113 protein-coding genes (2 of these 113 only partly in view) are annotated in these 112,223 nt (G+C 68.2%); 67 read left to right on the forward strand and 46 right to left on the reverse strand.

Going from position 1 to position 112,223, the window contains the following annotated elements; all coding sequences use genetic code 11:
• From E3U25_RS18950 to E3U25_RS19000, 11 genes are all read right to left on the reverse strand, one after another.
• On the reverse strand, positions 1-14 hold the beginning of the coding sequence (locus E3U25_RS18950; RefSeq protein ID WP_116221880.1) for a hypothetical protein. Its footprint begins 565 nt before the window's first position; only the first 14 of its 579 coding nucleotides appear in the window; it begins with the start codon at positions 12-14; the stop codon falls past the left edge of the window.
• Between the two features lie 47 nt (positions 15-61).
• A complete protein-coding gene (locus E3U25_RS18955; protein ID WP_116221879.1) occupies positions 62-712 on the reverse strand; it encodes a hypothetical protein in 651 nt (216 codons plus the stop codon).
• On the reverse strand, positions 709-1,620 hold the full coding sequence (locus E3U25_RS18960; protein ID WP_166435520.1) for a YdaU family protein: 912 nt from the start codon (positions 1,618-1,620) through the stop codon (positions 709-711). Before E3U25_RS18960 ends, E3U25_RS18955 begins: the two co-directional genes overlap by 4 nt.
• Positions 1,617-2,318: a hypothetical protein gene (locus tag E3U25_RS18965; RefSeq protein WP_072462817.1), complete on the reverse strand. Its 702-nt coding sequence runs from the start codon at positions 2,316-2,318 to the stop codon at positions 1,617-1,619. Before E3U25_RS18965 ends, E3U25_RS18960 begins: the two co-directional genes overlap by 4 nt.
• Positions 2,315-2,860: an NUMOD1 domain-containing DNA-binding protein gene (locus E3U25_RS18970; protein WP_116221877.1), complete on the reverse strand. Its 546-nt coding sequence runs from the start codon at positions 2,858-2,860 to the stop codon at positions 2,315-2,317. Before E3U25_RS18970 ends, E3U25_RS18965 begins: the two co-directional genes overlap by 4 nt.
• Positions 2,857-3,216 (reverse strand): LexA family protein, encoded by a 360-nt coding sequence (locus E3U25_RS18975; RefSeq protein WP_116221876.1) that lies wholly within the window; start codon positions 3,214-3,216, stop codon positions 2,857-2,859. Before E3U25_RS18975 ends, E3U25_RS18970 begins: the two co-directional genes overlap by 4 nt.
• A complete protein-coding gene (locus E3U25_RS18980) occupies positions 3,216-3,623 on the reverse strand; it encodes a RusA family crossover junction endodeoxyribonuclease (RefSeq protein WP_072462814.1) in 408 nt (135 codons plus the stop codon). The genes E3U25_RS18975 and E3U25_RS18980 overlap by 1 nt, the downstream gene beginning before the upstream one ends.
• Positions 3,624-3,625: 2 nt before the next feature.
• Entirely contained in the window at positions 3,626-3,763 is a 138-nt protein-coding gene (locus E3U25_RS18985) for a hypothetical protein (RefSeq protein ID WP_166435519.1), read from the reverse strand.
• 26 nt (positions 3,764-3,789) lie between these two features.
• Complete coding sequence (locus E3U25_RS18990) at positions 3,790-4,350, reverse strand: hypothetical protein (protein ID WP_116221875.1); 561 nt, start codon at positions 4,348-4,350, stop codon at positions 3,790-3,792.
• A gap of 220 nt (positions 4,351-4,570) precedes the next feature.
• Positions 4,571-4,996, reverse strand: coding sequence for a hypothetical protein (locus E3U25_RS18995; protein WP_116221874.1), 426 nt, complete (start codon positions 4,994-4,996; stop codon positions 4,571-4,573).
• 102 nt (positions 4,997-5,098) lie between these two features.
• Positions 5,099-5,305, reverse strand: a complete 207-nt coding sequence (locus E3U25_RS19000; protein WP_072462811.1) for a helix-turn-helix transcriptional regulator — start codon at positions 5,303-5,305, stop codon at positions 5,099-5,101.
• A gap of 95 nt (positions 5,306-5,400) precedes the next feature.
• Between E3U25_RS19000 and E3U25_RS19005 the strand changes: the two genes are divergently transcribed.
• From E3U25_RS19005 to E3U25_RS19095, 19 genes are all read left to right on the forward strand, one after another.
• Positions 5,401-5,706 (forward strand): helix-turn-helix domain-containing protein, encoded by a 306-nt coding sequence (locus E3U25_RS19005; protein WP_072462810.1) that lies wholly within the window; start codon positions 5,401-5,403, stop codon positions 5,704-5,706.
• A 155-nt stretch (positions 5,707-5,861) separates the two neighbouring features.
• Positions 5,862-6,089, forward strand: coding sequence for a hypothetical protein (locus E3U25_RS19010; RefSeq protein WP_116221873.1), 228 nt, complete (start codon positions 5,862-5,864; stop codon positions 6,087-6,089).
• Entirely contained in the window at positions 6,086-6,292 is a 207-nt protein-coding gene (locus E3U25_RS19015) for a hypothetical protein (protein WP_116221872.1), read from the forward strand. The genes E3U25_RS19010 and E3U25_RS19015 overlap by 4 nt, the downstream gene beginning before the upstream one ends.
• A gap of 472 nt (positions 6,293-6,764) precedes the next feature.
• A complete protein-coding gene (locus tag E3U25_RS19020; protein WP_281029287.1) occupies positions 6,765-7,541 on the forward strand; it encodes a DUF1828 domain-containing protein in 777 nt (258 codons plus the stop codon).
• 144 nt (positions 7,542-7,685) lie between these two features.
• Positions 7,686-7,970 (forward strand): hypothetical protein, encoded by a 285-nt coding sequence (locus E3U25_RS19025; protein ID WP_147304503.1) that lies wholly within the window; start codon positions 7,686-7,688, stop codon positions 7,968-7,970.
• Between the two features lie 254 nt (positions 7,971-8,224).
• Complete coding sequence (locus E3U25_RS19030) at positions 8,225-8,419, forward strand: hypothetical protein (protein ID WP_147304502.1); 195 nt, start codon at positions 8,225-8,227, stop codon at positions 8,417-8,419.
• A 2-nt stretch (positions 8,420-8,421) separates the two neighbouring features.
• Positions 8,422-8,616: a hypothetical protein gene (locus E3U25_RS19035; RefSeq protein WP_116221869.1), complete on the forward strand. Its 195-nt coding sequence runs from the start codon at positions 8,422-8,424 to the stop codon at positions 8,614-8,616.
• Positions 8,617-8,732: 116 nt separating this feature from the next.
• The gene (locus E3U25_RS19040) at positions 8,733-8,960 is read left to right on the forward strand and encodes a hypothetical protein (RefSeq protein ID WP_072462805.1); all 228 of its coding nucleotides are present in this window, start codon (positions 8,733-8,735) and stop codon (positions 8,958-8,960) included.
• Positions 8,957-9,334 (forward strand): hypothetical protein, encoded by a 378-nt coding sequence (locus E3U25_RS19045; protein WP_116221868.1) that lies wholly within the window; start codon positions 8,957-8,959, stop codon positions 9,332-9,334. The genes E3U25_RS19040 and E3U25_RS19045 overlap by 4 nt, the downstream gene beginning before the upstream one ends.
• 2 nt (positions 9,335-9,336) lie before the next feature.
• Positions 9,337-9,714: a hypothetical protein gene (locus E3U25_RS19050; RefSeq protein ID WP_116221867.1), complete on the forward strand. Its 378-nt coding sequence runs from the start codon at positions 9,337-9,339 to the stop codon at positions 9,712-9,714.
• Positions 9,711-10,460 (forward strand): hypothetical protein, encoded by a 750-nt coding sequence (locus E3U25_RS19055; protein WP_116221866.1) that lies wholly within the window; start codon positions 9,711-9,713, stop codon positions 10,458-10,460. Before E3U25_RS19050 ends, E3U25_RS19055 begins: the two co-directional genes overlap by 4 nt.
• Positions 10,457-10,714 carry a hypothetical protein gene (locus tag E3U25_RS19060; RefSeq protein ID WP_166435518.1) on the forward strand — a complete coding sequence of 86 codons (258 nt, stop codon included), beginning with the start codon at positions 10,457-10,459 and terminating at the stop codon, positions 10,712-10,714. Before E3U25_RS19055 ends, E3U25_RS19060 begins: the two co-directional genes overlap by 4 nt.
• On the forward strand, positions 10,711-11,874 hold the full coding sequence (locus tag E3U25_RS19065; protein ID WP_166435517.1) for a recombinase RecT: 1,164 nt from the start codon (positions 10,711-10,713) through the stop codon (positions 11,872-11,874). Before E3U25_RS19060 ends, E3U25_RS19065 begins: the two co-directional genes overlap by 4 nt.
• 61 nt (positions 11,875-11,935) lie before the next feature.
• Positions 11,936-12,148 (forward strand): hypothetical protein, encoded by a 213-nt coding sequence (locus E3U25_RS19070; protein ID WP_116221864.1) that lies wholly within the window; start codon positions 11,936-11,938, stop codon positions 12,146-12,148.
• Positions 12,141-12,848: a hypothetical protein gene (locus E3U25_RS19075; protein ID WP_116221863.1), complete on the forward strand. Its 708-nt coding sequence runs from the start codon at positions 12,141-12,143 to the stop codon at positions 12,846-12,848. Before E3U25_RS19070 ends, E3U25_RS19075 begins: the two co-directional genes overlap by 8 nt.
• Positions 12,841-13,002: a hypothetical protein gene (locus E3U25_RS19080; protein ID WP_166435516.1), complete on the forward strand. Its 162-nt coding sequence runs from the start codon at positions 12,841-12,843 to the stop codon at positions 13,000-13,002. The genes E3U25_RS19075 and E3U25_RS19080 overlap by 8 nt, the downstream gene beginning before the upstream one ends.
• A gap of 119 nt (positions 13,003-13,121) precedes the next feature.
• Positions 13,122-13,613: a hypothetical protein gene (locus tag E3U25_RS19085; RefSeq protein WP_116221862.1), complete on the forward strand. Its 492-nt coding sequence runs from the start codon at positions 13,122-13,124 to the stop codon at positions 13,611-13,613.
• Positions 13,614-13,680: 67 nt separating this feature from the next.
• Entirely contained in the window at positions 13,681-14,409 is a 729-nt protein-coding gene (locus E3U25_RS19090) for a hypothetical protein (RefSeq protein WP_116221861.1), read from the forward strand.
• 202 nt (positions 14,410-14,611) lie between these two features.
• The gene (locus E3U25_RS19095) at positions 14,612-15,682 is read left to right on the forward strand and encodes a tyrosine-type recombinase/integrase (protein ID WP_116221860.1); all 1,071 of its coding nucleotides are present in this window, start codon (positions 14,612-14,614) and stop codon (positions 15,680-15,682) included.
• Positions 15,683-15,741: 59 nt separating this feature from the next.
• On the opposite strand, the gene E3U25_RS19100 is transcribed toward E3U25_RS19095, so the two are convergent.
• The 4 genes from E3U25_RS19100 to ychF all read right to left on the reverse strand — a co-directional run bounded on the left by E3U25_RS19100 (position 15,742) and on the right by ychF (position 19,423).
• Positions 15,742-16,266, reverse strand: coding sequence for a hypothetical protein (locus tag E3U25_RS19100; protein WP_147304501.1), 525 nt, complete (start codon positions 16,264-16,266; stop codon positions 15,742-15,744).
• Positions 16,267-16,276: 10 nt separating this feature from the next.
• Positions 16,277-16,915 carry a hypothetical protein gene (locus E3U25_RS19105; protein WP_147304500.1) on the reverse strand — a complete coding sequence of 213 codons (639 nt, stop codon included), beginning with the start codon at positions 16,913-16,915 and terminating at the stop codon, positions 16,277-16,279.
• Positions 16,899-17,717 (reverse strand): TIGR04255 family protein, encoded by an 819-nt coding sequence (locus E3U25_RS19110; RefSeq protein WP_116221858.1) that lies wholly within the window; start codon positions 17,715-17,717, stop codon positions 16,899-16,901. The genes E3U25_RS19105 and E3U25_RS19110 overlap by 17 nt, the downstream gene beginning before the upstream one ends.
• A gap of 608 nt (positions 17,718-18,325) precedes the next feature.
• Entirely contained in the window at positions 18,326-19,423 is a 1,098-nt protein-coding gene (gene ychF / locus E3U25_RS19115) for a redox-regulated ATPase YchF (protein ID WP_036749941.1), read from the reverse strand.
• A 126-nt stretch (positions 19,424-19,549) separates the two neighbouring features.
• On the opposite strand from ychF, the gene trpA reads away from it, so the two are divergent.
• The 4 genes from trpA (at position 19,550) to E3U25_RS19135 (ending at position 23,457) form a co-directional block, all read left to right on the forward strand.
• Positions 19,550-20,347 (forward strand): tryptophan synthase subunit alpha, encoded by a 798-nt coding sequence (gene trpA, locus E3U25_RS19120; protein ID WP_116221856.1) that lies wholly within the window; start codon positions 19,550-19,552, stop codon positions 20,345-20,347.
• 113 nt (positions 20,348-20,460) lie between these two features.
• Positions 20,461-21,078, forward strand: a complete 618-nt coding sequence (locus E3U25_RS19125; protein ID WP_116221855.1) for a glutathione S-transferase family protein — start codon at positions 20,461-20,463, stop codon at positions 21,076-21,078.
• Positions 21,079-21,089: 11 nt separating this feature from the next.
• The gene (locus tag E3U25_RS19130) at positions 21,090-22,619 is read left to right on the forward strand and encodes a VOC family protein (protein ID WP_116221854.1); all 1,530 of its coding nucleotides are present in this window, start codon (positions 21,090-21,092) and stop codon (positions 22,617-22,619) included.
• Positions 22,620-22,863: 244 nt separating this feature from the next.
• Positions 22,864-23,457, forward strand: a complete 594-nt coding sequence (locus E3U25_RS19135) for an NADPH-dependent FMN reductase (RefSeq protein ID WP_116222414.1) — start codon at positions 22,864-22,866, stop codon at positions 23,455-23,457.
• 30 nt (positions 23,458-23,487) lie between these two features.
• On the opposite strand, the gene E3U25_RS19140 is transcribed toward E3U25_RS19135, so the two are convergent.
• A complete protein-coding gene (locus E3U25_RS19140; RefSeq protein ID WP_116221853.1) occupies positions 23,488-23,892 on the reverse strand; it encodes a DUF1801 domain-containing protein in 405 nt (134 codons plus the stop codon).
• Between the two features lie 151 nt (positions 23,893-24,043).
• Complete coding sequence (locus tag E3U25_RS19145) at positions 24,044-24,988, reverse strand: ring-cleaving dioxygenase (RefSeq protein ID WP_116221852.1); 945 nt, start codon at positions 24,986-24,988, stop codon at positions 24,044-24,046.
• Between the two features lie 108 nt (positions 24,989-25,096).
• Here E3U25_RS19145 and E3U25_RS19150 point away from each other — a divergent pair, with 108 nt between their 5' ends.
• From E3U25_RS19150 to E3U25_RS19160, 3 genes are all read left to right on the forward strand, one after another.
• The gene (locus tag E3U25_RS19150) at positions 25,097-26,071 is read left to right on the forward strand and encodes a LysR family transcriptional regulator (RefSeq protein ID WP_036749926.1); all 975 of its coding nucleotides are present in this window, start codon (positions 25,097-25,099) and stop codon (positions 26,069-26,071) included.
• Positions 26,068-27,087, forward strand: a complete 1,020-nt coding sequence (locus E3U25_RS19155; protein ID WP_116221851.1) for an LLM class flavin-dependent oxidoreductase — start codon at positions 26,068-26,070, stop codon at positions 27,085-27,087. Before E3U25_RS19150 ends, E3U25_RS19155 begins: the two co-directional genes overlap by 4 nt.
• Before the next feature lie 70 nt (positions 27,088-27,157).
• Positions 27,158-28,933, forward strand: coding sequence for a monovalent cation:proton antiporter-2 (CPA2) family protein (locus tag E3U25_RS19160; protein ID WP_114535186.1), 1,776 nt, complete (start codon positions 27,158-27,160; stop codon positions 28,931-28,933).
• Here the strand turns inward: E3U25_RS19160 and E3U25_RS19165 are convergent.
• The 7 genes from E3U25_RS19165 to E3U25_RS19195 form a co-directional block, all read right to left on the reverse strand.
• Positions 28,930-29,493 carry a HutD/Ves family protein gene (locus tag E3U25_RS19165; protein ID WP_116221850.1) on the reverse strand — a complete coding sequence of 188 codons (564 nt, stop codon included), beginning with the start codon at positions 29,491-29,493 and terminating at the stop codon, positions 28,930-28,932. The genes E3U25_RS19160 and E3U25_RS19165 overlap by 4 nt on opposite strands.
• A 44-nt stretch (positions 29,494-29,537) precedes the next feature.
• On the reverse strand, positions 29,538-30,572 hold the full coding sequence (locus E3U25_RS19170; RefSeq protein WP_116221849.1) for an AbrB family transcriptional regulator: 1,035 nt from the start codon (positions 30,570-30,572) through the stop codon (positions 29,538-29,540).
• Positions 30,573-30,651: 79 nt separating this feature from the next.
• On the reverse strand, positions 30,652-32,415 hold the full coding sequence (locus E3U25_RS19175; protein WP_116221848.1) for an acetyl/propionyl/methylcrotonyl-CoA carboxylase subunit alpha: 1,764 nt from the start codon (positions 32,413-32,415) through the stop codon (positions 30,652-30,654).
• Positions 32,412-33,965, reverse strand: a complete 1,554-nt coding sequence (locus tag E3U25_RS19180) for a 5-oxoprolinase subunit B/C family protein (protein WP_116221847.1) — start codon at positions 33,963-33,965, stop codon at positions 32,412-32,414. Before E3U25_RS19180 ends, E3U25_RS19175 begins: the two co-directional genes overlap by 4 nt.
• A gap of 2 nt (positions 33,966-33,967) precedes the next feature.
• On the reverse strand, positions 33,968-34,759 hold the full coding sequence (locus E3U25_RS19185; RefSeq protein ID WP_116221846.1) for a putative hydro-lyase: 792 nt from the start codon (positions 34,757-34,759) through the stop codon (positions 33,968-33,970).
• On the reverse strand, positions 34,756-35,529 hold the full coding sequence (locus E3U25_RS19190) for a LamB/YcsF family protein (RefSeq protein ID WP_116221845.1): 774 nt from the start codon (positions 35,527-35,529) through the stop codon (positions 34,756-34,758). Before E3U25_RS19190 ends, E3U25_RS19185 begins: the two co-directional genes overlap by 4 nt.
• Before the next feature lie 68 nt (positions 35,530-35,597).
• On the reverse strand, positions 35,598-36,833 hold the full coding sequence (locus tag E3U25_RS19195; RefSeq protein ID WP_072463562.1) for an NRAMP family divalent metal transporter: 1,236 nt from the start codon (positions 36,831-36,833) through the stop codon (positions 35,598-35,600).
• Positions 36,834-37,129: 296 nt separating this feature from the next.
• Between E3U25_RS19195 and E3U25_RS19200 the strand changes: the two genes are divergently transcribed.
• From E3U25_RS19200 to E3U25_RS19215, 4 genes are all read left to right on the forward strand, one after another.
• Positions 37,130-37,807, forward strand: coding sequence for a GntR family transcriptional regulator (locus E3U25_RS19200; RefSeq protein WP_208021300.1), 678 nt, complete (start codon positions 37,130-37,132; stop codon positions 37,805-37,807).
• Positions 37,808-37,913: 106 nt separating this feature from the next.
• A complete protein-coding gene (locus tag E3U25_RS19205) occupies positions 37,914-39,098 on the forward strand; it encodes an HPP family protein (protein WP_116221844.1) in 1,185 nt (394 codons plus the stop codon).
• A gap of 89 nt (positions 39,099-39,187) precedes the next feature.
• Complete coding sequence (locus tag E3U25_RS19210) at positions 39,188-40,150, forward strand: glycosyltransferase family 2 protein (RefSeq protein WP_116221843.1); 963 nt, start codon at positions 39,188-39,190, stop codon at positions 40,148-40,150.
• A gap of 9 nt (positions 40,151-40,159) precedes the next feature.
• A complete protein-coding gene (locus E3U25_RS19215) occupies positions 40,160-42,244 on the forward strand; it encodes an NAD-dependent epimerase/dehydratase family protein (protein ID WP_116221842.1) in 2,085 nt (694 codons plus the stop codon).
• On the opposite strand, the gene E3U25_RS19220 is transcribed toward E3U25_RS19215, so the two are convergent.
• The 5 genes from E3U25_RS19220 to E3U25_RS19240 form a co-directional block, all read right to left on the reverse strand.
• A complete protein-coding gene (locus E3U25_RS19220) occupies positions 42,245-42,757 on the reverse strand; it encodes an AmiS/UreI family transporter (protein ID WP_036749893.1) in 513 nt (170 codons plus the stop codon).
• Positions 42,758-42,901: 144 nt separating this feature from the next.
• Positions 42,902-43,843 carry a cupin domain-containing protein gene (locus tag E3U25_RS19225; RefSeq protein ID WP_072463577.1) on the reverse strand — a complete coding sequence of 314 codons (942 nt, stop codon included), beginning with the start codon at positions 43,841-43,843 and terminating at the stop codon, positions 42,902-42,904.
• A gap of 92 nt (positions 43,844-43,935) precedes the next feature.
• On the reverse strand, positions 43,936-45,030 hold the full coding sequence (locus tag E3U25_RS19230; protein WP_116221841.1) for a DUF475 domain-containing protein: 1,095 nt from the start codon (positions 45,028-45,030) through the stop codon (positions 43,936-43,938).
• Between the two features lie 134 nt (positions 45,031-45,164).
• Positions 45,165-46,595, reverse strand: a complete 1,431-nt coding sequence (locus E3U25_RS19235; protein WP_116221840.1) for a sensor histidine kinase — start codon at positions 46,593-46,595, stop codon at positions 45,165-45,167.
• Positions 46,592-47,263 (reverse strand): response regulator, encoded by a 672-nt coding sequence (locus E3U25_RS19240; RefSeq protein WP_036749890.1) that lies wholly within the window; start codon positions 47,261-47,263, stop codon positions 46,592-46,594. Before E3U25_RS19240 ends, E3U25_RS19235 begins: the two co-directional genes overlap by 4 nt.
• A 77-nt stretch (positions 47,264-47,340) precedes the next feature.
• Here E3U25_RS19240 and E3U25_RS19245 point away from each other — a divergent pair, with 77 nt between their 5' ends.
• From E3U25_RS19245 to E3U25_RS19270, 6 genes are all read left to right on the forward strand, one after another.
• A complete protein-coding gene (locus E3U25_RS19245; RefSeq protein ID WP_244295152.1) occupies positions 47,341-48,420 on the forward strand; it encodes an ABC transporter substrate-binding protein in 1,080 nt (359 codons plus the stop codon).
• Positions 48,421-48,592: 172 nt separating this feature from the next.
• Complete coding sequence (locus E3U25_RS19250; protein WP_036749889.1) at positions 48,593-49,534, forward strand: Bug family tripartite tricarboxylate transporter substrate binding protein; 942 nt, start codon at positions 48,593-48,595, stop codon at positions 49,532-49,534.
• Positions 49,531-50,025, forward strand: a complete 495-nt coding sequence (locus E3U25_RS19255) for a tripartite tricarboxylate transporter TctB family protein (RefSeq protein WP_036749888.1) — start codon at positions 49,531-49,533, stop codon at positions 50,023-50,025. The genes E3U25_RS19250 and E3U25_RS19255 overlap by 4 nt, the downstream gene beginning before the upstream one ends.
• 3 nt (positions 50,026-50,028) lie before the next feature.
• Entirely contained in the window at positions 50,029-51,546 is a 1,518-nt protein-coding gene (locus E3U25_RS19260) for a tripartite tricarboxylate transporter permease (protein WP_116221838.1), read from the forward strand.
• Positions 51,547-51,692: 146 nt separating this feature from the next.
• Positions 51,693-51,848: a hypothetical protein gene (locus tag E3U25_RS19265; protein WP_166435514.1), complete on the forward strand. Its 156-nt coding sequence runs from the start codon at positions 51,693-51,695 to the stop codon at positions 51,846-51,848.
• A gap of 212 nt (positions 51,849-52,060) precedes the next feature.
• Positions 52,061-52,225 carry a hypothetical protein gene (locus E3U25_RS19270; protein WP_157034044.1) on the forward strand — a complete coding sequence of 55 codons (165 nt, stop codon included), beginning with the start codon at positions 52,061-52,063 and terminating at the stop codon, positions 52,223-52,225.
• Between the two features lie 83 nt (positions 52,226-52,308).
• Here E3U25_RS19270 and E3U25_RS19275 read toward each other — a convergent pair whose 3' ends face one another.
• Positions 52,309-52,566 carry a DUF1127 domain-containing protein gene (locus E3U25_RS19275; RefSeq protein WP_036749884.1) on the reverse strand — a complete coding sequence of 86 codons (258 nt, stop codon included), beginning with the start codon at positions 52,564-52,566 and terminating at the stop codon, positions 52,309-52,311.
• A gap of 104 nt (positions 52,567-52,670) precedes the next feature.
• Here E3U25_RS19275 and E3U25_RS19280 point away from each other — a divergent pair, with 104 nt between their 5' ends.
• A complete protein-coding gene (locus tag E3U25_RS19280) occupies positions 52,671-53,555 on the forward strand; it encodes a LysR substrate-binding domain-containing protein (protein ID WP_116221837.1) in 885 nt (294 codons plus the stop codon).
• Here E3U25_RS19280 and E3U25_RS19285 read toward each other — a convergent pair.
• Positions 53,552-53,992, reverse strand: a complete 441-nt coding sequence (locus E3U25_RS19285; protein ID WP_072463557.1) for a PACE efflux transporter — start codon at positions 53,990-53,992, stop codon at positions 53,552-53,554. The genes E3U25_RS19280 and E3U25_RS19285 overlap by 4 nt on opposite strands.
• A gap of 93 nt (positions 53,993-54,085) precedes the next feature.
• Here E3U25_RS19285 and E3U25_RS19290 point away from each other — a divergent pair, with 93 nt between their 5' ends.
• The 6 genes from E3U25_RS19290 (at position 54,086) to E3U25_RS19315 (ending at position 60,723) form a co-directional block, all read left to right on the forward strand.
• Positions 54,086-54,991, forward strand: a complete 906-nt coding sequence (locus E3U25_RS19290) for a LysR family transcriptional regulator (RefSeq protein WP_036749878.1) — start codon at positions 54,086-54,088, stop codon at positions 54,989-54,991.
• Between the two features lie 100 nt (positions 54,992-55,091).
• Complete coding sequence (locus tag E3U25_RS19295; RefSeq protein ID WP_116221836.1) at positions 55,092-55,997, forward strand: siderophore ABC transporter substrate-binding protein; 906 nt, start codon at positions 55,092-55,094, stop codon at positions 55,995-55,997.
• A 1-nt stretch (position 55,998) separates the two neighbouring features.
• Positions 55,999-56,955, forward strand: a complete 957-nt coding sequence (locus E3U25_RS19300) for an ABC transporter permease (RefSeq protein ID WP_116221835.1) — start codon at positions 55,999-56,001, stop codon at positions 56,953-56,955.
• Positions 56,945-57,904: an iron chelate uptake ABC transporter family permease subunit gene (locus E3U25_RS19305; RefSeq protein ID WP_116221834.1), complete on the forward strand. Its 960-nt coding sequence runs from the start codon at positions 56,945-56,947 to the stop codon at positions 57,902-57,904. The genes E3U25_RS19300 and E3U25_RS19305 overlap by 11 nt, the downstream gene beginning before the upstream one ends.
• Positions 57,901-58,659: an iron ABC transporter ATP-binding protein gene (locus tag E3U25_RS19310; RefSeq protein ID WP_114535171.1), complete on the forward strand. Its 759-nt coding sequence runs from the start codon at positions 57,901-57,903 to the stop codon at positions 58,657-58,659. Before E3U25_RS19305 ends, E3U25_RS19310 begins: the two co-directional genes overlap by 4 nt.
• Before the next feature lie 102 nt (positions 58,660-58,761).
• Positions 58,762-60,723 (forward strand): TonB-dependent receptor plug domain-containing protein, encoded by a 1,962-nt coding sequence (locus E3U25_RS19315; protein WP_116221833.1) that lies wholly within the window; start codon positions 58,762-58,764, stop codon positions 60,721-60,723.
• A gap of 16 nt (positions 60,724-60,739) precedes the next feature.
• On the opposite strand, the gene E3U25_RS19320 is transcribed toward E3U25_RS19315, so the two are convergent.
• The 3 genes from E3U25_RS19320 to E3U25_RS19330 form a co-directional block, all read right to left on the reverse strand.
• Positions 60,740-61,210 (reverse strand): MarR family winged helix-turn-helix transcriptional regulator, encoded by a 471-nt coding sequence (locus E3U25_RS19320; RefSeq protein WP_244295150.1) that lies wholly within the window; start codon positions 61,208-61,210, stop codon positions 60,740-60,742.
• 112 nt (positions 61,211-61,322) lie between these two features.
• Positions 61,323-62,294, reverse strand: coding sequence for a LytTR family DNA-binding domain-containing protein (locus tag E3U25_RS19325; RefSeq protein ID WP_116221832.1), 972 nt, complete (start codon positions 62,292-62,294; stop codon positions 61,323-61,325).
• Positions 62,295-62,298: 4 nt separating this feature from the next.
• Positions 62,299-63,080, reverse strand: a protein-coding gene (locus tag E3U25_RS19330; RefSeq protein ID WP_116220537.1) for an IS5-like element ISPbe2 family transposase whose coding sequence is annotated in 2 segments (ribosomal slippage) — positions 62,299-62,750 and positions 62,750-63,080 — 783 coding nt in all. Because the reading frame shifts where the segments join, the coding sequence is not laid out codon by codon here.
• 81 nt (positions 63,081-63,161) lie between these two features.
• On the opposite strand from E3U25_RS19330, the gene E3U25_RS19335 reads away from it, so the two are divergent.
• The 17 genes from E3U25_RS19335 (at position 63,162) to E3U25_RS19415 (ending at position 82,699) form a co-directional block, all read left to right on the forward strand.
• Positions 63,162-67,019, forward strand: coding sequence for a Hint domain-containing protein (locus E3U25_RS19335; RefSeq protein ID WP_166435513.1), 3,858 nt, complete (start codon positions 63,162-63,164; stop codon positions 67,017-67,019).
• A gap of 347 nt (positions 67,020-67,366) precedes the next feature.
• The gene (locus tag E3U25_RS19340) at positions 67,367-67,792 is read left to right on the forward strand and encodes a hypothetical protein (protein WP_116221830.1); all 426 of its coding nucleotides are present in this window, start codon (positions 67,367-67,369) and stop codon (positions 67,790-67,792) included.
• Positions 67,793-67,804: 12 nt separating this feature from the next.
• Positions 67,805-68,113: a hypothetical protein gene (locus tag E3U25_RS19345; RefSeq protein WP_116221829.1), complete on the forward strand. Its 309-nt coding sequence runs from the start codon at positions 67,805-67,807 to the stop codon at positions 68,111-68,113.
• A gap of 512 nt (positions 68,114-68,625) precedes the next feature.
• Positions 68,626-70,011, forward strand: a complete 1,386-nt coding sequence (ehuR, locus tag E3U25_RS19350; RefSeq protein ID WP_116221828.1) for a MocR-like ectoine utilization transcription factor EhuR — start codon at positions 68,626-68,628, stop codon at positions 70,009-70,011.
• 97 nt (positions 70,012-70,108) lie between these two features.
• Positions 70,109-70,894 (forward strand): ectoine/hydroxyectoine ABC transporter ATP-binding protein EhuA, encoded by a 786-nt coding sequence (gene ehuA / locus E3U25_RS19355; RefSeq protein ID WP_036749854.1) that lies wholly within the window; start codon positions 70,109-70,111, stop codon positions 70,892-70,894.
• A gap of 23 nt (positions 70,895-70,917) precedes the next feature.
• Positions 70,918-71,739, forward strand: coding sequence for an ectoine/hydroxyectoine ABC transporter substrate-binding protein EhuB (gene ehuB / locus E3U25_RS19360; protein ID WP_036749852.1), 822 nt, complete (start codon positions 70,918-70,920; stop codon positions 71,737-71,739).
• A gap of 59 nt (positions 71,740-71,798) precedes the next feature.
• A complete protein-coding gene (gene ehuC, locus E3U25_RS19365) occupies positions 71,799-72,455 on the forward strand; it encodes an ectoine/hydroxyectoine ABC transporter permease subunit EhuC (protein ID WP_036749849.1) in 657 nt (218 codons plus the stop codon).
• A gap of 1 nt (position 72,456) precedes the next feature.
• Positions 72,457-73,116 (forward strand): ectoine/hydroxyectoine ABC transporter permease subunit EhuD, encoded by a 660-nt coding sequence (gene ehuD / locus E3U25_RS19370; RefSeq protein WP_072463006.1) that lies wholly within the window; start codon positions 72,457-72,459, stop codon positions 73,114-73,116.
• Positions 73,113-73,856, forward strand: a complete 744-nt coding sequence (locus E3U25_RS19375) for an aspartate racemase/maleate isomerase family protein (RefSeq protein ID WP_116221827.1) — start codon at positions 73,113-73,115, stop codon at positions 73,854-73,856. Before ehuD ends, E3U25_RS19375 begins: the two co-directional genes overlap by 4 nt.
• Positions 73,853-74,803, forward strand: a complete 951-nt coding sequence (eutB, locus tag E3U25_RS19380) for a hydroxyectoine utilization dehydratase EutB (RefSeq protein ID WP_116221826.1) — start codon at positions 73,853-73,855, stop codon at positions 74,801-74,803. Before E3U25_RS19375 ends, eutB begins: the two co-directional genes overlap by 4 nt.
• Positions 74,800-75,777, forward strand: a complete 978-nt coding sequence (locus E3U25_RS19385) for a cyclodeaminase (RefSeq protein ID WP_116221825.1) — start codon at positions 74,800-74,802, stop codon at positions 75,775-75,777. Before eutB ends, E3U25_RS19385 begins: the two co-directional genes overlap by 4 nt.
• Positions 75,778-75,788: 11 nt before the next feature.
• Positions 75,789-76,970 (forward strand): ectoine hydrolase DoeA, encoded by a 1,182-nt coding sequence (gene doeA / locus E3U25_RS19390; RefSeq protein ID WP_116221824.1) that lies wholly within the window; start codon positions 75,789-75,791, stop codon positions 76,968-76,970.
• 4 nt (positions 76,971-76,974) lie between these two features.
• On the forward strand, positions 76,975-77,985 hold the full coding sequence (gene doeB / locus E3U25_RS19395; protein ID WP_166435512.1) for a N(2)-acetyl-L-2,4-diaminobutanoate deacetylase DoeB: 1,011 nt from the start codon (positions 76,975-76,977) through the stop codon (positions 77,983-77,985).
• Positions 77,982-79,433 carry an NAD-dependent succinate-semialdehyde dehydrogenase gene (locus tag E3U25_RS19400; RefSeq protein ID WP_116221823.1) on the forward strand — a complete coding sequence of 484 codons (1,452 nt, stop codon included), beginning with the start codon at positions 77,982-77,984 and terminating at the stop codon, positions 79,431-79,433. The genes doeB and E3U25_RS19400 overlap by 4 nt, the downstream gene beginning before the upstream one ends.
• Complete coding sequence (locus E3U25_RS19405; protein WP_116221822.1) at positions 79,433-80,803, forward strand: aspartate aminotransferase family protein; 1,371 nt, start codon at positions 79,433-79,435, stop codon at positions 80,801-80,803. The genes E3U25_RS19400 and E3U25_RS19405 overlap by 1 nt, the downstream gene beginning before the upstream one ends.
• Before the next feature lie 201 nt (positions 80,804-81,004).
• Entirely contained in the window at positions 81,005-81,640 is a 636-nt protein-coding gene (locus tag E3U25_RS19410; RefSeq protein ID WP_116221821.1) for a transferrin-binding protein-like solute binding protein, read from the forward strand.
• A gap of 9 nt (positions 81,641-81,649) precedes the next feature.
• Positions 81,650-82,699 (forward strand): hypothetical protein, encoded by a 1,050-nt coding sequence (locus tag E3U25_RS19415; RefSeq protein ID WP_116221820.1) that lies wholly within the window; start codon positions 81,650-81,652, stop codon positions 82,697-82,699.
• Positions 82,700-82,719: 20 nt separating this feature from the next.
• Here the strand turns inward: E3U25_RS19415 and E3U25_RS19420 are convergent, their stop codons facing one another.
• Positions 82,720-83,556, reverse strand: coding sequence for a hypothetical protein (locus E3U25_RS19420; protein ID WP_116221819.1), 837 nt, complete (start codon positions 83,554-83,556; stop codon positions 82,720-82,722).
• Positions 83,557-83,842: 286 nt separating this feature from the next.
• Between E3U25_RS19420 and E3U25_RS19425 the strand changes: the two genes are divergently transcribed.
• Positions 83,843-84,889 (forward strand): glycosyltransferase, encoded by a 1,047-nt coding sequence (locus E3U25_RS19425; protein ID WP_281029288.1) that lies wholly within the window; start codon positions 83,843-83,845, stop codon positions 84,887-84,889.
• Between the two features lie 124 nt (positions 84,890-85,013).
• Here E3U25_RS19425 and E3U25_RS19430 read toward each other — a convergent pair whose 3' ends face one another.
• From E3U25_RS19430 to E3U25_RS19440, 3 genes are all read right to left on the reverse strand, one after another.
• Complete coding sequence (locus E3U25_RS19430; RefSeq protein WP_140848403.1) at positions 85,014-85,313, reverse strand: hypothetical protein; 300 nt, start codon at positions 85,311-85,313, stop codon at positions 85,014-85,016.
• Between the two features lie 81 nt (positions 85,314-85,394).
• Positions 85,395-85,898, reverse strand: coding sequence for a hypothetical protein (locus E3U25_RS19435; RefSeq protein WP_072463019.1), 504 nt, complete (start codon positions 85,896-85,898; stop codon positions 85,395-85,397).
• A 137-nt stretch (positions 85,899-86,035) separates the two neighbouring features.
• A complete protein-coding gene (locus tag E3U25_RS19440; RefSeq protein WP_166435511.1) occupies positions 86,036-88,879 on the reverse strand; it encodes a BapA/Bap/LapF family prefix-like domain-containing protein in 2,844 nt (947 codons plus the stop codon).
• 233 nt (positions 88,880-89,112) lie between these two features.
• On the opposite strand from E3U25_RS19440, the gene E3U25_RS19445 reads away from it, so the two are divergent.
• The 3 genes from E3U25_RS19445 to E3U25_RS19455 all read left to right on the forward strand — a co-directional run bounded on the left by E3U25_RS19445 (position 89,113) and on the right by E3U25_RS19455 (position 93,149).
• Entirely contained in the window at positions 89,113-91,104 is a 1,992-nt protein-coding gene (locus tag E3U25_RS19445) for a hybrid sensor histidine kinase/response regulator (protein ID WP_116221816.1), read from the forward strand.
• Positions 91,105-91,249: 145 nt separating this feature from the next.
• On the forward strand, positions 91,250-91,885 hold the full coding sequence (locus E3U25_RS19450; RefSeq protein WP_116221815.1) for a response regulator transcription factor: 636 nt from the start codon (positions 91,250-91,252) through the stop codon (positions 91,883-91,885).
• Positions 91,886-91,898: 13 nt separating this feature from the next.
• A complete protein-coding gene (locus E3U25_RS19455; RefSeq protein WP_116221814.1) occupies positions 91,899-93,149 on the forward strand; it encodes a glycosyltransferase in 1,251 nt (416 codons plus the stop codon).
• Here the strand turns inward: E3U25_RS19455 and E3U25_RS19460 are convergent.
• The 5 genes from E3U25_RS19460 to E3U25_RS19480 all read right to left on the reverse strand — a co-directional run bounded on the left by E3U25_RS19460 (position 93,126) and on the right by E3U25_RS19480 (position 101,703).
• Positions 93,126-94,412 (reverse strand): BamA/TamA family outer membrane protein, encoded by a 1,287-nt coding sequence (locus E3U25_RS19460; protein WP_116221813.1) that lies wholly within the window; start codon positions 94,410-94,412, stop codon positions 93,126-93,128. The genes E3U25_RS19455 and E3U25_RS19460 overlap by 24 nt on opposite strands.
• 24 nt (positions 94,413-94,436) lie before the next feature.
• Positions 94,437-95,609: a beta-barrel domain-containing protein gene (locus tag E3U25_RS19465; RefSeq protein ID WP_116221812.1), complete on the reverse strand. Its 1,173-nt coding sequence runs from the start codon at positions 95,607-95,609 to the stop codon at positions 94,437-94,439.
• Positions 95,606-97,759 carry a type I secretion system permease/ATPase gene (locus E3U25_RS19470; RefSeq protein WP_114537711.1) on the reverse strand — a complete coding sequence of 718 codons (2,154 nt, stop codon included), beginning with the start codon at positions 97,757-97,759 and terminating at the stop codon, positions 95,606-95,608. The genes E3U25_RS19465 and E3U25_RS19470 overlap by 4 nt, the downstream gene beginning before the upstream one ends.
• 5 nt (positions 97,760-97,764) lie before the next feature.
• Positions 97,765-99,081, reverse strand: coding sequence for a TolC family protein (locus E3U25_RS19475; protein ID WP_166435510.1), 1,317 nt, complete (start codon positions 99,079-99,081; stop codon positions 97,765-97,767).
• A gap of 189 nt (positions 99,082-99,270) precedes the next feature.
• On the reverse strand, positions 99,271-101,703 hold the full coding sequence (locus tag E3U25_RS19480) for a hypothetical protein (RefSeq protein WP_116221810.1): 2,433 nt from the start codon (positions 101,701-101,703) through the stop codon (positions 99,271-99,273).
• 1,332 nt (positions 101,704-103,035) lie between these two features.
• Here E3U25_RS19480 and E3U25_RS19485 point away from each other — a divergent pair.
• Positions 103,036-104,115, forward strand: coding sequence for a PLP-dependent cysteine synthase family protein (locus E3U25_RS19485; RefSeq protein ID WP_116221807.1), 1,080 nt, complete (start codon positions 103,036-103,038; stop codon positions 104,113-104,115).
• A 738-nt stretch (positions 104,116-104,853) separates the two neighbouring features.
• Here E3U25_RS19485 and E3U25_RS19490 read toward each other — a convergent pair.
• Positions 104,854-105,495, reverse strand: a complete 642-nt coding sequence (locus E3U25_RS19490) for an arylesterase (protein ID WP_114537724.1) — start codon at positions 105,493-105,495, stop codon at positions 104,854-104,856.
• Between the two features lie 73 nt (positions 105,496-105,568).
• Here E3U25_RS19490 and E3U25_RS19495 point away from each other — a divergent pair, with 73 nt between their 5' ends.
• Together E3U25_RS19495 and E3U25_RS19500 are read left to right on the forward strand one after the other, a co-directional pair.
• On the forward strand, positions 105,569-106,267 hold the full coding sequence (locus E3U25_RS19495; protein ID WP_072463026.1) for an ABC transporter ATP-binding protein: 699 nt from the start codon (positions 105,569-105,571) through the stop codon (positions 106,265-106,267).
• A gap of 67 nt (positions 106,268-106,334) precedes the next feature.
• Positions 106,335-108,872, forward strand: coding sequence for an ABC transporter permease (locus E3U25_RS19500; RefSeq protein WP_116221806.1), 2,538 nt, complete (start codon positions 106,335-106,337; stop codon positions 108,870-108,872).
• On the opposite strand, the gene E3U25_RS19505 is transcribed toward E3U25_RS19500, so the two are convergent.
• Positions 108,793-109,980, reverse strand: a complete 1,188-nt coding sequence (locus E3U25_RS19505) for a CRISPR-associated endonuclease Cas3'' (RefSeq protein ID WP_116221805.1) — start codon at positions 109,978-109,980, stop codon at positions 108,793-108,795. The genes E3U25_RS19500 and E3U25_RS19505 overlap by 80 nt on opposite strands.
• A 203-nt stretch (positions 109,981-110,183) precedes the next feature.
• Positions 110,184-112,223: the 3' portion of an FdhF/YdeP family oxidoreductase gene (locus E3U25_RS19510; protein WP_116221804.1), read on the reverse strand. The gene runs 225 nt beyond the window's last position; 2,040 of the gene's 2,265 nt are visible here — the last part of the coding sequence; the start codon falls outside the window, past its right edge; the stop codon is at positions 110,184-110,186.

Consider the following 112,223-nt stretch of genomic DNA (forward strand, 5'->3'; position numbering starts at 1 on the left):
GCTTTCCTGCTCATGCCCAAAAATCCTTTTGTCGCGTTTTGTCTAGACTGGTTGGGACGGATTATTCCGCCGCGGCCCCGAACACGTCGCCGGCGTGTTGGAACGTCGTGGGTGGATTGCGCCGCGCATCGTCCTGGAGTTCGAAATCCACTTCGTCCCGCGACCTGCCGTCGAGACTGGCCATGACCGCGACGTGGTGATCCCATTCAGCGCGGCTGGGGGCCTGGTCCTTGACGCGGGCCTGCGCTGCCGGCGACAGCACGAAGCCCTTGAACCGAGCCTCGCGCTCGTTGCGCAGCACGCCGCGGCGGATCAACTCGTCGGTGCGATCCGGCCGACCCTGACCGGGCATCTGGGTTCCGAACTTGGCATGCCAGTCGATCAGCATCTGGATCGCGTTGGCCTCGCCGCGGGACTGCGCCGCCGTTTCGGTCGCCGGCATCTTGGCCAAGGCGCCCCGACAGGCCCTGACCACCTCGCCCGGCGCGGGCCACGAACGCGTCGTCATGCTGGCTTCGAGATTGCGGATGGCCTCGGGGAACCAATCCTGCCAGCCCTCGGTCGGGGCGTGATCCAGCACGATCCGCAGCAGGGCATTGGCATCGTCCTGGAGCGCCTTGGGGTTGCCGGCGATCTGGCGCGGCGGACTGAACCTGTCGAGGAAAGCGTTGAAGCGCATGGACAGGTCGGCGACGACGGATTGCGGGATCATTTCAGATATTCCTCCGGGATCTGGGCCTTGATGCCGTGCCCGGCTGCAGGGCGGACGGCGGACTGCGTGGCAGTGGACGGGGCGAGCGGCGGCGCGCGCTTGGCGGCGGCGAAGTCCTGCATGTGGCGGGTGAGGATCTTCGGCCCGTTTGCCGGGGCGCCGTGGGCCTTCGCGTTGCTCACCGCCACATGGATCACCTCGGACGCGGTCAATCCGAGATCGGTGATCCATCGACTGGCGATGACATGGGCATCGGCGGCGACCCAGTATTTGGGCCAGCCTGTGCCGTTCGGGTCATTGAACCCGAGGGCCTCGGCGATCTGGGACACCAGGCCGGTTTCCGGCTCGCGCGCGCACGCGTTTCCGCCGCCGCCGGAAGATTCTGAACGTAGTGAAGAATCTTCTATCTGGTTCTGGTTCTGGTTAGTATTACTTGGGTAATTCTTGCGTATGGCGCCATCATTGTTTTTATTATCTTTTTTCTCTCTGTGCGTTTCGCATTGCTGTTCGTCACTTTGCGGTTTGACCTTCGCGTTTTCGCACTCGTCACTTCGCCCTTTGGCCTTTTGCCAGCGCGCCTGAACGGCCTTCCGACCGCGCTCTGAAGCGTCCTCTATCGCGTCCTTCGCGGCTGCCAATTCCTTCTCGACCCTGGTCTGCCACAGCCCTTGCGGGGTCTCGATGACCTTCCCTTCATCCAAAAGAACGGCGAGGATCTTCTTGAACGTGCCCGCGGGGCAATTGCACATCCGCGCCAACCGCGCATGGTCGAACGGCAGGGGTTCCTGTCGCTCATACATCATGCAGACCAGCGTGATATAAACGCCCGTCTCGGCCGGTGTGAGCCCGCGCGTGCCGGCCAGCCAGTCCGAGGGGTAGAGCGCGATATGCACCGCCTTCTGGCTCACAGCAGCACCCCCTGATGCAGGGCTTGGCCGTCCTCGCGGTTCATGAACCGAATCTGCATCGGCGCATCGTTCCAGCCACGAATCCATACAAACCATGCATTGCGCTGGGGCGGCGAGCCCTCGCCGGTGAAATCCAGCTTCCAGCGCATGAGGTAGCAGTAGGAGAACGGCTGCGCGTCCAGCAGCGCGCCGAGCCCGTTGGCCCGAGCCGCCGGCCAGTCCCAGGACAGCAGCAGCGCCAGATAGTCCCAGCCGGGCATGTCCAGCGTATGGCGCAGCCAGCGGCCGTGGCCGTCCCGCGCGTTGATCAGGCAATAGGGCGGGTTGGTGATGATCGCCCTGCCCCGGCTGCGCAGGCAGGTGAAATAGTCGGCAACCCAGCTATCGGGGCAGCCACGGTCGATCAGATCAGATGCGCAGCACGGAATCCCTGCTGCACGGATCTCGCGGACCAGCGCGCCGTCGCCGCAGGCCGGTTCCCAGACAGAGCCGCAGGCCCGGATCACGTCACCATCGCGCGCCAGAAGGCCGCGCACGGCCTCGGGTTGGCCGGTCGCATAGAAATCCTCGTCCCGGCGCTTCTCGACGCGTGGACGGCTGCGCAGAGGGGCATCCGGCAGCAGCGGCAGCGGCTCTTTGCCAGTCGAGCCTGCGCCACTGATGGCCCGGAAAAGCGGCTTGGCGGATGGGGCAGTCAAGCGGCCCTCCTGTCGTTGAGATCGTCGCGTCCGACCCTGCGCATGCGCTGGTTGGCCTGCTGGGCGTCGGCCCGCATAACGGCGGCTATGAGCCGTTCCATCGGTCCCTGTCCGTCACGACGGGAAAGAACCCGGCTCAGGTATTGCTCGGTGTAGCCGACATAGGCGGCCAGCTCGCGGCGCGTCTGGAACGTGCGGCCGCCCACCGTGATTGGTTTCCGGTTCCGCGGCTTGGCGCCCTTCTTGGCGCCGGCGCGCAGCTTCCCGACCAGCTCCAGATGGCCATACTCGCGTAGGTGCTTGGTCACCGTGCTTTCGCAGACCTTAAGGGCGCGGGCCGCGGCGCGGGCTGAGGGATAGACCTTGCCCTTGGCCGAGACTGGACAGCTGGTGCCGCGCACGAGCGGTAGCGGCCATTTCAGCCCACGGCTGCGAGCCCACGACTGCGCGCTGCGCTGGTGCCGGCCGCGGGCCTCTGCGGCCTCTCGCGCCGTCATGCCGGCGTCGTGGCATTCCTGCCAGGTGAGGATCGTCTCAGTCATGCCGCACCGCCCTTCGCGGCGCTGAGCCGCTGGCGGAGGCGTTGCTTGAGCCGCCGGAACAGCGGGCTGTCTGTCGCGATACCCTCGGCATCGCAAAAGCCGTCGATCTCCGCCATTACGGCGGCCAGCACATCGTCTTGCGGCCCCACGACTTCGATCGCACGCGCGCGACCAGAGAGGCGCCGGATCGCGCCGCGATCCTCCAGCGCTATCAACAGGCGGTGGATTCCAGCTTTAGAGTTGATGCCCATGGCCGCGCGCATTTCGTCAAAGCTCGGCGCCGTGCCGGTGGACGCAAGATGCCTGCGGATCAGGTCCAGGAGGCGATGCTGGGTCGGTGTCAGGGCATAGGCCATCAGATCGCCTCCACCAGAACGAAGGTTTCGGCATGGCGGCCCCAGCGCTTCACCACGCGAACGTCGGCAACCTGGGCGTCATCGGCCCATGCCACGCGGTTCAGGCCGTCCTTCAAGGCTTTGGCCAGGTTGTCGCTGTCCGGCTTCTGGGTATGAAACCCGCCGAGGGCTTCGGCTTTGCGCTTCTTGCTCCAGGACTTCGGAATCTCGAACACCGCCACCATGCGCAGCTTCACCGGCCCCTCAAAGGGGACCGGGAACAGCGGCCGGGCAATCTCGGCCACCTTCTGCTCAAAGCTGCGGTTCTCGGCCGGGTTGAAGGCCCGGGCACGGCCGGCGATGGTGCCGACCCTGTGGCGCATTTTGCCGAACGGCTTGCCGGGAATTGTGAACTCTACCGCTGCCATGGTCAGTCCCCGTCGATTTCTTCGACGTCGCCGGCCTCAGCAGTGATCACGCCGTCCCAATCCTCTACGATGCCCTGCGCCTTCTCGCGGGCCGCGTCCTCGTCCCGTGCCCAAACCTTGAGCCGGACGGCTTTGGTCATTTCGACCTCCACGGAATACCGGGGCATCAGTCCAGATCCTCCGGCTTGGGCTTGCGGTTGTTCTTGCGCTCGGTCGGGGACGGTGGCGGCAATGCCAGCCTCTCGCCTTCCTCGTCGGGATCGGCATCGCCCTCGCCATCGCCTTCCAGATCGAATCCGGGCTGGTCGGGATCGGTCTTCACCGGCGCGCGCTCGGAAAAGAACGTCTCGCTGTCCACCATCATCAGCATGCACATATCGCCGACGTGATTGCCCAGAGCTTCGCGGTTCAGCTCGATGTTCGGGCAGGAAATCTTGGCCTCGATGTCCTTGCCGCCCTTCACCTTGAATTCGGACAGCTTGACGACGGCGTGCGGGAACTCGTGCTTGTTCAGCGCCCCTACCACCTTGCGGATCAGGCTCTTGGCGAAAAGCTCCAGCCCGTTGGCAACCTCGTGCTGCTCGGCCTCGCTCAGCAGGTTCCAGGTCGCCTTGAGGTGCTTGACCCGCGACAGCATCTCGTCGCGGATGTCGCCCATGAGGGTGTCAAGCTGGAGGTCGATCTCGCCGCCCTCCATGTCGTGTTCGATCTCGCTATGTGCGTTCATGTCGATGGTTCCGGTCCATGAGGTTGCCGCTGGACGCCGCGGCCGCGGGGATCACCGAGGCGCGCGCCTCGGGATAGGTTTCGAGCCACCAGCGCTCAGCATCGGCGTGGTGCTTGGGGCACGACCATGCCCGGCCCCTGTCGGGCGCCCGGTCAGGCGGCCCCCAGCCTTGGGTGGCGAAGGATTTGCAGCGGCCGCAAAGAGGGGCGGTGGGCATGGGTCATGCCTCCAGCCTGGCGCGGGCCATGCGAACCGCGCTTTCCACGTCGTGCAGTTCCTTGATGGCCTGCGCCCGGTCGCCGGCATCCGCCGATTGGGCGGCCGACAGCAGCGCGCCGACGGCTTCGCCGGCCTCGCGCGCGATGCTGCTGGCGTGCTGGATGATGCAACTGTCCGGGTCGTTCGCCCGCTCCAGTCGCCGCGCCAGCATCTTTGTCACGGGGTAGCGCCCCGAGGCGTCTTCCAGCGCGATGACATCGGCCACGGTCCAATCGAGCAGGCCCGCGATCTTCTTGCTGATGGTGCCCTTGCTGGCACCCCTGCCCCAGCGCGCGTTGATCGTCTCGGCCGCCGCGTCGTAGCAGCCGAAAACCCCTGCGATCAGCGCGGACAAGGCCGCCGAGACGCTAAGCCGCAGATCAGCCATGGCCGGCAACCTCGTTTCCTTGAGGCGCAGACCACACCGGCGCAGAACGACCGCATGGCACAAGACGGATTGCGAGAGGGGAAGAACCGGGGCGGCGCTGCATCACGCCGACCCCGCAGAATCATTGAACCAGACCGCAGGCGGGACACGGCCGTCTGTCGCTCGGTCGATTTTCTGAATCATCATCCGGCTGGGCGAGCGCCGGCCGGAAAGGATCAGGCTAAGGTAGCCCTTCGACACGCCGATATGTTCAGCGAACGTGTTCTGGCTGACCCCAATACGGTCGATGTATTCGCGGAGGCTTTCCATGTCGGCATGTTTACCATCAGTAAACACGACCAGCAACGCAAAAGTTTACACTCAGAAAATACCCAAGATGAAGCCGCTGTGCCATTGATTGCGCCATGAGGTTTCGCATCAAAGAGCACCGCACCCGGCTCGGGTGGACCCAGGACCATCTGGCTAAGGCCAGCGGGCTGACCAAAGGCTATCTGTCACTCCTGGAACACGGGAAGCGCGATCCGAGCGCCGAGGCGCTTCGGTCCCTGGCCGCCGCTTTCGGTGTTGATGTGACCGAAATGATCGAGCCGGACAGTGCGGAAGCGCAGGATGCTATTGATCATCTTGCGGTTTACATGAAGCTTGACCCTGAGGATAAAGTCGCGGTTTCGCGCATCGCCCGGAAGATGCTCCCGAATGGCGATCCATGATCTCACGGAAAACAGCCTGCCTCCCTTCGACCGTCAGGCGAGTGAGCGCGGCGGCTATCTCGAACTCGTCCATCCTCCCCCCCGATTCCCGGCCCCGTTAACCAGAACATAAGCGGAACATCGCCGATGAAGCAACCTGCAGGAGATGTGACGCCATGACCCTCGATCCCTCCCCCACCCCGGAAGACATCGAGCAGCACGAGATTGCCGAGGCGATCCTGCTGGGACTCCTGGAGTCGGTGATCGACTACCCCGGATCATTCGACCGCGAGGGCGCCGCAGTCGCGCTGCGCATGGCGGCCGAGGAGCGCGAGCGGCAGGGCGACTATCGCGCGTCGGTCCTGCTGGAGGAATGGGCAGAGAGGTTGAGAGGTAGGGAATGACTGACCAAACCCCAGAGGAAGCCCTGCGTGCCGCGCTGCTGGACGTGCTGACCAACATGGGATCGGTGCTGCTGGCGACGCCGGCAGGCCGAGCGGAGGCGGCGCAGACGTTGCTGGACCAGGCCGAGCGAGCGCACCCCGCCGTGGCCGAGGTGTTCAGGGAGGCGGCGAAAAGGGTGAGGGCGATGGAGGGTAAGGCGTGAGGTCAGCATCTGGGATTAGGCAGGCACCGAAAGCCGGGGTCGATTTAGGGCTATGGAAAACTGGACAGAAGTTCCCCAAGAACGGCCTAAACCTGCGGTCACCTTACCCTGTCACAGGCCAGTGGTCTTGACGGCAGATCAGATTCCAAGCCGGTGATGACCGCTATTCTATCCTGATAAAGTGCCGCCCTGAGCGACTTGACTTCATGGCCATGCTGGTTCACTGTGGCCAGCCCGATACGGTGCTGTGTCGCGTAGAGCATCACGGATCACATCCTGGATGGCACGTGCATTATCAATGCAAAAGGCCATTCTTTCAAGGAGTGGTAAGCTTTCCGGACATGCGCAGGCGGGGTTGCGGCCATACGCAGGATTTCGGTTCAAAGCGAGTGACGGGATTCGAAGCATGGGCTATAACCTTCGTGGTGAAGGCCTTCGGCCTGGAAGAGAAGGGCCAGATCGGTGACATGCTGTGAAACAGGAAATCTGCCACGCTTTCTGCGATAGCATTTCTGTGCACGAGATCCCCGGCGGTCTTGGCATCAGCAGCACCATGTTTCAGGCAAACGGCGATCCCGCAGGGGTCTACGCCATTGGGCCGGATGCGAATGGTTTGTGGCGGCTAGATGACGGTGGATGGATACTGCCTATGGTTGTATCTTCTGGCTACGACATCCACTCACCACAGCGGCGGGACGCGCTGTCTGCCATTATCACTTCAGGCGGCCTCTTTCTTGATGAGGAAGGCTTGGAGATCCACTCAGCGATGCTTAAGGCGCCCGAAGTTCCGGCCGCAGCAGTGCGTTTTTTTTCGACGATCTCTCGGGTCGCTGACCTGGCGCTTTGGACGCATGAGCGAGTTCGAAGCACGTTCAAGGAAGATGTCAAAGCCAAGCTGGAAGCGTCACTTCCTGAAGGGGTAACCATGGAGATTGACGGGGTTCCAGATGATCGCGTCAAAGATCTCCGTGCTGATGTTGTCCTGCGCTCTCCGGGGGTTGCTCCAGTTGCGCTATATCTGGTGCAGAGTGACGTTCCGTTGTTCGAGGCAATGCTGTTGAAATCCGAGACAAAGGGGCTTCCGGGAAGGCCGAGAGTAGCGGCCCTCTTGGAAAAGGAGCAATCTGGAACCGCAAAGACGCGTTTAAGAGCAGTCAACAGGTTGGACGCTTGGGCAATTTATGCCGGAGAGGATGACAGTGCAGTTGAGCGCATCAGGGAAGAACTGCAGCATCCAGCACTCAACTAGCTGACACCTAACCCCAGCCCCGCTCCGGCGGGGCTTTTTGCTGCCACCCGCATCGGGCGAAATACGATGCACCGGGACTCGACATCAGCCCCGGCGCGCCTCCATCATCCGGCCACCACAACCTGTTGATGACGGAGAAAACCTGTGAAAGACATCCATATCCACCCCGTGAACATCGGCCGCGTCGCGGCGTGGCGAGATGAAAACTCCGACATAGAAGCGCCGGAACACCTGTTTTGCCAGCTTGATGCTTCATACTCGATAGAGGGCCTTCCCGACCATCTGTCAGCGGGAATCAAAGCGACGACCTTGATTGCCGGAGAGCACGCTGAACAGCCGTTGCGCTCTCTTGAACGACTTGCCGACGAAGCTCTTGCAGACGTTCTTGAAGCCATCGCGTCTGAGCTTCGGAGAAGGGCGAAGTCGTAAACACGTCAGCAGGATCATTGCTTAAGCCGCCGATCTGCCCCGCCTCGCGCGGGGCTTTTTCGTCACTGTCGTTCATCTCGATCACCTCCATCGGCACCGCGCCGGTAGTGGCAGCGTAGCACAGGCGAATCGGAGATTCGATCCATTGTTTTCTGATGGTAAACTTTTTGCTTGCGCGGTTTGTTTTCTGTGTGTAAACCTTTCTCCATACCGCAGGGCGACACATGAGCCCCTGCCCCGATGGAGACGCCCCGATGACCTGTCACTCCTATGACGACCGCAATGAAGGCGCCGCCGCAGCTACGATGATCATCCTGGCCGCCGTTGCTGTGCTGTTCTTCTGCATCGGCGCGTTCGCCTGCCGGGCATGGACCGCTAACGCGGATCGGCCGGTGGATTGCTTCGCACTGACCGGGCATGAGTGTGCCACTCTCAAGTCTCGGGGGTGAAGATGAACGCCATTGACATCATGCCACCTACCTTCGCCGGCGGCATGCCGGTGATGATGGCGGACTACCTTCGCGCGCTCGATCTGTGTCGGCGCGTCTTGGACGAGGCGCCTTCCATCGGGAACACGCCTCTTGCCGCAGAAATCAGAGAGCTTTTGGCCGCTTCGAAGCGGCAGCTGAACGAACGACGGGCCTAGAGCCCTACCCAAGATCCCTGCCGGAGCGCCTGCGCTCTGCTTCACCTGACCCCGGTTCCGCAGCAACCCGCATTCGCGGGCCGGGGTCGCTTTTTCCGAATTTCCAGGAGAAGCCTATGCGAACCCCGGACCGAGATTTCTGCAGCGGCACAGCCATCGCGCTCGCCCTGTCCATGCTGGCCGGGGTCGCGATCACGCTGGGCGCCGCGCTGCTGGTCTGGCTGATCGGCCATATCGACTGGCAGGCCGCGCAGGACTTCGCCGCGCCCACCGCCGCCCAGGCCCGCGACGCGGGCTGGGTCGCCATCTCCGAAAACCCCAATCATCAGGAGGTCTGGAAATGATGCACGAATCCGATACCGCGCTGGTCTCGCGCCTCTCTGCCCTGCTGATCCGCGCCGAGAAACCCGCTGAAGTGGCGGGTGCGATGCGCGATTTCGTCAAGGTCGTGTGCGATCGCCATGCGCAGCCGACCGATGGTCTCGGCAAGGGCCAGTCCTCGCTGATCTGGCAGCGCCAGATCGCGCTGACGGTCGCGGCCCATACCTGCGGGGTCGAGGGGCCGCGCCGGGAAATCCTTGAAATCATGGCCGATGCGGAACGCACGGTCTGGGATGATCGCGAACTGGAGCGGCTGGCCGACATGCTGGCGGACCAGGCGAGCGAGCTGGCCGAGGAATGGCGCGGCGAAGCCGAAGTAATCCGCGGTGAGATCTGAGCATGATCCGTCAGCCCACCCCCATGGCCCAGCTGCACGCCTGGCACCGGGCGGCGCTGGCCGACCCCAGCCTGCCCCGGCACGAGGGTTTGGCCGAATGCGGCTGGTATAAGACGAGGCTGGTCAAGGGCGGCCCCTGGGTCGCGGTGCGCATCTGGTGCGAACGCGAGATCGACGCCGAAACCGGCGAACTGACCGCGCCTGAGATCCTGCGCTGCGAGGTCGACGGCATGCGCCGCGACCCGGCGCGGATCTGGATTTTCCTGACGCCCATCACGCGCGCCGAGTTCGATGCGCTGCGCCAGCGTCAGACCGACATCCCCGCCATGGCCGCGACGATGGCCCGGCTCGATCTGTCCCAAGGAGCTATGAGACCATGAACGACATGACCAACCTGCCGCCGCGCGGCCACAATGGCCCTCCGGCGTTCGATCCCGAGGCATTCGCCGCGGTCAAGGCGAAGGTCGATGATTTCGCGCTGGCCGCCGGCGAATGGGCCGATCTGGGCGAGATCGACAGCCAGGACCGCGCCGAGCGCGCCTCGGATTTCGTGGCCGGCGCCCGCAAGGTCTACAAGGTGGTGGACGAGGCCCGGAAGGCCGCGAAGGCCCCGCACGACGAGGCCGCCAAGGCGGTTCAGGCCGCCTTCGCCCCTCTGCTGAAAACGGTCGAGCGCGCGACCGATACCGTCAAGGCGATGCAGACCGCCTGGCTGAAGAAGATGCGCGAGGCCGAGGAAGCCGCGCGCCGCGCCGAACAGGAGCGCATCCGGCTGGAGCGCGAGGAAGCAGAGCGGCTGGCGGCCGAGGCAGCGGCACGGAATGACATCGCCGGGCAGGTGGCGGCCGAGGAGGCGCTGAAAGAGGCCGAGGACGCCGAGAAGGCGGCGGCCAAGCCCGTCGCCGCCCGCGCGGGTTCCGCCACCGGCGCTGGCCGCACCATGGCCTTGCGCACCACATGGCGCTGCGAGGTCGAGCAACGCGGCCCGGCGCTGGCCTATTACCGCTACCATCCCGAGGTGATCGCGCTGATCGAGCGCCTGGCCTCGGCCGAGGTGCGCGCCCAGACCGGCGACAAGGTCGCCCCCCAAGGATTCCGTCTCATCAAAGAGGAGAAGGCCGCATGAGCCATCCGCAGTTTGTCGAATGCAAGTTCCGGGAAGCGGACTTGCGAGCCTACACCTACCGCAACGACAGCGAGCCGGTCGAGATCGGCGACCGGTCTGCGGTCGAAACCACCCGCGGCGAAACCGTCGTGACGGTCGTTGGCATCCGCGAGGAACCGCCGGCCTTCGACTGCAAGCCGATCCTGCGCAAGGTCGAGCCGGAGCCCGAAGAAGGCGCCGACACGGCCGAGGATGGGGCGGAGGGCGAGGAATGAGCGGCGCCCTGCTGAAAACGCCGCTGCGGCAGGTGCCGGACGTGCGTCACCTGCTGATGAACCAGCAGGCCCGCGATCAGCTGGGCATGGTGGCGGCGAAACACATGAACCCGGAACGCATGATGCGGGTGGTGGCCAACGCCATCCGCACGACGCCCAAGCTGGGCCAATGCGAACCCATGTCTTTCCTCGGGGCGCTGATGCAGTGCGCGGCGCTGGGGCTGGAGCCGAACACCATCCTCGGCCATGCCTATCTCATCCCCTTCGACAACAAGAAAAAGGGCGTGACCGAGGTTCAGCTTGTGGTGGGCTACAAGGGCCTGATCGACCTTGCCCGCCGCTCGGGCCACATCACCAGCCTGTCGGCCAACATCCACTATTCCGACGACGAGTTGTGGATATACGAGGAAGGCACCGAGGCGCAACTTCGTCACCGGCCCGGCCCGCAGAAAGGCGAGAAGCTGCACGCCTATGCGATCGCCAAGTTCAAGGACGGCGGGCATGCCTATGTCGTGCTGCCTTGGGAACACGTCATCAGGATCAGGGACGGATCGCAGGGATACCAATCGGCCAAGCGGTTCGGAAAGCTGGCAGACAGCCCATGGACGAAGCATCTGGACGAGATGGCGAAGAAAACCGCCATCCGGGCGCTGTCGAAATACCTGCCGCTATCGGTCGAGTTCATCGACGCTGTGCAGGTGGACGAGGCCCGCGCCGACTATCGTGCCTTCGCCATGGACCCGACGGCCGGCGTCGCCATCGAGGGCGAAACCGATTCCGACGACGAGGCCGAGGACGGCGAAACGGTCGATCCTGAAACCGGGGAGGTCACAGGCGGCCCGGCCGCGCTGGAGAAGCCCAAGCCCGAGCTGGAGCTTGAGGCGGAGAAGCAACCGGAACGCAAGCCGGCTGCACGCCGGGCGGCGCGGAAGGAAGCCCCGGCAGACGCCGGCGACGAAAGGCCCGAGGTCGATCTGTCCGAATACCAGGCCCTGCTGGATCGGATCGGCGGCGAGCTGCTGGACGGCGCAACCCCGCAGCAGGTCATGGAACTGTGGGCCGGACCCATAGCGTCCATGCGTGATGCGGCCCCCGGCATCTACAAGAACCTGCTGGCCGAACTCGACAGCTACGCGCCGGGCTTTTCCGACAACCTCTGATCGCTCCGGTGACCGGCCCCGCGCGGGCCGGCATCCCGACCGATCAGCAAGAGGACAGCACATGAAACTGACCAACGACACGATCTGGCGGGCCGTGCAAGACCAGGCCGCGCTTTTCGGCTGGGGCGACCGCGAAGCGCTGATCGCAAAGGCCGTGAACCGGCTTTGCAAGCGCCACCATCTGAAAACGGACGGCGAGCGCGAGGAACTGCGCGGCCGGCTCGACATGCTCTGGATCGACCGCGCCGACGCGGCGGGGGCTTTCCATGGCTGACCGCGGGAATGACGGCTGGGCGGCGATCATCACCGCCGCAGAGGCCCGCGCGCTCGATCCGGCGCTTGCAGCGCCGACAGTTCTCGCTCGGCTGGATAAGCTGATCCGCGAGGCCAGCCCCATCGTATCCGTCGAGATCGGCCGCAGCACCTGGCAGGGACCGGCCGAGGAGGCGCCGTGGCGCGCCGACAACCGGGACGCCGACATGGCAGAATGCGCCGCGTTCAGTGCGGGGTATGAGGCTGGGGAGCGTGACGGCCGCGCCTCGGGCCAGCAGGTGCGGGCGCTGTGGCCGCGATGGCGTGAAATGCTGCTCGATGAAAGCCCAATTCCCGGAGCCGCGATCAAGGAGATGGACGAGGCATTCGCCGCCCTGACGCCAGCCCCGCAGGCCGCAACCCCGACCGAGCAAGCAGCGATGCCGGTGGCATGGCAGGTCCGGTATCATAGCAAGTGGGTTATGGCCCCGTCCTGCTGGACTGACGAGGACAGGGCTAACTGGCCCGGTGAGCATAGGCCCTTTTTCGCCCACCCGCCCCAGCCCACCGAGACGGTCGCGGTGGCGCTGTCTGGCCTGATGGAAGCCTACAAAGAGATCGCTGATAGCGGCGATGCTGGCTTCTGGAAAGCCGAGGAAACTCCCGAATATCAGGCTGCTGTCGCCGCCCTGCGCGCCCTGAAAGGAGGCGCCCATGGCTGACCGCTGGATCAAGCAGCCCGGCGCCGGCCAGGTGCGCGGCGAGGGTGAATGGGTCGAATACCTCGGCTCCGACGACGAATGGGAATGGATGCGCGGTACGGGGTTTCCGCCGACCGCGGAGGGGGAGAAGCCCGTTAATGGGGAGGTGGTCTAGTGGCGACGAAGCGCAAAGCGGATTGCACACCCGAAGAATGGGCGGCGATTCTGGAGCGGAACAGGGCCTACTGCGCCACAAGAGACCCGGAGAAGCGACGGGAAGCTTATAAGCGATACATGGAGAAGCTTCGGGCGAACCCGGAACTGATGGAGAAGCATCGGGCAAGGCAAAAGAGATACCGAGAAAATAATCGGGAAAAAATCAACGCCACGAAACGGCGCTGCCGTCAGCGCAACCCGGAACATTATCGCGCCTACTACCGCAAATGGCATGCGCTGAATGCGGCATCCAAGGCTCCAGAGCCCGGATCGGGGCTGGCGGAACTGCGCGCCAAGGTCAGGACCGAAACGATCTATGCACAGATATGGGCGCTCCTGCCGGATAAAATGTCGGTTGAGTGGCGAGAGGATATTGCATCCGAGGCCATGGTTCTCATGCTGGCCGGAGACTGCGATGATCCGGCCGAGGCGGTGAAGCTTGGCCGGACGAACCTGAACCGGGCGACTTCCAGCTATGGCATGATCAGCCTGGATGCCGAGGTCACCGAGGGCCTGCGCATGATCGACATGATCGCCGACAACGCGCCGCGCGCGGGGTATGCAGCATGACCTTTCACCCACACCTCCCCCTGATCATTGACAGCTTAGCCGGCGGCGGGGCTTCGGAGGGCTTGGCATGACGACTCCCCTCCGTGTCGGCGTCCTGTGCGAGACCTCGGGCGCCATGCGCCGCGCCTTCGCCGCCCTCGGGCATGATGCCACATCCGTTGACCGCCTGCCGGCCGAGGACGGCAGCAACCATCACATCATCGGCGACGTGCGGGACTACCTCGACTATGGCTGGGACCTGCTGATCGTTTGCCACCCGCCCTGCACGCGCCTGTGCAACAGCGGCGTGCGATGGCTATCCGAACCGCCTAAGAACCCGCCCAGCGACGCGACCCCGGCCGAGAGGGCGGCGTGGTCGATCCTGTCGCGCGAGGCGCGGCTGGCCATCATGTGGCGGCTGCTGGACGAAGGCGCCGAGTTGTTCGCAGCATGCTGGCAGGCCCCGGTTTCCCGCGTGGCGGTCGAGAATCCCGTCATGCACAAGCACGGCCGCGCCCGGATGCCCGCGGACCTGCCCAAGCCCCAGATCGTCCAGCCGTGGTGGTTTGGCGAGCCGGCCTTCAAGGCGACGGGCTTCTACCTGCGCGGCCTGCCGCCGCTGACCGCCACGAAGCGGCTGATCCCGCCCAAGGCCGCGACCGAGCCGGAGCGGCACAAGGCATGGTCGGCGATCCACCGCGCGAGCCCGGGCCCCGACCGATGGAAAATCCGCAGCAGGACCTTCGAGGGCATCGCCCGCGCCTGCGCCGAGCAATGGGGCGGATACGCCCTTGATCAGATCAGGAGGATGGCGTGATGGCGGACCCACCTTGCGAAGATCTCCTCACGACAGACGAGGCGCTGGAGTTCCTGCGGCGCAGGAAGATATTCACCAGCCGCACGGGCCTTGACAGGGCCTATCATGAGGGCAGGCTGGCGCGGGTGGCCGCGCGCGGCCGCGTCAGAATCCTTTACCGGCCCAGAGACCTTCTGGACGCCTTCCTGATCGGTGAACAGAAATGCCTCTCAAGCTCATCAAGCGTGGTGAAATCTGGTATATCCGCGGCACCGTCGCTGGACAGCGCGTTTACGAAAGCACTCGAATTGGCGACAAGCGCCAGGCGGAAATCCTCCGCGCGCGCCGCGAAGCCGAGATCATCGAACGTCGTGCATATGGCAAGGCCGTAACCTATACCTTCGCCGAGGCCGCGCTGGCCTATATGGAATCGGGCGGCGAGGGGAAGTATCTGGCGCGGATCATCAAGCATTTCGGCCCGCGCTGGCGCCTGGTCGATACCGACAACGATGCGGTCAGCCGCACGGCGGCCGCGCTCTACCCGGATGCGGGCCCGGCGACGATCAACCGGCAGCTCATCACACCGATCAGCGCCGTCTACCGGCTGGCAGCCGAGGACGGAAAGGTCCCAGATCGCAGGTTCAGGCGGCGCAAGGAGCCCAGAACCCGGTTGCGCTGGTTGACACCGGAGGAGGTCGAGGCCCTGCTGGCGGCCTGCGACAGGCGGCTCCTGCCAATCGTGGCGTTCCTGCTCGGGACGGGCTGCCGGACCGGCGAGGCATTGGGGCTGACCGTGCAGCACCTGCATCTCGACACCTGCGAGGCCTATGTCGGCGTGACCAAGAACGGCGACGGCAAGATGGTGCAATATCCCGCCAGGACGCGCCGCATCATGGTCGCCAGCGGACTACCCGAGGCCGGCGCGGTGTTTCGCACGCCGAAGGGCAAGCCCTATCGCCTCACCAATTCCAGCGGATCGCGCCTCGGCGGTCAGATCAAGGGCGCATTCGACAAGGCGCGGGATGCAGCAGGACTCGGCGAGGATGTGACCCCGCACACGCTGCGCCACACCTTTGCGACCTGGCACTATGCGGTCAACCGTGACCTGATCCTACTGATGGAACGCGGCGGCTGGCGCAAGCCGGATATGGCGATCGGCTACACCAAGCTCGCGCCCGCAGACCTGCCGCGTCGGCTGTTCGAGCACGGATGGGACTTTCGTGCAAACGCCGTGCATGACGCTGCATTGCCCGATGATTTCGGGAAGAAAATCAAGATCATGCGGGACACGTGAGGAGAATCGATGCGGACATGATAAGAAATGACCAGGCTAAATAGAGACAATCTTCTCACTTAAACCCGATCTGGGAAAACGTCGGTATACTCAAGGACACTGTCCAACGCCTTTAGCAACTCCGAACGCATGCGCTCAACCAGACTGTTTTGTGTCGCGCGAGGCATTTCGTTGATTCTATTTGAATACAATGGCTTAACGCCACAATGCGCTGGATTGGCGGGCATACCTATCTCTTCATTGGCCTCTATTGGTTCGTGTGTGATCTCAAATAATCTATTATTCTCGGCGCATGTACATCTACGCAGGTTGCTGACGAGAAATCCGCCAAATTTCGGGATCTTTCGCTTTTCAAGCAAATCAGCATTCAAGCCTTGGCGGGTTTGATATTCAATCCGCCAATCAACAGAGGCCTTCGAGATACGCGCTTCTTGGTCAACGCTAATGTATCGGGCGACCTCGTTTCTATCAGGTTTCCCTAGCAGATCCGAACGGTCGAATGCTGCCGAACTCACTTCGCCATCGTGAAAGTGCAACGGGTGCCACAGAAGGCGCAGAACCCGATCCTCATCAGAAACCAACACTTGCCGTCTCTTAAGTCGTCAGAATCTGCACCAAATCGGCGGGCAAACCCTTGCTCAACTGTGCTTCGCCATTGCTAGCAAAATTTCCTTCTCCTTGTTCGACATAATAAGCGAACGTATCATAGTCGAAGACCGACAGACTCCCCACCAACAGCCCTCTCTTCCAAGAGAAAACGATATACCCGTCAGTGTCCATACTAACCAAAGGCGCGGGTCCTTCCGGTAACGCTTGCTCAAGCTCGCACAATAGAGCCGCCGCGCCCAATTTCGCCGAAATCGTAGCGGCACGAGACCCGTCGCCGTACCAACCATGCTCTAGCTGAGACACCTCCCGCAGCCGCTGCTCTGCTATAACCCAGTCAGATGCGCGAACCGCGTCATCTGCCCAACTGCCGGCGCTCGAAATGATTGGATCCTGCGCCATCGCGCTGGTCCCGAACTCCGCGGAAAAATCCAACTTATGGGTAGGCCGGGTTACCGTTTCCCTAACGCCGCGCTCGTTGCTTCCGTAAGAAGAGCAACTTTCTTCAGCAGCGACGACATAGGCCAAACGATCAAAGGACTGCGCATCCTTTGCGTGAAGGACGGCGCCAGGAACAAACGCAAGGGCGCTGCAGGTCGCGCTAACCGTTCTAAGCATGAGTGCCACTCCCATTACTCCTCATGCCGACCATCGAACGAGCGCTTTCGCTGATGATCGAGGAAAAGTGCTCGTTACACAAAGTATGGAGTTGGTCGAAGATTGCTTCAAGGTCTGACGTGACGAATTGGTTGGGCTCCGGCCGGAACTCCGCTCTAGTGTAGATCTGGATGCTACGAACGTCGGAGCCGGTGTGGGTCTTCCCATCGACCGCATCCACGTTCTGGTTCATCAGTATGGTTCTTCCGTCCAAGCGATCAAACCAACCACGATGAACATGCCAAGTGTAAAGCCCCTTCCGCGCTCCCTCGCTCACAGACGCAAGGAGATCTAGGTCGAGTATCTCCTCAGGACTCGCCTCTACCGGAACGCCCTGAAAAATGAACCGGTCGGTATAGTCGAGCGCAAGCGCACGAAAGTCCACTACGGCTGCAAACTGGTCGACCCCGAACTCAGCTACGGATATGAATCGGCGCAGGGCCATCTCCCAGGTTCGATAGTCTGTGGATTCGTACGCAAGCCCCGCCTGGTTCACGATCAGCGCCTCGACTGTCCCTGTCGAAGCGTCTCGTAACGATTGCCAACCACCAGCCTTCTGCAAAACTGACGAGGGCGTCCCGACCTGGAAACTAACTTGGTGGAACTCGGCCGGCTGAACTGGTCCGAACCGTAGCTGCTCTCGTCGCTCTTCGAATTTCCGCTGTACGGCGTCTATAACGCGCTGAGGTATCTGCTCAGCGAATGCTATGTCAAAACGAACTCGCTCGATCGCGTGTCGCTGTTGCACCGGAGCCCAGCTCAAGGTTTCCACCCATTCTCAAAAACTGCTGTCTTGATCTCGGATCATAGGCGGTTTGGCAATACCTAGCAAACCAGAGTGGTGCAAAAAGTGTACACAGGATCCGAGCCGTAAGTGATTCTCAAGATAAATCAATAACATGTAATCGAGCATGAAAGACTTAGCAGGGGTGTGCCTTCGACCACTCGGCCACGTCTCCGCCGCGCGGTCTAGCAGGGCAGAGGCGGGAAAAACAAGGGCAAATCGCATGGAAGGGGCGTTTCACGCAAAATTCTCCGCAGCGGGCCGCGAACGGCGCCGGGTGCCCTGCCGCACGGGCCGCGGAGGCGATGCGTCCGTCGCTCCGGTCGACCAAATCCGCCCCGCCCGGACGGTCGGGGCCAGGCGCCGGGCCGCGAGCAAAACCCGGTGCAGGCCGGCGAGGGCGATCGGCGCCGCCAGCAGGCCGGCGCGGTCCGGGAAAAGGTGCGAGACAGGGCGGGGCGTCAGCCTGCAGACCGGCGCGGCCCCGGCAGCCCGCGCCAAGGCCCTGCATCCTCCGCCTCGGGAGCAGAAGGACGATGCGCCCGGCCATACCCGCGGCCAGGATGCGACGCGGAAGGTGAGGACAAGGCTGCCGGTCAGGCGTTGAACAGGAAATGCAGCACGTCGCCGTCCTGCACCACATAGGACTTGCCCTCGACGCGGAACTTGCCGGCCTCGCGCGCGCCGGCCTCGCCCTTGCAGGTGACATAGTCGTCATAGGCGATGGTCTCGGCGCGGATGAAGCCGCGCTCGAAATCGCCGTGGATCACGCCCGCCGCCTGCGGGGCCAGCGTGCCCTTGTGGATGGTCCAGGCGCGCGCCTCCTTGGGGCCGACGGTGAAATAGGTATCGAGGCCCAGCAGCTTGTAGCCCTCGCGGATCAGGCGATCCAGGCCAGCCTCGTGCAGGCCCATCTCCTCGAGGAACATGCCGGCCTCCTCGGGCGGAAGCTGGCTGATCTCCTCCTCGATCTTGGCGGAAATCACCACATGGCCGGCGCCCTGTTCGGCCGCCATCCGGGCCACGCGCTCGGACTGGCTGTTGCCGCTGGCGGCCTTGTCCTCTTCGACGTTGCAGACGAACAGCACCGGCTTGGCGGTCAGCAGTTGCAGCATGTCCCAGGCCTTGCGATCCTCGTCCGCGACCTCGACGGTGCGGGCGGGGCGGCCGGATTCCAGCGCCGCCTGCGCGGCTTTCAGCAGCTTTTCCTGCGCCACCGCCTCCTTGTCGCCGCCCTTCAGCTTGCGCTGGATATTGGCCAGCCGGCGCTCGACGGATTCCAGGTCGGCGATCATCAGCTCGGTCTCGATGGTCTCGGCGTCGGCGATGGGGTCGACGCGGCCCTCGACATGGGTGACGTCGCCATCCTCGAAGCAGCGCAGCACATGGGCGATGGCATCGACCTCGCGGATATTGGCCAGGAACTGGTTGCCCAGCCCCTCGCCCTTGCTGGCGCCCTTCACCAGGCCGGCGATGTCGACGAAGGTGATGCGGGTCGGGATGATCTGCTTGGACCCCGCGATCTCGGCCAGCCTGTCCAGCCGCGGATCGGGCACGGCGACCTCGCCCACGTTCGGCTCGATGGTGCAGAAGGGAAAGTTCGCGGCCTGCGCGGCGGCGGTTTTCGTCAGCGCGTTGAACAGCGTCGATTTGCCCACGTTCGGCAGGCCGACGATCCCCATGCGAAAGCCCATGATGCACCCCTTTTCCCGGATTTCCGCGCTTATTATGGGGCGATGACGCGCAAGTCCAGTGGCGGGCCGTTGATCTTGCCCCTCAAGCCGGGCTAGGGCTGGGCGGACCATGAGGGAACGGGGCGCATGAGCAGAATCGACGACACTTTCGCGCGGCTGGCCGAAACCGGCGGCAAGGCCTTCGTCGCCTATATGATGGGCTGCGACCCGGATTTCGACACCTCGCTGCAGATCATGCGCGGCCTGCCCGGCGCGGGAGTGGACATCATCGAGCTGGGCATGCCCTTCACCGACCCGATGGCGGACGGCGCCACGATCCAGGCGGCGGGCCAGCGCGCGCTGGCGGCGGGCGGCAGCGTGACCCGCGTGCTGGACATGGTGCGCGCCTTTCGCGCCCAGGACGACGCCACGCCCATCGTGCTGATGGGCTATTACAACCCGATCTATGCCCGCAAGGGCGGCGTGGACCGCTTTATCGCCGAGGCGGTCGAGGCCGGGGTGGACGGGCTGATCGTGGTGGACCTGCCGCCCGAGGAAGATGCCGAGCTGTGCCTGCCGGCGCGCGAGGCCGGGCTGAACTTCATCCGCCTGGCGACGCCGACCACCGACGACCGGCGCCTGCCCGCCGTGGTGCAGAACACCAGCGGCTTCGTCTATTACGTCTCGGTCACAGGCATCACCGGCGGCCCCGCGGCGAACGCGGCCGAGGTCGCGCCCGAGGTCGCCCGGATCCGCGCCAGCGCCGGGCTGCCGGTCGTGGTCGGCTTCGGCATCTCGACGCCCGAGGCTGCGCAGGCGGTGGCGGGCGTGGCCGACGGCTGCGTGGTGGGCTCGGCCATCGTCAAGCTGATCGGCGAGGGCCGCCCGGTGCCCGAGATCCTGTCCTTCGTCGCGGACCTGGCCAAGGGCGCGCATAGCGCCTGAACCGATCCCCGCCCCGGCGCGTTCGATGATGCAGAACGCCGCGTTCCAGCCTTTGCCGGTTGGGGAAACGCGGCGCGACGCTATCTTGGACGCATCGCAAGACGGAGGATCCCATGCCCACCCTGTTCTACCATGCCGGCGCCTGCTCGCTCGCGCCCCATATCGTGCTGGAATGGACCCAAGCGCCCTACGAGGCGGTGGCGGTCGAATTCGGCTCGGCGGAACTGATGGCGGTGAACCCGGCCGGCGCCGTGCCTGTGCTGCGCGAGGATGACGGCTGGATCCTGACCCAGGCGGGCGCGATCCTGCACCACCTGGCCCGCAAGCATCCCGAGGCCGACCTGGCCGGCGGCGACGAGTTGCGGGCGCAGGCGGAACTCGACCGCTGGTCGAGCTTCTTCACCGGCGACCTGCATCCGGCCTTCTTCCCGCTGTTCACGCCGCAGCGCTATACCACCCGCCGCGATGAGGCCGACCGCGAAGCGGTGCAAGAGGCCGCGCGCAAGCTGGTCCGCAAGCGGCTGGCGCTGCTGGACGCGCATCTGGACGGCCGCGACTGGATCCTGGGCCGCCGCTCGGTGATCGACGCCTATGCCTTTCCGATGCTGCGTTGGGCCGGGAAGCTGCTGCCCGAGGGCACCCAGGGCTGGGCCAATGTGCAGGCCCTGCATGACCGCATCGCGGCCGATCCGGCCGTGCAGACCGTCCTGGCCCGCGAAGAGGGCGCATAAAGGGGAAAGCCATGCCCAGTGGCATCCATCACGTCACCGGCATCACCCGCCGGGTCCAGGCCAATGTCGATTTCTACGCCGGCTTCCTGGGCCTGCGCCTGGTCAAGCGCACCGGCGGCTTCGAGGATGCCGAGCAATTGCACCTGTTCTATGGCGACGCGCTCGGCTCGCCCGGCTCGCTCGTCACCTTCCTGGTGTGGGAGGACGGGGCAAGGGGCCGGGTCGGCCATGGCCAGGTCGCCGAGATCGCGCTGGCCGTGCCGCCCGACAGCATCGGCGACTGGCTGACCCGCGCCATGACCGCCCGCGTGCCGGTCGAGGGGCCGCTGCGCGAGCGGGGCGAAACCGTGCTGCGGCTGAAAGACCCCGACGGCGTGATCGTCAAGCTGGTGGGGGCGGACCTGCCTGCCACGGCCCCCCTGCCCGACCCGATCGCGCCGACGCGGCTGCGCGGCGTCACCATCCTGACCGAGCAGCCTGCGGCGACGCGCGATTTTCTGACCCGCTTCGGCTATCGCCCCGGCACGGCCGAGGGCGCGGTGCAGCGCATGGCCTCAGACACGGATGTCGTCGACATCCGCGACGCCACCGGCTTCTTTCCGGGCATTCCCGGCACCGGCATCCTGGACCACGTCGCCTTTCGCGCGCCGGATGCCGATGCGCTGCGCCGGATGCGGCTGGCGTTGCAGGATACCGATGCAACCAGCGTGCATGACCGGAAATATTTCCTGTCGCTTTATGTGCGCGAGCCGGCGGGGACGCTGCTGGAATATGCCACCGACGCGCCCGGCTTCACCCTGGACGAGACGCCCGAGGATCTGGGCCGAACGCTGTTCGTCCCGCCCGATGACGCGGCCCGCGCCGACGACCTGCGCGTGATCCTGCCGCAATTCGCCCTGCCGGGCGAGGAAAGGAGCCCGATGCGCGATCTGCATTTCATCCACCGCTTCCACCGGCCGGAAAACCCGGACGGCAGCACCATCGTGCTGCTGCATGGCACCGGCGGCAACGAAACCGATCTGATGCCGCTGGCCCATCGCATCGCGCCCCGCGCCACGCTGCTGGGCGTCCGCGGCCGCTCGACCGAAGAGGGGATCAACCGCTGGTTCCGCCGCTATGACGCGGTGACCTACGATCAGGCGGATGTCCGGGCCGAGGCCGAGGCCTTTGCCGGCTTCATCGACGAAGCCGCGCGGGCCTATGGCCTGGACCCCGAGGCGCTGGTCTACCTGGGTTATTCCAACGGCGCGAACCTGCTGGGCGCGGTGCTGCAGCTGCATCCCGGCCTGATCGGGCGCGCGGTGCTGATCCGCGCCGTGCAGGTGCTGGAGGCGCCGCCGGCGCTGGACGCGCAGGCCCTGGCCGGCAGCCGGGTGCTGATGCTGACCGGCGCCCGCGATCCCTTTGCCCGCATGGCCCCGGCGCTGGAGCGCGCCTTGCAGGGCGGCGGCGCGGCGCTGGAGGCGCGGACCGTCGATGCGGGGCACGAGTTGCGGCCCGAGGACGTGTCGCTGGCCGGCGAATGGCTGGGCCGCGACTGACGCCCAGGCCGGCAGCGCGGCGCCCGTCCGCGCTGCCGCATGGGTATTTGTGGAACAGAGAAGATGGACAGGCGGGTCGCGAAGCCCGCCTGCTTCCTTCCGGCGCGGCCTGTTTCCGATTTCCGAACGCCGCTTCCGATTTCGGTTGGCTTGTCCGAAAGCCTCGCAGGGCCCAATTTGAGGCCACGACATTCAACCAGAAGGGCCGCGTCCGGCCCGCCAAACCATGACGAAGGACCAGACCATGACCCGGAAACCGCATATCGCCATCATCATCGGCTCGACCCGCGCGGCGCGCTTTGCCGACAAGCCCGCCGCCTGGCTGCTGGAAAACGCCCGGAAGCGCGAGGACATGAGCTTCGAGCTGGTGGACCTGCGCGACTACGACCTGCCGCTGTTCGACGAGGTCGCCTCGAACCTCTGGGTGCCGTCGCAGGATGCGCGCGCGGTGAAATGGCAGCAGAAGCTGGCCGAGTTCGACGGCTATGTCTTCCTGACCTCGGAATACAACCACTCGGTCAGCGGCTCGCTGAAGAATGCGCTGGATCAGGCCTACAAGGAATGGAACCGCAAGCCGGCGGCGGCCATGGGCTATGGGGGCGTCGGCGCCGCCCGCGCCATCGAGCATCTGCGCGGCATCGCCGTCGAATTGCAGATGGTGCCGCTGCGCAACGCCGTGCATCTGGGCGGCGGCGATTTCTTCAAGGTCTCGCCCCTGGGCGCCAATGGCGAGATGGCCGAGGTCGAGGCGAACCTGCTGCCCGCGCTGGAGGCCATGCTGGACGAGCTGCATTGGTGGGCCGAGGCGACCATGGCGCAGCGCGCCAAGACCGCCTGATATTATCTTGTTAATCAGTTCACGGGGCGGTCACTTCGACCGCCCCTTTTTCTTGCTGGCCGTGTTCAGCGCCACGGCGGCGCGGATCAGCGCCTTCAGCGCCTCGGCGTCGATCCGCTCGCCCTCGCGCAGGTCGATGGCGCGGCGGGTGTTGCCTTCCAGGCTGGCGTTGAACAGGCCCGCCGGATCCTCGAGCGCCGCGCCCTTGGCGAAGGTCATCTTGACCACCTGCTTGTAGGTCTCGCCGGTGCAGAGGATGCCGTCATGCGACCAGACCGGCACGCCGCGCCATTTCCATTCCTCGACCACCTCGGGATCGGCCTCGTGGATCAGGGCGCGCAGCCGCGCCAAGGTCTCGCCGCGCCAGTCGCCCAGCTCCTTGATCCGTGCGTCGATCAGTTCCGAGGCGGGCTTGTCCGTTTCCGGCTGGCTCATGGGGTATCGCTCCCTTTCGTCCTGTCGCGCAGCAGAGCATGGGGCGAAACCCCCGATGCGGCAACAGGCCCGAAGGCCGCGGGCGGATTCTTGCGCGCAAGAAAAAGGCCGCCGAAGCGATCCGGCGGCCTTTCGTTCGGTTCGGCAGGGTTCAGTCCAGCGGCTTCAGCCGCGCCTCGATCTGTGCGCGCTGCCCTTCCAGGAAAGGCGGCAGGGACAGCGTCTCGCCCAGGCTCTCCAGCGGCTCGTCCACGGCGAAGCCGGGATCGTCGCTGGCGATCTCGAACAGGTTGCCCCCCGGCTCGCGGAAATAGAGCGAGCGGAAATAATAGCGCTCGACCTCGCCCGAATTGGGCACCCGCATCTCGGAAAGCCGGGCGGCCCAGGCGTGGATCGCCGGCTTGTCGGGCACGCGGAAGGCGACGTGATGCACCCCGCCCGCACCCTGGCGCGCCACCGGCAGGTCGGGCTGGACCGCCACATGCAGCTCGGCCGCAGGGCCGCCCTGTCCCATTTCGTAGACATGGACGGTGCCGTGCCCGTCGGGGCTGGCATAGTCGCGGACCTTGCGCATGGCCATGACATGGGTCAGCACCGCCTCGGTCGGGGCCAGTTCCGGCACCGAGATGGTGATCGGCCCCAGCCCGTGGATCTGGTGCTGCGCCGGCACCGGGCTTTTTTCCCAGGGCGCGGCCACGGCATCGGCGGCGTCCTCGGCCAGGCGGAAACGCTGGCCCTCGGGGTCTTCGAAATCGAGGCTGGCGCGGGTGTCGATCCGGGCGATCTGCCCCACGGTCAGGCCGCGGTCCTGAAGCCGCCCGGCCCAATAGTCCAGGCTGTCGCCCGCGACCCGCAGCCCGGTGCGGCTGATCGAATGCGTCCCGCGCCGTTCCCGCGCCGCCGGCCAGTCGAAAAAGGTCAGGTCGGTGCCAGGCCGTGCCAGCCCGTCGGCATAGAACAGATGATAGGCGCTGGTGTCGTCCTGGTTGACGGTCTTCTTGACCAGCCGCAGCCCCAGCGTGTCGGTATAGAACCGCTTGTTGCCGGGCGCATCGGCGGTGATCGCCGTCAGGTGGTGAATTCCGGTCAGCTCCATGATGGGCCTCCTTTCTGTCGGCACCAATATCGGCCATGGGCGGCTTTTGCGCCACGGCGCCGGCTGCGAACCTTGTGTTCGGCGCCGACGAACGGGTAAGCTCGGGCCATGCGCTATGACCTGAACGACCTGGAAACCTTCCTGACGGTGATGGAACTGGGCACCGTCACCGCCGCCGCCGCGCGGCTGAACCTGTCGAAATCGGTGGTCAGCAAGCGGATCACCGACCTGGAGGCGACGTTGGGCGCCGCCCTGTTTCGCCGCAATGCCGGGCGCATCACCCCGACCGAGGCGGCGCTGCGCCTGGCCGAGCGGCTGCGTCCCGCGCTGGCCGAACTGGTCGCGGCGGCCGAAAGCACCGCCTGGGACATGGACGGGCTGGCGCCCCTGCGCGGCAGCCTGTCCGTCGCCGCGCCGATGAGCTTTGGCGTGCTGCACCTGGGGCCGATCATCGCCCGCTTCGCCGCCCAGAACCCCGAGCTGGAGATCAGCGTCGACTACGACGACCGCAGCCGCGACCTGGCGCGCGAGGGCTTCGACATCGGCATCCGCATCGGCAAGATGCGCGACAAGGCGCTGATGCAGCGCAAGCTGTGCGAGGACGCCAGCGTCGCCTGCGCCAGCCCCGCCTATCTGGACCGCAAGGGCCGGCCGCAAACCCTGGCCGACCTGCGCGAGCATGAGGTGATCGGCTACAGCCACCTGCCCAACAGCCAGCTGTGGCAGTTCCAGGACCGCGACCGCTTCGTCTCGCCGCTGGTGCAGGGGCGGCTGTCGATGAACAATGGCGAGGCGATCCGCGACATGGCCGTCGAGGGGCTGGGGCTGGCCATCCTGCCCGGCTTCATCGTCGCGCCGGCGCTGGCCGACGGGCGGCTGGAACGGGTGCTGCCCGGCTTTGGCACCAGGCCGCTGCCCATCGTCGCGGTCTGGCCGCCGGTCCTGCCCATGCCCGCCAAGCTGCGCCGCTTCATCGACCATGTGGCGGCGGAATTGCGCCAGCCCTCGTGGCAGGCGGGCTGGGGTGGGGGCCGCAGCGATCCCATATCCCAGGAACCCGCAATCCCAAAGGTGGTCCCGTGAAGAAGATCGGTTTCCTGTCCTTCGGCCATTGGTCGGACGAGCCCGCCTCGCACACCCGCAGCGCCCTGGACACGCTGCTGCAATCCATCGAGCTGGCCGTCGCCGCCGAGCAGCTGGGCGCGGACGGCGCCTATTTCCGCGTCCATCACTACGCCCGCCAGCTGGCTTCGCCCTTTCCGCTGCTGGCGGCGGTGGGCGCGCGCACCAGCCGTATCGAGATCGGCACCGCCGTCATCGACATGCGCTATGAAAACCCGCTGTATATGGCCGAGGATGCCGGCGCCGCCGACCTGATTTCGCAAGGGCGGCTGCAGCTGGGCATCTCGCGCGGCTCGCCCGAGCAGGTGATCGAGGGCTGGCGCTATTTCGGCTACTCCCCGGCCGAGGGCGAAAGCGACGCCGACATGGCGCGGCGCCATGCCGAGGTGTTCCTGAACGTGATCGAGGGGCATGGCTTCGCGCGGCCGAACCCGCGGCCGATGTTCCCCAACCCGCCCGGCCTGCTGCGGATCGAGCCGCATTCGCCCGGCCTGCGCCAGCGAATCTGGTGGGGCGCGGCCTCGAACGACACCGCCCGCTGGGCGGCGCAGCTGGGCATGCACCTGCAAAGCTCGACGCTCAAGACCGACGAGAACGGCAAGCCCTTCCACGTCCAGCAGGCCGAGCAGATCCGCGCCTATCGCGAGGCATGGGCGGCGGCGGGGCATGAGCGCGAGCCGCGCGTCTCGGTCAGCCGCTCGATCTTTCCGCTGATGGACGACCGCGACCGGATGTATTTCGGCCATGGCGGCAAGGAGGCCGACCAGATCGGCTTCATCGAGGAGACCCGCTCGATCTTCGGCCGCGGCTATACCGGCGAGCCCGACCGGCTGGTCGAGGATCTGCGCGAGGACGAGGCCATCGCCGAGGCCGACACGCTGCTGCTGACCGTGCCGAACCAGCTGGGCGTCGATTACAACCTGCATGTGATCGAGGCAGTTCTGGCCCATGTCGCCCCGGCGCTTGGCTGGCGCTGAGCGCGGCGCTTTGTGATCGGGGGCGCCGGGTATAGGCTTACCCCCGGAAACCAGCGCGAACGGGGACCGGATGGCGACAGAGATGACGGCCGCCGCCGAGGCGGCGGGGCATGGCGGCGGCGGGATGCCGCTTGTGGGGGTGGTCGTGCTGCTGGCGGCCGCGGTGCTGGCGGTGCCGCTGTTTCGCAAGCTGGGGCTGGGCTCGGTGCTGGGCTATCTGGCGGCGGGGCTGGCGATCGGGCCCTTCGGCCTGGGCTTCTTCGACGACCCGCAGGCGATCATCCATGTGGCCGAGCTGGGCGTGGTGCTGTTCCTGTTCGTGATCGGGCTGGAGATGCAGCCCTCGCGGCTTTGGGCGATGCGGGGCGAGATCTTCGTGCTGGGCTTTGCCCAGGTGCTGCTGGCCATCGCGGCGCTGACCTGCGTCGGGCTGGCGCTGGGTTTTCCGGTCGCCGCCAGCTTCGTGTCGGGGACCGGCTTCGTGCTGACCTCGACCGCCATCGTCATGCAGATGCTGGCCGAGCGGGGCGAAATCGCCCTGCCCAAGGGCCGGCGCATCATCGCCATCCTGCTGTTCGAGGATCTGGCCATCGTGCCGCTGCTGGCGCTGGTCGCCTTCCTGGCGCCGGGCGGCGAGGAAGTGACCTTGCCCCAGCGCCTGGCCGGCATCGCCATCGGGCTGGGCTGCATCGCCGCGCTGGTCGCGGCCGGGCGCTATCTGCTGAACCCGATGTTCGGCCTGCTGGCGCGCTTCGGCGGGCGCGAGGTGATGACCGCCGCCGCGCTGCTGGTGGTGCTGGGCGCGGGGCTGCTGATGCAATGGGGCGGGCTGTCCATGGCGATGGGCGCCTTCCTGGCCGGGGTGCTCTTGTCCGAATCCAGCTTCCGCCACCAGCTCGAGGCCGATGTCGAGCCGTTCCGCGGCCTGCTGCTGGGCCTGTTCTTCCTGGGCGTCGGCATGGCGCTGGACCTGACCGTCATCGCCGCCAACTGGGCGCTGATCGCGATCTGCGTGCCGGCCTACATGCTCTTGAAGATGCTGGTGATCTATGCCGTCGGCCGGGTGCTGCGCGCGAGCCGGGCCGAGGCGCTGGAGCGCGCGGTGCTGATGGCGCAGGGCGGCGAGTTCGCCTTTGTGCTTTATTCCAGCGCCATGCAGTTCGGCATCATCAGCGGCCAGGACAATGCCATCCTGACCGCCATCGTCATCGTCTCGATGGTGCTGACGCCGCTGCTGATCATCCTGCACGACCGGCTGGCGCCCAAGCCCGCCCCCTCGCTCGACGGGGTCGAGGCGGCGCAGGGGCTGCAAGCGCGGGTGCTGATGATCGGTTTCGGCCGCATGGGCCAGATCGTCAGCCAGCCGCTGATCGCGCGCGGCCATTCCATCTCGATCGTCGAAAGCGATCCGCAGACCATCCGCGACGCCGACGAGTTCGGCTTCAAGGTCTGGTATGGCGACGGGGCGCGGCTGGACATCCTGCACGCCGCCGGCGCCGGCAATGCCAGCCTGATCGTCGCCGTGCCCGGCGACAGGCAGGCCACCACCCGCATCGTCGAGCTGGCCAAGCACGAATTCCCGCTGGTCCCGGTCATCGCCCGCGCCTTCGACCGCGAACATGCGCGCGAACTGGTCGAGGCCGGCGCCGACTACCAACTGCGCGAGACGCTGGAAAGCGCCTTCGCCCTGGGCCGCGAGGCGCTGCTGCAGCTTGGCGACGACCCCGACGAGGTCGACGAGGTCATGGCCGAGATCCGCGGCCGCGACATGGAGCGCTTCGAGATGGAATGCGTCGGCGGCATCTTCGCCGGCCGCGACCTGCTGCTCGGCAATCGTCGGGACTAGGCGCGGGCGATCTCGATCAGCCAGACATCCGGCGCGGGACCGACCGGCAGCGCGGCCTCCGGCTCTTCGCAGAACAGCGCATCGAGCTGGTCCAGCGCCACGGTCCCGCCGGCGAAATCCAGCACCACCGGCGCGGTCGCCAGCAACAGCCGCCAGCCGGGCGCGCCCTCGGCCGCCTGGGTCAGCCGCGCCAGCCGGTGGGTGAAGGCGCCGCGCCGGGTCATCACGTTCAGGTCGGTGATCGGCCCCGCCAGCAGCCGCGCCGAGGTCGGCACATCCGCCGGGAATGCCAGCGGCGCGCTCTCCGGCGTCAGCCGCTGGGCGGGCTGCCCCTGCACCTGCAACGCGATCCCCGCGCCGATCAGCACCGCCAGCGTGCGGTCGATCTGCGGGAAGATCGAGAAATCGCCGTCCTCGGTCACGCCGGCCATGCTGACGCGCCAGCCGAAATCGGCAAGGCCCGCGCCCGCGGGGTGGACGGCGATCTCGACCGTCTCGCCGCGGCCGTTCTTCCACGGCATGCGGCGATGGTCGGCGGCTTTCAGGATGCGATGGCTCATGCGGTTCCTCCCCTTGGTTCCGGCCCCTCGGGGCCGCGGTTGCCTCAGCCCCGGCGGCGGCCCAGCACCTTGCCCACCACCGGACCCAGCACGATCACGATGACCATGCGCAGCAGGTGGTGGCTGACGACATAGGCCATGTCCGCCCCGGCGATCAGCGCGATCACCACCATCTCGGCCTGCCCGCCCGGCAGGAAGGCCAGGAAGGCGTCGAGCCCCGGCGCCAGCCCCAGGTGCATGATCCCCTCGATGAAGACCAGGCTGATCCCCGCCAAGAGCAGCGCATAGACCAGCCCGGCCGTCACATGCAGGCGCAACTCGCGCAGGGTGATGCCGGCATATTTCACCCCGACGGCGATGCCGATGAAGAATTGCGCGGCCTGGATCATCTCGGCCGGCGGGCGCTGGGTGATCAGGCCCGACAGCGACAGCGCCGCCGTCAGCACCATCGGCCCCAGGATCGAGGCGCCGAAGATGCCCAGCCGCTCGCCCCCCTTCCAGCCGACCAGCCCGGCGGCGACCATCAGCGCGATCTCGGCCGCGCCGGTCGTGCGCATCGGCGCGCCGGGCGGCTGCGACAGGTCCACGCCCCACCAGCCGGTCAGGATCAGCGGCGCGACCGTGACGATCACCAGCACCCGCGTCGCATGGATCAGCGACAGCGCGCGGACATCGCCGCCCGCCTCTTCGCCAAAGACCAGCATGTCCTGCAAGCCGCCGGGCATGGCGCCATACCAGGCCGTGGCGTGGTCGAAGCCGAAGGCGCGGCGGAACAAGGGATAGCCGACCAGCGCGATCACCCCGATGAAGCCCGGCACGAACAGCAGCGAGGCCGCCACGTCCGGCAGTTCCGCCAGCACGCCGGGCGTGATCGAGGCGCCGACCGCCACCCCCAGGATGGTGCGCATGAAGATGCCGAACTGCCCGGCCCCGGCCAAAGGCGCGCCGGCCAGCGCCGCGACCAGGCAGGCCAGCATCGGCCCCAGCAGCATGGGCAGCGGCAGGTGCAACAGCAGAAAGGCCGCGCCGCCCAGGGCGGCCAGCGCAAAGGTCAGGAGGCGGCGGTTCAGCAGGCTCATCGTCTTTCCCGGCAGGTATCCGGCGGCCAGGGGCCGGCGGGCCGAATTGGCACGGCCCGCCGGGAAATGTCAAAGCGCCTCAGCCGATCCGCGCCAGGGCCGCGCCAAAGCCCAGCACCTCGCCCTGCGCGGCGATGCGGGTCAGCCGGCCCGCCCGATGCGCCTCGATCCGGGTCTCCATCTTCATCGCCTCGATGACGGCGACGACCTGGCCCTGTTCGACCTCGGCCCCGTCCTCGGCCTGCCACAGCGTCAGCGTGCCGGGGACCGGGGCGGCCAGCAGGGCCTCGTCCGTCTCGGGCGCAGCCTCCGCGGGGGCGCCGCCCGAGGGCAAGGCCGCAAGCATGCTCGCGGGCAGGCCCAGCTCATGCCGCTTGCCGTCGATCTCGATGGCCAGGCGCAGCAGCGGCGCCTGCGCGGCGGGCGCGACGCGGGCATGGGGGGCGACCGCCTCGGCCAGCGGTTCGGCGAAATCGGTCTCGATCCAGCGGGTATGGACGCGGAAATCCCCGTCCTCGGCGCGGAAATCCGGCTGGGCCAGCACGGCGCGGGCAAAGGGCAGCACCGAGGCCACGCCCCCGATGCGGAATTCGCGCAGCGCCCGGTCGGCGCGCTGCAAGGCTTCCTCGCGGGTGGCGCCGGTCACGATCAGCTTGGCCATCAGCGAATCGAAACTGCCCGGCACCACCGAGCCTTGGGCGACGCCACTGTCCAGCCGGATGCCCGGCCCCGAGGGCGCATCGAAGACCTCGACCGGGCCGGGCGTGGGCAGGAAGCCGCGCGCGGGGTCTTCGGCATTGATGCGGAACTCGATGGCATGGCCGCGCGGCTCCGGCACGGTCTCGTCGGCCAGCTTGGCGCCTTGTGCCACGCGGATCATGCCGCGCACCAGGTCGATGCCGGTGGTTTCCTCGGTCACAGGATGCTCGACCTGAAGCCGGGTGTTCACCTCGAGAAAGGAAATCGTGCCATTGGCCGAGAGCAGGTATTCCACCGTCCCCGCGCCCGAATAGCCGGCATGGGCGCAGATGGCGCGGGCGGAATCGTGGATGCGGGCGCGCTGCTCGTCGGTCAGGAACGGCGCCGGCGCCTCTTCGACCAGCTTCTGGTTGCGACGCTGCAGGGAACAGTCGCGGGTGCCGATCACCTTGACGGTGCCGTGCCTGTCGGCCAGCACCTGCGCCTCGACATGGCGCGGGCGATCCAGGAACTGCTCGATGAAGCATTCGCCGCGGCCGAAGGCGGTCAGCGCCTCGCGGGTGGCGGATTCGAACAGCTCCTCGACCTCTTCCAGCCGCCAGGCGACCTTCATGCCGCGGCCGCCGCCGCCGAAAGCGGCCTTGATGGCGATGGGCAGGCCGTGTTCCTTTGCGAAGGCCAGCGCCTCGGCGGCGCTTTCGACCGGGCCGGGGGTGCCGGCGACCAGCGGCGCACCCACCGCCTCGGCGATGCGGCGGGCCTCGATCTTGTCGCCAAGCGCCTCGATCACCTTGGGGTCGGGGCCGATCCAGATCAGCCCGGCATCCTGCACCGCCTGGGCGAAATCGGCGCGTTCGGACAGGAAGCCATAGCCCGGATGGATGGCATCGGCCCCTGCGGCCTGGGCGATGGCGATGATCTTGCCGGCATCCAGATAGGTGTCCGAGGGCTTGTCGCCCCCCAGCGCATGGGCCTGGTCGGCCATGCGCACGAAGATCGCGTCGCGATCGGCATCGGCATAGACGGCGACGCTTTCGATGCCCTCGTCGCGGCAGGCGCGGATCACGCGGACGGCGATCTCGCCCCGGTTGGCGATCAGCAGGCGGCGGATCGGGCGGCTGGGGCCGGTGGCGAAAATGGTCATGCGGGCCTCTCTGGCGTGATGGGGGCGAAATCGGCGCTGGCGGTAAAGCGGATGCGGGCGCCGGGCGGGATCTGCCCGGCCAGATCCAGCGCCTCGGGGCGCAGGGTGGCGATGACCGGATAGCCGCCGGTCAGCGGATGGTCGGCCAGAAACAGCACCGGCTGGCCGGAATGCGGGATCTGGATGGCGCCGGTCTCGGTCCCTTCCGAGGGCAGTTCGGTTGCGTCCTCGCGCGTCACCGGCTCGCCTTGCAGGCGGATGCCGACGCGCGAGCTTTGCGGCGTCACCAGCCATTCCTGGGTCAGGAAATGCTGGACCATCTGGGGCGTGAACCAGTCGGCGCGGGGGCCCAGCGTCACCGGCAATTCCACCAGATCGCCGGGTTTCGGCAGCGCCGGTTCGGGTTCGGCCGCGGCCGCGGCGGTGGCGGGACGGTTCGCGGCGGCCAGCACCGCGCCCGCCGCGACCTGCTCGGGCCCGACATGGGCCAGCGTATCGGTGGCGGCCGAGCCCAGCACCGGCGCGACCCGGAAGCCGCCGCGCAGCGCCAGATAGCTGCGCATCCCGGCCTGCGGCGGGTCGATGGCGATCTCGTCGCCCGCATCCACGGCAAAGGCCGCGCCGCGCGGGACGGCATGGCCGGCGACGCTGGCCGACGACGCGCCGGTCAGGGCCAGGGTCATCGGCTGGTCGGCCCGCAGCCGGACAGGGCCCAGCGTGATCTCCAGCACCGGCGCGTCCGAGGGGTTGCCGACGGCGCGATTGGCCCGCCGCGCCGCGCCCATGTCGAGCGCACCCGAGGCCGAGACGCCCTGCCCGCCCTGCCCCGGCCGCCCCTCGTCCTGAAAGACGATGGGAAAGGCGGTGGACAGCACGCGCAGGCCCTGCCGGGGTTGGGGCTGCGGGACGGCGGCCAAGGGGCGAATCTCGGCCCGGCGCGCCACGAAACGGCAGCGCACGCCGGGACGCAGCAGCGCCGGCGGGTCGCGGGACAGATCCCACATCGGCACCTCGGTGCGGCCGATCAATTGCCAGCCGCCGGGGGTCTCCTGCGGATAGACGCCGCAGAAGCGCCCGGCCAGCGCCACCGAACCCGCCGGGATACGGGTGCGCGGGGCCGGGCGGCGCGGCAGTTCGAAGCGCGGATCGTCGCAGGTCATATAGGCGAAGCCCGGCGCGAAGCCGCAAAAGGCCACCTGCCAGGTGGTCTCCTGATGGGCGGCGATCACCTCGGCCTCGGTCAGGCCCATATGGGCCGCGACATCGGCCAGATCCTCGCCGTCATAGGTCACGGGCAGCTCGACCGTCTCGCTGGCGCGGGCGTTGGGCGGCGTGCCTGGGGCGGGCTGGCGGGCCAGGACCGCGCCGGCCAGCCGGCCGTCGGCGGCGGTGCCGGGGGCGGTGCGGATCATCAGCGTGCGCGCGGCCGGGACGATCTCGGCCACGCCGGGCACCGGATCGGCCAGCAAAGCGTCGAACAGCGCCAGCGTCTGGTCCAGGTCGTCCAGTTCCGCCAGCAGGGTGCGGGGGCCGATGGGCAGGAAGCGCATGGTCACACCTGCCAATGCGTGTCGGGCACGTCGGTGATGAACATGTAGCCCGGCGCATGGGTGATGGCGAAGGGCGGCTTCGACGCCATCAGCGCCGCTTGCGGGGTCACGCCGCAGGCCCAGAACACCGGCACCTCGCCCGGCCGGATCTGCACCGGGTCGCCGAAATCGGGACGCATGAGGTCGGCGATGCCCAGGGCTTCGGGCGCGCCGACATGCACCGGGGCGCCGTGGACCGCCGGCGTGCGGCCCGAGATCATCGCCGCCTCGGCCACCCGGCCCGCCGGGATCGGCCGCATGGAAACCACCATCTTGCCATGCAACCGCCCCGCCGGACGGCAGTCGCGGTCGGTCAAAAACATCGGCACGTTGCAGCCTTGGGCGATGTGGCGCACCTCGATCCCCGCCTGCTGCAAGGGCGTCTCGAAGGTAAAGGAACAGCCGATCAGGAATGTCACCAGGTCGGGATGCTCGGCCCAGGCGGCGGTGGCGTCGGGGGTTTCTTCAGCCAGCACGCCGTCGCGCCAGATGCGATACAGCGGGATGTCGGTCCTCAGGTCGGCATCGGGCGCAAGGGCGGTGCGGGGACTGCCGGGGTCGGTCACGTCCAGCACCGGGCAGGGCTTGGGGTTGCGCTGCGCGTAAAGCAGGAAATCCCAGGCCCAGTCCCTGGGCAGCGAGATCATGTTGCATTGCGTGAATCCCGGCGCCATGCCCGCGGTGGGACGCGGGGCTTCCTGACGGCAGGCAAGGCGGGCGGCACGGGCCCCGGCCGGATCGGGCAACAGGGTCATGCCGCGCCCCCCGTGGCCGGGGCGATGGCGACGCCGCCCGCCAGCAGCGCCTCGCGGATGCGGGCGGCCATGGCCACCGCGCCGGGGCTGTCGCCATGCACGCAGATGCTGTCGGCCTGAAGGTGCAGGGTCGAGCCGTCCGCCGCCTCGATCTTGCCCTCGGTCGCCAGGCGCAGCATGCGGGCGGCGACGGCCTCGGGGTCGTGCAGCACCGCGCCCGGCTCGCGGCGCGAGACCAGCTGGCCGTCGGGGCGATAGGCGCGGTCGGCAAAGGCCTCGGCGATGGTGGGCAGGCCGGCCTCGGCCGCCTGGGCCAGGATCTGCGTCCCGGCCAGGCCCATCATGGCAAGCGAGGGATCGACGGCACGGATGCCCTCGATCACCGCTGCGCCCTGTTTCGGGTCCACGGCGATGGTGTTGTAAAGCGCGCCATGCGGCTTGACATAGCGGACGCGGGTGCCGGCGCTCGCGCAGATGCCCTGCAGCGCGCCGATCTGATAGATCACGTCCGCCACAAGTTCGGCATGGGTCACGTCCATTGGCCGGCGGCCGAAGCCCACCCGGTCGGGATAGGAGACATGCGCCCCGACCGCCACGCCCCGCGCCGCCGCCTCGCGCACGGTGGCCAGGATGGTCAGCGGGTCGCCGGCGTGAAAGCCGCAGGCGACGTTGGCCGAGCTGACGATGCCCAGCATGGTGGCGTCGTCGCCCATCTTCCAGGCGCCATAGCCCTCGCCCAGGTCGCTGTTCAGGTCGATGTTGCGGGTCATGTGATCCTCCGGGAATTGGGGCGGGAATTGGGGCGGCGGGCCCGCGGGGGGCCCGCCGCGATCATGGCTCAGGCGCCCAGGAAGGCAAAGATCGGGCCGATGGACTTGAAGCCCATGTACCAGGTCAAGGCGCAGACCACGGCGCTGGCGATCAGCAGCGGGCGGTTGTAGACATGCCCGCCCATCAGGTCGGCCCGCGCGAAGCCGACATAGGTAAAGATGGTCAGGCCGATGGGCAGGATCAGCCCGTTGAAGCCGCCGACAAAGACCAGGATGGCAGCCGGCGCCGTGCCCAGCGACAGATAGACCGCCAGCGAGATGGCGATGAAGATCACCGTCGCGATGTTGCGGTCGCGGTCGCCCATGGTGCGAAAGGCAACCAGGAAGCTGACCGAGGTATAGGCCGCGCCGATGACCGAGGTGATGGCCGCGGCCCAGAAGATCAGGCCGAAGATGCGCATCCCCCATTCGCCCAGCACCACGGCAAAGGCCTGCGCGGCGGGGTTCGCGGCCTGGCCCGACAGGTCCAGCGTCACCCCCGAGGCGACGACGCCCAGGATGGCCAGGAACAGGATGAAGCGCATGACCCCCGTGACCGCGATCCCGGTCAGCGAGGCGCGGGTGACGGCGGCCAGGTTCTGCTCGCCCACCAGTCCCTTGTCGAGCAGGCGATGCGCACCGGAATAGGTGATATAGCCGCCGACGGTGCCGCCGACGATGGTGGTGATGGTGGCGAAATCGACGATCTCGGGCAGCACCATCTGCCGCACCGCGTCGCCGACCGGCGGGTTAGAGACCAGGGCGACGATGACCGTCATGGCGATCATCAGCAAGCCCAGCCCGATCAGCGAACGGTCCAGAAGCAGCCCGGCCCGGCGCGACAGGAAGATGCCGATGGCCAGGGCCGCCGACAGCGCGCCGCCGATCTTGGGCTCGAGCCCGAACATGGCGTTCAGGCCCAGCCCGGCCCCGGCGATGTTGCCGATGTTGAAGGCCAGCCCGCCGACCAGCACCAGCACCGCCAGCAGGTAGCCCGCGCCGGGAATGGCGGCGTTCGCGGTGTCCGAGGCGTTGCGCCGGGTCAACGCGGTGATGCGCCAGATGTTGAGCTGCACCACGAAGTCGATCACGATCGAGGCGAGGATGGCAAAGGCGAAGGCAGCGCCCAGCTTTGCCGTGAAGGTCGCGGTCTGGGTGATGAAGCCCGGCCCGATGGCCGAGGTCGCCATCAGGAAGATCGCCGCCAGGAAACCGCCGCGCGCGGCGGCCGAGGCGGCAGAGGGGGAGGTGACGGATTCGGCCATCGGTCTGCTCCTGCTGCAAGGGTGGAGTGCGTCTTGGGAATGGCTCGACTGTGAATTCAACAAGACAATCCGTCAACGATAATTTGACATACATCTGTATATTGTTGAACAAAACATACGGAAAGCAGGGATGATATGCCCGGATGATGGGCAGTCCGGCGGCATCCTGCCCTGTCAGGCGGCGATGCTGGTCAGGCCAGGGCGACGAAAAACCCGGCGAATCATCGCGGGGCGGCTTGCCTGCCCCCGGCCGCTCGGCCAAGATCGCGCGGCCCCCGAGGGACGGGACAGCCCCGATGACAAAGGAACCAGCCGCGATGGCCGAAGCCCGCGAACCCGCCCCCAGCCTTGCCGAAGGCATCGCCGCCCGGCTGCGCGACCAGGTCACCGGCGGCGCTCTGGTGCCGGGCCAGCGCCTGTCCGAGGCGCGGCTGGCGGCCGAGCTGGACATTTCGCGCAATACGCTGCGCGAAGTGTTCCGCCTGCTCACGCGCGAGGGCATCCTGCGGCATGAACCGAACCGGGGGGTCTTCGTCGCGGTGCCCTCGATGGCCTCGATCCTGGACATCTACCGGGTGCGGCGGCTGATCGAGGTGCCGGCCCTGGCCCAGGCCTGGCCCGGCCATGCCGCCGTCGACCGGATGCGCGCCGCGGTGAAGCGGGCCGAGACGCTGCAGGCCATCCCCGACTGGCGCGGCGTCGGCAGCGCCAACATGGAGTTCCACGCCGCCATCGTCGCGCTGACCGACAGCCCGCGGCTGATCCAGTTCTTTACCCAGATCATCGCCGAGCTGCGGCTGGCCTTCGGCCTGCTCGACAGCCCCGAGCTGCTGCACCGCCCCTATATTTCGCGCAATGCCGAGATCCTGGGCAGGCTGGAGGCCGGCGATCCGCCCGGCGCCGCCCGGATGCTGGAGGATTACCTGAACCAGTCCGAGCGCGCCGTGCTGGAAGCCTTTGCCCGGCTGGGCTGAACCCGCCGCCGCTCAGCCTTTCCGGGGACTTGCAACCTGCCCATTCCTGCGACAATTAGGCGCATCGGAAGCCCGTTTTGCGGGCAGGCGCGAAGGACAAGCTCGGATGACCAGACCGGCCGGGGCCGTGCTGCACCAGATCACGCAGGCACTCGGCCCGGCGATCGCACCCGGCTCGCCGCGCGAGGCGCTGCGGGCGGGGGTGGGCGCGCTGGTCGGGCTGGGCGTCGCGGGGATGTTCCTGCTGTCGCCCGCGACCGACCTGCGGCTGGGGCTGTCGATGATCGCGCCCTTCGGGGCGACCTCGGTGCTGGTCTTTGCGGTCCCGAACAGCCCGCTGGCCCAGCCCTGGTCGGCGGTGGTCGGCAATTGCATCGCCGCCGCCATCGGCGTGCTGACCTGCATGGCGACGCCGCATTCGGCGCTTTGCGTCGCGATGGCGGTGGGGCTCAGCATCACCGCGATGATCCTCTTGCGCGCCGTGCATCCGCCGGCCGGCGCGGTCGCCATGACCGCCGCGCTGAACCCCGAGGCGATCCGCGAGCTTGGCTTTCACTTCGTGCTGGCGCCGGTCCTGGTCGGCACGCTGGCGCTGGTCGGGCTGGCGATGATCTATGCCCGGCTGACCGGGCGGCGCTATCCCTTTCGCCAGTTCGAGGAGCCGGGGCCGCACGGCACCGCCGACCATCCGGCGATGGAGCGGCTGGGCCTGTCCAAGGACGAGCTGACCGAGATCCTGCAACGCTATCGCCAGTCGCTAAACCTGGGGGTCGAGGATCTGGCGCGCCTGATCGGCGCCGCCGAATTGCAGGCCGCCGCCCATCGCACCGGGCCGCTGACCGCGGCGGACGTGATGTCGCGCGACCTCGTCACCGTCGCGCCGCACACGCGGCTCGTGCGCGTCGCCGACATCTTCCGCAAGCACGGCTTCACCTCGCTGCCGGTGGTCGAGGCGGGCGACCAGTTCCGCGGCGTGATCTTCCAGCTGCACCTGATCCGCCGCGCCCGCGAGGACGCCTTTCGCCACAACCGCCGCTTCCTGGCCGCCCTGTCGGACCTGATGAACCCCAGGCGCGGCACGCCGCCCCGCGCGCGCGAGATCATGCAGACCGACCCGCCGCATGTCGCGCCCGACGCGCCCATCGGGACGCTGCTGCCGATGCTCGCCTCGGGCGAATGCGAGGCGGTGCCGGTGCTGGACGGGTCGCGCATCGTCGGCATCGTGACCCAGACCGACCTGATCTCGGCCCTGGCGCGGCAAAGCCTGCGGCAAGAGCCGCCGACGCCCTGAACATGCCGATAACGACAGGCCGCGCCGCATTGCAGAACGCACGGCGGCGGGGATAGGCTGCCCCTGCCGGAACAAGCACGAGGGCAGACATGACCCGTCCCACGCTGGGCGCCGTGGCCATCGGCCGCAACGAGGGCGACAGGCTCAAGGCCTGCCTGCGCTCGCTGGTGCCGCTTTGCGAGCGGGTGGTCTATGTGGACAGCGGTTCGGGCGACGACAGCGTCGCCTTCGCCCGCAGCCTAGGCGTCGCCGTGGTCGAGCTGGACACCTCGGTTCCCTTTACCGCCGCCCGCGCCCGCAATGCCGGGGCCGAGGCGCTGCTGGCGGGGGGCGATCTGGACCTGGTGCAATTCGTCGATGGCGACTGCCGGGTCGAGCCGGGCTGGCTGGAGGCCGGCATCGCCGCCCTGCAGGCCGACCCCGGCCTGGGCCTCGTCACCGGCTGGCGGTCCGAGATCCACCCCACCGCCTCGGTCTACAACCAGATGTGCCAGGTGGACTGGCATCGCCCCGCCGGGCCGATCACCACCTGCGGCGGCGACATGATGGTGCGCGCCGCGGCGTTTCGCCAGGTCGGCGGCTTCGACCCGATCGTGATCGCGGCCGAGGACGACGAATTCTGCCTGCGGCTCGGCAAGGCCGGCTGGAGGCTGATGCGCCTGCCGGTGCAGATGACCTGGCACGACGCCGACATGACCCGATTCGGCCAATGGTGGCAGCGCACCATCCGCAACGGCCACGGCTTCGCGCAGGTGGGCGCCATGCATCCGCCGCATTTCAAGCGCGAAAGGCTGCGCGTCTGGGCCTATGGGCTGGCGCTGCCGCTGCTCTTCCTGCTGGGGCTGTTCACCAGCCCCTGGCTTTCGCTGGCGGTGCTGGGGCTTTATGCGCTGTCCTTGTGGAAGACCTGGCGCGGGCTGTGCGGCCAGCCGATGGCGGGCCGGCAGGCGGCGCTGCTGACGCTGGCCAAGATCCCCAACCTTCTGGGAATGCTGACATATTTCCGTCGCCGCCAGCGGGGCGACGCCATGCATATTATCGAGTATAAATAGGAGCTTGCCATGACCTCGGACTTGCGCGTCGGTATCGTCGGGGCCGGCTACATCGCCTCGTGGCACGCCGATGCGATCAAGGCGGCGCCGGGCGCGCGGCTGGTGGCCATCTGCGACCCCGCCCTTGACGCGGCCGAGGCGCTGGCTTCCAGCCATGGCGTCGCCGCCTTTGCCGAGCTGGACCAGATGATCGCGGCCGGGGTCTGCGACGTGGTGCATATCCTGACGCCGCCGAACCTGCACCGCGACCTGGCGGTGAAATGCCTGGGCGCCGGGCTGCATGTGCTGGTCGAGAAACCCGTGGCCCTGTCGGTGGCCGAGATCGACGCGATGGAGGCCGCGGCCCAGGCCGCCGGCCGCCAGCTGGGCGCCTGCCACAACTTCCTGGGCCTGCCGGGTTACGAACGGCTGAAGCGGGCGGTGCAGGCGGGCGACCTGGGCCTGGTCTCCAGCGCGCAGATCAACTGGGCGCTGCCCTTGGTGCCGCTGCGCTCGGGGCCCTACGCGCTGTGGATGCTGCGGCAGACGCAGAACCTGCTGCTGGAGCTTGGCCCGCACCCCTTCTCTTTCGCCGTAGACCTGTTCGGTGCGCTGGAGGTCGAGCATGTCAGCCTGGGCCAATGGATCACCCTGCCCGGCGGCGAGCGGCGGCCGCAAAGCTGGCGCATCCTCGCCCGCGCCGGCAAGGTGGACGTGACCATCGCCCTGTCGCTGGTCGAGACCTTCGACGACCGCTCGGTCATGCTGCGCGGCTCGTCCGGCATGGCGCGGCTGGATTATGCGGCCGATGCGCTGGTGGTCACGCGCGACAATACCGCCGACCTGGTGCTGAACCCGCTGGTCAAGGAACTGTCCCGCGCCGGGGCGCATCTGCACGAGGGCGCGCGGAACGCCCTGCGCCAGGCCGCCTCGCTGAACCAGAAAAGCCCCTATGGGCTGAGCTTCCGCGCCACCGTCGCGGCATTCTACGACGGCATCCGCGCCGGCCGGCCCGACCCGCGCTTTGCCCCCGCCTCGGCCCGCGCGGTGATGCAGGGGATCGAGGATGCGCTGGCCCGCCTGCCCGCCCTGCCCGCGGTTCCGGCCCGGCCCAGCGGCACGCCGCAGCCGCGCGTCATGGTGATCGGCGGCACCGGCTTCATCGGCCGCAACCTGACCCGGCGGCTGGTCCAGCGCGGCCATGACGTGCGCGTGCTGTCGCGCGGCCGCAACGGCCCCTTCCCCGACATCGCCGATCATGTCGAGACGCTGGGCGTCTCGCTGCGCGACGAGGACGGGCTGGCGGCCGCCATGCAGGGCATGGATTGCGTCTTCAACCTGGCGAAATCCACCGACAAGAGCTGGCAGGCGGCGCTGGAAAACGACGTGGCCACGACCGAGCGCATCGGCCGCGCCGCGATCCGCGCCGGCGTCGGGCGGCTGGTCCATACCGGCACCATCGCCTCATACGACATGTCCGACCCCGCCCGCACCATCACCGAGGCCAGCGATTTCGGCCAGATGGACAGCCGCAACATCTATGCGCGGTCCAAGGCCGAGGGCGAGCGGCGGCTGATCGCCATGCAGGCGCAGGGGTTGCGGCTGGTCATCGCCCGGCCCGGCATCGTGCTGGGCGACGGCGGGCCGTTGCAGCATTGGGGCATCGGCCGCTGGCACGGCGCCGGCGCGGTGCGGCTTTGGGGCAACGGCCGCAACATCCTGCCCTTCGTGCTGGCCGACGACGTCTCGGACGGGCTGATCGCGATGATGGAGCGGGACGAGGCCATCGGCGAAAGCTTCAACCTGATCGGCGAGCCGATGTTCTCGGGGCGCGACTATTTCGACGCCATCCACCGCCGCACCGGCGCGCGGCTGAAGGTCAGCGGCTCGAACCTGACCGCGCTTTGGGCGGTCGATGCGGTCAAGCAGGGGCTGAAGCGCCACGCGCTGCGCCGCAAGGGCGCGGCACCCGCCTCGCTGGCGGACTGGAAATCGCGCGGGCACCTGTCGCCCTTTGACAACGCCAAGCCCAAGCGCCTGCTGGGCTGGACGCCGGAAGCCGACCGCGACGCCTTCTGGCGCCGCGCCATCGACGAGGCGCATCTGTTCTGGTGATCAGAGCAGCCCGTCGAGCAGCAGGAAACCCGGCAGCCAGCCGGTGAAGATCCCGGCCAGCAGCGTGACCCAGGCGGTCTGCCGCTGGATCGGGCGGCCAAGTGCCAGCAGTAGGAAATACAGAAACCACAGCACGCCCCAGACAGCCCAGTTCGCCGCCAGCCAAAGCTCAGCCGCGGAGCCGGCCGCCGCAAGCGCGCGCAGGAACACCGGCACCGTCGTCACCGCCACGAACAGGCTGAACCAGCCCAGGCCGCGCCCGTCCGCCCCGCTGAGCCGGTTATAGGCGACCCACAGATAGGTGGTGCAGAACAAGAGGCTCAGCGCGCCGTTGCGGATGCTGGCCGCGCTGGCCCCGGCGCCGAAGGCGTCGTGCAGCACCGCCGCGCCCGAGACCAGCGCGGCGACGATGTTGATGACGACGATCTCGCGATCGGCGATCCGGCCCATCAGCCAGAGCCCGTTCAGAAACAGCACGGCGCCGACATAGAACAGCACGAACCCGGTAAGCATCGGACCTCCTCAGCACGGCTGACCGCGTCTTGGGCAATTGCCCGGAATACGATCAGCCCATGCCTGCCAAGAAGGCAAATCCCGCGCCGGATCAATCGAAATGTTTTCAACGATCCGTAAAAACAGCGTTCGGATTCCTGGCGGTCACAAGCCGGTCAGCGGGTTGGTGCTGACCACCTCCCACACCACTTCCTGCATGCGCCGCGCCAGTTCCGCCGAGGGCGCATCGGCGGGGCTGCCATCGGCGCGCAGCAAGGCATGCGGCAGGCCGACCGGGCTTTGGCCGTAAAGCACCGCATAATGGGTCAGCGCCACCAGGTAGACGCCCAGGTCGTTGGGGTGGATGGGGTCCAGCGTGCCGTCCGGGCTGCGGGCGAACAGATCCTCGCGCGATTGCAGTTCGGCGATGCCGCCCCTGGCCTCGGCCTCGGCCACCAGCCGGGCCATGACCTGCCCGACCGGGATCAGCCAGACCGGCCTGCCGGCGGCGCGGGCGGCGGGCCAGAGCAGGCCGGGCTTCCACATCGTCTCCAGGTCGTCGGGCAGGCGCGACAGCCATTCCGGCTGATCGTCCAGCGCGTGCCAGCTTTCGTAAAGAAAGACCTGCCCGGCCGGATTGCCCGCCGCCGCCTCGGCCGCCCATTTCCCGGCATAGAGGCGGCTTTCCTTGTATTGGATCGCATCCTGCAGCCGCACCATCTCGGTCATGACGAAGGCGTCGTATTCGCCGCTCGCCAGCGCCTGATGCGCGTCGCGATAGCGGGGGGTGGCGTTTTCCTGGGCAAAGCCGTTGATCGCCGCGCCGCCCTGGAAATGCTCGCGCAGCGCGGTGCCCCAGCCCAGCTGCAACGCATAGTCGTGCCCCTGCCCGGCCAGCTGCGCCAGCATCGCCGGCATGTCGCGCCCGACCAGGCTGTGGCCCAGGTGATAGACCCGCAGCGGCCCCTGCGGCAGCGCCCGGCCGGCCTGGTAAAGCGCCTGCACGTCGGCGCCGTCGTCCTGCGCGGCGCCGGCCCTTTGCGCATGGCGCCAATAGAACAGCGCCGCCACCGCGACGACGACCAGCAGGGCAAGCAGGTAACGCATGTCCATCCCTCGTTCCGAACCACGGGCTCAGGGATAGCAAAAAGGCCGCCGCCCCGAAAGGCGGCGGCCGTGTCGGTCCCGTCGGGCGGGGCTTACGCCTCGACCGCGTGGTTCTTGCGGTTCCAGCGGATCGAGGACCAGAACGAGATGCCGATCAGCGTCGCGCCGCCCAGGCCGGTGATGACCTCGGGGATATGCACCAGGGGCTGGACGAACATGATCACCGACAGCGCGATGATGGCATAGAAGGCGCCATGTTCGAGAAAGCGGTATTCGGCCAGGGTGCCGCGCTCGACCAGCATGATGGTCATCGAGCGCACATACATGGCGCCGATGCCCAGGCCGATGGCGATGACAAACAGGTTATGCGTCAGCGCAAAGGCCCCGATCACGCCGTCGAAGCTGAACGAGGCATCCAGCACTTCCAGGTAGAGGAAGGCGCCGATGCCGCCCTTGGCGCCGGCCTGCAGCGCCTCTTGCGAGCTGTCCAGCAGGCCGCCCAGCACCTCGACCAGCAGGAAGGTCAGAAGGCCCCAGATCGCGGAATGGAAGAACACCTGCGAATCGGCCCCTTCCAGGAAGCGCGAGAAGATCAGCACCGTGACCAGCACCACCGCGACCTCGATGCCGCGGACGGTGGCATAGCGCTGCATGCGATGTTCCAGCCAGCGCACCCAATGCACGTCCTTTTCATGGTCGAAGAAGAAGCTCAGGCCGACCATCATCAGGAAGGTGCCGCCGAAGGCCGCGATGGGCAGGTGCGCGTCATGCATGATGCGCGAATATTCGTCGGGCTGGCTTGCGGCCAGGACCATCGCCTGCCAGGGGCCGATATTGGCCGCGACGACCACGATGAGCAGCGGAAAGACGATCCGCATGCCGAAGACGGCGATCAGGATGCCCCAGGTCAGGAAGCGGCGCTGCCACTTCGGGGTCATCTCTTTCAGCTTGTTGGCGTTGACGATGGCGTTGTCGAAGGAAAGCGAGATTTCCAGCACCGCCAGCACGGCGCAGATGAAGAAGATCGTCAGCGTGCCGCCGACGGTTCCGGTGGTCTGCCATCCCAGCAACGCGCCCAGCGCAAGGCCAAGCGCGGTGACGATGAAGGACCATTTGAAATATTGCAGGGTGGGACGATGGGTTCCACTCGTCGAGCCCCCCAAGGGCGGGTTGTTTCCTTGCTGCATGTCAGAACAAGATCCAGGCGGCTGGTCAAAGATCGATGCCGACATCACGAACGTGCCGCCACGTCCGCCAGAGGGGCCCGGCCATCAAACTGCGTTCACGAAGACGCGAACGCGCAAAAGATGGCGAATCCGGGTCACGATTGCAAGGGTTCCGTATCGATCCCGGCATTTTCTTGCACGGACCCGGCCCGCGCCAGCGCCGGCAGGGTGATGCGCGCCAGAAGCCCGCGCCCGCCGGCGCCCTCGTCCAGCGTCAGCCGGCCGCCGAACAGGCTGGCGATCTCCAGCGCCACCGGCAGGCCCAGGCCCATGCCGGGCCCCGAGGTCTCGCCCCGCGCGAATCGGCTGACGGCGGCGGCACGCGCCTCGGCCGGGATGCCGGGGCCGTTGTCCTCGACCTCCAGCACCGCGTCGCCGCCCGCGCGCCCGACGCGCACCGTCACCACCGCCGCGCGGCCCGCATGAAGCAGCGCGTTCGAGATCAGGTTGCTCAGCGCCTCGCCCATCAGCAGCGGCTCGGCCCGGACCGTCACCGGCCCCTCGCCCTCGAAGCCCAGGTCGATGCCGGCCTCGGCGGCGGCGGGGATATGCTCGGCGGTCAGATCGCGGGCCAGCGCCGCCAGGTCCAGCGGCGCGGCCAGCGCCGCGCCCTCGGCGGTATCGACCCGCGCCAGCAGCAGCAGCTGCGCCAGAATGCGCTCGGCATGGGCCACGGCGGCGTCGCCTTTGGCCGCGGCGGCCTGCGCCTCGGGCAGGGTCGCGGCCCGCGCCGCCAGCGCCAGCTGGGTGCGCACCACCGTCAGCGGCGTGCGCAGCTGGTGCCCGGCATTGCCGGTGAAGTTGCGCATCCCGTCCAGCGCCGCGCCCAGCCGCCGCATGAAGCCGTTCACCGTGCCGACCAGCCCGCGCACCTCCGACGGCACCGGCGTTTCGATCGGGCTCAGGTCGTCGGGGTTGCGCGCGGCGATCTCTTCGCTCAGCCGGTAAAGCGGGCGCAGGGACAGCGTCACCGCGATCCAGACGATCAGCGCCGCGCCCGCGATCATCAGCGCCAGCCGCAGGGCCGAGCGCATCAGGATCGCCCGCGTCAGCTCGCGCCGGGCATTGGTGGTCTCGGCCACGGTGACGACGAAGGGCACCTCGTCGATGCCGGTCGAGGCGGCGCGGGCCAGGCTGGCGACCCGCACCGGCTCGCCGCGGAACACGCCGTCGGCATAGGCCGGCTCGCCCCCCGGCCGCGCCGGCGCCATCGGCAGGTCGCCATAGCCGGTGACGATATGGCCGGGCGGACCGTCCACGCGATAGAATACCCGGTCCTGCGCGGCCGAACTCAGCATCTCCAGCGCGCCATAGGGGATCTCGATGGCGATGCGGCCCTGGTCGTCCAGCGAGGCGCGCTCGGCGATCACCAGCGCCGAACCGGCCAGCACCCGGTCGGCCAGCGCATTGGCCATGCGCACCGCCTCGCGCCAGGTGTCGATCAGCGCGGCGGTGCCCAGCGCCAGCGTTCCCATGAGCAGCCAGCCCAGCAGCCGGCGGCGCAGGGAAAACGGCCGCCGGATCACGGCGAGGCCCGGTCGAGGAAATAGCCGATGCCGCGCGCGGTCCTGACCGTCAGCCCGGCGGGCGCCAGTCGCTTGCGCAGCCGGCTGACATATTGCTCGATGGCATTGGCGGACAGGTCGTCCTCGAGCGAGGTCAGCGATTGCACGATCGATTCGCGCGCCACCACCTTGCCGGCGCGCATGATCAGCAGCTCCAGCAGCCCGCGTTCCCGCGCCGGCAGGTCCAGCGGCTGGCCCGCCAGCAGGAAGCTGCGCGCCGCCTGGTCCAGCACCAGGTCGCCGAAGCTGACGGTGGAATTGCGCAAGCCCGCCTGGCGGCGCAGCAGCGAGCGGATGCGGGCCTCGAACTCGCCGATGTCGAAGGGCTTGATGAGATAGTCGTCGGCGCCAAGGTCGAGGCCGCGCACCCGCTCTTCGGGGGCGCCGCGCGCGGTCAGGATCATCACCGCCGCCGGATTGCGCCGCGCCCGCATCGCCCGCAGCACCTCGAGCCCGTCCATCTGCGGCAGGTTCAGGTCCAGGATCACCAGGTCGAAGCTTTCCGCCGCAGCCAGGGCCTCGGCCGAGGCGCCGTCATGGACCACGTCCACCGCATAGCCCGATTGCCGCAGCAGCGCGGTCAGCCCCTCGGCCAGCGACAAATTGTCCTCGACAAGCAGGATGCGCATGGTTCCCCCCTTGGCCGCAACCTAGCGGGGCGCGGCGGGCTTGTGAACGGGCTGCCGCTTTGGCAAAGTCGCCGATCATGCGCCCGCTCGCCCGCCTTTTGCCAGCCATCGCCGCCGCACTCGCGCTGTGGCCGGGCGCGGCATCGGCGCAGGTGACGCTGTTTCCCGCCCCGCAGGGCGATGGGCAGGAGCTGTCGGTCTATTCCTCGCTCGACGACGACCTGGCCGCGCCGCTGGTCGCCGCCTTCCAGAGCCGCCATCCCCGCGTCGCCGTGCGCTACGAGAACCTGCTGACGACCCAGCTGCACGACCGCATCGTCGCCGAGACGCAGGCGGGCGGCGGCACGGCGGATTTCGCCTTTTCCTCGGCCATGGACCTGCAGGTCAAGCTGGCGAACGACGGCTTCGCCCGCCCGGTCGAAACGCCGGACACGCCGGGCTGGCCCGGCTGGGCGAACTGGCGCGACACCGCCTATGCGCTGACCTTCGAGCCGGCGGTCTTTGCCTATCACAAGCCCAGCTTCGCCGATCATCCGCCGCCCGCCACCCGCGCCGACCTGATGCGCTGGATGGCCGAGCATCCGGCCGAGGCGCAGGGCCGGATCGGCACCTATGACGTGGCGCGCTCGGGCGTGGGCTATCTGTTCCTGGCCCGCGACCAGGAGCTTTATCCCGGCATCTGGTCGGTGGTGCAGGCGATGGGCCGGGCGGGGGTGCAGCAATTCCCCACCTCGGCCGAGCTGCTGGAGCGGATCGCCGACGGGCGGCTGGCGGTCGGCTACAACCTGCTCGGCTCTTACGCCGCGGACTGGGCGCGGCGGCATCCCGACCTGGGGGTGATCCTGCCGCGCGACTTCACCGTCGTCGTCTCGCGCGTGGGGCTGGTGCCGGCGGCGGCGCGCCAGCCGGGGCTGGGGACGGATTTCCTGGCCTTCCTGATGTCGCCCGAGGGGCAGAGCCTGCTGTCGCGCACCCTGCGGCTTTCGGCCGTCAGCCTGGAGGTCGCGGGCCAGCCCGGCCCCGCGGGCGGGATGCAGGATCTGGCGGGATTGCGGCTGAAGCCGGTGCCGGTCAGCCCCGGCCTTCTGGCCTATCTGGACCAGGCGACGCGGGCCAAGCTGCTGGCGCGCTGGAACAAGGCGCTGGCCGGGGAATAATTTTCGCCGCGATGTCAGGTCCATGACAGCTTTCTGTGCTGGAAAGGCACGGGGCCCGCCTGCGCGCGGGCTTGCGGAGGACGCCTGCATTCCGGGAGAGATGCAGGCCAGACCCAGAAAATGCGGATAACGGGACCGGCGCGGATGCGTCCGGCCGATGCGGAGGAAGACCATGAAGCAATTCGTTCTCGCCAGCCTGTTCGCGGGGGCCGTCGCGGTCCCGGCCATGGCCGATTACACCATCATCGCCCCGGCCAACCCCGGCGGCGGATGGGACCAGACCGCCCGCACCATGCAGACCGTGATGCAAGAGGAAGGCATCTCGAAATCGGTGCAGGTGCAGAACGTGCCCGGCGCCGGCGGCACCATCGGCCTGGCGCAATTCGCCAGCCAGAACAAGGGCAACCCCGATACGCTGATCGTCGGCGGCTATGTCATGGTCGGGGCGATCCTGACCAACAACTCGCCCGTCTCGCTCAAGGACGTGACCCCCATCGCCCGGCTGACCGGCGAATACGAGGCGATCGTGGTTCCCGCCGCCTCGCCCATCCAGGACATCGCCGGGCTGATCGAGGCGCTGAAGGCCGATCCCGGCGCGGTCAGCTGGGCCGGCGGCTCGGCCGGCGGCACCGACCATATCGCCGTGGGCCTGATCGCCAAGGCGGCCGGCGTCGATCCGACCAAGATCAACTACATCGCCTATTCCGGCGGCGGCGAGGCCCTGGCGGCGATCCTGGGCAACCAGGTGACGGCGGGCATTTCCTCGCTGGGCGAGTTCGAGGCCCAGATCCAGGCCGGCACGCTGCGCCTTCTGGCCGTGACCTCGCCCGAGCGGCTGGAGGGCGTCGATGCGCCCACCCTGCAAGAGGCCGGGCTGGACGTGACGCTGGAGAACTGGCGCATGGTCGCCGCCGCGCCGGGCCTGTCGGACGAGCAGAAGGCCAAGGTCACCGCCGACATCGAGAAGATGGCCAAGTCGGAAAACTGGCAAAAGCAGCTTTCGGACAAGGGCTGGATGGACACCTACCTGGCCGGCCCGGACTTCGAGGCCCAGCTTGAACAGGACGTCACCTCGACCGAGGCGATCCTCAAGGACATCGGTCTGGTGAAATGAGCGGCAACCGCCACGAACCGCCGCGCCGCCGTGATACGGCGGCGCTGATCATCGCCGCCGGGCTGGTGGCGGTCGGCGGCGTGATGCTGTGGGACAGCGCGCGCCTGGCCGACCTGGGCGGCTATTCCGGCGTGGGCCCCGCCAGCGTGCCGCGCGTCGTGGGCTTCGCGCTGATCGGCCTGGCCGCCTGGACCGCCATCGAGGCGCTGCGCGGCGATTTCCCCCAGCGCCCGCCGCAGAACGCCGTGCCGGTCCTGTGGATCGTCGCGGGCCTGGCCGCGCAGCTGATGCTGCTGCATGTCGCGGGCTTTTCCATCGCCACGGGCATCCTCTTCGCCTTTACCGCGCGGGCCTTCGGCAAGCGCAACCTGGCGATGACGATCCCCATCGGCATCGTCTTCGCCTTCGTGGTCTGGGCGATCTTCTCGCAACTTCTGATGCTGCATTTGCCCGCCGGGCCGCTTGAGCATCTGGTCTTTCCGCGGGGCTGAGCCATGAGCGCATTCGAATTCCTGATGCAGGGGCTCGGCACCGCCGCCGACCCGATGATGCTGCTTTACGCGCTGATCGGCGTGACGCTGGGCACCGCGGTCGGCGTGCTGCCCGGCATCGGCCCGGCGCTGACCGTGGCGCTTCTGCTGCCCGTGACCTACCGGCTGGATCCGGCCGGCTCGCTCATCATGTTCGCCGGCATCTATTACGGCGGCATGTATGGCGGCTCGACCACCTCGATCCTGCTGAACACGCCGGGCGAAAGCGCCTCGATCATCACCGCGCTGGAAGGCAACAAGATGGCCCGCAAGGGCCGCGGCGGGCCGGCGCTGGCCACCGCCGCCATCGGCTCGTTCATCGCCGGGCTGATCGCGACGCTGCTGCTGGCCTTCCTTGCGCCCTGGATCGTCAAGGTGGCGCTGGTCTTCGGCCCGCGCGAATATTTCGCGCTGATGGTGCTGGCCTTCGTCACCGTCTCGGCCGCCTTCGGCGATTCGGCGCTGCGCGGGCTGACATCGCTGTTCCTGGGACTGGCGCTGGCCTGCGTCGGCATCGACCAGCTGACCGGCCAGGCGCGGCTGTCCTTCGGCGTGCCCGAGCTGCTGGACGGGATCGAGGTGACGACCATGGCCGTCGCCATGTTCGCCCTGGGCGAGGCGCTGTTCATCGCCGGCCAGCGCCTGCAGGTCGAGGACGAGGTGACGGCCGTCAAGGGCTCGATCTGGATGAGCCGCCGCGACTGGGCGCGGTCGTGGAAGCCCTGGCTGCGCGGCACCTTCATCGGCTTTCCCATCGGCGCCATGCCGGCGGGCGGGGCCGAGATCGGCACCTTCCTGTCCTATGCCACCGAGAAGAAGCTGACCAAGCATCCCGAGGAATTCGGCAACGGCGCCATCGAGGGCGTCGCCGGCCCCGAGGCCGCGAACAACGCCAGCGCGGCCGGCACGCTGGTGCCGCTGCTGACGCTGGGCCTGCCGACCTCGGCCACGGCGGCAATCATGCTGGCCGGCTTCCAGCAGTTCGGGCTGCAGCCCGGCCCGCTGCTGTTCGCCACCAACCCGACGCTGGTCTGGGGGCTGATCGCCAGCCTGCTGATCGCGAACGCCATGCTCCTGGTGCTGAACCTGCCGCTGATCGGGCTGTGGGTGAAGCTGCTGACGGTGCCGAAGCCCTGGCTTTACGCCGGCATCCTGCTGTTCGCGACGCTGGGCACCATCGGCGCCAACCCCTCGGCCTTCGAGCTGGGGATGCTGCTGGGCTTTGGCGTGCTGGGCTATGTGATGCGGCTTTTCGGCTATCCGATCGCGCCGATCGTCGTCGGCCTGATCCTGGGCCCGATGGCCGAGCAGCAGCTGCGCCGGGCGCTGGCGATCAGCCAGGGCGACTGGACGACGCTGGTGCAATCGCCCATCGCCGCGGTGCTTCTGGGCATCGCCGCACTGGCGCTGATCGTGCCGCTGATCCTGCGCGCCCGCGGCAAGGGCGAGGTGCTGAGCCAGCTGGCCGGCGAAGAGGACTGACCCGCCGCCCGGCCCGACAAGGGCCGGGCCCGCCATGTGCTGGCGTCATGGCCGCCTTGCCGTTTTGCCGCGTTGCAGAAAGGCCGGGCGAAGCCCATCTGTCTGTCATCGACATGTTCGATGAAACCTAGAAGACAGGCAGAAAAATGCACCGCGCTTATCATTCCCTCACCTCGGCCCTTTCGACCCTGCGGGCCGCCATCGCCGTCGCCTCGGCGGCCGAAGCGCACCGCCGTCCCGCCGCAGCCGACCTGCGCCGCCTGGGCATCGACGAGACGAAATTCGCCGCGATCCACCTCTGATCCGGGTCGGGCAGGCCGCGCCTGCCCCTGCGTCGAAACGCCCCTGATGCGTTTCGACGCTTTTATCAGGATACCGTCAGGATTTTGTCTATATAGTCTGCTTCGTAGATACGCGAATCAGTGCAGACAGGTATGGAAAGAAACGACAGGCGGCGACCGGCACGAAAAATTCCCGCACCCTCGACTGACCTGCGCGGCGGGTGCGGTTCTGCATGGGCATCCTGATCGTTTCGATGCTGGTGGCGACGCTTTCCGCCCTGGCAGGATGCCTGTTCGGAATTTGCGGCCTGGTCAGCAGCCTGGCGCTCTATGCCGGATCGGGCGTGGCGACGGTCTTCGTCCTGGCCCTGGCGCGCTGCAGATCCGATACGGGCTGACGCCGGCGCCTCGCGGACAAGTCAGGCACCGGCATGCGACTGCCGCGCACCCGGTGCATCAGGGGCGCGCGGCACAGGCTGGTTTACCACAGATGACGGCGTAGCGCGTCGCCTTCCTGCGAGGGGGCGGCCGCATCGCTGCGCGTGTCGGCCACGCCGATGTCGCGCAACAGATGCTCGGGCAGGTCGGCCAGCGCCTTGCGCGTCGCCGGATGATCCAACGCCGCCATCCGGTCCAGGCAGGGCGATAGGCTGGGCTTATCGCCACGCAGCATGGCGAACAGCCGCGACAGGATCGGCAGGAAAGGGCGTTCACGGTCGCATGCAGGATGGTCGGACATTTCAGCCCTCCTTTCAGTGGTCATGGTTGATCCATGACGCGATCATGCTAGTCTGGCGCCGGTTTGACCAACAAAGCCTCGGCAAGCACCCATAAGGCAGCCTTATGTCCATCCCCCCTCTCGCCGCCCTGCGCGCCTTTGAGGCGGTGGCGCGGCACCTGAGCTTTACCCGCGCCGCCGAGGAACTGGGCATGACCCAGGCCGCCGTCAGCTACCAGATCCGCCTGCTCGAGGAGCGGCTGGCGACGCCGCTGTTCCTGCGCAAGCCGCGCGGCATCGTGCTGACCGAGACCGGGGCGCTGTTCGCCCGCCCCACCATCGACGCCTTCGACATGCTGCGCGAGGCTTATGCCGACCCTTCGGCGGATTCGGTCTCGACCCTGTCGATCTCGACCGTGCCGACCTTTGCCGGGGCGTGGCTGTCGCCGCGGCTGGGCAAGTTCCAGATGAACCACCCGAACCTGGCCGTGCGGCTAGAGACCGCCGACAACCTGGTCGATTTCGGGCGCGAGGACATCACCGTCGCGATCCGCGCCGGCGAGGGCAGCTGGCCGGGCCTCGAGGCGCATTGCCTGATGCCCATCGAATACACGCCCATGCTGTCGCCCGAACTGGCAAAAAAGCACGAATTGCGCGAACCGGCCGACCTGCTGAAGCTGCCGCTGCTGGACCGGGTGGACCCGAACTGGGCGGTCTGGATGCGCGAGGCCGGCGTCGATTTCTGGGAAATCCCGCCCAAGCCCGGCCTGACGCTTTCGACCGACCTGCACGAGGCGCGGGCGGCGCTGGAGGGTTATGGCGTCGCGCTGCTGACGCCGCGCTTCTTTCGCTTCGAGCTGGCGACCGGCGGGCTGATCCAGCCCTTCCCGCTGGTGGCGCAGAACGGCCGCAGCTATTGGCTGGTCTATCCCACCGGCCGCCGCAACCGCCCCAGCATCCGCAAGTTCCGCGCCTTCCTGCTGGACGAGATCGCCCGCGATCCCGGCTAGGCCGGCTGCCCGCGCGGCATGTCGGGCAGCGGGAAAATCCGGTCATAGGCGATGTTGAAGACGAAGTTATAGACCAGGTAGAAGGCCACGATGAACAGGTCGAGCAGCAGCGTCTGCCACAGCGTCATGCCCAGGTACCAGGCCATCGGCGGCAGCAGCATGACCAGCAGGCCGCCCTCGAACAGCAGGGTATGCAGCAGCCGGTGATGCAGCGCCTTGCGGGTATGGCCGTGCAGCCAGCGCATCGCATGGTCGAAGCCCAGGTTGAAGACAAAGGTCCAGACCGTCGCCAGCGTCGCCGCCCCCACGCCCACCACGCCCATGTCGAGCAGCGGCTTGTCGTAAAGCCAGGCCGTCGCCGGGGTGATGATGGCCAGTCCGATGGTCTCGAACATCAGCGCATGCCGCACCCGGTCGGGGAAACTGCGCATCGTCATGGTCCGAATCTTTCCGTTGTTGCGTGTTGCGCCGTTTCTATCTTGATTCTCAGCAGAGCAAAGTTAGCTTCCATCTGAAAACGAGATGGATCGATGACCGTATCGCTGGACCAGCTGGAAGCTTTCGTCGCCGCCGCGCAGCACGGCTCGTTCTCGGCCGCGGGGCGGGCGCTGCGCAAGGCGCAATCCGCGATCAGCACCCAGGTCTCGAACCTGGAGGACGACCTGGGCGTCGCGCTGTTCAGCCGCGAGGGGCGCAACCCGGTGCTGACCCCGGCGGGCGAGCGGCTGCTGGCCGAGGCCAGGGTGGTGCTGGACCGCCGCGAACACCTGATCGGCGTCGCCGCCAGCCTGACTGCGCATGTCGAGCATCGGCTGGCCGTCGCCATCGACGAGCTTTACCCCGAACAGCCGCTGGCCACGCTTTTCGCCGATTTCGCCGCGCATTTCCCGCATGTCGAGCTGGAGCTGCTGTTCCCGATGATGGAGGACGTCAGCCGGCTGGTGCTGGACGGCAAGGCCGACATCGGCGTGATGTGGCGCCAGGAAATCCTGCCGACCGAGATCGCCTTTCACACCCTGGGCTGGGTGCCCCTGAAGCTGGTCTGCGGCAAGGACCACCCGCTGGCGAACACGCTGGTCGATTGGGAGGAACTCAAGCGCCACCGCCAGCTGATGGTGGCGGTGCGCAGCGAGGGGCCGGAAAAGCAGCGCCTGCGCACGGCGGCCGAGGTCTGGTGGGTCGAAAGCCACTGGGTGATCCTGCAAATGGTCCGGCAGGGCATCGGCTGGGCGCTGGTCCCGGACCATATCATCGACAACTCTCCGGTCCGCGACGAGCTGGTGACGCCGCCGCTGCAATTCGACGGCGCCGACTGGCCGGTGGCGCTGGAACTGGTCTGGCACAAGCAGCGCCCCAGCGGCCCCGCCGCGCGCTGGCTGCGCGAGCGCTTTGCCGCCATGCGGATCAACGGCCTGCCGGGCCGGGACGCGGTCTAGCGGCCGCGCGCCCGGCAATCCCGATAAAAACCCAAGGTCAAAGCTTGACCCCGTCCCCGCCGGGCATTTACCTGCGCCCGACGATCCGCAGGAGGCAGGGATGTTTGGCAGATTGATCGCAGCGACCGCAACGGCGCTTGTCCTGGGGGCCGCGGCCTGGGCCCAGCCGATGACCATCGCCCATTCCCAGGGCGAAACGGTTCTGCCGGCGCCGCCCGAAAAGGTGCTGATCCTGGACATCAACGCGCTGGACATCGCCCATGCCCTGGGCGCGCAGCCGGCCGGCGTGCTGGGCAGCAACCTGCCGGATTACCTGCAGGACTATGCCGACCCCCTGCCCAAGGTCGGCACGATCTTCGAGCCGGATTACGAGGCCATCGCCGCCTCGGACGCCGCGCTGATGATCGTCGGCACCCGCACCGCACCGGCCTATGCGGAAATGTCGCGGATCCTGCCGACCGTGGACCTGAGCCTGGGCGACGACCTCTTCACCTCGGTCCGCGGCAATGTCGAGACGCTGGGCCGGATCTTCGGCAAGCCCGAGCAGGCGGCCCGGATGGTCGAGGCGCTGGACGCCAAGATCGCGCATCTGAAGGAAATCGCGCCGAAGGCCGGAACCGCGCTGATCCTGGTCACGAACGGCGGCAAGCTGGGCGCCTATGGGCCCAAGTCGCGGGTGGGCTGGATCCACAGCCAGCTGGGCTTTGCCACCGTCGCCCCGGACATCGACGACCGCTTCCACGGCGGCGACGTGATCTCGTTCGAATATATCCTGGAACGCGACCCCGACTGGATCTTCGTCATCGACCGCGATGCCGGCGTGGGCGAGGCGGGCGCGGGCGCCCGCGCCGCGCTGGACAATCCGCTGATGGCGCGGACCAGGGCGGTGCGGGACGGGCATGTCGTGCATCTGGACCCGCATGCCGCCTATATCGCCTTCGGCGGCTATACCGCGCTGAACCGGCTGCTGGACCAGCTGACCGAGGCGCTGGCGGCGCGATCCTGAGATGTCCCGGCTTGCGGCAGCGGTGGCCCTGACCGCCGGGCTTGCGCTGGCAAGCCTGTTCGTCGGCGTGTCCCATGTCAGCCTGCGCGGCATCCTGGCGGGGCAGGAGCTCGACTGGCTGGTGCTGGTCGAAAGCCGGCTGCCGCGGATGCTGGCCCTGCTGCTGTCGGGCGCCTCGATGGCGATCGCCGGGCTGCTGACGCAGATCGTGATCCGCAACCGCTTCGTCGAGCCGGCCAATACCGGCACGATGGAATCGGCGGGGCTGGGGCTGCTGGTGATGACGCTGGTCGCGCCCGGCGCGCCGATCATCGCCAAGATGGCCGCCGGCGCGGGCTTTGCCATGGCGGGCACGGCGCTGTTCCTGGCCATCCTGCGCCGCGTGCCGCTGCGCGACCCGATGCTGGTGCCGCTGGTCGGCATCCTGCTGAGCGGGGTGATCTATGCCGGCACCGCCTTTGTCGCCTATCGCTTCGACCTGATCCAGACCGTGCTGGCCTGGACCCAGGGCGACCTGTCGGGCGTGCTGCGCGGCCGCTATGAACTCTTGTGGCTGGGCGCGGCCATGGCCGCCCTTGCCTGGCTGGCCGCAAACCGCTTTACCGTCGCCGGGCTGGGCCGGGACATCGCCAGCTCGCTGGGCCTTGCGCATGGGCGGGTGGTGGCGCTGGGGCTGGCCATCGTCGCGCTGGTCACGGCGGTCGTGGTGGTGACGGTGGGGATGATCCCCTTCCTGGGGCTGATCGTGCCGAACATCGTCAGCCTGGCGCTTGGCGACAACATGCGCCGGGCGGTGCCCTGGGTCGCGGTCTCGGGCGCGGCGCTGGTCCTGGCCTGCGACATCCTGGGCCGGGTGATCCGCGCGCCCTACGAGGTGCCCCTGGGCACGGTGCTGGGCGTGCTGGGCAGCGGCGTCTTCCTGGTCCTGATCCTGCGGAGCCGCGACCGTGCCGCATGAGCGCCGCGCCAGGCTGGCCCTGCTGGTCCTGGGCCTGCTGGCCCTGAGTGCGATCCTGGCCTTCATGACGCTGGGCGCGCGCGGCAACTGGGGCTTCGTGCTGCCGTTTCGCGGCAGGAAACTGCTGGGCCTGCTGCTGGTCGGCCATGCCGTCGCCTGCTCGACGGTGCTGTTCCAGACCGTGACGGCGAACCGCATCCTGACCCCGGCGATCATGGGCTTCGATTCGCTTTTCGTGCTGTGCAGCACCGTGCTGGTGGCGCTGTTCGGCTCGGCCGCGGTGGCGGGGCTGGACCCGCGGCTGGTCTTCGGCCTCAACGTCCTGCTGATGGTCGGGGCCTCGATGGCGCTTTACCTGTGGCTTTTCGGCGGCGAAGAGCGCAGCCTGCACCGCCTGCTGCTGATCGGCGTGGTCTTCGGCATCTTCCTGCGCATGCTGGCGGAATTCGTTCAGCGCCTGCTGGACCCGAACGAGTTCATGGTGCTGTCCGACATGCTGTTCGCCAGCTTCGGCACCATCCCCCCGACGCTCCTGGGCATCGCCGCCGCCGCGGTCGCGGGGGTGACGCTGTGGCTGGTCCCGCGCCTGTCGCGGCTGGACGTCATCGCGCTTGGCCGGCCGGTGGCGGTGAACCTGGGCATCCGCTGGCGGTCCGAGGTGCTCTCGGTGCTGGCGGCGGTTTCGGTCCTGGTCGCGGTCTCGGCGGCGCTGGTCGGGCCGGTGCTGTTCTTCGGCCTGATCGCGGCCAGCCTGGCGCATCTGGCGGTCGGGCAATCGGCGCATCGCTACCTGCTGCCCGCCGCCTCGCTGGTCGGCATCATCTTGCTGGTCGGCGGCCAGACCGTGCTGGAGCGGGTCTTTGCCTTCAACACCGCGCTTGGCATCCTGGTCGAATTCGCCGGCGGCATCACCTTCATCGCGCTATTGATCGGAAAGGGCCGCCGATGATCGAGATCAGCAACCTCTGCAAGAGCTATGGCGCGACACCCGTGCTGCACGACGTGTCGCTGAGCCTGCCAAGGGGCGGGATCACTTCGCTGATCGGGCCGAACGGGGCGGGGAAATCCACGCTGCTGTCGCTGATCGCCCGGCTGATCGCACCGGATTCGGGCAGCGTGACGGTGGACGGGCTGGACGTGACCCGCGCACCCGGCCCGGTGCTGGCGCGGCGGCTGGCGATCCTGCGGCAGGAAAACCACCTCGTCGCCCGGCTGACCGTGCGCGAACTGGTGGGCTTCGGCCGCTTCCCGCATTCCGCCGGCCGGCTGACGCCCCAGGACCGCGCCGCCATCGACCGGGCGCTGGACTATCTGGAGCTGGCGCCGCTGGCCGACCGCTTCATCGACCAGCTGTCGGGCGGGCAGCGCCAGCGTGCCTTCGTCGCCATGGTGCTGGCGCAGGACACCGACTATCTGCTGCTGGACGAGCCGCTGAACAACCTGGACATGAAGCACGCCCAGGCGATGATGCGGCTGCTGGCCAGCGCCGCGCGGGAACTGGGCAAGACGGTGATCGTGGTGCTGCACGACATCAACTTCGCCTCGTGCCATTCCGACCGCATCGTCGCCATGCGGCAGGGCCGCATCTTCGCCGCCGGCACCCCGGCCCAGATCGTCACCCCCGACCTGCTGGGCGAGCTTTACGAGATGCAGATCGCCGTGCGCGAGATCGACGGGCAACGCATCGCGCTTTTCTACGGATGAGTCTAAACATGCAGTTGCATGTTTGAACCGGAACCGCTATCCGGCGGTGGAAAAGCCAGGGCCGCGGGCCTCAGCCAGCCTTTCCCGGAACGGAGCTTGCTGATGGCCGCACCCTTTTCCCCCCGCCTGATCATGGCCGCCACCGCGGCGCTTGCCCTGCCCGCCGCGGCCCAGGAGACGGCAGAGACAGTGGTCCTGCTGGACCCGATCACCCTGCAGGCGCTGGATGCCGACGGCAGCGCCGCCGACCGCGGCGCCAGCCAATATGTCGCTGCGGCCGAGCTGGAGCGGGCGCGGATGGGCGATCTGAAGGATCTGTTCACCGGCATCGCCTCGGTCTCGGTCGGGGGCGCGATCCCGGTGGCGCAAAAGATCTTCATCAACGGCGTGGACATGCTGAACCTGTCGGTGACGGTGGACGGGGTCGAACAGAACAACCGCGCCTTCCACCATGTCAGCGCCAATGCCATCGACCCCGGCCTGCTGAAATTCGTCCGCGTCGATGCCGGCGTGGCGGCGGCGGATGCCGGCCCGCATGCCGTCGCCGGCGCCGTGGTGATGGAGACGGTGGACGCCGCCGACATCCTCGAGGACGGGCGCAGCTTCGGCGGCAACATCCGCCTGTCCTATGGCGACAACGGCCGGACCTTCGGCCGTGCGGCGACGCTGGCCGGGCAGGCGGGCGGCTTCGAATGGCTGGGCTATCTGAAATCCGCGACCGGCGACGACTACAAGGCCGCCGGCGGCGACAGGATCACCGGCTCGGCCGCCGACCTGCAAAGCGCGCTGCTGAAGCTGGCCTACGAGACGCCCGATGGCCACCGGATCGAGCTGTCCGGCCAGCGGCTGCACGACGATGCGCTGCGCCCCTATCGCGCCAACATCGGCCATATCGAGGGCGGCAGCCCGGTCCCCGAACTGCGCCGCTACGACACCACCCGAACCAGCTGGTCGCTGTCCTATGAAAACACCCAGGCCGAGGGCTTCTGGGATCCCCGATTCGTCATCGGCCGCTCGGAAAGCCGGGTGCACGTCGACCAGCCGACCGCTGCGCCGCCCTATGTCAGCAAAGGCGACAGCGACACCTTCTCGGCCAAGCTGGAGAACCGCTTCCACCTGAACGACGCCGACAGCGTGACGGCGGGGATCGACTGGTACGACCGTTCAAGCACCTACAGCGATCCCGCCAGTGCGCTGGACGAGAACGCCCGCAACATCGGGCTTTACGCCCAGGCCCGGCTCGAGCCGGTCGAGCGGCTGGACCTGTCCTTCGGCCTGCGCTGGGACCGGCAGGAGTTTACCGGCACCAGCGGCTGGAAGGACCGGAACTCCGGCTTCAGCGGCAATGCCTCGGTCGCCTATGGCGTCACCGATGCGCTGGTGCTGCGCGCCGGGGCCTCGACCGTCTTCGGCGGCATCGCCATCGAGGACAACTACATCTTCAACGGCGCCTGGGACTACGACGTGCTGCGGCCGGCGCGCGCGCGCAACTATACGCTGGGCTTCGACTATCAGGCCGGCGACCTGCGGCTGGATGGCGAGCTGTTCCTGACCCAGGTCGACAACGCCCGCGGCGGGGCCTATGCCGGCATCGAGAATTTCGACTTCGAAAGCCGGGGCTACAACCTGGGCCTGGGCTATGGCTGGGACGGCGGCTATCTGCGCGCCAGCATGTCGGACAGCCGGGTCAGCGTGAACGGCGACCCGGCCTCCAGCTACCAGGCGCTGGATTTCGGCGCGCCGCTGGGCCGGGTGTTTTCCATCGAGGCGCAGCACACGCCGCTGGGCAGCCCCTTCACCTATGGCGGCAGCATCGAGGCGGCGGCGAAATACGACCGCATCGAGGGCGATTCCGACCGCACCATCCCCGGCTATGCCGTGCTGAACCTGTTCGCGGAATACGCGCCGACCGCGGTGCCGGGGCTGGTGTTGCGGGCCGAGGTCGCGAATCTCTTCGACAAGGATTACGCCGACCGCGCCACCTATGGCGGCGACTATGCCACCGTCACCCCGCTGCGCGAGCCGGGGCGCACCCTTTCGCTGGTGGCGACGAAACGGTTCTGACGGGCCGTCCCGCCGGTCAGCGGTAAAGCCGGTTCAGCACCCGCACCAGGTCATAGGCCTCGTCCGTGGTCAGGGCGGGGGCGAAGGCGGACTGGATCTTGTCGACATAGATCTGCCAGATCCGCGCCGGCAGGCCCCTGCCCGCCTCGGCGATGTAAAGGATCTGCCCGCGCCCGGCGCCACCCGCCGCGGCGCGCCGGATCAGGCCCGCCTTCTCGATCCGGGCGACATGGCGCGACAGCGCATATTGCGGCACGAAAAGCCGCCGCTCCAGCACCTGCATCTGCACGCCGGCCTCGCCCGCCTCCTCGGTGGCCAGCAGGATCTCGTACCAGATCGGGTCGGCGATGCCGACCTCGCGCAGCGCCTTCTCGATCTGCGGCATCAGGGTGCGATGGATGCGCAGGATGGCGAAGAAGACCCGGTTATAGGCGGTCCGCGGGTCGTCGTCGCCGAATTGCGGCTGGGCGTCGGAGTTGGTCGTCACGGTCAGGGCAAGCTCCCGGAGGAATGGCGTCGGCTGCCCCTGCCTAGTCGAGAACACGGGGCCATGCCAACCGCCCCCTTCCCGCGCCGGGCCCGGCCCGCGGGCGCCCGCATCAGCCCTGGCCCGTCGCCTGCCGCCGCGCCGCAAAGGCCGCCTCCAGCCGCTTGCGGTGGGCGCGGGGCACGGTGACGGTGGTCCCGTTCCACAGCGTCAGCAGCAGCCGGCTGTCGGGCAGCGGCGCATGCTCGACGATGGCGTCGTAGCTCAGCCAATAAGAGCGATGCACCCGCATCCCCGCATCCTCGGGCAGTTGCGTGACCGCGTCCGACAGGCGATAGCGCACCAGCACCTCCTGCTCCTTGGTGACGACGCGGATGTAATGCTCCTCGGCCCGGATCAGCCGCAGGGCGGTGATGGGCCAGCTGTAGCTGCCGAATCGCACCGCGCGGGGCGGAGGCGGCACCGGCGGCTGCGGCGGCCGCGGCGGCTGCCGCAGTATCGGCACCGGCAGGTGACGCGTCATCGGCGCCGGCAGCGGTGCAGCCTGCGGCGCCTCGGGCGGCTGCGGGGCGGGCGGCTGCAGCACGACCTGCGGCGGCCTGGGCGGCGCCTCGGCCGGGTCGGCCGCGACCCGCAGCTCGGCCGCGGCCGGCGCTTCGCGTTGGGACTGGAGCTGGGTGGCCTGGATGAAAACCTTGGTATGCGGCAGCACGAAGATCGAGAACAGGATTTCCAGGTTCAGGATGACGAAATAGATCAGCACGAACTCTTCCGTCAGCGGCCTGAAGTTGGACCAGACCGGGCCGACCATGATCGGGTTGTAGACCCGCGCGAATCCCAGCGTCGCCAGCAGGGCGATCAGGGTGATCAACGGCACCGGCACGATCAGCCGCGGCCAGCGGCGGCAACACTTTTCTATCAGCAGCAATGTCCCGACCAGGATGCAGTAAAAGAACAGGGCCATGGCGGAAAACACGATCACGAACTCCCACCACGGCGGCGATGGCTGGAGCTGCACCGGGTAAAGATAGGTGATCAAGACGCTGGAAATCCCAAAATAGATCAGGAAATGCTGATCTGTCATTAGGTCATGTTGACAAATGGCGGATCCATAGCCTGATGCAGGCGACGTCGATGAAGCCGAGAAAGCTTTCGGCGGTTTTGTCGTAGCGGGTTGCAAGCCGACGGCTGTTCTTCAGCTTGTTGAAGCAACGCTCGACCATGTTGCGCAGCGTGTAGATCGTCAGGTCTACAGCCTTGCGCACCTTGCGGTTCTTTCGCATCGGTATCATCGGCAGAGCATTGCGGCTCTCGATGTCTTCTCGAATTTTGTCAGAGTCATAGCCCCTGTCCGCGACCAGAACGGCTGGCTGCGGCAGATTGTCGGCCATCACCAGATCATAGCCGGTGTAGTCGGAATCCTGCCCCGGCGTGATCTCGGTCCTCATCGGGAGACCTGCGCCGTTAACGCGGAGGTGGATCTTGGTCGAGAACCCACCTCTCGAACGGCCAAGAGCCTCTTTTGGAGTCCCCCTTTTGCGCCCGCCGCATGATGATGGGCGCGGATCACAGTACTGTCGACCATCTGCAGCTTGTCCGGCGCAATACCCGCGTGGTTCAACGCATCCAGGATATCCTCCCACAGCCCCGCAAGGGTCCAGCGGCGGAACTGGCGGTAGACAGACGACCACTTTCCGAACTCTTCGGGCAGGTCACGCCATGGCGCACCAGTCCTTGCGATCCAGAAAATACCATCCAGAACAATACGATGATCCGCAGGCTTCCGCCCATTCGGGCGTCTGACGGCGCGAATGAAGCCCTCGAAGAAGGCCCACTCGTCGTCGGATATCAAATTGCGCGCCAAGCTCACCTCCCACGTGGAGATGAGTTTGAATCACAGGGCGCAGCTCAAGAGAACCCCTTTTGTCAACACGGCCTAAGTCCCAGCCAGTTGGCGGGCCTGAATATCTCGCGCATCGAGCTGGTGTCGCTGCGCAACGATGCCATCGGCAAGGACAACCTGCTTTACGATTGGGAATCGCTGGATCCCGAGGGCGCCGAAGAATGGCAGGGCGGTCCGGGCGACGGAATCGTGGACGGCACCGACGGCGACGACACCATGGTCCCCGGCTATCGCGACGCCCAGGGCGATGAGATCGACGACGCCGACGGGGTGGACGATTTCATCAACGCTGGTGCGGGCCACGATTCCGTTAACGGCGGTGAAGGTGACGACAATATCGACGGCGGCACGGGCCACGACATCCTGGAAGGCGGTGCCGGCAATGACGTCCTGTTCGGCCGCGAGGGCGAGGACTTCATGTATGGTGGCGCCGGCAACGACATGCTGGACGGTGGCCTTGACGGCGACGTCATGTGGGGTGACGAGGGCAACGACCTGCTGAATGGCGGCGAGGGCGACGACATCCTGGTCGGCGGGACCGGCGAGGACACGCTGCTCGGCGGCGCCGGCGCGGATGTCCTGTCCGGCGGCGAGGACGACGACCTGCTGGACGGCAGCGATGGAAACGACACCCTGCTCGGCGATGAGGGCGATGACCTGCTGGACGGCGGCGCAGGCGACGACTCGCTTGACGGCGGCAACGGCAATGACACGCTGCTGGGCGGCGACGGCAAGGACACGTTGTTGGGCGGCGAGGGCGACGACTCGCTGGACGGCGGCCTGGGCAACGACTCGCTCGAAGGCGGCGAAGGCAACGACACGCTGGACGGCGGTGCCGGCCATGACAGCCTGTTTGGGGGCCACGGCAACGACGTCCTGGAGGGTGGCGACGGCAATGACACGCTGATCGGTTGGGGTGGCAACGACACCTTGGAAGGCGGCCTGGGCGATGACTTGCTGGACGGTGGCGCCGATCAGGATCTTCTGAAAGGCGGCGACGGAAACGACACCCTGTCTGGCGGCGACGACAATGACATGCTCGATGGCGGCGCCGGGGACGATTCCCTGGACGGCGGGTTCGGCAACGACGCCCTGGAAGGCGGAGACGGAAACGACACGCTGATCGGATGGGGCGGCAACGACACCCTGGCCGGCGGCCTGGGCGACGACTCGCTGGATGGTGGCGCCGATGACGACCTTCTGAAAGGCGATGACGGAAACGACACCCTGTTCGGCGGCGATGGCGACGACCAACTCGATGGCGGCGCTGGGGAGGATTCCCTGCTCGGCGGCTACGGCAACGACACCATGCTGGGCGGCGCGGGCAGCGATACGCTCGACGGCGGCCACGGCAACGACGTCCTGGAGGGCGGCGAGGACAACGATACCCTGATCGGCTGGGGCGGAAGCGACACCCTGGTCGGCGGCCTGGGCGACGACTCGCTGGAAGGTGGCGCCGATGACGACGTCCTGGAAGGCGGCGAGGGCAACGATACCCTGTTCGGCGGCGATGAGAACGACCTGCTCGACGGCGGCACCGGGGACGATTCCCTGCTGGGCGGAAACGGCAACGACACCCTGCTGGGCGGCGCGGGTAACGATGCGCTCGACGGCGGATACGGCGACGACCGCCTGGAGGGCGGCGACGGCAACGATACCCTGATCGGCTGGGGCGACAAGGACACCCTGATCGGCGGCCTGGGCGACGACTCGCTGCACGGTGGCGCGGATGACGACCTTCTGGAAGGCAGCGAGGGCCACGACACGCTGCTGGGTGGCGATGGCAACGATACCTTGCTTGGCGGCGAGGGCGACGACCGGCTCGATGGTGGCAAGGGGGACGATTCCCTCCACGGCGGCTACGGCAACGACGCCCTGGAAGGCGGAGACGGCAACGACACGCTGATCGGATGGGGCGGCAACGACACCCTGGTCGGCGGCCTGGGAGACGACTCGCTGGACGGCGGCGCCGATGACGACGTCCTGGACGGCGGCGACGGAAACGACACCCTGTCCGGCGGCGATGAGAACGACCTGCTCGATGGCGGCGCTGGGGATGACTCCCTGAGCGGTGGATACGGCAACGACACCCTGCTGGGTGGCGCGGGCAGCGATACGCTCAACGGCGGCCATGGCGACGACAGCCTGGAGGGCGGCGAGGACAACGATACCCTGATCGGCTGGGGCGGAAGCGACACCCTGGTCGGCGGCCTGGGAGACGACTCGCTGGACGGTGGCGCCGATAACGACGTCCTGGACGGCGGCGACGGGGACGATTCCCTGTTCGGCGGCGATAGCGACGACACCCTGCTGGGCGGCGCGGGTAACGATACCCTCGACGGCGGCTACGGCGACGACCGCCTGGAGGGCGGCGACGGCAACGATACCCTGATCGGCTGGGGCGGCAAGGACACCCTGATCGGCGGCCTGGGCGACGATTCGCTGCACGGTGGCGCGGATGACGACCTTCTGGAAGGCGGCGAGGGCCACGACACGCTGCTTGGTGGCGATGGCAACGATACCCTGCTTGGCGGCGAGGGCGACGACGTGCTCGAGGGCGGCCTGGGCGACGATTCGCTGGTGGCCGGCGAGGGCAAGAACACCCTGGTGGGCGGCGCCGGCAACGACACGCTGATCAGCGGCAACGACGACGACGCGCTTTACGGCGGCGAGGGCAACGATTCCCTTGATGCCGGCCATGGCAACAACCTCATCGATGGCGGGGACGGCGACGACTACCTGATCGGCCGCTCGGAAAACGACACGCTTTACGGTGGCGCCGGCAACGATACGCTGCTTGCCGGCACCGGCGACGACCTCCTGGAGGGCGGCGAGGGCAACGACAGCCTGGAAGCCAGTGCCGGCACCGACACCCTGCTGGGCGGCGGGGGCAACGACACGCTGCATGGCGGGGCCGGCGACGACCTGCTGGATGGTGGGGCCGGCGCCGATAGGCTGACCGGCGGCCAGGGCATCGACCGCTTCGTCGTCGATGCCGGGGGCGACGTGATCACCGATTTCGACGCCAACACCGGCATGGGCGACGGGCAGGCCAACAACAACGAATTCGTCGATCTTGCCGCCTTCTACAACGAGAACACGCTGGCCACCTGGAACGCCGCCAATCCGGGGCAGACCTACAAGAACGCCCTGCATTGGCTGCGCGCGGACCAGGGCGACGGTGTGCTGGATGCGGTCGGCGGGCTGCGCATTCTGGACGGCACCGGCAATGCCGTCCAGGCCGACAAGCTGACCACCGAGAACACCGGCGTCGTCTGCTTCCTGCGCGGCACCCTGATCAAGACCGAGGATGGCGAGGTTCCTGTCGAGAAGCTGGAACCGGGCATGAAGGTGATGACGCTGGACCACGGCTACAAGGCGCTTTCCTGGATCGGCAAGCGCGTGCTGTCGGCCGCGGAACTGGCCGAGCAGCCCAAGCTGCGCCCGATCCGCATCCGCGCCGAGGCCCTGGGCGAGAACCTGCCCGAGCGCGACCTGATCGTCTCGCCCCAGCACCGGGTGCTGCTGCGCTCGGTCGTGGCGCGGCGGATGGTCGGCGAGGCCGAGGTTCTGCTGGCCGCGCGCCATCTGATCGGGCTGGAAGGCGTCGAGGTGGTCGAGGACATGCAGGAGGTGGAATACTGGCACTTCATGTTCGACCGGCACGAGGTGGTCTTCTCGAACGGGGCGCCCACGGAAAGCCTGTTCACCGGCCCCGAGGCGATGAAGGCGCTGGGGGCGGAGGCTCGGGAAGAGATCTTCACGCTCTTCCCGGAACTGGCCGAGCCCGAACGCGAGGTGCCCGTCGCAGCCCGGCTGCTGTTGCGCGGCCGGCAGGGGCGGCACCTGGTGCAGCGCTTGGTCGTCAATGGCAAGCAACCGTTCACCTGGGGCAAGGTGGGCTGATGCCGACCGGGGCGCGGGCCAAGCCCCACGCCCCGGACCATGGCGACCTGGCGGGCGGATGGGACGGAAACAACCGTCGCGCCGACCGCAAGGCCCTGGCGGTGGCCGAGCAGCGCCGACAGGGCCCCAATCACCGAAGCGGCAGGGGCATCTTGCCGCCTGGACCAGGAAGGCCGGCAGCACCGCCCCGCGCGGGGCGGTTCTGGAACGGCTGCACCAAAGCGTCACGGTGCGAACCGGCTGCGGCACGCTCCTCGCATCGCCTTGCGGCGGAGACCGGCGCGGCGCGGCAGACCGTGGCTGTCACGGAACAGATCCGCAGAGCCGATACGGAACCGGAGGCCGACATGCTTGCAGAACACACCCCCGTCCAGATCCGCCGCAGCGGGGCCATGGTGCCCGTGCAATCCTTGCGCGCCGGAGATGTCCTTTACGACCCGCTGTCCGACGATCATGTCGAGATCCTGGGCATTTTCGGCTGCTGCTCGCTCGAGGCGCAGGGCCTGCTTTTCGGCGTCGCGCAGGGCCGCCTGGGTCCGGGCTGCCCCACGCACGGGCTTGCGCTATCGCGGCGCCGGCCGATCCTGGTTCCGGGAGCGCCGGAGGGGAATGAGGACCAGCCCCGCCTTGGCCCGCCGACCGCCCAGCGGATCGGCATCCCGCTGCCAGAGGACGCCATGCTGTTCGCCATCTTTCCCGAACGCGACCGCTTCATGATGTCCTGCGGGTTCTGCCTGCGCGTCCTGGCGCCCTGTCCATCCCATTTGCATTGAAGGAGCCACCCCATGGAAAAGGTCATGCGCGATGAATTCTGCCGATTCGACAGCGATCACGCGGGCGGCTTTCCGATGGGGACCGTCATCCTTGCGGTTCTGACGGCCCTTGCGGCCGGTGGACTGGCCTGGTGGATGGGCTGGGGGCTGGTATGGATCATCGTCACCTATTGCCTGACCGGCTCGGCGACGTTGGTGGCGCTTGCCTGGCACAACGCGAACCATGTCCCCGGTGATCATGCCGGGCGCTGCGGGCGTCTTTGCGCGGGAGAGGCCGAAGAGCCGGCCCGCCCCGCCGTCGCAGGAAGCCGGTTGCGATAACGCCCTGCAAGCAGGGCCGCGACAGCGGGGGCGCGCCGACTGCGCAACGATACCGCCTGTTGCCTGGCCCGCCAGACGCGCAACGGGGCGCCCCTTGGTCGTCACCCGCAAGCCCTTCGGCAGCCCGGCCCAGGCGCCGGTCGAAAGGGTCCGCCCAACATCAACATGCTATGCGGTCCTGCGTGCCGCCGCAGCCGGCGCCGTCGTCGCGGCGGGGCTGCATCCCGCCGCATCGGGCACGCGCGCGCCAAGGGCGATGCCCAGATCTTGCGCCTGGCGAGCCGCCGGCGTCCGGGACAGGCGGCGGCCCCTCGCTTTTGCCGGGCTGAAATTTGCCTTGGCGATCCCGGAACTTCATGGGCTCGGCCTTTGCCGCAGCCTGAGTTCCCGGTGAGGGTCGAAGGGCGGCGATCCGCCCTTTCAGCCCCCCGAAGGGCAAGACAGCGATTGCGGGGGCGGCGGTGAAATCATAACATTCCTGCCTATCGACAGGATTGCCTTGGTCTTCGCTCATGACAATATGGACCCCCGACCCCAGCGCCTTGCATCGCCCGGCCTATCTTTCCTTGGCCGAGCAATATGCGCGGGCGATCCGCGACGGCCAATTGCCCGCCGGAACCCGCCTGCCGCCCCAGCGCCGGCTGGCCGACGATCTGGGCCTGTCGGTCCAGACCGTCTCGCGCGCCTATGAGGAGCTGATCCGCCGCGGCCTGGTGGTGGGAGAGGTCGGGCGCGGTTCCTTCGTGCTGCCCCCCGGCTCGGAAAATACCCCGCCCTACCTGGCCGAGCGGCTGGGCGAGCTGGTGGACCTGTCGATCCTCAAGCCCGTCACCGAGCGGATGCATGTCGAGACCTTTCGCGAGGGGCTGCATTGGGTCGCCGAGAACCTGCCCGTCCCGGCGGCGTTGTCGTTCCGGCCGAACTCGGTGCTGCCGCAGCACCGGCAGATCGCCGCGGACTGGCTGCGCCGCAAGGGGATCGAGGCGGCGCCCGAAAACATCACCCTCACCGACGGCGCCACATCCGCCATCACCACCGCGGTGATGAGCGCGGTGCCCGCGGGCGGCACGCTGGCCGCCGCCGCGCTGACCCATCACCTGCTGATGCCGCTGTGCAAATACCTGGGCCTGCACCTGGAAGGGCTGCCGGTGGACGAGGATGGCATCGTGCCCGAGGCGCTGGACCACCTGGCGCGCAAGGGCAGCCTGCACGCGCTTTACATGCAGCCGGCCGCGATCAACCCCATGGCGATCATGAGCAGCGCCGAGCGGCGCGCCGAACTGGCCGCCATCGCCCGCCGCCACGACCTGCTGATCGTCGAGAACGACATGCTGAACGCGATGATCCCGGACCGGCCGCCCCCCATGGCGGTGCTGGCGCCCGAGCGGGTGCTGCATATCAACGGCTTCACCAAGACCACGCTGCCGGGGCTGCGGGTGGCCTGGCTGCTGTCGCCGCCGCGGCTTGCCTCGGCCACCGCCAACCGGCACCTGGTGACGAACTGGATGGCCACCCCCGCCATGGTCGAATTGCTGAGCCATTGGATCGGCGACGGCACCGTGGACCGGCTGATCCTGTGGCAGCGCGAGGCGCTGGCCATCCGCCATGGCATCGCGCGCGAGGTTCTGGGCGCGGCCCCCTTTCGCGCCCATCCGCAAAGCCTGCACATCTGGCTGGAACTGCCCCCCGGCCGCGACGAAGAGGAATTCGTGGCCCAGGCCCGCCAGCGCGGCGTCGCCGTCGCCTCGGGCCGCGCCTTCCGGCTGAGCGAGCGGGGCCGGCGCGACGCAGTGCGAATCGCGCTGGGTTCGACCGGGACGGAAGAGCTGCGCCGCGGCCTTGCCCTGGTGGCCGAAACCCTGGGCGGCAGCGCGGAACCCCTGCTGCCGCTGATTTGACAGGCAGATTGCCCCGGAAAATTGTCATGATATTATTTAAATATTGACCTGATTTAATCTCGCTGCAAAGTTCCTCTGGACAGCAAGGGGGACGCTTTTGGACCAGCCGATCATTCGCATCCAGAACCTGCGAAAGTCCTTCGGGACGCTGACCGTCATTGACGGGCTGAACTTCGACGTGATGAAGGGCGAAAAGCTGGCGCTGATCGGCCCCTCGGGCTCGGGCAAGACCACCATCCTGCGCATCCTGATGACACTGGAGGACATCTCGGGCGGGCGCATCGAGGTCTGCGGCGAGCCGCTTTACCACATGCAGCGGAACGGCGCCGAGGTGCCGGCGGACGAGGCGCATCTGCACAGGATGCGCCGCCATATCGGCATGGTCTTCCAGCATTTCAACCTGTTCCCGCACAAGTCGGTCTTGCAGAACATCACGCTGGCGCCGATGCTGACCAAGGGCGAGGCCCGCGCCGCGGCCGACAGGCGGGCGCGCGATCTGCTGGACATGGTGGGGCTGGCCGACAAGGCGGATTACATGCCAAGCCAGCTTTCCGGCGGCCAGAAGCAGCGCGTCGCCATCGCCCGCGCCCTGGCCTTGCAGCCGCAGATCATGCTGTTCGACGAGGTGACTTCGGCGCTCGACCCCGAGCTGGTCGAGGAAGTGCTGGAGGTGATGAAGCGCCTGGCCGCCGAGACCGACATGACCATGCTTCTGGTCACGCATGAGATGGGCTTCGCCCGTGATTTCGCCGACCGCGTCCTGTTCTTCGACAAGGGCCGCATCGTCGAACAGGGCCCGCCCGCCCAGCTATTCACCGCGCCGCAAGAGGACCGCACGAAGTCCTTCCTGCGCAAGATCATCGCCGCCGGACAGCGCGTGTGATGCCAACCCGACAGGAGAGAACGATGAAGAAATGCCTGATTGCCGTGGCCTTGCTGGCCGCACCGCTGCCCGCCATGGCCGACAAGCTGGAAGACCTGCAAAAGCAGGGCTATGTCCGCATCGCCATCGGCAACGAGCCGCCCTATACCGCCGTCGCCTCGGACGGCAAGGTCTCGGGGGCGGCGCCGGACGTGGCGCGCGCGGTGTTCGAAAAGCTGGGGATCAAGGACCTGGAGGCCTCGATCGCCGAATATGGCGCGATGATCCCCAGCCTGCAGGCCGGCCGCGTCGATGCGATCACCGCGGGCCTGTTCATGAAGCCCGAGCGCTGCAACGCCGTCGCCTATTCCCAGCCGATCCTGTGCGATGCCGAGGCGCTGCTGGTGCCCAAGGGCAATCCCAAGGGCTTCAAGTCCTATGCCGACATCGCCAACGACGCCTCGGCCAGGATGGGCGCCCCCGGCGGCGGCACCGAGGAAAAGCTGGCACTCGATGCCGGCGTGCCGCGCGACCGGCTGGTCGTGGTGCCCGACCCGCAATCGGGGCTGAAGATGGTGCAGGACGGCCGCATCGACGCCTATTCGCTGCCGGTCCTGTCGCTGAACGACCTGCTGGCGAAATCGGGCGACGCCAACCTGGAAGTCTTTGCCCCGGTCGAGGGCGCCCCGGTCTATTGCGACGGCGCCGCCTTCAACAAGAAGGACACCGCGCTGCGCGACGCCTTCGACGTGGAACTGGCCAAGCTGAAGGAATCGGGCGAATTCGCCCAGATCGTCGAGCCCTACGGCTTCTCGGCGGCCGCGGCCATGTCCACCACCCGCGACGCGCTCTGCGCCGCGCAGTAATATCCGGGGCGGGGGCCGACCCCGCCCATCCCGACAACGGCAAAGGCAGGCTTCGGCGCATGGGCGACTGGGCAGGATATCTGACACTCATCCTTATGGGGGCCTGGGTCACGGTCAAGCTGACCCTGATGGGTTCGGCATTGGCGTTGGTCGTGGCCTTCATCGCCGGGCTCGGCCGCATCTCGCGCCACGCCTGGGTCCGCTGGCTCGCGACCGCCTATATCGAGTTCTTCCGCGGCACCTCGATCTTCGTGCAGCTGTTCTGGATCTATTTCGTGCTGCCGATGACCGGCGCGGAACTGACGCCGATGCAGGCCGGGGTGATGGCCCTAGGGCTGAACGTCGGCGCCTATGGGGCCGAGGTGGTGCGCGGCGCCATCCTGGCCGTGCCGCGCGACCAGCACGAGGCCTGCGTGGCCGTCAACCTGACCCGGTTCCAGCGCATGCGCCACGTCATCCTGCCCCAAGCGCTGCCCTTGATGCTGCCGACCTTCGGCAACAATGCCATCGAGCTTTTGAAGGCTACCTCGGTCGTGTCGCTGATCTCGCTGTCGGACATGACCTTCCAGGCGCAGGTGGTGCGGTCGCAGACCGGCAGCACGCTGATGCCCTTCGTCACCATCCTGCTGCTGTATTTCGCCATGTCCTCGGCGCTTTCCTTCGGCATGCGCCGGCTGGAGCGGCGGGTGACGCGCGGCCTGGACGGGGTGCGCTGAGATGGAATGGGATTGGGATTTCGCCTGGTCGATCATGCCGACCCTGCTGGCCGGGTTTCGGATCACCCTGGTCGCCACCGCGCTTGGCGCCGTGGTCGCTGCCGTGCTGGGGCTGGTCTTCGCCATCCTGCGCCGCTCGGCCAACCGCACCGTCGCCCGCACCACCGGCTTCGTGGTCGAGTTCATCCGCGGCACGCCGCTGCTGGTGCAGCTTTACTTCATCTTCTACGTGCTGCCCGACCTGGGGCTGCGCCTGCCGGCGCTGACTGCGGGCGTGATCGGCATGGGCCTGCATTACGCCACCTATGCCGCCGAGGTCTATCGCGGCGGCATCGAGGCGGTGCCCCGCGGGCAATGGGAGGCGGCCAAGGCCACCAACCTGACCACGCGCCAGACCTGGCTGCACGTGGTGCTGCCGCAGGCGGTGCCGCCGATGATCCCGGCAATGGCCAATTATCTGCTGGCCATGTTCAAGGAAACGCCGCTGCTGTCGGCCATCACCGTGCTTGAGCTGATGAACCAGGCCAAGTCGGTGGCCAACAGCTCCTATCGCTATGTCGAGCCGATGACGCTGGTCGGCGTGATGTTCCTGGTCGTCAGCCTGATCTCGGTGGTGGCGCTGCGCTGGCTGGAACGCCGTTATGGGAGGATTTCGCGGTGACTGTCCTGTCCGTTCCGGTCGCGCTGGACGACCGCCCCCTGCCCCGCCGCCTGGGCCTGGTGACGCTGGCGACCGACCACACGACCGAGGTCGATTTCGCCGCCCTGCCGGCGCATGGCGTGGGCGTCTATGCCACCCGCATCCCCTTTGCCAACCCGGTGACGCCCGAGACGCTGGCCGCCATGGCCAAGGACGTGACCGCGGCGGCGGCGCTGATCCTGCCGGAGGAGGATCTGGATGCGGTGGTCTACAGCTGCACCTCGGCCTCGGTGGTGATCGGCGACCAGGCGGTGCGCGACGCGATCCGGCTGGGCAAGCCCTCGGCGGAACCGATCACGCCGATCTCGGCCGGCTTCGCGGCGCTCAGGGCGCTGGGGGCGGACAGGATCACCCTGCTGACGCCCTATACCCCGCGCACGACCCAGCCGATGGCGGAATGCTTCGAGGCCGGCGGCTTTGCCCTGCAGGGCGTCTCTTGCCTGAACCTGACCGACGATCGCGAGATGGCGCGGATCGCGCACGCCACTATCATCGAGGCGGCGCGTGCCGCGCTGGCGCCGGGCAGCCAGGCGCTGTTCATCGCCTGCACCGCCGTGCGCGCTTGCGCGATCATCGACCGGATCGAGGATGCGGTCGGCGTGCCTGTGGTCTCGGCCAATTCCGCGACGCTCTGGGCCGCCGCGCGGGCCTGCGGCGTGACCGGGCCGGTGGCTCCGGGCCAGTTGATGAGGCTGGCATGACCGTGACCCTGGACGACATCCGCGCCGCCGCCGAACGCATCCGCGGCCATGTGGTGGAAACGCCGCTGGTCCGCGACGAGGCGCTGTCGGCGCGGCTGGGCCAGCCGATCTGGCTGAAATGCGAATATCGCCAGACCACCGGCGCCTTCAAGCTGCGCGGCGCGACCAATGCGATCCTGTCGCTGCCGCCCGAGGCGCTGGCGCGCGGCGTCGTCACCGCCTCGACCGGCAACCATGGCCGGGCGCTGGCCCATGCCGCCCGCGCGCTTGACGTGCCGGCGACCGTCTGCCTGTCGCGGCTGGTGCCGGGCAACAAGGTGCAGGCGATCCGAGATCTGGGCGCGCAGGTCCGCATCACCGGCGCCAGCCAGGACGAGGCCATGGCCGAGGTCGCCCGCGCCGTGGCGCAGGAAGGCATGACCGAGATCCCGCCCTTCGACCACAAGGCGGTGGTGGCGGGCCAGGGCACCATCGGCCTGGAAATCGGCACGGCCGAGGCGGTGCTGGTGCCGCTGTCCGGCGGTGGCCTTGCCGCCGGGGTCGCGGTGGCGATCAAGGCGCTGGCCCCCGGCACGCGGGTCATCGGCCTGACCATGGAAAACGGCGCCGCCATGGCCGCGAGCCTGGCCGCCGGCCATCCGGTCGAGGTCGCGGAAACCGCCAGCTTGGCCGACAGCCTGGGCGGCGGCATCGGCTTGCAGAACCGCGTGACCTTCGCGCTCTGCCGCGCGTTGCTGGACGACGTGATCCTGCTGACCGAGGCCGAGATCGCCCAGGGCATCCGCCATCTTGGCCGCGCCGGCCATGTCGTCGAGGGCGCGGCCAGCGTCGGGACCGCCGCGCTGCTGGCGGGCAAGATCGTCCCGCAAGGCCCGACCGTCTGCATCCTTTCCGGCGCGAATATCGACCCCGCGCTGCACGCGCGCATCATGGCGGAGGCCGCATGAGACCGCCCGTGACCATCCTGACCGAGACCGATCTGCGCGCCCTGGTGCCGCTGGACGCCGAGGCCGTGGCCTGCATCCGCGACGCCTTCGTGGCGCTGGCAACCAAGGCGGTGGCGATGCCGCCGATCCTGCGCCTGGACATCCCCGAACACCGGGGCGAGGTCGATGTGAAGACCGCCTATGTCCCCGGCCTCACGCATTTCGCGATCAAGATCTCGCCCGGCTTCTTCGGCAACCCGGCGCTTGGCCTGCCCTCGACCAACGGCATGATGGTGGTGCTGTCCGCAACGACCGGGCTGGTCGAGGCGCTGCTGCTGGACAACGGCTATCTGACCGACGTGCGCACCGCCGCCGCCGGGGCGGTGGCCGCCGATGCGCTGGCCCGGCCGGATGCGGCAACGGCGGCGATCCTGGGCGCCGGGATGCAGGCGCGGATGCAGCTGCAGGCGCTGGCGCTGGTGCGGCCGCTGGCCGGCGCGCGGGTCTGGGCGCGCGATCCCGCCAAGGCGCAAGCCTTCGCGGCCGAGATGACCGCCGCCCTGCGCATTCCGGTGATCGCCGCCGCGACTGTGGCCGGGGCTGCGCGCGGCGCAGATCTGGTAGTCACGACCACGCCCGCGGAAAAGCCCATCCTGGCCGCCGCCGATGTGGCGCCCGGCACCCATGTCACCGCCATGGGCTCGGATGCCCAGCACAAGAACGAGATCGCGCCGGACCTGATCGAGCGTGCCCATTACGTCGCCGACCGCCTGTCGCAGACCCGCGAGCTGGGGGAACTCCACCACGCGCCGCTGGCCGGGCAGGATTTCCCCGAGCTGGGCCAGATCCTGGCAGGGCAGCGCCCCGGCCGGACCAGCCCCGAACAGATCACCCTGGCCGACCTGACCGGCACCGGCATCCAGGACACCGCCATCGCCACCCTGGCGCTTGCCCGCGCGGGCAAGGCCGGGGCCGGCCGCAGCTTCACCCTGTAAGAGAAACCGCCATGACAGACGTCGCATTGAAGTTCACCCGCGAGGAATATGCCGACCGCCTCGCCAAGACCCGCCGGGCGATGGACAAGGCGGGGGTCGATCTGCTGATCGTCACCGATCCGTCGAACATGAACTGGCTGACCGGCTATGACGGCTGGTCCTTCTATGTCCATCAATGCGTCGTGGTGCCGCCGGATGGCGAGCCGATCTGGTATGGCCGCGGACAGGACGCGAACGGCGCGAAGCTGACGGCCTATCTGAAGCCCGAAAACATCATCGGCTATCCCGACCATTACGTGCAGAACCCCCAGATGCACCCGATGGACTACCTGTCCGGCATCCTGCGGGACCGCGGCTGGGCCGCGAAGCGCATCGGGGTCGAGATGGACAATTACTGGTTCACCGCCGCCGCCTTTGCCAGCCTGACCCGGAACCTGCCCGACGCGACGCTCAGCGATTGCACGGCGCTGGTGAACTGGCAGCGCGCGGTGAAATCGCCGCAGGAGATCGCCTATATGCGCAACGCCGCCCGCATCGTCGAGGCGATGCACGCCCGCATCCTCGACAAGGTGCAGGTCGGGATGCGCAAATGCGACCTGGTCGCGGAAATCTACGACGCCGGCACCCGCGGCGTGGACGGGATCGGCGGCGACTATCCGGCCATCGTGCCGCTGCTGCCCTCGGGGCGCGATGCCTCGGCCCCGCACCTGACCTGGGACGACAGGCCGATGAAGGCCGGCGAAGGCACCTTCTTCGAGATCGCCGGCTGCTATCACCGCTATCACGTCCCGCTGTCGCGCACGGTGTTCCTGGGCCAGCCGACGCAGGCCTTCCTGGACGCCGAAAAGGCCACGCTGGAGGGGATGGAGGCCGGGCTGGCCGCCGCGAAGCCCGGCAACACCTGCGAGGACATCGCCAAGGGTTTCTTCGACGTGCTGGCGAAATACGGCATCGTCAAGGACAACCGCACCGGCTACGGCATCGGCGTCAGCTATCCCCCGGACTGGGGCGAGCGCACCATGTCGCTGCGCCCCGGCGACCGCACCGTGCTGCAACCCGGCATGACCTTCCATTTCATGACCGGGCTCTGGCTCGAGGACATGGGGCTGGAGATCACCGAGTCGATCCTGATCACCGACACCGGCGTGGAATGCCTTGCCGATGTCCCGCGCCAGCTGTTCGTGAAGGACTAGCGCCATGTTGCAGATGCAGCTTGCGCCCTCGCCCATCGCGGCGACGGTGGATTTCGCGGCGCCGGGGGTGCAGCACGGCTTCCTGCGCCTGCCCTATTCGCGCGACGATGCGGCCTGGGGGTCGATCATGACCCCGATCACCGTGGTCAACAACGGCGAGGGGCCGACGGCGCTGCTGACCGGCGCCAACCACGGCGACGAATACGAGGGGCCGATCGCGCTTTTCGACCTGGCCGCGACCATCCGGGCCAAGGACGTCACCGGCCGCATCATCATCGTTCCGGCAATGAACTACCCGGCCTTTGCGGCGGGCACCCGCACCTCGCCCATCGACCGCGGCAACCTGAACCGCAGCTTTCCGGGCCGGCCGGACGGCTCGGTCACGCAGAAGCTTGCGGATTACTTCCAGCGCGTGCTGCTGCCGATGGCGGATGTGGTGCTGGATTTCCATTCCGGCGGCAAGACGCTGGATTTCCTGCCCTATTGCGCCGCCCATATCCTGCCCGACAAGCGGCAGGAGGCGGCGGCCTTCGACCTGGTGCGCGCCTTTGGCGCCCCCTGGTCGGTCAGGATGCTCGAGATCGACGCGGTCGGCATGTATGACACCGCGGCCGAGGAAATGGGCAAGACCTTCGTCACCACCGAACTGGGCGGCGGCGGCACCGCCACCGCCCGCACCGCCGGGATCGCCCGGCGGGGGTTGCGCGACCTGCTGGTGGCGGCCGGGGTGATGCGCGGCCAGGTCGAGGCCCGGCCGACGCGCTGGCTCGACATGCCCGATGCGGATTGCTTCACCTTTGCCGAGGATGGCGGGCTGATCGAGTTCCTGGCCGACCTGGGCGATGCCGTGGAACAAGGCCAGCCCGTCGCCCGCATCTTTCCCGTGACGCGCACCGGCCTGGCCCCGGTCGCGGTCCATGCCCGCCGCGCCGGGCTGATGATGGCGCGGCATTTCCCCGGCATCGTGAAACCCGGCGATTGCGTCGCCGTCATCGGCGAGGAGGTTCAGCCATGATCACCGACAAGACCCTGATGCGCGAGGATGCCTTCGTGAACGGCGCCTGGGTGGGCGGGGCGCGCTTTGCCGTCACCGATCCCGCGACCGGGCAGCCGGTGGCGCAGGTGGCGCGGCTGGATGCGGCGCAGGCCCGCGCGGCGGTCGATGCGGCGCAGGCGGCCTTTGCCGGCTGGTCGGCGCTCTTGCCGCAGGAACGGGCCGCCGTGCTGATGCGCTGGCACCGGCTGATCGTCGATGCGCGCGAGGATCTGGCGCGGATCATGACCGCCGAGCAGGGCAAGCCCCTGTCGGAAGCCCGCGGCGAGATCGACTATGCCGCCAGCTTCGTCGAGTTTTATGCCGAGGAAGCCAAGCGCCCGAACATCGAAAGCGTGACCTCGCATCTCTCGACCGCCGAGATGGAGCTGTGGCGTGAACCGCTGGGCGTCGCGGCGCTGGTCACGCCTTGGAACTTTCCCTGCGCCATGATCACCCGCAAGGCGGCGGCGGCGCTGGCGGCGGGCTGCACCGTGGTCGTGCATCCCTCGGCCGAGACGCCGCTGTCGGCGACCGCGCTGGCGGAACTGGCGGATCGCGCGGGCTTTCCGGCCGGCGTCTTCAACGTGGTGACGGGCGAGGCGCCCGAGATCGTGGGCGCCTGGTGCGCCGATCCGCGGGTGCGGGCGCTCAGCTTCACCGGCTCGACGCAGGTCGGCAAGCTGCTCTATCGCCAAAGCGCCGAGACGGTGAAGCGGCTGGTGCTGGAGCTGGGCGGGCACGCGCCCTTCATCGCCTTTGCCGATTGCGACCTCGACCTGGCGGTGGACGAGGCGATCAAGGCCAAGTTCGCCACCTCGGGCCAGGACTGCCTGGGCGCCAACCGCTTCCTGGTCGAGCGAGCGGTCTATGACGAGTTCTGCCGCCGCTTCACCGCCGCCGCCGCCGCGCTGACGCTGGGGCCGGGGGCCGAGGATCGCGACCTCGGCCCGCTGATGAACGAAGGCGCGGTCAGGAAGCAGGAGGAGCATGTGGCGGACGCGCTGGCCCGCGGCGCGCGCCTGCTGACCGGCGGCAGCCGCGATCCACAGGGGCCGCTGTTCTATCGCCCGACCGTTCTGGCCGACGTGCCGGCCGAGGCGCTGATCTTTCGCGAGGAAACCTTCGGCCCCGTCGCCGCCATCGCCCCCTTCGACACCGAGGACGAGGCGGTGCGCATCGCCAACGCCACCGAATACGGCCTTGTCGCCTATGTCCACAGCCGCGACCCGCGCCGCATCTATCGCCTGTCCCGCGCCCTGGAGTTCGGCATGGTCGCGGTGAACCGCACCAAGGTCACGGGCGCGCCGATCCCCTTCGGTGGCATGAAGCAATCGGGCCTGGGCCGCGAGGGCAGCCGCCACGGGCTCGAGGCCTTCACCGAGATCAAATACGTCTGCCGCGACTGGGCAGAGACAAGGAGAGCGTGATGCTGACCAATGACGAGCTGTCCAGATGGGACCGCGAAAGCCTGTTCCACCCCTCGACCAACCTGGGCCAATTCGCGCGCGGTGAAGGTCCGCAGCGCATCATCTCGGGCGCGGAAGGCGTCCATATCATCGACCGCGACGGCAATCGGCTGCTGGACGGCTTTGCCGGGCTCTATTGCGTGAACGCAGGCTATGGCCGGACCGAGATCGCCGAGGCCATCGCCGCGCAGGCGCGCGAGCTGGCCTATTACCATGCCTATGCCGGACATGGTTCGGAAGCCTCGATCACGCTGGCGAAAATGGTCATGGACCGGGCGCCGAAACACATGGCGCGGGTCTATTTCGGCCTGGGCGGCTCGGACGCCAATGAAACCAACGTCAAGCTGGTCTGGTATTACAACAACATCCGCGGGCTGCCGCAGAAGAAGAAGATCATCTCGCGCTGGCGGGGCTATCACGGCTCGGGGCTGATGACCGGCTCGCTGACCGGGCTGGAGCTGTTCCACAAGAAATTCGACCTGCCGCTGGCGCAGGTGATCCATACCGAGGCGCCCTATTACTATCGCCGCAAGGACGCCGGCATGACCGAGGAACAGTTCAGCGCCCATTGCGCCGAGAAACTGGAGCGGCTGATCGCGGCCGAGGGCGCCGACACCATCGCCGCCTTCATCGGCGAGCCGGTGCTGGGCACGGGCGGCATCGTGCCGCCGCCCAGGGGCTATTGGGATGCGATCCAGAAGGTGCTGGCGCGACACGACATCCTGCTGATCGCGGACGAGGTGGTGACGGGCTTCGGCCGGCTGGGCAGCATGTTCGGCAGCGATCACTATGGCATGACCCCCGACATCATCACCTGCGCCAAGGGCCTGACCTCGGCCTATGCGCCCTTGTCGGGCAGCATCGTCGGGCAGAAGGTCTGGGACGTGCTGATGCAGGGCACCGACGAACATGGCGTGCTGGGCCATGGCTGGACCTATTCCGCCCATCCCATCGGCGCGGCGGCGGGCATCGCCAACCTGCGGCTGATCGATGAGCTGGGGCTGGTCGAAAACGCCGGCCGCGTCGGCCGCTACCTCAACGACCGCATGCGCGGGGCGCTTGGCGATCACCCGAACGTGGGCGAGATCCGCGGCGAGGGCATGCTCTGCGCCGTCGAGCTGGTCCGCGACCGCGACACGCGCGGCTTCTTCGACGCGGCCGAGGGCATCGGCGGCAGGGTCGTCGCCGCCATGCTCAGGCGCGGGGTGATCGCGCGGGCCATGCCGCAGGGCGACATCATCGGCCTGGCTCCGCCGCTTTGCCTGACCGAGGCCGAGGCGGACGTGATCGTCGATGCGACCGCCGAGGCGCTGCGCGAAACGCTTGGCTGAACCTGCCGGAGGGCGGCGGCCTATGCGGCTGCCCGCCGAATGTGCCGCCCGCGACCCATGCGGCCGCGTCCGCAATGATGTCGCCTTGCAAGAATTTCGCGCCCGCCTTCACCCAAACGGGTGACGACAGCCCCCTGCCCCCGGCCCTGTAATCGGAACCGGGCCTTGCGCCCGTGATTTCAGGTTTTCTTGGAGGGTTCCATGCAGACGGGCAAGATCTTCGGCGGCGTCCTGGCCGCGTCAATCACGCTGGCGCTGGCAGGTTGCGGCGGTAGCAGCGGGTCTGGAGGCGGCGGCGTGCCGGGTGGTGGTGGCGGCACAGCGGACGGCCAGACCTTTCTGGAACATGACGGGCCGTTGATGGAGATGGAGGGCCGCACCGCAGCCCTTGCCCCGACCAGCACCGCCGCCATGCCGACGACGGGCAGCGCCACCTATGACGGCTATGCCTTCGTCGAAATGAACATGACCGGCGGCCCGGTCGATGTCGGCGATCCCGGATACGAGGCCGCGAACGCCAGGATCGCGCTCAACGCGGATTTCGCCAGCAGCAGCGTTTCCGGGCAAATCCACGAGGTCGGCGTCGAGGACGGCCCCACACTGACCGGCAGCCTGCCGATCACCGGCGGCAGCATCAGCGGCAACGGCATGACGGGCCGCGCGGCGGGCACGCTGGGCGGCGGCGACCGCGGCGACATCGGCCTCGACCTCGCGCTGGACGGGACGTTCAGGGGCAGCGCCGCCGAGGCCGTGCGGGGGACCATCACCGGCACGGTCGAATATGACGGCGCCACAGGCGCGGTCTTCGGCGACAGCGGCTTCGCCGCCGAGCGCTGATCCCGCCGAATGCTGCCCGCATCATGGAAGGCGGGCTGGCGGGCCTGGGTCTTCGCCAGCCTGCTGCCCTGCCTGGCCTCGCCCGCCTGGGCAGAGCAGCCCGACCGGACCCAGGCGGCGCTGATGTCCGGCTCGCCCCGGCTGGCGGGTTTTGCGCTGATGCGCGACCGTCCTGCCGGGCGGGCGCCGTTGCTGGCGCGGCTGCTGCATCACGAAGGGATGCTGCGCGACGGCCGCCCGCAGCCGGTCCTGCTGTCGCGGCACCTGACCGCCCGGCCCCTGCTGCGATGGGACGACAATATCAACGGCGGCATCCCCGGCGAAAGCCTGACGGTCGGGGGCATCGACCTGACGGTCAGCCCGGAAAGCCGCGCCCGCGGCGGGCTGGTGCTGGGCCTTGCCGCCTCGGCCGGCGCAAGATACCGGCTGGCGCCGGGGCGGGTTCTGCGGCTGGCGGGCCAGGCGACGGCGGTCTATTCGCCGCGGCACGATCTTTCGCGCCAGGATCTGGGGCTCGGGGCCTGCCTTGCGCAGCACCTGGGCGAATGGCGCTTTGTCGACCTGTGCGGCGGCTACGCCTTTGGCCGGACGGATCTGTCCGAAAGCCATCTGGCCTGGACCGGCCTGCGCGGCACCAGGCTATTCGAGGCCGCGGGCGCCCTGCACGAGATGTCCCTGGGCCTGCGGCAGACCTGGCGCAAGGATTATCGCCAGGCCTTCGCGGACCTGTCGCTCGGCAGCGCCGTTTCCGGGATCGGCGCGGTCGGGCTTCAGCTTTCCGCCGGCGAAAGGGTCGCCGGCCACAACGCCATCCGCTATCGGGCGGGGCTGTCGCTGACCCGCCCGATCGGGAACCGCCCCGTGACCCTCGGCATCGGCTGGCAACGGGAAGAGGGCTCTGCCGTCTTCGGCACCCCGCGGCGGGACGATGTCCGCACCCTGGGCATCGAGGTCGCCCTGACGCCGAAATTCACGCTGCTGCTGGCGGGGCAGCATCGGTCGTCGACGGTCCCGATGTATGACGAAAACCGGGTCATGCTGGATGTCCGCTGGCGCTGACCGCACGGCGCGGCAGCCCCTCAATTGAAAAGCCGCCGGCGCCAGTAGCCCAGGAAAACCCTGGCCCGTCGCAGCAGGGGTTCCCGGCGCTGCATGTAGTATCGCGCATTTTCGTAAAGATAATCGTCCTGGTATCCCCGAAGGAATGGAGAGATCCTGTATCCCTTGCGAAAGGAATCCCGGATGCGAAGCAATCGCAATCCCCATTCCTGGCAATGAAAGATGCGAATGTCCTCGCCATTGACAAGACGCAGCCCCCAAAGGCCGTTTTCCGCCACATAATCCTCGGCCGCGCCTTCGACCAGGAACCTGCCGTATTTCGACTCGGAATCCTGGGTTCCGGCCTGGAGCGTCCTCCAGATTTCCGGCTGGATCACCAGGAAGCAATTGCTGATGCTTTGCGTCAGCATGAATTCCGGCCTGGCCGTAGGCCGGTCCGCGCGATAAGGCAACGTGCTGCCGGTCATGAAGCAGGCGCCCGTTTCCTTCATCAATGCAAGGGCCGCGTCCTGCCAGGCCACATTCCGGGCGCGATAGGGAATGGTATCCAATCGCACCACGCATCCAAGATCGGCCGTTACCGCATCGAACTGCTTTTCCAGAAGCTGCTGTTCCGAATCGGTGGTTTCCCGCGGCGTCGTCCTGCCCATGTCATGCAGGCGAATGCCATGCGCTTCGCATAGCTGCCGGACGCGGGTTTCTATGCCGGGATCCTTGCCCAGATGCACGACCAGCTCGGCAATCGGATGGTCGAAAAAGGCAATCCAATCTTCAAGGATCACGCAATGATGCTCTTCAAGCACAAAGGTCAACAGCGCGACTGACGGAGCCTCGGGCGCCTTGTCAGATATCAGCATGCAGCATTTCCAGTTTGCAGAAACAATTACCCCGGCCGATCCTAAGGATACCGGCACGGAATGCGAGCGAAAAGAGGCTTCGCCCTAAATCTGCACCCATCGCCTGCCCCCTCCGCCGCGGATTCCTGCGCCCCTGGGCGGCCCGCCAGCCTGCACGCGGCGCCGTCTGCTGCGGTATCCACATACCAAGCCTGCCCGGAAAACCCGGCTGCGCCGCCAAGTGTTGCGTTGACACCCGTGGCTTTCTTCAACATGTTTCCTGGAAATCAGCTTTCCGGGTGCCATGGTGCGTCGCTATCTTTTCCTGTGTCCCGACACGCAAACGGCATCGGGCGGGATTGCCGTCATCTATGACACGGTGGCTGCGCTGTGCCGGGCGGGCTATGACGCCGCCATCCTGCACAACAGCCCCGCCGCCGGCTATCTGGACCATCCCGACAAGCCGCCGCTCTGCTATACCTATGACTATTATATTGCCCGGCAAAAACAGGGACTGGACGGTCGGCGCGCCCGGCTCATGTCGCCCTTTATTCTCATGGGCGAAAAACTTCGCGGCGGGCCCCTGAAACCATGGCGGCCGGGGGCCGAGGATATTCTGGTCATACCGGAGTTCATGATCACCGCGGCAATGACGGCTTTTCCGCAGTCCCGGCTTGGCGTTTTCGTGCAAAACCCGTTCGCCTTCCAGGAGGCTCATGCGGAAGCCATGGAAAGGGGGCTCGACATCCGCGAACGCGCGGACTGGTTCCTGGGCGTTTCGCAAATATGCCTCGATCAGTTCGAACTTCTGAATATCCAGACCGGCCATCACCTGCCCGTCTCGATGAAGCCCGAGGATTTTCCCTTTCGCGAAGAAAAGGAGCGGCTGATTACCTATATGCCGCGCAAACGCTCGGCAGAGGCACGCCAGATCGTCGATACGCTCGAGCGTCGGGGAAAATTGAAGGGATACCGGATTCAGGAACTCGACAATATGCCGCGGCTGGATGTCTCGGATCATTTGCAACGCAGCCAGTTCTTCATTTCGCTGCTGCGCATGGAATCGATCGGCTTCCCGGCGGCAGAAGCAATGGCGGCGGGTTGCATCGTGGTCGGTTACACGGGACTTGGCGGGCGGGAATACTTCACCCCAAAAACCGGGGTTCCCGTGACCGAGGACGATACCCTGGGACTTGTGCATGCGCTGGAGGCGGCGGTCGCGGAATATGCCGCCGCGCCGGCGCGTCTTGATGCCATCCGCCGCCACGCAAGCGCGGTGGTGAATGCCAATTACAACAGCGATACCTTTGAAACGGCGCTGCTGAAGATCTGGCGCGAACTCGATGCGGCGTAAGGGCCGCCGTCCAGAGGACAGCTGGCCGAGGTAAGGGTGCCCCGCAACCCCTTTGCCGAGCAGCAGCACCCTGCGAATGCGGGGGCAAGGTCGGGGCATCGGCGCCCGCAGATGAAGGCCCGCTTCAGTCCTGGGGGAAATAGCCCGGACGGTTCTGCCGGATCGCCAGCGTGATGGATTGCCGCAAGGATCGCAGCAGGAACAGCCCCACCGCCATGACAAGAATCGCGCCCATTCCACCCAGGGAATATGCCAGGAAAACGCCCAAAAGCGACAGGTTCAGGAAAAGTGCCAGGCTGACCCCCATCAGCCCTCCGGCTATCGCTGCCAAGATATAGATGACCAACTCTCCGCCTGTAGAGCCGCAGTCATGGTCGAATGCTTCGCTGCTGGCAGTTTCGGAAAAACGGCACTTCGTCAACATGGCTACTCCTCGTCATATTCTGCCTTGGGCAAATGCGGATTGGTCGGCACGTTTCGAAAGGGCCGGGGCGCAAGCCCCGGTTCACTGCTGCGCGCTGGCCCGCCCCTTGAAGGGAATAAGGCAGGCGGTCGCCTTGATCGGCTCGGGTTCGGGCTGCGCCGCCGGCGCGATGCGGCCGATCTGGTCGCGCAAGCCGCTGAGCTGCCGCAGAAGCCCGCGGATATGCCATTCCAGATCGTCTATGTCCTCGTCGCGAAAGGCCTTGCCGTCGGCATAGGCCCGGCAATAGGCGATCTTGGCTTGGGCCTGGGAAAGCTTGCGTTCCAGGATCTTCGTGACCTTCGCCGGCGGCACGCCCGGCTGGTTCAGGTCCATGTCCTGCACATCCTCGAGCCCGAGTTCCCGGATGAAGCCGGCCAGGAATTCGGCGCTGTTGCCGAATTCGTAGAATGCGCTTTTCTGCGGCAGGTTATCCAGGGCGTATAGGCCGACCCGGCAATTCGGGTTCCTGTCCGTCAGCTCTATCGCCATGGCCAGCAGATCCGCCGAGTCCTTGCGGTGCCGCGTGCGGATCGCGATCATCATCGCAGAATCGACAATTCCAACCATTGTTTCCTCGGGATCGAACGGCCGGCCGCCTTGCGCGTCCTTCGCTGCCTTGCCGCCGGATTGCTGGGGGGCGGCGGACGCGCCCGGCCTGGGCGCGCCCGCGTTTTCGTGCGTCAGGCGCCGTGCTCGTCGTTGAGGCTGCCCAGGCCGGCCAGCAGGCCGCCGCCCAGAAGCCCGTCGACGGCATCGCCCAGCGGCGCCAGCAGATCGCCGGCATTGCCGCTGCCAAGCAGCCCGCCAAGCGTATCGCTCACCCCGCCCAGCAGGTCGCTTTCTCCGCCCAGCAGGCCGTCCAGGGTATCGGCGACGCCGGCAATCAGGTCCTCGCTGCCGCCCAGCAGGTCGTTCAGCAGGCCGTCGGGATTGTCGCTGTCCTCGCCCAGCAGGCCATGGCCGGTCAGCTCGCCCAGCAGCCCGTCCTGGCCGGTAACGGGCGCAAGCGCCCCGTGATCGCCAACCACGTCGCCCAGCAGGCCGTTCGAGCCGCTGATGTCGCCCAGGGTGCCGTTGTTGCCGGTCAGCTCGCCCAGCAGCCCGCCATCGGCGAGGACCGGATCCAGCAGGCCATCGCCGGGCGCGACACCCAGCAGGCCTGTCAGCGTGCCGCCGACATTGCCCAGCAGGTCGCCGCCGAGGAGGTCGCCCAGCAGGTCGCCCTGGCCACCAAGGAGCCCGCCCAGCAGATCATCGCCACCCAGCACGCCGCCGACAACGCTCTCGACCGTTCCGGTCACGGTGTTGAGCAAACCGCCCTCGCCGCCAAGCAGACCGCCCAGCAGATCGTTCCCGCCAAGCAAACCGCCGACAACACCATCGAGCGTCCCGGTCACGGTGTTGAGCAAACCGCCCTCGCCGCCAAGCAGACCGCCCAGCAGATCGTTCCCGCCCAGCACACCACCGACAACACCATCGAGCGTCCCGGTCACCGTATCCAGCAACCCGCCCTGGCCGCCAAGCAGACCGCCCAGCAGATCGTTCCCGCCCAGCACACCGCCGACAACGCCATCGAGCGTCCCGGTCACCGTATCCAGCAATCCGCCTTGGCCGCCAAGCAGGCCGCCCAGCAGGTCGTCCCCGCCAAGCACGCCGCCGACAACGCCATCGAGCGTTCCTGTCACCGTATCCAGCAACCCGCCCTGGCCGCCAAGCAAACCGCCCAGCAGATCGTTCCCGCCAAGCAAACCGCCGACCACGTTGTCCAGCGTTCCGGTCACGGTGCCCAGCAATCCGCCCTCACCGCCAAGCAGACCGCCCAGGAGATCGTTGCCGCCGAGCAGCCCGCCAAGCAGGTCGTCCCCGCCCAGCACACCACCCACGACGCCATCGAGCGTCCCGGTCACGGTGTCCAGCAACCCGTCCTGGCCGCCAAGCAGACCACCCAGCAGGTCATTCCCGCCAAGCACGCCGCCGACAACGTTGTCCAGCGTCCCGGTCACGGTGCCCAGCAAGCCGCCTTCGCCACCCAGCAGCCCGCCGAGCAGGTCGTTGCCGCCCAGCACGCCGCCAAGCAGACCCGAGAGGCCGTTGGACCCCTCGCCGGCCGCCCCGTCCTTCAGCAGGCCGGTGCCGGTCAACTCACCCACAAGCCCTTGCGAGCCGGTGACGGAGCCCAGCAGCCCCTGGTCGCCGATCAGATCGCCCAGCAGCCCCTCGGAGCCGGTGATCGCGCCCAGCAAGCCGCCGTTGCCGGTAAGATCCCCCAGAAGCCCGCCATCGGCCAGAACCGGATCAAGGACGCCGGCGGAACCGTCCACCCCGTCACCCAGGAGGGGAACGCCCAGCAGGCCACCCCCCAGCCCGCCCAGCAGCCCATCCTGGCCCAGCAGGTCGCCCAGCAAGCCGTCCGAGCCGGTGATTGCGCCGAGCGGGCCGTCATTACCCGTCAGGTCGCCCAGAAGCCCGCCGTCACCCAGGATGGGATCAAGGAAGCCCTGCACATGGTCCGCACCATCCGTCGGATCGGTTCCATCGGTCGGATCCGTGCCATCCGTCGGGTCGGTCCCATCGGTCGGGTCAGTGCCGTCCGTCGGGTCGGTCCCGTCGGTCGGATCCGTGCCATCCGTCGGATCGGTCCCGTCAGTCGGGTCAGTGCCATCCGTCGGGTCGGTTCCATCGGTCGGGTCAGTGCCGTCCGTCGGGTCGGTCCCATCGGTCGGATCCGTGCCATCCGTCGGATCGGTCCCGTCGGTCGGGTCCGTGCCATCCGTCGGGTCGGTCCCGTCGATCGGATCCGTGCCATCCGTCGGATCGGTCCCGTCAGTCGGGTCAGTGCCATCCGTCGGGTCAGTGCCATCCGTCGGGTCGGTTCCATCGGTCGGGTCAGTGCCGTCCGTCGGGTCGGTTCCGTCAGTCGGATCAGTGCCATCCGTCGGATCGGTCCCGTCAGTCGGGTCAGTGCCATCCGTCGGGTCGGTTCCATCGGTCGGGTCAGTGCCATCCGTGGGGTCGGTCCCGTCGGTCGGATCCGTGCCATCCGTCGGGTCGGTTCCATCGGTCGGATCGGTGCCGTCCGTCGGGTCGGTTCCGTCAGTCGGATCCGTGCCATCCGTCGGATCAGTCCCGTCAGTCGGGTCCGTGCCATCCGTTGGATCGGTCGTATCCGTCGGATTCGACGAATCGCCCGAGTTGCCGATGATGGTGCCGCCGCCGATGGCCGCCAGGGCGGCGGAACCCAAGGCCCAGACGCTGGCGGCGCCATCGTCGAACATGCCGGCGCCAAGGCCGGCCGCCGCCTCTTCGTCGCCATCCGCCAGGATGACCGTGCCGTCGCCCAGGACCAGCCGATGGGCCGTGCCGTCGGCCGCGGCCATGTAGAAGTCCTTGATCAGGAACTCGTCGCCACTGTTCATCCGCACGATCAAGTCGCTGCCGGACCTGAGATAACCGCCGACAGCCGCCGGTAACGCCGGAATGGTGACATCGATCAGCGTGCCAGCCTGAATGATGCTTTGAGCCATGGAATCATCCTTTTGGGGCGGCCCTGGAGCAACGCGGGCCAAGGTAGAGATTTGGTATAGGGTCATATACGATAGTATGTGCAAATAACACATACTAAAGGACAGTCAAGCCACGACGGATCGCATTCGACGATTCGCTGCCGGACAGGGGGAAGGCGCGCGATCCGGTCGCTCTTGCCGCGCCATCGCCCTTTGGCCAGAATCGCGTCGTTGCCGGGTTCACGAGGAAAGACATGACCGAGATTGCCGATACCGAGGGCCAGGAACCGGGCGAGCTTGCCCCGCTGCCGGCGGGGATGCGCAAGGATCTGGCCAATTCGGTTCGCCCCATCCTGCAGGCCCTGGCGCGGGTGATCGCCACCGACAGGCGCGCGGTGGTGCTGGCCAACCAGCGGGGCGAGATCCTGCTGGCGAATCGCTCGGCCCAGCAACTGGGGATCGGGCAGGACGAACTGACCGCGCGGCTGGATTGGGCCGGGGCCTGCGCCCGCGCCCGGCGCTCGGGCAGCGTCTCGGCGCAATGGACCGAGAACGGCCAGAGCTTCGCGGGCGAGGTGGTGCATGTCCCCCTGGGCCCGGCCGAGGGCTATCTGCTGCGGCTGGCCGAAAGCGACCAGGAATCGACCTGGCTGCGCAACCGCGCGCGCTCGGCCATGCTGATGCGGGTGGCCCATGACCTGCGCACGCCGATCCAGTCGCTGCTGGCCTCGGCCGAGGCGCTGATGCAGGGGCCGGGCCGGGCCGCAGCGCCCGAGGACGCCGGCGCCAGGATGCGCCGCGCCGCCGAACTGGCGCTCGACCATATCAGCAACGTGCTGGCCGTGATCCGCGGCGAACAGAACCCGCGCGGCATCCAGCCGGACGAGGATTTCCGCATCGTCGAGGAAGTGGGCAGCCTGGTTGCCCTGGTCGAGCCGATCGCCAGCGCGCGCGCGACCGAGGTGCAGCTGACCGTCGACGCGCCGCCCGACCTGACGCTGCGCGGCCCGCTGCGCTTCGTGCGGGCGCTGTGCCAGAACCTGATCGACAACTCGGTCAACCATGGCGGCGGACGGGTGGAATTGCGGCTGTCCTGCGCGCCCCTGGCCGATCCGCTGCCCGGCGACGAGCCGGCGGCCGAGATCTGGCGCGTCGGGATCGAGCTTCTGGACGAAGGGGGCGGGCTGCCGCCGGCGCAAAAGGCCCGCCTGGCCAAGGCGCTGGGATTGCCGCTGGACGAGGCGGCCGTGCCGGCGACGGCCCCGGAGCAGCGCCCCTCGGCGGGGCTGAACGTGCTGGCCCATGCGCTGAAACAGCTGGGCGGCCGGATCGAGATCCAGGACCGCGGCAGCGACGGCCTGGCCCTGCCGCCCGGAAGCCCCGGCCGGGTCATCGGCACCATCTTCCGCGTCAGCTTCAGCCTGCCGCGCGCGCCCGACATGCGCCGCCAACCGCCGGCCGGGCCGGCGCAGCCGCAGCAGGCGCTGGCGGGCCGGATGCTGATGCTGGTCGAGGACAGCCCGGCCAGCCGCGACTGGCTAAGCCACCTTCTGCAAAGCTTCGGCGCCGAGGTGGTGGTGGCGGGCAGCGGCCCCGAGGCACTGGCGATGCTGTCGCGCGATGCGCTGGCCGGCCGGGTCGAGCTGGTGCTGACCGACGTCACCCTGCCCCGGATGAGCGGGATCGAGTTCGCCGCCCGGCTCAAGGCCGGGGATCCGGCCTCGGCGGCGCGCTGGCAGGGCAAGGTGGTCGGGCTGACCGCCCATGCCGATGACCGCATCAAGAAGGCGTGCCGCCAGGCGGGGATGGTCTGTGTGCTGGAAAAGCCGATTCGCCCCGATACGCTGCGCGACGCCCTGGCCGGAATCCTGGCGGGCGCGCCGTCGCGGCAGACCCCCGGCGCGGCGCCGACCCGCTGCAAGGATGCTGCCGTCGACCCGGCCGCGGCCGCCGATCTTGCCGAGCGCGTGGGCCCCGAGGCGGCGCGCGGCTTCATGCTGCGGGCCCTGGCCGAAGCGCAATCCGTGCTGGACGAGCTGCGCCAGGAAGGCGTCGGCAAGGATACCGGGCGGCGGCTGCACGCCGCCACCGGCGCCAGCGGGCTGACCGGGCTGGTCCTGGTCGAGCGGCGCCTGCGCGCCATCGAAAAGGCGGTCGAGGCGGGCCAGCCGGACCTGGAGCCGCTGTTCGCGCCCCTGGACGAGGCGCTGATGCAAAGCCGCCGGTCGGTCGAGGAGATGGCGTGAACGGGCTGTTCTCTGCCCGCGCGATGGGATACCTTGATCCTGCCGTGGGTAAGGGGGATGTGATTGCACCGGCATCACGCCGTTTCTGGATGTCACTCGACGGACCGCCGCCCCTGGGCGGGCGGCGATGCCGAAAGCAGAAACCATGAATGAACAACAAGAAAACACATTGCGGGTGCTGATCGCGGACGATCACGCCATGATCCTGGAGATGCTCGAGATGTATCTGACCGGCGTCCCGGATATCGAGGTCGAGACCGTGCCCGACCTGCCCGCGGCGCTGGAGGCCATCGACCGCCACGGCCCCTTTGACCTGGTGCTGGTCGACCTGGACATGCCCGGCATGGATGGCGTCGCCGGGCTGGGCAAGGCGCTGGAGCATAATGGCGGCAAGCCGGTCGGCATCCTGACCAGCAACCCCCCGTCGCGCGTGATCGAAGAGACCATGGCGCTTGGCGGGGCGGGGATCGTGCTCAAGACCACCTCGCTCAAGAACCTGGCCAACGAGATCCGCTTCATGGCGGGCGGCGGGCGCTATCTGCCGATCGAACTGGTGAAAACCCGCCAGCAGGCGCAAGAGGAACAGGGCACACTGCTGTCGCGGCGCGAATCCGAGGTGCTGGGCCTTTTGGCCGAAGGCAAGCTGAACCGCGAGATCGGCGTGGCGCTGAACCTGGCCGAACCCACGGTCAAGATGCATGTCAAGGCCGTCTGCAAGAAGCTGGGCGTCAGCAACCGGACGCAGGCGGTCATCGCCGCGCGCGACCGCAAGCTGATCTGAGACCGCCAACTCCATGCCAAAGCCCGTCATCGTCTTTGCCGGCGCCGTCTATCCGGGCCAGTTCGGCCCGCTTTGCGACTATCTGCGCCAGGCGGGCATGGCCGAGACCTATTTCCTGACGACGCCCGGCCATCGCCAGCGCCATCAGGACAGGGGCGCGCATATCCTGGCCTTCCAGCCCGACGGTCCCATCACCGGCCCGCAAGGCTATTACTATACCGCCAAGCTGGAACGCTCGGCCCGGATCGGGCGTGGGTTGCTGTCGGCGCTGCGCGAATTCCAGAAAAGCCGCCCCATCGACGTGATTGTGGCCCATTCGCTGTGGGGCGCGCCGCATTTCCTTTATGACGAGATCGACGCGGCCATCGTCAGCTATGTCGAGTTTCCCAGCTTCCGGGCGCATGGCTGGGATCCGGCCTATCCGCCCGACCTGTCGCAGCGCATGAGCGACAAGAACACCGAGATGCTGCATTTCCACCAGGCGCTGCGCAGCGACCTGGTGATCTGTCCCAGCCATCATGCCAAGACGATGTTCCCGCCCGCCCTGCGCGGCAATATCGAGGTGCAGCTGGAAGGGCTGGACTTCGGCCCGGCCTTTGCGCCGCCCCCCGGCCCGCGCCCGTTCACCATCGGCTTTTCGGCGCGCGACCTTTCCAGCGCCAAGGGGTTCGATAGCTTCGTGCGGATCGTGGACCGGCTGGCGCGCGAAGGCTTCGATGCCCGGTTCATCGCCCTGGGCGGGGCGGACGGCTCGACCTATGGCTACGAGCAGCAATGGGTGCAGCGCCGATATGGCGGCGAGGTGGCGGATTTCTGCACCCATCTGATGCGGGAATTTCCCGCCGCCGCCGCGGTGCTGGAACGGCCCGGCAAGCTGCCCTACCAGGATTTCGTGCGCGAACTGTCGCAGATCGACCTGTTCCTTTATCCGCTGCGCCACGGCGTGGCGAATTGGGGATTGCTGGAAATCCTGGGCCGGGGCGGATGCGTGATCGCGCCCGACCGCGGCTATCCGGCGGAACTGATCCGCGACGATGTCAACGGCATCCTGCTGCCCGACGACATCGGCCGCTGGCTGGACACGATCCGGGCGCTCAGGGACGATGCCGCAAGGCGGGCGCGGCTTGGCCGGGCGGCGCGCGTCCTGGGCCAGGCCCATACGCTGCAATCCGTGGCGCCGCGCTACATGACGCTGTTCCGGCAGGCGATGGACAATCGCGCCCGCCGACTTGGCGCGGCGTCAAAACCTTGCGTTGACGGATAGGCCGAAGACCTGCCGCTTGTCCTGGGGCTGGTGCCGGACCGGCACCGCGGCATAAAGCGAGACCGGCGTACTGGCCACGTCGAAGGTCAGCGACAGGCCGATGCTGCTGCGGATATGCGCCTTGTCGTCGATGCGCCCGCCCAGCGTATCGTCGAGCGCCCAGACCGAGCCGAGATCGGCGAATATCCCGCCGCGCAGGGCGGTGCCCATCACCTTGCCCAGCTCGTGCTGCACCTCGGCCGAGAGGATCAGGTGGCGGTTGCCGCCCAGGAAATCATCGCCATCGGCCGGACCGATGCCGCGCGGGGCGAAGCCGCGAAAACTGTCGCCGCCCGGAAACACCCGGTCCAGCGCGGTCGTGTCGTTGCCCGACAGCCCGGCGACGATGCCGCCGTCCAGCCCCAGCATCAACACGGTGCCGCCCGCCAGCACATGGCGCGCATCCAGTTCCAGCCGGGTTTCCGAGATCGGGCTGGATGTGCCCAGGTTCCACAGGAATTGCTCGAACTGCACGAACAGGCCGCCGGTTTTCCCCCCTGCCCGGTCGCCATGGCTGAAGCCCAGGCGCAGGAAGGGCGCGTCAAGCTGGCCTTGTTCCCGTTGCAGCAGCGGGCTGGCATCGGCATCCAGCCCGAACAGCCTGTGGTCGCGCCAGCCGATGCCGTATTCGATGCGCGTGGCCTCGTCCGGCGTCGCGGCCAGGTAGAACTCGGCCTGGTGGCTGCGCATGGAGAACGCCAGGTCGCTGAAATTGCTGCGCTGGCCCAGGATGTCGATGCCGAAATGCAGCCCCGGCCGGAAAGCGTCGGCGCGATAGAGGCTGATGTCGAAGCTTTTGGCGTCGCGGCTGAAATCGCCATGCACGGCGGCGAAGGTATTGGGCAGCAGGTTGTATTGCTCATAGGACAGGCTGCCGGTCAGGCTGCGGTCGTTCACCCATGAGATCGCCGCCTCGATCCGGCCCGGCCTCTGCTCGACCTCAGTCACGTCGATGACCAGCGCATCCCCCTGCCCGCTCACCGAGACGCGCTCGAACACGCCGGTGGACATCAGGCAGCGCTCGACCCCGGCCAGGTCCGCCGCCTCCAGCGCAATGCCGTCAAGCGCCCCGCAGGCGCGGCGGATGTCGTCCTGGGGGACGAACTCGGCGCCGCGCACCTCGACCCGGTCATAGACCCGCGCCGCGGCGGGCAGGGTCAGCGCGCCCAGAAGCAGGGTGGCGGCTAGGGATGTCCTGGACAGGCGGGTCGGATCATGGCGCATGGGAAAATCGCATCGTTTCAAGGGTTAGCGCAGCCTTGCGCGCAGCAGGGGGCGGATCAGGTAGCTGAGGATGGATTGCTTGCCGCTTTCGATGTCCACCTGCGCCACCATGCCGGGGCGGATCGGGTATTCTTCGCCGAACCGCTCCAGATAGCTGCGCTCGGTCTGGACCATGACGCGATAGAAGTCCTGCGGGCCGGTCGCGGTTTCCTCCTCGACCGTATCCTCGGAGATCTGCGTGACGCGCCCGCGCAGGTCGCCATAGACCGCAAAGTCATAGGCGGTGATCTTGACGCTGGCCGGCATGTCCGGGGCGATGAAGGCCACGTCGCGGGGCAGGATCTTGGTCTCGATCAGCAACTGGTCGTCGATGGGCGTGATCTCCATGATCGCCTCGCCGGGCTGGACGACGCCGCCCAGGGTGGTGATGGTGATGTTGTTGATCCGCCCCTCGACCGGGGAACGGATGACGGTGCGGCGCAGCTCGTCCTCCTTGCGCACCAGATCCTGCTGCAGCTGGGTCAGCTTGGCCCGGCGCTCGGCCAGGTCGCGATAGGCGTCCTGGACATAGCCGTTGCGCGCCTCGCTGATCTTGCCGTCAAGCTCGGCGCTTTTCTGTCGCAGTTGCAGCAGGTCGATGCGGCTGACCGAGCCGCTGGCGGCCAGCGGCTGAAGGATGTCCAGCTGTTCCTGGACCGAGACGCGCTCCTGCTCCAGCGCGGCAAGCGAGGATTCCAGCCGGGTGCGCCGGGCCTTGAACAGCCGCAATTCGGTCTGCTGCGTCTCGGTCGGATCGGGGCCGAAATCCAGCACCGGCTTTTCCAGGACTTCGGCCTCCAGCCGCGCCACCTCGGCCTCCAGGGCCTCGATCTCGGATTGCACGGCCAGGAAGGCGGCGCGCGGGCGCGTCGCGTCCAGATGGGCGATGACCTGGTCCTGCCGGACCACGTCGCCTTCGGCGACCGGCAATTCGGCGAGAATGCCGCCCTCCAGGCTCTGGATCGTCTGCAACCGGCGCAGCGGAATGACCCGGCCGTCGCCGCGGGTGATCTGGTCGATCTGGGCCAGGGCGGCCCAGACCACGGCGACGATCACCGCCAGAAAGACGATCTGGATGGTCCATCTTGCCTGCCGCAGCACCAGCCGCCGATAACTTCCGTCGATATGGCTGGCGCTGACGGAATCGTCACCGTTCATGTCACCACGTGAACGGGCGCCTGCTGCACCCTGTTCGCCCTGGCCGCATTGAGGATCTGCATCAGATCCCCGTCACGGACGACCCGCCCGTCCTTCAGCACCACCGCCCGGCTGGCCAGCCCCAGCACTTCGCGCTTGTGGGTCGAGATGATGGCCGTCCGCCCCTCCAGCCATTCCCGCAGGAAGGCGATGACCTTGGCCTCGGTCACATGGTCGAAGGCCGAGGTCGGCTCGTCCAGCAGCACGATGCGCGGATCCTGCAGGATGACCCGCGCCAGGCCGATGGCCTGCTTCTGCCCGCCCGAGACATTGGCATTGCTGTAGATCTGCAGGTCCAGGCCGCGGACATGGCGGCGGACATAGCCGCCAAGCCCCACCGCATCCAGCGCGGCCAGCAGTTCCTCGTCGCTGTGCAGGCCGTGATCCAGCAGCAGGTTGTCGCGCAGGGTGCCCTGGAACAGCGCGACGTTCTGCGGCAGGTAGCCGATCTGCCGGCGACGGTCGATCGGGTCGATCTGGCTAAGCGCGAGGTTGTCGACCAGCACCGCCCCGTCCTGCGGATCGGTCAGCCCGGCCAGCAGGCGCAAGAGCGTGGACTTGCCCGCGCCGTTCCCGCCCAGAAGCGCGATCTTTTCCCCCGCCGCCAGGGTCAGCGCCGGAATGCTGACGACCGGCGCGGCCTCGGGGTCGTGGCGATAGCCGACCTCTTCCAGCCGGTATTCGCCCGACAAGGCCGGGGCGCGGACGTAATGGCGGTCGGCGGGACGCTCGACCGGGGTCTTCATGATCTCGTCCAGCCCCTCCATCGCGGCGCGGACATGCTGCCAGCGCGCCAGAAGCCCCGCGACCTGCCCCATCGGCGCCAGCGTGCGGCTGGACAGAAGCGTGCAGGCGATCAGGCTGCCTACCGTCAGGTCGCCCGAACTGATCAGGTAGACCCCGACGATGATGATGCCGGCATAGGCGAATTTCTGCACCGAGCTGACCAGCTGCGTCATCAGGTTGGTCAGCCCTCGGGTCTTGACCGCCGTCGTCGCCATGGTCGCGGTCAATTGCGCATAGGCGCGCTGCAACCGCCCCTCGGCCCGCGCCGCCTTGACGGTTTCCAGGTTCGAGACGGTTTCCAGCAGCAGCCCGTTCAAGGCCGCCGCCTCGCGGGTGCTTTCGCGCGAGGCGCGGCCCAGGCGACGCTGCAGCACCAGGCCGGGCAGGACGGTCAGCACCACCGCCGCCACCACGACCAGCGCCAGCGCGCCGCCCAGCCAGGCCAAGACGCCGATGAAGATGATGACGAAGGGAATGTCGCAAAGCGCCGTGACGGTACCCGAGGTGAAGAATTCGCGCACCGTGGCAAAGTCGCGGACCTGGTTGGCGAATACGCCGGTCGATTTCGGCTGATGCGCCAGCCGCAGGTTCGACACCCGGTCGAAAAGCTGCGCCGACAGCCGCAGGTCCAGGTCGCGCCCCGACACGTCGATCAGCGAGGCGCGCATGATCCGCAGCAGGATCTCCAGCACGATGGCGATGCCCACGCCGCTGGCCAGGATCCACAGGGTGTCGAACGCCTGGTTCGGCACCACGCGGTCATAGACCTGCATCGAGAACAGCGCCGTGGCGATGGCCAGCAGGTTGGCCACGAACGAGGCGATGATGACATCGCGATAGATCGGCCAGTTGTCCAGCACCGGGCCGATGATCCAGTGCCGCTTTTCGCCATCGGTCTTGTCCAGCCGGTCCGCGACGATGTCGATGGGCTTGGACACCAGGATGCGCCCGTCATGGCGTTCGGCCAGTTCCTCGGCCGTCCAGACCGCCCGGCCGCCGCCGGTGGCGGGCAGGATCAGGCTGGCCTGGCCGTCGTGCATCGCCTCGAGGATGACGGTGCTGCCGTCGCGCAGGAACAAAAGCGCGGGCAGGCCGTGTTCGGGAAAGCCGGCCAGGGGCTCGTTGCTGATGCGGCAGCTCATGTTGGCGCGGCGCAGGGCCAGCGCAGCAAGCCGGGGCGGCAGGCTTTCGCCGCGGGCGCGGGGCAGCCCGTCGGTCAGCCGCTCGGCCGAGGCCGAGACGCCATGGACGCGGCAAAGCTCGACAAGACCCAGGACCAGGGGGTCCGTCGCCGGGGATTGGGGGTCATGCTTGGATGCGCTCAACGGTTTCAGCCTCCCGCGGAATTGGCGAGGATGAGCGTGCCCAGCACGCCGAGGTCATGTGCCGCCTGGTATTCGGTGCGCTTTCTGGCGTCATAGGTGGCAATGCTGTCGATCTGCGCGTCGTAGAGGTCGCGCCCGGTGGTCAGCAGGTCGATCAGTTCCCGCTGGCCGCCGACGAATTGCTCTTCATAGCTGTCCAGCACCTGCTGCGCCTGCGCCAGCTGGCGGGATTGCGACGCCTCGCTGGCCCGCAGCACGCGCACGCGCTCGACCGCGCTTTGGGCACCGTTGGCCAGGTTGCGCCGGATCGCCTCCATGTTGGAGCGCGCCGCATCCGCCTCGAGCTGCGCCGACTGGATCTGCCGGCCGCTGAAGCTGCCCGCGTTCAGGTCGACGCCGGCGGCCAGCCCGACCGCGGTGCGGCTGCGCCCGCCATCCAGGTCGGCGCGGCCCTGCGCTTGCAGGCGGATCACCGGCAGCCGTTCGGCCCGCGCCAGGGCGATCCCGGCCTCGGCCACGCCCAGCTCCGCGTTCGCGGCGATGAAATCCGGCGACAGGCGGACCGCCGCCTCGACCGCATCGGCCTTGGCGTAGCGGCCGGCAAAGCCCAGCTCCGGCGGCTTGGCGATGCTGCCCGGCGCCCGCCCCATCAGGAAGGCAAGCTGCGAAAGCGCCAGCCCGCGTTCGCTGGTCAGCTGGTCCAGCCGCTCCTCGGTCCGGGCAATTTCCAGCTCCGCCCGCGCGACCTCTCCGCTGTCGCCCAGCCCGCCCTGGGCGCGGGCCGCGGCATGTTCCGCGATCCGCTGGGCAAAGCCCAGATAGTCGCGGGTGCGGGCGATCTTCCTGTCCAGCACCTCGATGTCGAGATAGAAGTTCGAAACCTCCAGCGTCAGCTGCTCGATCCCCATCTTCAGCTCGGAGACGGATTTCACCCGCTCCTGCGAGGTGCTGGCGATCAGGTTGCGCACCCGGCCCCAGTCATACAGCACCTGCGAGACCGTCAGCGTCACCCCGGCGCCGTTGGCATCGGTGGTGTTGGTATCGGCCGAAATGCTGAACTGCGGATAGCGCTGGTCCCTGGCCGCCTCGATGTCGACCGAGCGGCGCGCGACCTGCTGGCGCATCGCCGTGATCCCCGGATCGCGTTCCGAAGCGACAAGGACGGCCTGGGGCAAGGTGGTGGCCTGCACGGCGGCGGGCGTGCCACCCAGAACGGCAAGGATCAGGGCCAGGGCCGCAACGCGGCGCCTTCTGGAAAAGAACCGGGTTTCAAAGCCGCTGGGCAGCGCAAGGCGCGACAGATTATGTCTTATAAGAATCATGGATGGCATCCGCCGGATCTTCTTCGCAAGGCCGCGCATGTCGGCGGTTCTGTGGCTTTACTTCGGACAAAACAGTTCGTTGTGGCAAGAGGGCAGCGCCAATATGCACAGGATGAACGGCTCGTCCATTTGCCTTAAAAGACTAATTTACGCATTATCTCCGCGCTGCGTATGCTCGCAGGTCGGCTGTCAGTGGTTGTCGTCGTCGCCCGGGAACAGGCCAAGCTGGCCCAGCAGCCCGCCGCCGCCCAGAAGCGACGAGGCGGCTTCGCTCTCGACCGCATCTTCTCCGAACAGCGTGGCGAGCGCGTTTTCGACGGCCGCATCCGCCGCAAAAAGCCCTCCCTCGCCGATTTCCGCGCCGATCGGGTCCAGCAGCGCCGCCAAGGGGTCGGTCACGCCGCCCGTCGCCCGTTCGCCGCTGTCGATGATCTCGTTGAGCAGGCTGTCCACCTCGGGATCATGGCCGGCCAGGGCGTCGCTGGCCGCCGCCTGGGGCTGGGCCAGGGCCGCTTCCAGCCCGACCACGCCCAGAAGGCCGCCCACCAGGTCGTCGGTCAGGGGGGGCTCGGCCGCGGGGTCGATGCCGAAGACATCCTGGTCCGAGAGTAATTCATGAAACAGCAGGTCCGTCACCATGTCCGATGCGTCGAACACCGCGCCGGCGATGGACGGATCGCCGCCGATCAGGCTTTCCAGGAAGCCGTCGTCATCGCCATGCTCTTCCCCGGTCGGGGCCCCGGCCGAAAGCTGCGGTTCCTGGCCGGCGCCTGCTGCCAGCAGCCCGGTCAACTCGTCCAGCAGGCCGCCGGCCAGCGGCAATGCCGGATCCGAGCCTGAAGCCGGCTCTGGCGCGGCTTGCCCGGCGATCCCGGCCGCGATTCCCCCCAGCAGGCCGCCCTCGCCGGCGACGGGGCCAAGAACGTCCTGCACCAGGTCAAGCCCGGCGGATAGCGCGCCATCCTCGTCCAGGATCGGTTCGCCGGTCCCCACCGCATCGGCGACCGCGCCCAGCACGCCCGTCGCCAGAGCGCCTTCCTCCGACACGGGTTCAGCCAGCGAAGCGGCAAGCGCGCCGGGTTCTTCCAGAACCGGCGCAGGCGATGCCTGGGCCGGGACCGTGGCGCTTGACGCGCTTCCCCTGCCCAGCAGGCTGCCGGTCAGGCCGCCCAGCAGACCACCCTGTCCAAGGATCGGACCCAGCAGACCGCCCTCCCCCAGGATCGGGGCCGTGATGCCGCCCAGCAACCCGTCTTCGGCCAGGATGGGCGCCGTGATGCCACCCAGCAGCCCGCTTTCACCCAGGATCGGCTCCAGCAAGCCTTCCTGGACGACCCCCACCACGCTGCCGAGCGCACTGTCCTCGCCTAGGATGGGATCAAGGACCGCGCCCAGCAAGCCGTCGGGCCCCAGGATCGGATCGACAAGCGAATCCGTCACCGTGCCCAGCAACCCATCAGCACCGAGGATGGGCGAGACAAGGCTGTCGACCAATCCATCCTCGCCCAGGACGGGGGCCAGGACTTCGCCCACCAACCCATCAGGCCCCAGGATCGGATCGAGCAGCGAATCCGTCACCGTGCCCAGAACCCCATCGGGACCGAGAATGGGGGAAACGAGGCTGTCGACCAGTCCATCCTCGCCCAGGACGGGGGCAAGGACGTTGCCCACCAGCCCGTCGGGCCCCAGGATCGGATCGAGCAGCGAATCCGTCACCGTGCCCAGCAGCCCCTCGGGGCCGAGAATGGGCGAGACGAGGCTGTCGATCAGGCCACCCTCGCCCAGGATGGGGGTGACGAGATTGTCCAGCAGCCCGTCCTTGCCCAGGATGGGGTTCAGCAGATCGCTCACCAGCCCGTCCGGGCCAAGGATCGGGTCGACCAGCGAATCCGTCACCGTGCCCAGCAGCCCGTCGGCGCCGAGGATGGGCGAGACGAGGCTGTCGACCAGCCCGTCCTCGCCCAGAAGCGACCCGTCCGCCTCGGAAGGCGCATCTTCGGCAACCGTCCCGTCCTGGGCGACAGGGCCCGCATCGGCCGCCGCAGCCGTCGGCCCATCGCCCGCAACGACGCGCGAAGGCGCAGCGGCCACGCGATCCGTGACCGGCGCGGCAGCCGGCGGCTCCGCCGCGGGCAAGGTGGTGTTGACGGCCGCGCGAATCGACAATTCGCCCGCCTCCTGATCGCCGATCCTGCCCAGGGGCGGCGCAAAGGCGGCCACGCTGTCGGCAGCCGGCGTGCCGCCGCCGGATGCTGCGGCATCAGCCTGCGGCACCTGCGACGCGCCCGCCGGCACGGCCGATTGCGCCACGGCGAACGCGCCGGCAGGCGCCATGCTGGCGAAGGTTTCCGCCCCCGCAACCGCCCGGTCGCCGGCAAGGTCCGGGGCTTTGCCGGGCTCCTCGGCGGCCTGGGACAGCAGGTCGGATTGCCCGGCATGGGTCGCGGTCTGGGTGGCAAGCCCCATGCCGATCGCGCTGAGGCCCAGGGCGGTGCCGCCCGCCCCCTCAACATGGATGCGCGGCTGGGCGTCCCGAGCGGCGGCGGCAGGGGCGGCCGGGATATTCGTCTCGGACCCGTGCCGCGCTGCGGCCTTCGTGGGGTCGGGCTTCTGTGCCGCCATTCCATCCTCGTTCAGCTCCGGCGGGCTTGAACTGCCCAAAGGTTTGGGCGCGCCGGGGCCGGGCAGGTAAATCACATACTATAGTATGCAGCCATTCCATTAGGATGGCAATGCGATTCCGCGCCCCCTTGGCGCGGGAGGCGGCGCATGGGCCAAGGGCGCTGGCCATGCCGGGAAATGGCACCCGACAGCGCCCGGAACGGGCGAGCATGGGCGCGCAGGCGACCGGGGCCAGCGCCAGGCCGACGGCATGGAGGTCGAGCGCTATCCGCGCCGCGCCGGCGGAACCGTTCGGCATGTCCGGCAACCGGCGCGGGCCTTGTCGCCCGGATCATCCACGGCTCGCCGGGCGTCAGGCAAAGCCGAACCAGTCCCCGCGCGAGCTGCCCGCGCCGCTTGGGGCCGCGCAGCGGGAAGCCTCGGCCGTAGCGTCCGGGCGCAGCCTGGTGGCGTCCCAGCCTTCCGCCCGCTCGTCGCGCCGCGCAAGGCCGTTCGCCGCCAGCGCGACCGTCCCGATCAGGAAATGCGCCCGCGGCGGCCCGGTCCGCCCAATCCGCGGCAGGACCGACGTCCTGCTGCTGGATCAGGGACACCCAGCATGCCGTAGAGCAGCGGGTCCAGCGGGCGCGAGATGCGGTCGGTCCAGAGGATGCCGGCGCTGGCGGGCTCGACCAGTCCGATGCTGGCGGCCAGCAGGACAGCTCCAGCGTGCCGGTCAGGATGGAACAGGCGCCAAGGCGCGCGCCGATCGCCTGACAGTCGGGCCCGGCCCGGCCAAAGCGGAACGAAGAGCCCCGCGCGATCACCGCAAGCCAGCGCAGGATCTCATGCGGCAGGGCCTCGGCCAGGATGGCGTGGTCATGCGACTAGCCGGAAGGGCGGAACGGCAGCGCCGCCAGCGAGGGGCCCCGTCGCGGCGGCGACCTGCGCAAGCGGACGGCGGGCACCAGCCGGAAACCCCGGCCGTGAACGGTGCGGACGATGTCCTGCCGCTCGCCATCGTCCCCGAGCGCAGCCCATGCGGCGCGGATGCGGCTGGCGGCGCCGGCGTCGGACACGGCCCTCAGAGGACATCCACCATTCGCCCTTGCCGACCAGCCGCCCGCCAGCCCGCAAAAGCCCGCGCAGCACCAGGAACCCCTGTGGCTCCAGCCGAACCGCTCCGCCGCAACTCGAATTTCTGGTCATCCCGCTCGAAGTCGCCGAAGATGTGGATCATGCGCAAGCCTATCGCAAAGCGAAGACACCTGCACGACTTCTTCATGGTTCGATCAAGCATTCCGATCGCCGTTGGACCATGATCGCTTCATCTTTAGCCAAGGGAATCGGATCATGACGACGCAAGGCACAAGGACGACCGCCGGTCGCGGGCGGCTCTATGACAGCATCCTGGACACGGTGGGCGACACGCCGGTGATCCGCGTCAACAACCTGGCGCCCGACGGGGTGGATCTCTACGTCAAGGCAGAGTTCTTCAACCCCGCCGCCTCGGTCAAGGACCGGCTGGCGCTGAACATCATCGAGGCGGCGGAACGCTCGGGCGCGTTGAAGCCGGGGCAGACCGTGGTCGAGGCGACCAGCGGCAACACCGGCATCGGGCTGGCCATGGTCTGCGCGCAAAAGGGCTATCCGCTGGTCGTCACCATGGCGGAAAGCTTCTCGGTCGAGCGGCGGCGGCTGATGCGGCTGCTGGGGGCAAAGGTGGTGCTGACGCCCCGCGCCGAAAAGGGCACGGGGATGTACAACAAGGCCGTGGAACTGGCGCAGGAACACGGCTGGTTCCTCGCCCGCCAGTTCGAGACCGCGGCCAATGCCGACATCCACGAGGCGACCACGGCACGCGAGATCCTGGGCGATTTCACCGGGCGCAGGCTCGACTGCGTGGTGACGGGCTATGGCACGGGCGGCACCGTGACCGGCCTGGCCCGCGTCCTGCGCAAGGAGCGCCCCCAGACCAGGATCGTGCTGGCCGAGCCGGCCAATGCCGCCCTGGTCTCCAGCGGCATCGCGCAGCAACGGGGCGCGGCGGACGCGCCGGCGGCCAGCCATCCGGCCTTCGAGCCGCATCCGATCCAGGGCTGGACCCCGGACTTCATCCCCTTCGTGCTGCAGGAGGCGCTGGACAAGGGCGGCTATGACGAGCTTGTCACCGTGCCCGGCGCGGATGGCATCGCCTGGGCGAAAAAGCTGGCCGCGCGCGAGGGGATCCTGACCGGCATCTCGGGCGGCGCGACCTTTGCCGCCGCCATGGGCATCGCCGAGAAAGCCGTGCCCGGCACGGTGATCCTTGCCATGCTGCCCGACACAGGCGAGCGCTACCTGTCCACCCCGCTGTTCCAGGACATCCCCGAGGACATGGACGACGAGGAACGCGCGCTTTCCGAATCCACCCCCGGCTACCGGATGGGATGAGCGCCAGGGCCGCGCGCCCGGAGACGCTGGACCCGGAGGACTGGGGCACGCTCGCCTGCATCGCCCATGCCGCGGCGGGACGCCATCGCCCGCACGGCAGCCCTGCGCGACCGCCCCGTCCGGCACCCCATGCCCCAGGCGGTGCGAAGGCCCTGCACCACGCGGCTTTCGCGCATTGAAGATATGGATGATGCTCAAGGAACAAGGCGCGCGGATTTCGGGCGCAACATCGACCAGCTCCACCGCCTTGCCGCGAGGATCGACGCCCAGCCGCGGTGCGCTGCCTGTCGCCCGTCACGCTGGACATCCTCTGCTTCCGCCACGATCCGGGCGGGCTGGACGCAAAGGGCGCTGGCGGCGCTGAACGCCGAGATCATGATGCGGCTGCAAGAACAGGGGGCGCCGCCTTCTCGGATACCTGGGTGCATGGCGAACGCGGGCCGCAGGCCGCCTTGTGCCATCACCGGACCACGGACGCGGATCTGGACCTGGCGATGGCGCGGCTCTGCGCCTGGGCAAGGCGCTGGCGTGATGCCGGAACGCCCGAGGGCGGGAAACAGCCGCCGGCCGATGACCGCAGCCCGGTCGCGTCGGATTGCAGCCTTCCCGAAGCGGTCAGCCGCAAGCTGCCCCTTGTCGGCCTGATGCGAGAGCCCGCCTTGGCAACTTGTAGGCATGGCCGCCTGCGCCTTCACGCCGTCGCCCGGCAGCCGGCGCAGAGCCCGGTTCCCGGCGATGTCATTCCTTCCCTTCGATGCCGTCCAGGAACCGCAGCACCTCGGGGCCCAGCCCTTCGACGATCCGCGCCACGCCCTCGGCATTCGGATGCAGCCCGTCGGGTTGCAGATAGGCGCCCAAGCCCGCGGGATCGCCCGTGCCTTCAAGCAGCGGCGCAAGGAAGCTGCCCGCCAGCGGCACGTCATGCGCCTGGGCCAGGTCCGGGTAGATCGCGTCGAAGGCCCGGCGGTATTCGGGGCCGTAATTGCCCGGCGCCTCCATCCCCACCAGCAGCACGGGCACGTCCTGCGCGGCCGCCTCGGCCAGGATCGCGTCCAGGTTGGCGCGGCTGACCTCGGGCAGGATGCCGCGCAGAAGATCGTTGCCGCCCAGCGCCACGATCATCGCATCCGCCCCATCGGCCAGCGCCCAGCCGACCCGCGCCCGCCCGCCCGCGGTGGTGTCGCCCGAGACCCCGGCGTTCAGCACCGTCACCTCGCGCCCTTCGGCCCGCAGCCAGCCCTCCAGCTGCGGCACGAAGCCCTGGTCCGGCGGCAGGCCGTAGCCCTGCGTCAAACTGTCGCCCAGCGCCACCAGCCGCAGCGGCCCTGCCGCCGCCGGCAGCGCCAGCAGCGCCAAACCGATGAAGACCACGGACATCATCGCCATCATGCGGTTGCGGAAATCCCGCCCGGCCCCATATCCCGAGGCAGGACGGTCAGGTGAAGGACGGGTGATGACGGAGCCGGTGGTTTCGCTGCGCGAAGCGCGGCTGACGTTGATGGGAAACGCCGGTCCGGTGGAAATCCTGAAAGGCATCACCCTCGACGTGGCGCAGGGCGAGACCTTGGGGCTGGTGGGTCCGTCTGGTTCGGGCAAGTCCTCTCTCCTCATGCTCATGGGCGGGCTCGAACGGGCCACGGGGGGCAGCGTCCGCGCGCTGGGTCGCGATCTGACGGCGCTGGACGAAGATGCGCTTGCCCGGTTCCGCAGGGGGAATATGGGCGTGGTCTTCCAGTCCTTCCACCTCATCCCGACGATGACGGCGCTGGAAAACGTCGCCGTGCCGCTGGAGCTGATGGGCGCGAGGGACGCTTTCGAACGCGCGGCCGCCGAACTGGCGGCCGTGGGGCTGGAGAAACGCGCCGGGCATTATCCCGCGCAGCTGTCGGGGGGCGAGCAGCAGCGCGTGGCCTTGGCCCGCGCCGCGGTGACGCGCCCCGCGATCCTGCTGGCCGACGAGCCGACCGGAAACCTGGACGGAAGGAACGGCCGGGCGATCATGGACCTGCTGTTCGGGTTGCGCGACCGGCACGGCGCGACGCTGATCCTCGTCACCCATGCGCCCGAACTCGCGGCGCGCTGCGACCGGGTGGTGCATCTGGCCGACGGCCGGATCGAGGATGAGGCGGCCGGGCAGAGGGCGGCGGAATGACGGCCCGGTCCCCTTGCCGCCCGGCGCGGGTGCCGGGCCGAAGCGCCCCCTGCCCCGCGGTCCGGCCATGAGCGCCCGCACGGCCCTGCGCCTTGCCCGGCGCGAGCTGCGCGGCGGGTTGCGCGGCTTCCGCATCTTCCTGGCCTGCCTGGTCCTTGGCGTCGCGGCCATCGCTGCGGTGGGCATCGTGCGCGCCTCGATCCAGGCGGGGCTGGCCGACCAGGGCGCGATCCTGCTGGGCGGCGATGCGCAGATGCAGTTCACCTATCGCCATGCCACCGAGGCCGAGCGCGCCTTCATGGATCGCGTCGCGCTGCGCACCTCCGAGGTGATCGACTTTCGCTCGATGGCCGTGGTGGGCGAAGGCGACGCGGCCGAGCATGGCCTGACCCAGGTGAAGGCCGTGGACGGCGCCTATCCGCTGGTCGGCACGGTCGATCTGGACCCGCCGATGCCGCTCGATCAGGCGCTGGCGGACAAGGACGGCCTGCCGGGCGCGGTGATGGACCGGGTGCTGGTCGACCGGCTGGGCCTTGGCATCGGCGACAGGTTCCGGCTGGGCCTGCAATCCTTTCGCCTGGCGGCGGTGCTGGTGGGCGAACCCGACAGCGCCTCGGGCGGCTTCGGCCTTGGCCCGCGCACGCTGGTCGCCAGCCCGGCGCTGGCGGATTCGGGGCTGATCGGGCCGGGCACGCTGTTCGACACGCAATACCGCCTGCTCCTGCCGCCTGGGACGGACCTTGACGCCCTGCGGCAAGAGGCGATGGCCGCCTTTCCCGACACCGGCCTGCGCTGGCGCGACAGCCGCCGCGCCGCGCCGGGGATCGAACGCTTCGTGGACCGGATCGGGGCTTTCCTGGTGATCGTCGGGCTGGCCGGCCTGGCGGTGGGCGGGGTCGGCGTCTCGGCGGCGGTGCGCGCCTATCTGGCCGGCAAGACGGCCACCATCGCTACGTTGCGCACTCTGGGCGCCGACCAAAGGGTGGTGTTCCTGACCTATCTGTTCCAGATCGCGGCGCTGACCGCCCTGGGGGTCGGGGCTGGGCTGATCCTTGGCGCGGCCATTCCCCTGGCGCTCGCGCCGATGATCGGGCGGCTGCTGCCGGTGCCGGCGGTCTTTGCGCCCTGGCCCGCGCCGCTGGCCGAGGCGGCGTTCTACGGCATCGCCACCGCGCTGCTCTTCACGCTCTGGCCGCTGGCGCGCACCGCCCGCATCCGGGCGGCGGCGCTTTACCGCGAGGCGGCGGGCGCGGCGCCCGGCTGGCCCCGACCGGTGTGGTGGGCGGTGTCCGCGGCGCTGTCGGCCGTGCTGATCGGCGGTGCGGCGCTGTTTTCCGGAGTGCCGCAACTGGCGCTGGGGGCGGCCTTCGGCATCGTGGCGGCGCTGGGGGTGCTGGTCCTGTCGGCCGTGCTGGTGCGCCGCGCGGCGCGGTTCCTGGCGCGCAGGCCCGCCCTGCGCGGGCGGCCGACATTACGGCTGGCGCTGTCGGCCATCGGCGGGCCGGGACAGGAAACCACCTCGGTCATCCTCTCGCTGGGCCTGGGCCTCGCGGTGCTGGCCAGCGTGGGACAGATCGAGGCCAACCTTCGCGCCGCCATCGACCGCGACCTGCCGGCCCGCGCGCCGGCCTATTTCTTCCTCGACATCCAGAACGACCAGATGGCGGCGTTCAGCGCCCGGCTGGACGCGGACCCCGGCGTGGAGCGGGTGGAAAGCGCGCCGATGCTGCGCGGCATCCTGACCCGCATCAACGGCCGACCCGCCGCCGAGGTCGCGGGCGACCACTGGGTGCTGCGCGGGGATCGCGGCGTCACCTATTCCGAAGCCCCGCCCGAAGGCACCACGGTGACTGCCGGCACCTGGTGGCCCCAGGGCTACGATGGCCCGCCACAGGTCTCGTTCGGGGCCGAGGAGGCCGCGGAACTGGGGCTGACGCTGGGCGACCGGATCACGGTGAACATCCTGGGCCGCGACATCGAGGCCCGGATCACCAGCTTCCGCGCGGTCGATTTCTCGACCGGCGGCCTCGGCTTCGTCATGTCGATGAGCCCGAACGCGCTGAGCGGCGCGCCCCATACCCATATCGCCACGGTCTATGCCGGGACCGAGGCCGAGGGCCGCATCCTGCGCGATCTGGCGCGCGCCTTTCCGAACGTGACCGCGATCCGGGTTCGCGATGCGGCGGACCGGGTGGCCGAGGCGCTCGGCGCCATCGCCTCGGCTGCCGCCTGGGCGGCGGGGGCGACGCTCGTGACCGGGTTCATGGTGCTGATCGGCGCCGCCGCGGCGGGCGAGCGGGCGCGGCTCTTCGAGGCGGCGGTCCTGCGCACGCTGGGGGCGACGCGGGGCCGCATCCTTGCGTCCTTCGCGCTGCGCTCGGCGCTGATGGGGGCCGCGGCAGGCCTCGTCGCGATCCTTGCCGGCGGGGTCGCTGGCTGGGCAGTGATCACCTTCGTGATGGAGACGCGCTACGTGTTCGAGCCGGTCTCGGCGGTGGCGATCGTCCTGGGCGGCGTGGTTGCGGTCATGCTGGCCGGCATCGGTTTTGCGCTGCGCCCGCTGTCCGCGCGCCCGGCGCGCGTGCTGCGGGCGCAGGACGGCTAGGGGGCGAGCCGCCCCGGCTTCGTACCATCGGCACCGCGCCTATGTCTATCGGGCCCTCGCACTGGCAGGATCGCCGTCGGCGAATACCGGAAAGGCCAGGCCCCTTGCAGCCCTTCAGCCTTTCCCGAGCAATCGGTGCCTGCTGCTCCGCGCTTTCGTGAAGGAGGTTTGCCCAGGCGGAGCGGCTGGCCATAGGTCTGGGTGTTTCGATCCACGCCTCCGCGAAGGAGGCGACCGGCCTGCATGGTGCAGGCCTGAATCCCCAAGGAGTTTCGATCCACGCCTCCGTGTGTGGAACCGCAAAGATAATCCGGCGATGCCCATGGCCTGCGGCATGGTCCAGCGCAAAGCCCAGCGAGGCCAGCGTCTTGCCGCCGCCGGTGGGCACGGTCAGGGTGAACAGTCCCGGCGCCATGGCCGCGCCGCGCCGGACATGGGCCAGGATATCGGCGCGCAGGCGGTTGATCCGGCCATCGCGGTCGAATTGCGCCATATGCGTGTCTAAGGCGCGTCTCCAGTCCGGCAACAGATCGGCCAGGGCCGGCCAGGTGCGGTCGGGCTGCCTGCCCTCGAGCCCGGCATAGAAGGACTCGGTATCGCGGAAAACGCCATGCGCGCGGCGACCGACAGATCGAAACCGCAGGAGGCCGGCCGCATCTAGCGCCGCCAGTTCCCTGGCGAAGGGACCGAAATCCGAACCGGCCGCCGCCGAGATTTCCGGCGCAACAGGATCGCGGAAAGCGTCGAGCCGGCGCTCCATGCTGCTGTCCGCGCCATAGCGGTCGGGCAGGCCCGCATGTTGGCCCAGGATGGCATGGCCGATCACCTCGGCGCAGGGGCGCAGGCCGGCGGGTGACTGGGCGTAAAGCAGGGCGGCGCCGGCCGTCGAATGTTCCCCCCGGACATTCTGACCGTCGAGAAGGCGGCCGAAGGCAGGGTCATACTTGCCGAAGTCATGAAAAAGACCCGCCACATGCGCTGCGGCCTGCAACCCCAGGGGCGCGCCGCGCGTCGCAGCCAGCGCAGCCGTGTTCCGAAGCTGATCGGCCGGCAATTGCCAGTCGGCGCGATCCTTGTGGCTACCCGTATGCGCGCAATAGTTTGCCATCGCTGTTCCCGCCCGGCCCCGCTGACTGGTTCACAGACCGACTCGTCAGCATCAGCCAGCATTCCGCGGAGCGGCCGTAACCCGCAAGCCACGGATCCGATTGGCAAACTCCTGCTCCAGATGGCGTCTGCCGGCAGCACCGCTTCGACGGATTGAACGGGCTTTTCCCGCCGCGGGAAATGGGTCGCGGCCGGGGGTCCCGATCAGGTGGCGATGCGCACGGGGACGGATTTCGCGGCGGGCGTTCCGGTGATGTGGTCGTGGTAGTCGAGCGGCATGAGCGGGTTCAACTCCGGGTAATATCCCGCGACCGAGCCGCTCGGCATCGGATAGGCGACGACCGTCAGCCCCGCGACCCGCCGGGGCCGGCCGTCGCGGCTGATCGTCTCCAGCGCCACCGCCTGGCCGTCGGCAAGCCCGCGCGCGGCGATGTCGCCCGCATTCATGAACAGCACCATGCGGTCGCCGTGGATGCCCCGGTAACGGTCGTTGTAGCTGTAGATCGTGGTGTTGAACTGGTCGTGCGAGCGGATCGTGGACAGCCGCAGCATCTGCGGGTCGTCCACCGGGTCGTTGACCTCCAACCCCGGCAGCGGCAGGAAATTCGCCTTGCCGTTCGGCGTGGCCCAGACGCGCCGGCGCGGCGGCACATCAAGGTGAAAGCCGTGCGGCGCCTTGATGCGGCTGTTGAAATCGGCATAGATCGCCGGATAGACATCCGCGATCCGGTCGCGGATCGCGCTGTAATCGTGGATGTATTCGCCCCATGGCGTGCGGCTGCCGGGCAGGGTGGCCAGGGCCATGCGGCAGACGATCTCGACCTCGGGCAGGCAGTGGGGGCCGGGCGGCTCCAGCACCCCGCGCGAAGCGGTGACGTTGGCCATGGCATCCTCGATGGTCACGAACTGCTCGCCCCTGGCGGTGCGGATGATCTCGGAACGCGCCACCACGGGCAGGATCAGCGCGTCCCGGCCATGGACCAGGTGGCCCCGGTTCAGCTTGGTCGCGATGCCGACCGTCAGGTCCAGCTTGCGCATCGCCGCATAGGTCCGCTGGGTGTCGGGCATGGCACGGGCGAAATTCCCGCCCATGCCGATGAAGACCTTGGCCTCGCCGCGCAGCATGGCCTCGACCGACTCGACGGCGTGATGGCCGTGTTCGCGCGGCGGCTCGAAGCCGAAGACGGCGGCAAGCCGGTCCAGGTAGTCCTGCGACGGCTTTTCGTCGATGCCGACGGTGCGGTCGCCCTGCACGTTGGAATGGCCCCGGATCGGCGCGATCCCGGCCCCCGGCTTGCCGAAGTTGCCGCGCAACAGCAGCAGGTTCGCGACCTGCTGCACCAACCGCGATCCCTGCTGGTGCTGCGTCACCCCCATGCCATAGCAGATCATCGTCGCCTTCGAGCGGATATAGATCTCGGCCAGCCGCCGGATCTGCGCCTGGTCGATGCCCGAATGGCGCTCCAGCGCGGCCCAGTCCAGCGCCTCGATCTCGGCCCGGACCTTGTCCAGCCCCGCGGTATGGGCGTTGACGAAGGGCCAGTCGATGACGTCCTCGCCCGCCGCGTCGCGTTCGAAGATCACCTTCATCATCCCCTTCAGGATCGCCAGGTCGCCGCCGATCTTCACATGCACGAATTCGCTGGAGATCCTGGTCGAGCCGAAGGTCGCCATCTGGACCACGTCCTGCGGCTCGGCAAAGCGGATCAGGGCGCGTTCGGGCATGGGGTTGATGGTGACGATGGGCACGCCGCGTTTGCGGGCCTCGACCAGGTTGGTCATCATGCGCGGGCTGTTGGTGCCGGTGTTCTGGCCGATGATGAAGATCGCCTCGGCATGTTCGAAATCGGCCATGACCACGGTGCCCTTGCCGATCCCGATGGCGGGCTGCAGGCCGCGGCTGGTCGGCTCGTGGCACATGTTCGAGCAATCGGGGAAATTGTTGGTGCCGAACTCGCGCACGAAGACCGCATAAAGAAAGGCCGCCTCGTTCGGCGTCCGGCCCGAGGTGTAGAACTCGGCCCGGTGCGGGCTGTCGAGGCCGCGCAGGTGCCGCCCGATCAGCGCGAAGGCATCGTCCCAGCCGACCGGGACGTAATGGTCGGTCGCGGGGTCATAGCGCATCGGCTCGGTCAGCCGGCCCTGCATCTCCAGCCAGTAATCCGACCGCTCCATCAACTCGCTGACGCCGTGGCGGGCGAAGAAGTCGCGGGTGACGCGGGATTTCGTCGCCTCATGCGCCAG

Origin of the sequence: Paracoccus versutus, assembly GCF_029909795.1 — a bacterium.
In the GTDB taxonomy this organism is placed as follows: domain Bacteria; phylum Pseudomonadota; class Alphaproteobacteria; order Rhodobacterales; family Rhodobacteraceae; genus Paracoccus; species Paracoccus versutus.

Bases quoted from the DNA above. Each gene is read 5' to 3' on its own strand.
- E3U25_RS19445 (WP_116221816.1), top strand. From the start codon at position 89,113: ATGACCGAGATTGCCGATACCGAGGGCCAGGAACCGGGCGAGCTTGCC.
- E3U25_RS19160 (WP_114535186.1), top strand. From the start codon at position 27,158: ATGGCGACAGAGATGACGGCCGCCGCCGAGGCGGCGGGGCATGGCGGC.
- E3U25_RS19325 (WP_116221832.1), bottom strand. From the start codon at position 62,294: ATGACAGATCAGCATTTCCTGATCTATTTTGGGATTTCCAGCGTCTTG.
- E3U25_RS19125 (WP_116221855.1), top strand. From the start codon at position 20,461: ATGCCCACCCTGTTCTACCATGCCGGCGCCTGCTCGCTCGCGCCCCAT.
- E3U25_RS19225 (WP_072463577.1), bottom strand. From the start codon at position 43,843: ATGCGTTACCTGCTTGCCCTGCTGGTCGTCGTCGCGGTGGCGGCGCTG.
- ychF (WP_036749941.1), bottom strand. From the start codon at position 19,423: ATGGGCTTTCGCATGGGGATCGTCGGCCTGCCGAACGTGGGCAAATCG.
- E3U25_RS19005 (WP_072462810.1), top strand. From the start codon at position 5,401: ATGAGGTTTCGCATCAAAGAGCACCGCACCCGGCTCGGGTGGACCCAG.
- E3U25_RS19010 (WP_116221873.1), top strand. From the start codon at position 5,862: ATGACCCTCGATCCCTCCCCCACCCCGGAAGACATCGAGCAGCACGAG.
- eutB (WP_116221826.1), top strand. From the start codon at position 73,853: ATGACCGTGACCCTGGACGACATCCGCGCCGCCGCCGAACGCATCCGC.
- E3U25_RS19060 (WP_166435518.1), top strand. From the start codon at position 10,457: ATGAGCCATCCGCAGTTTGTCGAATGCAAGTTCCGGGAAGCGGACTTG.
- E3U25_RS19045 (WP_116221868.1), top strand. From the start codon at position 8,957: ATGATGCACGAATCCGATACCGCGCTGGTCTCGCGCCTCTCTGCCCTG.
- ehuD (WP_072463006.1), top strand. From the start codon at position 72,457: ATGGAATGGGATTGGGATTTCGCCTGGTCGATCATGCCGACCCTGCTG.
- E3U25_RS19095 (WP_116221860.1), top strand. From the start codon at position 14,612: ATGCCTCTCAAGCTCATCAAGCGTGGTGAAATCTGGTATATCCGCGGC.
- E3U25_RS19075 (WP_116221863.1), top strand. From the start codon at position 12,141: ATGGCTGACCGCGGGAATGACGGCTGGGCGGCGATCATCACCGCCGCA.
- E3U25_RS19130 (WP_116221854.1), top strand. From the start codon at position 21,090: ATGCCCAGTGGCATCCATCACGTCACCGGCATCACCCGCCGGGTCCAG.
- E3U25_RS19435 (WP_072463019.1), bottom strand. From the start codon at position 85,898: ATGATGATCGCGATCCGCACGCGGCACCGCAAGGACTCGGCGGATCTG.
- E3U25_RS19275 (WP_036749884.1), bottom strand. From the start codon at position 52,566: ATGTCCGACCATCCTGCATGCGACCGTGAACGCCCTTTCCTGCCGATC.
- ehuC (WP_036749849.1), top strand. From the start codon at position 71,799: ATGGGCGACTGGGCAGGATATCTGACACTCATCCTTATGGGGGCCTGG.
- E3U25_RS19495 (WP_072463026.1), top strand. From the start codon at position 105,569: ATGACGGAGCCGGTGGTTTCGCTGCGCGAAGCGCGGCTGACGTTGATG.
- E3U25_RS19240 (WP_036749890.1), bottom strand. From the start codon at position 47,263: ATGCGCATCCTGCTTGTCGAGGACAATTTGTCGCTGGCCGAGGGGCTG.
- E3U25_RS19090 (WP_116221861.1), top strand. From the start codon at position 13,681: ATGACGACTCCCCTCCGTGTCGGCGTCCTGTGCGAGACCTCGGGCGCC.
- E3U25_RS19265 (WP_166435514.1), top strand. From the start codon at position 51,693: ATGCACCGCGCTTATCATTCCCTCACCTCGGCCCTTTCGACCCTGCGG.
- trpA (WP_116221856.1), top strand. From the start codon at position 19,550: ATGAGCAGAATCGACGACACTTTCGCGCGGCTGGCCGAAACCGGCGGC.
- E3U25_RS18975 (WP_116221876.1), bottom strand. From the start codon at position 3,216: ATGGCCTATGCCCTGACACCGACCCAGCATCGCCTCCTGGACCTGATC.
- E3U25_RS19145 (WP_116221852.1), bottom strand. From the start codon at position 24,988: ATGGAGCTGACCGGAATTCACCACCTGACGGCGATCACCGCCGATGCG.
- E3U25_RS19340 (WP_116221830.1), top strand. From the start codon at position 67,367: ATGCTTGCAGAACACACCCCCGTCCAGATCCGCCGCAGCGGGGCCATG.
- E3U25_RS18990 (WP_116221875.1), bottom strand. From the start codon at position 4,350: ATGAACGCACATAGCGAGATCGAACACGACATGGAGGGCGGCGAGATC.
- doeA (WP_116221824.1), top strand. From the start codon at position 75,789: ATGACAGACGTCGCATTGAAGTTCACCCGCGAGGAATATGCCGACCGC.
- E3U25_RS19270 (WP_157034044.1), top strand. From the start codon at position 52,061: ATGGGCATCCTGATCGTTTCGATGCTGGTGGCGACGCTTTCCGCCCTG.
- E3U25_RS19180 (WP_116221847.1), bottom strand. From the start codon at position 33,965: ATGCGCTTCCTGCCCATCGGCCCCCGCACCCTGCTGGCGGAACTGGAC.
- E3U25_RS19135 (WP_116222414.1), top strand. From the start codon at position 22,864: ATGACCCGGAAACCGCATATCGCCATCATCATCGGCTCGACCCGCGCG.
- E3U25_RS19285 (WP_072463557.1), bottom strand. From the start codon at position 53,992: ATGACGATGCGCAGTTTCCCCGACCGGGTGCGGCATGCGCTGATGTTC.
- E3U25_RS19410 (WP_116221821.1), top strand. From the start codon at position 81,005: ATGCAGACGGGCAAGATCTTCGGCGGCGTCCTGGCCGCGTCAATCACG.
- E3U25_RS19475 (WP_166435510.1), bottom strand. From the start codon at position 99,081: ATGATTCTTATAAGACATAATCTGTCGCGCCTTGCGCTGCCCAGCGGC.
- ehuR (WP_116221828.1), top strand. From the start codon at position 68,626: ATGACAATATGGACCCCCGACCCCAGCGCCTTGCATCGCCCGGCCTAT.
- E3U25_RS19015 (WP_116221872.1), top strand. From the start codon at position 6,086: ATGACTGACCAAACCCCAGAGGAAGCCCTGCGTGCCGCGCTGCTGGAC.
- E3U25_RS19345 (WP_116221829.1), top strand. From the start codon at position 67,805: ATGGAAAAGGTCATGCGCGATGAATTCTGCCGATTCGACAGCGATCAC.
- E3U25_RS19255 (WP_036749888.1), top strand. From the start codon at position 49,531: ATGAGCGGCAACCGCCACGAACCGCCGCGCCGCCGTGATACGGCGGCG.
- E3U25_RS19450 (WP_116221815.1), top strand. From the start codon at position 91,250: ATGAATGAACAACAAGAAAACACATTGCGGGTGCTGATCGCGGACGAT.
- E3U25_RS19000 (WP_072462811.1), bottom strand. From the start codon at position 5,305: ATGGAAAGCCTCCGCGAATACATCGACCGTATTGGGGTCAGCCAGAAC.
- E3U25_RS19280 (WP_116221837.1), top strand. From the start codon at position 52,671: ATGTCCATCCCCCCTCTCGCCGCCCTGCGCGCCTTTGAGGCGGTGGCG.
- E3U25_RS19230 (WP_116221841.1), bottom strand. From the start codon at position 45,030: ATGCAGCAAGGAAACAACCCGCCCTTGGGGGGCTCGACGAGTGGAACC.
- E3U25_RS19030 (WP_147304502.1), top strand. From the start codon at position 8,225: ATGACCTGTCACTCCTATGACGACCGCAATGAAGGCGCCGCCGCAGCT.
- doeB (WP_166435512.1), top strand. From the start codon at position 76,975: ATGTTGCAGATGCAGCTTGCGCCCTCGCCCATCGCGGCGACGGTGGAT.
- E3U25_RS18980 (WP_072462814.1), bottom strand. From the start codon at position 3,623: ATGGCAGCGGTAGAGTTCACAATTCCCGGCAAGCCGTTCGGCAAAATG.
- E3U25_RS19415 (WP_116221820.1), top strand. From the start codon at position 81,650: ATGCTGCCCGCATCATGGAAGGCGGGCTGGCGGGCCTGGGTCTTCGCC.
- E3U25_RS19035 (WP_116221869.1), top strand. From the start codon at position 8,422: ATGAACGCCATTGACATCATGCCACCTACCTTCGCCGGCGGCATGCCG.
- E3U25_RS19205 (WP_116221844.1), top strand. From the start codon at position 37,914: ATGACCAGACCGGCCGGGGCCGTGCTGCACCAGATCACGCAGGCACTC.
- E3U25_RS19480 (WP_116221810.1), bottom strand. From the start codon at position 101,703: ATGGCGGCACAGAAGCCCGACCCCACGAAGGCCGCAGCGCGGCACGGG.
- E3U25_RS19295 (WP_116221836.1), top strand. From the start codon at position 55,092: ATGTTTGGCAGATTGATCGCAGCGACCGCAACGGCGCTTGTCCTGGGG.
- E3U25_RS18955 (WP_116221879.1), bottom strand. From the start codon at position 712: ATGATCCCGCAATCCGTCGTCGCCGACCTGTCCATGCGCTTCAACGCT.
- E3U25_RS19040 (WP_072462805.1), top strand. From the start codon at position 8,733: ATGCGAACCCCGGACCGAGATTTCTGCAGCGGCACAGCCATCGCGCTC.
- E3U25_RS19150 (WP_036749926.1), top strand. From the start codon at position 25,097: ATGCGCTATGACCTGAACGACCTGGAAACCTTCCTGACGGTGATGGAA.
- E3U25_RS19185 (WP_116221846.1), bottom strand. From the start codon at position 34,759: ATGACCCTGTTGCCCGATCCGGCCGGGGCCCGTGCCGCCCGCCTTGCC.
- E3U25_RS19460 (WP_116221813.1), bottom strand. From the start codon at position 94,412: ATGCGCCATGATCCGACCCGCCTGTCCAGGACATCCCTAGCCGCCACC.
- E3U25_RS19405 (WP_116221822.1), top strand. From the start codon at position 79,433: ATGCTGACCAATGACGAGCTGTCCAGATGGGACCGCGAAAGCCTGTTC.
- E3U25_RS19430 (WP_140848403.1), bottom strand. From the start codon at position 85,313: ATGTTGACGAAGTGCCGTTTTTCCGAAACTGCCAGCAGCGAAGCATTC.
- E3U25_RS19170 (WP_116221849.1), bottom strand. From the start codon at position 30,572: ATGAGCCTGCTGAACCGCCGCCTCCTGACCTTTGCGCTGGCCGCCCTG.
- E3U25_RS19260 (WP_116221838.1), top strand. From the start codon at position 50,029: ATGAGCGCATTCGAATTCCTGATGCAGGGGCTCGGCACCGCCGCCGAC.
- E3U25_RS19175 (WP_116221848.1), bottom strand. From the start codon at position 32,415: ATGACCATTTTCGCCACCGGCCCCAGCCGCCCGATCCGCCGCCTGCTG.
- E3U25_RS19055 (WP_116221866.1), top strand. From the start codon at position 9,711: ATGAACGACATGACCAACCTGCCGCCGCGCGGCCACAATGGCCCTCCG.
- E3U25_RS19245 (WP_244295152.1), top strand. From the start codon at position 47,341: ATGCGCCCGCTCGCCCGCCTTTTGCCAGCCATCGCCGCCGCACTCGCG.
- E3U25_RS19385 (WP_116221825.1), top strand. From the start codon at position 74,800: ATGAGACCGCCCGTGACCATCCTGACCGAGACCGATCTGCGCGCCCTG.
- E3U25_RS19195 (WP_072463562.1), bottom strand. From the start codon at position 36,833: ATGGCCGAATCCGTCACCTCCCCCTCTGCCGCCTCGGCCGCCGCGCGC.
- E3U25_RS19220 (WP_036749893.1), bottom strand. From the start codon at position 42,757: ATGCTTACCGGGTTCGTGCTGTTCTATGTCGGCGCCGTGCTGTTTCTG.
- E3U25_RS19080 (WP_166435516.1), top strand. From the start codon at position 12,841: ATGGCTGACCGCTGGATCAAGCAGCCCGGCGCCGGCCAGGTGCGCGGC.
- E3U25_RS19300 (WP_116221835.1), top strand. From the start codon at position 55,999: ATGTCCCGGCTTGCGGCAGCGGTGGCCCTGACCGCCGGGCTTGCGCTG.
- E3U25_RS19315 (WP_116221833.1), top strand. From the start codon at position 58,762: ATGGCCGCACCCTTTTCCCCCCGCCTGATCATGGCCGCCACCGCGGCG.
- E3U25_RS19215 (WP_116221842.1), top strand. From the start codon at position 40,160: ATGACCTCGGACTTGCGCGTCGGTATCGTCGGGGCCGGCTACATCGCC.
- E3U25_RS19250 (WP_036749889.1), top strand. From the start codon at position 48,593: ATGAAGCAATTCGTTCTCGCCAGCCTGTTCGCGGGGGCCGTCGCGGTC.
- E3U25_RS19420 (WP_116221819.1), bottom strand. From the start codon at position 83,556: ATGCTGATATCTGACAAGGCGCCCGAGGCTCCGTCAGTCGCGCTGTTG.
- E3U25_RS18985 (WP_166435519.1), bottom strand. From the start codon at position 3,763: ATGACCAAAGCCGTCCGGCTCAAGGTTTGGGCACGGGACGAGGACGCG.
- E3U25_RS19505 (WP_116221805.1), bottom strand. From the start codon at position 109,980: ATGGCAAACTATTGCGCGCATACGGGTAGCCACAAGGATCGCGCCGAC.
- ehuB (WP_036749852.1), top strand. From the start codon at position 70,918: ATGAAGAAATGCCTGATTGCCGTGGCCTTGCTGGCCGCACCGCTGCCC.
- E3U25_RS19210 (WP_116221843.1), top strand. From the start codon at position 39,188: ATGACCCGTCCCACGCTGGGCGCCGTGGCCATCGGCCGCAACGAGGGC.
- E3U25_RS19140 (WP_116221853.1), bottom strand. From the start codon at position 23,892: ATGAGCCAGCCGGAAACGGACAAGCCCGCCTCGGAACTGATCGACGCA.
- E3U25_RS19165 (WP_116221850.1), bottom strand. From the start codon at position 29,493: ATGAGCCATCGCATCCTGAAAGCCGCCGACCATCGCCGCATGCCGTGG.
- E3U25_RS19485 (WP_116221807.1), top strand. From the start codon at position 103,036: ATGACGACGCAAGGCACAAGGACGACCGCCGGTCGCGGGCGGCTCTAT.
- E3U25_RS19455 (WP_116221814.1), top strand. From the start codon at position 91,899: ATGCCAAAGCCCGTCATCGTCTTTGCCGGCGCCGTCTATCCGGGCCAG.
- E3U25_RS18970 (WP_116221877.1), bottom strand. From the start codon at position 2,860: ATGACTGAGACGATCCTCACCTGGCAGGAATGCCACGACGCCGGCATG.
- E3U25_RS19050 (WP_116221867.1), top strand. From the start codon at position 9,337: ATGATCCGTCAGCCCACCCCCATGGCCCAGCTGCACGCCTGGCACCGG.
- E3U25_RS19200 (WP_208021300.1), top strand. From the start codon at position 37,130: ATGACAAAGGAACCAGCCGCGATGGCCGAAGCCCGCGAACCCGCCCCC.
- E3U25_RS19490 (WP_114537724.1), bottom strand. From the start codon at position 105,495: ATGATGTCCGTGGTCTTCATCGGTTTGGCGCTGCTGGCGCTGCCGGCG.
- E3U25_RS19290 (WP_036749878.1), top strand. From the start codon at position 54,086: ATGACCGTATCGCTGGACCAGCTGGAAGCTTTCGTCGCCGCCGCGCAG.
- E3U25_RS19070 (WP_116221864.1), top strand. From the start codon at position 11,936: ATGAAACTGACCAACGACACGATCTGGCGGGCCGTGCAAGACCAGGCC.
- E3U25_RS19400 (WP_116221823.1), top strand. From the start codon at position 77,982: ATGATCACCGACAAGACCCTGATGCGCGAGGATGCCTTCGTGAACGGC.
- E3U25_RS19190 (WP_116221845.1), bottom strand. From the start codon at position 35,529: ATGACCCGCAACATCGACCTGAACAGCGACCTGGGCGAGGGCTATGGC.
- E3U25_RS19310 (WP_114535171.1), top strand. From the start codon at position 57,901: ATGATCGAGATCAGCAACCTCTGCAAGAGCTATGGCGCGACACCCGTG.
- E3U25_RS18995 (WP_116221874.1), bottom strand. From the start codon at position 4,996: ATGGCTGATCTGCGGCTTAGCGTCTCGGCGGCCTTGTCCGCGCTGATC.
- E3U25_RS19440 (WP_166435511.1), bottom strand. From the start codon at position 88,879: ATGGCTCAAAGCATCATTCAGGCTGGCACGCTGATCGATGTCACCATT.
- E3U25_RS19065 (WP_166435517.1), top strand. From the start codon at position 10,711: ATGAGCGGCGCCCTGCTGAAAACGCCGCTGCGGCAGGTGCCGGACGTG.
- E3U25_RS19500 (WP_116221806.1), top strand. From the start codon at position 106,335: ATGAGCGCCCGCACGGCCCTGCGCCTTGCCCGGCGCGAGCTGCGCGGC.
- E3U25_RS19085 (WP_116221862.1), top strand. From the start codon at position 13,122: ATGGAGAAGCTTCGGGCGAACCCGGAACTGATGGAGAAGCATCGGGCA.
- E3U25_RS19465 (WP_116221812.1), bottom strand. From the start codon at position 95,609: ATGAACGGTGACGATTCCGTCAGCGCCAGCCATATCGACGGAAGTTAT.